The organism is Allosphingosinicella sp. (assembly GCF_036402135.1).
In the GTDB taxonomy this organism is placed as follows: Bacteria; Pseudomonadota; Alphaproteobacteria; order Sphingomonadales; family Sphingomonadaceae; genus Allosphingosinicella.
This window is the reverse complement of the sequence record NZ_DASWTN010000007.1, coordinates 1-110,149: the sequence shown is the minus strand read 5'-3', so window position 1 is coordinate 110,149 and position 110,149 is coordinate 1. Positions and strand designations below refer to the sequence as shown.

General features: G+C 64.3%; 118 protein-coding genes and 1 tRNA gene (1 of these 119 cut by a window edge). 44 read left to right on the top strand and 75 right to left on the bottom strand.

Features of this window, described 5'->3' with window-relative positions:
- On the bottom strand, positions 1-544 hold the beginning of the coding sequence (locus VGD10_RS02470; protein ID WP_331039210.1) for an alpha-ketoacid dehydrogenase subunit alpha/beta. Its footprint begins 1,541 nt before the window's first position; only the first 544 of its 2,085 coding nucleotides appear in the window; it begins with the start codon at positions 542-544; its stop codon lies beyond the left edge, outside the window.
- The gene (locus tag VGD10_RS02465) at positions 537-1,739 is read right to left on the bottom strand and encodes an amino acid aminotransferase (RefSeq protein WP_331039209.1); all 1,203 of its coding nucleotides are present in this window, start codon (positions 1,737-1,739) and stop codon (positions 537-539) included. The genes VGD10_RS02470 and VGD10_RS02465 overlap by 8 nt, the downstream gene beginning before the upstream one ends.
- 118 nt (positions 1,740-1,857) lie before the next feature.
- On the opposite strand from VGD10_RS02465, the gene VGD10_RS02460 reads away from it, so the two are divergent.
- The 5 genes from VGD10_RS02460 to VGD10_RS02440 all read left to right on the top strand — a co-directional run bounded on the left by VGD10_RS02460 (position 1,858) and on the right by VGD10_RS02440 (position 6,358).
- Positions 1,858-2,328, top strand: coding sequence for an Lrp/AsnC family transcriptional regulator (locus tag VGD10_RS02460; protein ID WP_331039208.1), 471 nt, complete (start codon positions 1,858-1,860; stop codon positions 2,326-2,328).
- Positions 2,329-2,386: 58 nt separating this feature from the next.
- Positions 2,387-3,283, top strand: a complete 897-nt coding sequence (locus tag VGD10_RS02455; protein WP_331039207.1) for a Ku protein — start codon at positions 2,387-2,389, stop codon at positions 3,281-3,283.
- Between the two features lie 4 nt (positions 3,284-3,287).
- Complete coding sequence (gene ligD, locus VGD10_RS02450; RefSeq protein WP_331039206.1) at positions 3,288-5,756, top strand: DNA ligase D; 2,469 nt, start codon at positions 3,288-3,290, stop codon at positions 5,754-5,756.
- On the top strand, positions 5,753-5,953 hold the full coding sequence (locus VGD10_RS02445; RefSeq protein WP_331039205.1) for a helix-hairpin-helix domain-containing protein: 201 nt from the start codon (positions 5,753-5,755) through the stop codon (positions 5,951-5,953). Before ligD ends, VGD10_RS02445 begins: the two co-directional genes overlap by 4 nt.
- A gap of 144 nt (positions 5,954-6,097) precedes the next feature.
- The gene (locus VGD10_RS02440; protein ID WP_331039204.1) at positions 6,098-6,358 is read left to right on the top strand and encodes a hypothetical protein; all 261 of its coding nucleotides are present in this window, start codon (positions 6,098-6,100) and stop codon (positions 6,356-6,358) included.
- Positions 6,359-6,426: 68 nt separating this feature from the next.
- Here VGD10_RS02440 and VGD10_RS02435 read toward each other — a convergent pair whose 3' ends face one another.
- Positions 6,427-6,597 (bottom strand): hypothetical protein, encoded by a 171-nt coding sequence (locus VGD10_RS02435; RefSeq protein WP_331039203.1) that lies wholly within the window; start codon positions 6,595-6,597, stop codon positions 6,427-6,429.
- 41 nt (positions 6,598-6,638) lie between these two features.
- On the opposite strand from VGD10_RS02435, the gene VGD10_RS02430 reads away from it, so the two are divergent.
- From VGD10_RS02430 to VGD10_RS02420, 3 genes are read left to right on the top strand one after another with little or no spacing between them, the layout of a single operon-like run.
- A complete protein-coding gene (locus tag VGD10_RS02430) occupies positions 6,639-7,271 on the top strand; it encodes a cation transporter (protein WP_331039202.1) in 633 nt (210 codons plus the stop codon).
- 49 nt (positions 7,272-7,320) lie between these two features.
- Positions 7,321-8,277: an ABC transporter ATP-binding protein gene (locus VGD10_RS02425; RefSeq protein ID WP_331039201.1), complete on the top strand. Its 957-nt coding sequence runs from the start codon at positions 7,321-7,323 to the stop codon at positions 8,275-8,277.
- Positions 8,278-8,279: 2 nt separating this feature from the next.
- Positions 8,280-9,050, top strand: coding sequence for an ABC transporter permease (locus tag VGD10_RS02420; protein ID WP_414639491.1), 771 nt, complete (start codon positions 8,280-8,282; stop codon positions 9,048-9,050).
- Here the strand turns inward: VGD10_RS02420 and VGD10_RS02415 are convergent.
- A complete protein-coding gene (locus tag VGD10_RS02415) occupies positions 9,047-10,501 on the bottom strand; it encodes a M48 family metalloprotease (protein ID WP_331039199.1) in 1,455 nt (484 codons plus the stop codon). The two genes, VGD10_RS02420 and VGD10_RS02415, sit on opposite strands and share 4 nt — an antisense overlap.
- 135 nt (positions 10,502-10,636) lie before the next feature.
- Here VGD10_RS02415 and VGD10_RS02410 point away from each other — a divergent pair, with 135 nt between their 5' ends.
- Both VGD10_RS02410 and VGD10_RS02405 read left to right on the top strand, forming a co-directional pair.
- A complete protein-coding gene (locus VGD10_RS02410; protein WP_331039198.1) occupies positions 10,637-11,830 on the top strand; it encodes a toxic anion resistance protein in 1,194 nt (397 codons plus the stop codon).
- 3 nt (positions 11,831-11,833) lie between these two features.
- Positions 11,834-12,571 carry a hypothetical protein gene (locus VGD10_RS02405; RefSeq protein ID WP_331039197.1) on the top strand — a complete coding sequence of 246 codons (738 nt, stop codon included), beginning with the start codon at positions 11,834-11,836 and terminating at the stop codon, positions 12,569-12,571.
- 80 nt (positions 12,572-12,651) lie between these two features.
- Here the strand turns inward: VGD10_RS02405 and VGD10_RS02400 are convergent, their stop codons facing one another.
- The 6 genes from VGD10_RS02400 to VGD10_RS02375 are packed head-to-tail and all read right to left on the bottom strand — an operon-like array spanning position 12,652 to position 18,850.
- Positions 12,652-13,488, bottom strand: a complete 837-nt coding sequence (locus tag VGD10_RS02400) for a CoA ester lyase (RefSeq protein WP_331039196.1) — start codon at positions 13,486-13,488, stop codon at positions 12,652-12,654.
- Positions 13,485-13,937, bottom strand: a complete 453-nt coding sequence (locus VGD10_RS02395) for a MaoC family dehydratase (protein WP_331039195.1) — start codon at positions 13,935-13,937, stop codon at positions 13,485-13,487. Before VGD10_RS02395 ends, VGD10_RS02400 begins: the two co-directional genes overlap by 4 nt.
- Positions 13,937-15,826: an acetyl/propionyl/methylcrotonyl-CoA carboxylase subunit alpha gene (locus VGD10_RS02390; protein WP_331039194.1), complete on the bottom strand. Its 1,890-nt coding sequence runs from the start codon at positions 15,824-15,826 to the stop codon at positions 13,937-13,939. Before VGD10_RS02390 ends, VGD10_RS02395 begins: the two co-directional genes overlap by 1 nt.
- Before the next feature lie 2 nt (positions 15,827-15,828).
- Positions 15,829-17,424: a carboxyl transferase domain-containing protein gene (locus tag VGD10_RS02385; RefSeq protein WP_331039193.1), complete on the bottom strand. Its 1,596-nt coding sequence runs from the start codon at positions 17,422-17,424 to the stop codon at positions 15,829-15,831.
- Entirely contained in the window at positions 17,421-17,699 is a 279-nt protein-coding gene (locus tag VGD10_RS02380; protein WP_331039192.1) for a hypothetical protein, read from the bottom strand. The genes VGD10_RS02385 and VGD10_RS02380 overlap by 4 nt, the downstream gene beginning before the upstream one ends.
- Positions 17,699-18,850: an isovaleryl-CoA dehydrogenase gene (locus tag VGD10_RS02375; protein WP_331039191.1), complete on the bottom strand. Its 1,152-nt coding sequence runs from the start codon at positions 18,848-18,850 to the stop codon at positions 17,699-17,701. Before VGD10_RS02375 ends, VGD10_RS02380 begins: the two co-directional genes overlap by 1 nt.
- A gap of 106 nt (positions 18,851-18,956) precedes the next feature.
- On the opposite strand from VGD10_RS02375, the gene VGD10_RS02370 reads away from it, so the two are divergent.
- Together VGD10_RS02370 and VGD10_RS02365 are read left to right on the top strand one after the other, a co-directional pair.
- Positions 18,957-20,144, top strand: a complete 1,188-nt coding sequence (locus tag VGD10_RS02370; RefSeq protein WP_331039190.1) for an acetyl-CoA C-acyltransferase — start codon at positions 18,957-18,959, stop codon at positions 20,142-20,144.
- The gene (locus tag VGD10_RS02365) at positions 20,141-20,593 is read left to right on the top strand and encodes an AAC(3)-I family aminoglycoside N-acetyltransferase (protein WP_331039235.1); all 453 of its coding nucleotides are present in this window, start codon (positions 20,141-20,143) and stop codon (positions 20,591-20,593) included. Before VGD10_RS02370 ends, VGD10_RS02365 begins: the two co-directional genes overlap by 4 nt.
- A gap of 126 nt (positions 20,594-20,719) precedes the next feature.
- Here VGD10_RS02365 and VGD10_RS02360 read toward each other — a convergent pair whose 3' ends face one another.
- The 6 genes from VGD10_RS02360 to VGD10_RS02335 all read right to left on the bottom strand — a co-directional run bounded on the left by VGD10_RS02360 (position 20,720) and on the right by VGD10_RS02335 (position 25,837).
- Positions 20,720-20,965 (bottom strand): hypothetical protein, encoded by a 246-nt coding sequence (locus tag VGD10_RS02360; RefSeq protein ID WP_331039189.1) that lies wholly within the window; start codon positions 20,963-20,965, stop codon positions 20,720-20,722.
- A 15-nt stretch (positions 20,966-20,980) separates the two neighbouring features.
- The gene (locus VGD10_RS02355; protein WP_331039188.1) at positions 20,981-21,340 is read right to left on the bottom strand and encodes a PilZ domain-containing protein; all 360 of its coding nucleotides are present in this window, start codon (positions 21,338-21,340) and stop codon (positions 20,981-20,983) included.
- A 118-nt stretch (positions 21,341-21,458) separates the two neighbouring features.
- Positions 21,459-22,862 (bottom strand): alpha,alpha-trehalose-phosphate synthase (UDP-forming), encoded by a 1,404-nt coding sequence (gene otsA, locus VGD10_RS02350; RefSeq protein ID WP_331039187.1) that lies wholly within the window; start codon positions 22,860-22,862, stop codon positions 21,459-21,461.
- Entirely contained in the window at positions 22,859-24,649 is a 1,791-nt protein-coding gene (locus tag VGD10_RS02345; RefSeq protein ID WP_331039186.1) for a glycoside hydrolase family 15 protein, read from the bottom strand. The genes otsA and VGD10_RS02345 overlap by 4 nt, the downstream gene beginning before the upstream one ends.
- Entirely contained in the window at positions 24,646-25,377 is a 732-nt protein-coding gene (gene otsB, locus VGD10_RS02340; protein ID WP_331039185.1) for a trehalose-phosphatase, read from the bottom strand. Before otsB ends, VGD10_RS02345 begins: the two co-directional genes overlap by 4 nt.
- Positions 25,364-25,837: an SH3 domain-containing protein gene (locus VGD10_RS02335; protein ID WP_331039184.1), complete on the bottom strand. Its 474-nt coding sequence runs from the start codon at positions 25,835-25,837 to the stop codon at positions 25,364-25,366. The genes otsB and VGD10_RS02335 overlap by 14 nt, the downstream gene beginning before the upstream one ends.
- A 207-nt stretch (positions 25,838-26,044) precedes the next feature.
- Here VGD10_RS02335 and VGD10_RS02330 point away from each other — a divergent pair, with 207 nt between their 5' ends.
- Complete coding sequence (locus VGD10_RS02330) at positions 26,045-27,628, top strand: M10 family metallopeptidase (RefSeq protein ID WP_331039183.1); 1,584 nt, start codon at positions 26,045-26,047, stop codon at positions 27,626-27,628.
- 56 nt (positions 27,629-27,684) lie between these two features.
- Here VGD10_RS02330 and VGD10_RS02325 read toward each other — a convergent pair whose 3' ends face one another.
- The 4 genes from VGD10_RS02325 to VGD10_RS02310 form a co-directional block, all read right to left on the bottom strand.
- Positions 27,685-29,091, bottom strand: a complete 1,407-nt coding sequence (locus VGD10_RS02325) for an NAD(P)H-dependent flavin oxidoreductase (protein WP_331039182.1) — start codon at positions 29,089-29,091, stop codon at positions 27,685-27,687.
- A gap of 115 nt (positions 29,092-29,206) precedes the next feature.
- Positions 29,207-30,064, bottom strand: a complete 858-nt coding sequence (locus VGD10_RS02320) for an alpha/beta hydrolase (RefSeq protein WP_331039181.1) — start codon at positions 30,062-30,064, stop codon at positions 29,207-29,209.
- Between the two features lie 959 nt (positions 30,065-31,023).
- Positions 31,024-35,172, bottom strand: a complete 4,149-nt coding sequence (locus VGD10_RS02315) for an RHS repeat-associated core domain-containing protein (protein WP_331039180.1) — start codon at positions 35,170-35,172, stop codon at positions 31,024-31,026.
- Between the two features lie 69 nt (positions 35,173-35,241).
- Positions 35,242-35,451, bottom strand: a complete 210-nt coding sequence (locus tag VGD10_RS02310; protein ID WP_331039179.1) for a hypothetical protein — start codon at positions 35,449-35,451, stop codon at positions 35,242-35,244.
- Positions 35,452-35,595: 144 nt separating this feature from the next.
- Between VGD10_RS02310 and VGD10_RS02305 the strand changes: the two genes are divergently transcribed.
- The gene (locus VGD10_RS02305) at positions 35,596-36,993 is read left to right on the top strand and encodes a protein adenylyltransferase SelO family protein (protein ID WP_331039178.1); all 1,398 of its coding nucleotides are present in this window, start codon (positions 35,596-35,598) and stop codon (positions 36,991-36,993) included.
- Between the two features lie 32 nt (positions 36,994-37,025).
- Positions 37,026-38,453: a succinylglutamate-semialdehyde dehydrogenase gene (astD, locus tag VGD10_RS02300; RefSeq protein ID WP_331039177.1), complete on the top strand. Its 1,428-nt coding sequence runs from the start codon at positions 37,026-37,028 to the stop codon at positions 38,451-38,453.
- On the opposite strand, the gene VGD10_RS02295 is transcribed toward astD, so the two are convergent.
- Entirely contained in the window at positions 38,450-39,961 is a 1,512-nt protein-coding gene (locus tag VGD10_RS02295; protein ID WP_331039176.1) for a replicative DNA helicase, read from the bottom strand. The two genes, astD and VGD10_RS02295, sit on opposite strands and share 4 nt — an antisense overlap.
- 118 nt (positions 39,962-40,079) lie before the next feature.
- Between VGD10_RS02295 and VGD10_RS02290 the strand changes: the two genes are divergently transcribed.
- The 3 genes from VGD10_RS02290 to dcd are packed head-to-tail and all read left to right on the top strand — an operon-like array spanning position 40,080 to position 41,549.
- Positions 40,080-40,544: a UPF0262 family protein gene (locus VGD10_RS02290; RefSeq protein WP_331039175.1), complete on the top strand. Its 465-nt coding sequence runs from the start codon at positions 40,080-40,082 to the stop codon at positions 40,542-40,544.
- Between the two features lie 40 nt (positions 40,545-40,584).
- A complete protein-coding gene (locus tag VGD10_RS02285) occupies positions 40,585-40,995 on the top strand; it encodes a hypothetical protein (protein WP_331039174.1) in 411 nt (136 codons plus the stop codon).
- Complete coding sequence (dcd, locus tag VGD10_RS02280; protein ID WP_331039173.1) at positions 40,995-41,549, top strand: dCTP deaminase; 555 nt, start codon at positions 40,995-40,997, stop codon at positions 41,547-41,549. Before VGD10_RS02285 ends, dcd begins: the two co-directional genes overlap by 1 nt.
- On the opposite strand, the gene VGD10_RS02275 is transcribed toward dcd, so the two are convergent.
- On the bottom strand, positions 41,550-42,002 hold the full coding sequence (locus VGD10_RS02275) for a GNAT family N-acetyltransferase (RefSeq protein WP_331039172.1): 453 nt from the start codon (positions 42,000-42,002) through the stop codon (positions 41,550-41,552).
- An 81-nt stretch (positions 42,003-42,083) separates the two neighbouring features.
- Here VGD10_RS02275 and VGD10_RS02270 point away from each other — a divergent pair, with 81 nt between their 5' ends.
- Entirely contained in the window at positions 42,084-42,704 is a 621-nt protein-coding gene (locus VGD10_RS02270) for a LysE family translocator (protein ID WP_331039171.1), read from the top strand.
- A gap of 27 nt (positions 42,705-42,731) precedes the next feature.
- On the opposite strand, the gene VGD10_RS02265 is transcribed toward VGD10_RS02270, so the two are convergent.
- The 4 genes from VGD10_RS02265 to VGD10_RS02250 all read right to left on the bottom strand — a co-directional run bounded on the left by VGD10_RS02265 (position 42,732) and on the right by VGD10_RS02250 (position 47,995).
- Positions 42,732-43,187, bottom strand: a complete 456-nt coding sequence (locus VGD10_RS02265) for a DoxX family protein (protein ID WP_331039170.1) — start codon at positions 43,185-43,187, stop codon at positions 42,732-42,734.
- 69 nt (positions 43,188-43,256) lie between these two features.
- The gene (locus VGD10_RS02260; RefSeq protein ID WP_331039169.1) at positions 43,257-45,566 is read right to left on the bottom strand and encodes a VacB/RNase II family 3'-5' exoribonuclease; all 2,310 of its coding nucleotides are present in this window, start codon (positions 45,564-45,566) and stop codon (positions 43,257-43,259) included.
- A 36-nt stretch (positions 45,567-45,602) separates the two neighbouring features.
- On the bottom strand, positions 45,603-46,949 hold the full coding sequence (locus tag VGD10_RS02255; RefSeq protein WP_331039168.1) for a M28 family peptidase: 1,347 nt from the start codon (positions 46,947-46,949) through the stop codon (positions 45,603-45,605).
- Positions 46,950-46,987: 38 nt separating this feature from the next.
- On the bottom strand, positions 46,988-47,995 hold the full coding sequence (locus VGD10_RS02250) for a fumarylacetoacetate hydrolase family protein (RefSeq protein WP_331039167.1): 1,008 nt from the start codon (positions 47,993-47,995) through the stop codon (positions 46,988-46,990).
- Between the two features lie 95 nt (positions 47,996-48,090).
- Here VGD10_RS02250 and VGD10_RS02245 point away from each other — a divergent pair, with 95 nt between their 5' ends.
- From VGD10_RS02245 to VGD10_RS02205, 9 genes are all read left to right on the top strand, one after another.
- On the top strand, positions 48,091-49,587 hold the full coding sequence (locus VGD10_RS02245; protein ID WP_331039166.1) for a CoA-acylating methylmalonate-semialdehyde dehydrogenase: 1,497 nt from the start codon (positions 48,091-48,093) through the stop codon (positions 49,585-49,587).
- A 16-nt stretch (positions 49,588-49,603) separates the two neighbouring features.
- A complete protein-coding gene (locus VGD10_RS02240; RefSeq protein WP_331039165.1) occupies positions 49,604-50,191 on the top strand; it encodes a DUF998 domain-containing protein in 588 nt (195 codons plus the stop codon).
- Positions 50,192-50,264: 73 nt separating this feature from the next.
- On the top strand, positions 50,265-50,792 hold the full coding sequence (locus VGD10_RS02235) for a hypothetical protein (RefSeq protein ID WP_331039164.1): 528 nt from the start codon (positions 50,265-50,267) through the stop codon (positions 50,790-50,792).
- A 33-nt stretch (positions 50,793-50,825) separates the two neighbouring features.
- The gene (locus tag VGD10_RS02230) at positions 50,826-51,401 is read left to right on the top strand and encodes a hypothetical protein (protein ID WP_331039163.1); all 576 of its coding nucleotides are present in this window, start codon (positions 50,826-50,828) and stop codon (positions 51,399-51,401) included.
- Between the two features lie 74 nt (positions 51,402-51,475).
- Positions 51,476-52,618, top strand: coding sequence for an acyl-CoA dehydrogenase family protein (locus VGD10_RS02225; RefSeq protein ID WP_331039162.1), 1,143 nt, complete (start codon positions 51,476-51,478; stop codon positions 52,616-52,618).
- Positions 52,615-53,655 carry an enoyl-CoA hydratase/isomerase family protein gene (locus VGD10_RS02220; RefSeq protein ID WP_331039161.1) on the top strand — a complete coding sequence of 347 codons (1,041 nt, stop codon included), beginning with the start codon at positions 52,615-52,617 and terminating at the stop codon, positions 53,653-53,655. The genes VGD10_RS02225 and VGD10_RS02220 overlap by 4 nt, the downstream gene beginning before the upstream one ends.
- Positions 53,652-54,425: an enoyl-CoA hydratase gene (locus VGD10_RS02215; protein WP_331039160.1), complete on the top strand. Its 774-nt coding sequence runs from the start codon at positions 53,652-53,654 to the stop codon at positions 54,423-54,425. Before VGD10_RS02220 ends, VGD10_RS02215 begins: the two co-directional genes overlap by 4 nt.
- Position 54,426: 1 nt before the next feature.
- Positions 54,427-55,362 carry a 3-hydroxyisobutyrate dehydrogenase gene (gene mmsB, locus VGD10_RS02210; protein ID WP_331039159.1) on the top strand — a complete coding sequence of 312 codons (936 nt, stop codon included), beginning with the start codon at positions 54,427-54,429 and terminating at the stop codon, positions 55,360-55,362.
- A gap of 113 nt (positions 55,363-55,475) precedes the next feature.
- Positions 55,476-57,596, top strand: coding sequence for a M13 family metallopeptidase (locus tag VGD10_RS02205; protein WP_331039158.1), 2,121 nt, complete (start codon positions 55,476-55,478; stop codon positions 57,594-57,596).
- Here VGD10_RS02205 and glpK read toward each other — a convergent pair.
- Positions 57,583-59,064, bottom strand: a complete 1,482-nt coding sequence (gene glpK, locus VGD10_RS02200) for a glycerol kinase GlpK (protein WP_331039157.1) — start codon at positions 59,062-59,064, stop codon at positions 57,583-57,585. The two genes, VGD10_RS02205 and glpK, sit on opposite strands and share 14 nt — an antisense overlap.
- Positions 59,065-59,166: 102 nt before the next feature.
- On the opposite strand from glpK, the gene glpD reads away from it, so the two are divergent.
- Complete coding sequence (glpD, locus tag VGD10_RS02195) at positions 59,167-60,606, top strand: glycerol-3-phosphate dehydrogenase (RefSeq protein WP_331039156.1); 1,440 nt, start codon at positions 59,167-59,169, stop codon at positions 60,604-60,606.
- Here glpD and VGD10_RS02190 read toward each other — a convergent pair.
- Positions 60,603-60,743: a hypothetical protein gene (locus VGD10_RS02190; RefSeq protein WP_331039155.1), complete on the bottom strand. Its 141-nt coding sequence runs from the start codon at positions 60,741-60,743 to the stop codon at positions 60,603-60,605. The genes glpD and VGD10_RS02190 overlap by 4 nt on opposite strands.
- 71 nt (positions 60,744-60,814) lie before the next feature.
- Between VGD10_RS02190 and VGD10_RS02185 the strand changes: the two genes are divergently transcribed.
- From VGD10_RS02185 to VGD10_RS02175, 3 genes are all read left to right on the top strand, one after another.
- Positions 60,815-61,225 (top strand): hypothetical protein, encoded by a 411-nt coding sequence (locus VGD10_RS02185; RefSeq protein WP_331039154.1) that lies wholly within the window; start codon positions 60,815-60,817, stop codon positions 61,223-61,225.
- Positions 61,226-61,228: 3 nt separating this feature from the next.
- On the top strand, positions 61,229-61,723 hold the full coding sequence (locus VGD10_RS02180) for a 5' nucleotidase, NT5C type (RefSeq protein WP_331039153.1): 495 nt from the start codon (positions 61,229-61,231) through the stop codon (positions 61,721-61,723).
- A gap of 68 nt (positions 61,724-61,791) precedes the next feature.
- Positions 61,792-61,950, top strand: a complete 159-nt coding sequence (locus VGD10_RS02175; protein ID WP_331039152.1) for a hypothetical protein — start codon at positions 61,792-61,794, stop codon at positions 61,948-61,950.
- A 6-nt stretch (positions 61,951-61,956) separates the two neighbouring features.
- Here the strand turns inward: VGD10_RS02175 and nadC are convergent, their stop codons facing one another.
- From nadC to cpdR, 4 genes are all read right to left on the bottom strand, one after another.
- The gene (nadC, locus tag VGD10_RS02170) at positions 61,957-62,802 is read right to left on the bottom strand and encodes a carboxylating nicotinate-nucleotide diphosphorylase (RefSeq protein WP_331039151.1); all 846 of its coding nucleotides are present in this window, start codon (positions 62,800-62,802) and stop codon (positions 61,957-61,959) included.
- A gap of 76 nt (positions 62,803-62,878) precedes the next feature.
- Positions 62,879-62,953 (bottom strand) — tRNA-Val (locus VGD10_RS02165).
- A 59-nt stretch (positions 62,954-63,012) separates the two neighbouring features.
- Positions 63,013-63,774, bottom strand: a complete 762-nt coding sequence (locus VGD10_RS02160; protein WP_331039150.1) for a LytTR family DNA-binding domain-containing protein — start codon at positions 63,772-63,774, stop codon at positions 63,013-63,015.
- Between the two features lie 100 nt (positions 63,775-63,874).
- Positions 63,875-64,252 (bottom strand): cell cycle two-component system response regulator CpdR, encoded by a 378-nt coding sequence (gene cpdR / locus VGD10_RS02155; RefSeq protein WP_331039149.1) that lies wholly within the window; start codon positions 64,250-64,252, stop codon positions 63,875-63,877.
- A 170-nt stretch (positions 64,253-64,422) separates the two neighbouring features.
- Here cpdR and VGD10_RS02150 point away from each other — a divergent pair, with 170 nt between their 5' ends.
- On the top strand, positions 64,423-65,292 hold the full coding sequence (locus VGD10_RS02150) for an N-formylglutamate amidohydrolase (protein WP_331039148.1): 870 nt from the start codon (positions 64,423-64,425) through the stop codon (positions 65,290-65,292).
- Here the strand turns inward: VGD10_RS02150 and VGD10_RS02145 are convergent, their stop codons facing one another.
- The 4 genes from VGD10_RS02145 to VGD10_RS02130 form a co-directional block, all read right to left on the bottom strand.
- Positions 65,293-65,691 carry a GFA family protein gene (locus tag VGD10_RS02145; RefSeq protein WP_331039147.1) on the bottom strand — a complete coding sequence of 133 codons (399 nt, stop codon included), beginning with the start codon at positions 65,689-65,691 and terminating at the stop codon, positions 65,293-65,295.
- A gap of 211 nt (positions 65,692-65,902) precedes the next feature.
- On the bottom strand, positions 65,903-66,475 hold the full coding sequence (locus tag VGD10_RS02140; RefSeq protein ID WP_331039146.1) for a cytochrome b: 573 nt from the start codon (positions 66,473-66,475) through the stop codon (positions 65,903-65,905).
- Between the two features lies 1 nt (position 66,476).
- Positions 66,477-67,274 carry a SapC family protein gene (locus tag VGD10_RS02135; RefSeq protein WP_331039145.1) on the bottom strand — a complete coding sequence of 266 codons (798 nt, stop codon included), beginning with the start codon at positions 67,272-67,274 and terminating at the stop codon, positions 66,477-66,479.
- A gap of 78 nt (positions 67,275-67,352) precedes the next feature.
- A complete protein-coding gene (locus tag VGD10_RS02130; protein WP_331039144.1) occupies positions 67,353-68,777 on the bottom strand; it encodes an FAD-binding oxidoreductase in 1,425 nt (474 codons plus the stop codon).
- A 99-nt stretch (positions 68,778-68,876) separates the two neighbouring features.
- Between VGD10_RS02130 and VGD10_RS02125 the strand changes: the two genes are divergently transcribed.
- Both VGD10_RS02125 and VGD10_RS02120 read left to right on the top strand, forming a co-directional pair.
- Entirely contained in the window at positions 68,877-69,317 is a 441-nt protein-coding gene (locus VGD10_RS02125; RefSeq protein ID WP_331039143.1) for a hypothetical protein, read from the top strand.
- A gap of 87 nt (positions 69,318-69,404) precedes the next feature.
- On the top strand, positions 69,405-70,775 hold the full coding sequence (locus tag VGD10_RS02120) for a DEAD/DEAH box helicase (RefSeq protein WP_331039142.1): 1,371 nt from the start codon (positions 69,405-69,407) through the stop codon (positions 70,773-70,775).
- Here VGD10_RS02120 and tgt read toward each other — a convergent pair.
- From tgt to VGD10_RS02065, 11 genes are all read right to left on the bottom strand, one after another.
- Entirely contained in the window at positions 70,772-71,908 is a 1,137-nt protein-coding gene (gene tgt, locus VGD10_RS02115) for a tRNA guanosine(34) transglycosylase Tgt (RefSeq protein ID WP_331039141.1), read from the bottom strand. The two genes, VGD10_RS02120 and tgt, sit on opposite strands and share 4 nt — an antisense overlap.
- A 17-nt stretch (positions 71,909-71,925) precedes the next feature.
- Positions 71,926-72,954 (bottom strand): tRNA preQ1(34) S-adenosylmethionine ribosyltransferase-isomerase QueA, encoded by a 1,029-nt coding sequence (gene queA, locus VGD10_RS02110; protein ID WP_331039140.1) that lies wholly within the window; start codon positions 72,952-72,954, stop codon positions 71,926-71,928.
- A gap of 3 nt (positions 72,955-72,957) precedes the next feature.
- Positions 72,958-73,665 carry a peptidylprolyl isomerase gene (locus VGD10_RS02105; protein WP_414639490.1) on the bottom strand — a complete coding sequence of 236 codons (708 nt, stop codon included), beginning with the start codon at positions 73,663-73,665 and terminating at the stop codon, positions 72,958-72,960.
- Between the two features lie 69 nt (positions 73,666-73,734).
- Positions 73,735-74,238 carry a pantetheine-phosphate adenylyltransferase gene (gene coaD / locus VGD10_RS02100; RefSeq protein WP_331039139.1) on the bottom strand — a complete coding sequence of 168 codons (504 nt, stop codon included), beginning with the start codon at positions 74,236-74,238 and terminating at the stop codon, positions 73,735-73,737.
- Between the two features lie 34 nt (positions 74,239-74,272).
- Complete coding sequence (locus tag VGD10_RS02095) at positions 74,273-75,169, bottom strand: farnesyl diphosphate synthase (RefSeq protein ID WP_331039138.1); 897 nt, start codon at positions 75,167-75,169, stop codon at positions 74,273-74,275.
- A gap of 10 nt (positions 75,170-75,179) precedes the next feature.
- A complete protein-coding gene (locus VGD10_RS02090) occupies positions 75,180-75,428 on the bottom strand; it encodes an exodeoxyribonuclease VII small subunit (protein ID WP_331039233.1) in 249 nt (82 codons plus the stop codon).
- Between the two features lie 32 nt (positions 75,429-75,460).
- Positions 75,461-77,140 carry a long-chain fatty acid--CoA ligase gene (locus VGD10_RS02085; protein WP_331039137.1) on the bottom strand — a complete coding sequence of 560 codons (1,680 nt, stop codon included), beginning with the start codon at positions 77,138-77,140 and terminating at the stop codon, positions 75,461-75,463.
- 37 nt (positions 77,141-77,177) lie between these two features.
- Positions 77,178-78,302: an MBL fold metallo-hydrolase gene (locus VGD10_RS02080; RefSeq protein ID WP_331039136.1), complete on the bottom strand. Its 1,125-nt coding sequence runs from the start codon at positions 78,300-78,302 to the stop codon at positions 77,178-77,180.
- Positions 78,280-78,963 (bottom strand): DUF1013 domain-containing protein, encoded by a 684-nt coding sequence (locus VGD10_RS02075; protein WP_331039232.1) that lies wholly within the window; start codon positions 78,961-78,963, stop codon positions 78,280-78,282. The genes VGD10_RS02080 and VGD10_RS02075 overlap by 23 nt, the downstream gene beginning before the upstream one ends.
- A 117-nt stretch (positions 78,964-79,080) precedes the next feature.
- Positions 79,081-79,701, bottom strand: coding sequence for a glutathione S-transferase family protein (locus tag VGD10_RS02070; RefSeq protein ID WP_331039135.1), 621 nt, complete (start codon positions 79,699-79,701; stop codon positions 79,081-79,083).
- Positions 79,698-80,687 carry an NAD(P)H-quinone oxidoreductase gene (locus VGD10_RS02065; protein WP_331039134.1) on the bottom strand — a complete coding sequence of 330 codons (990 nt, stop codon included), beginning with the start codon at positions 80,685-80,687 and terminating at the stop codon, positions 79,698-79,700. The genes VGD10_RS02070 and VGD10_RS02065 overlap by 4 nt, the downstream gene beginning before the upstream one ends.
- Before the next feature lie 73 nt (positions 80,688-80,760).
- Between VGD10_RS02065 and VGD10_RS02060 the strand changes: the two genes are divergently transcribed.
- The 5 genes from VGD10_RS02060 (at position 80,761) to VGD10_RS02040 (ending at position 85,554) form a co-directional block, all read left to right on the top strand.
- The gene (locus tag VGD10_RS02060; RefSeq protein WP_331039133.1) at positions 80,761-80,958 is read left to right on the top strand and encodes a DUF1192 domain-containing protein; all 198 of its coding nucleotides are present in this window, start codon (positions 80,761-80,763) and stop codon (positions 80,956-80,958) included.
- A gap of 124 nt (positions 80,959-81,082) precedes the next feature.
- A complete protein-coding gene (clpA, locus tag VGD10_RS02055) occupies positions 81,083-83,416 on the top strand; it encodes an ATP-dependent Clp protease ATP-binding subunit ClpA (protein ID WP_331039132.1) in 2,334 nt (777 codons plus the stop codon).
- Positions 83,417-83,519: 103 nt separating this feature from the next.
- The gene (locus VGD10_RS02050) at positions 83,520-84,008 is read left to right on the top strand and encodes a YybH family protein (protein ID WP_331039131.1); all 489 of its coding nucleotides are present in this window, start codon (positions 83,520-83,522) and stop codon (positions 84,006-84,008) included.
- A gap of 17 nt (positions 84,009-84,025) precedes the next feature.
- A complete protein-coding gene (locus VGD10_RS02045) occupies positions 84,026-84,661 on the top strand; it encodes a glutathione S-transferase family protein (protein WP_331039130.1) in 636 nt (211 codons plus the stop codon).
- A complete protein-coding gene (locus VGD10_RS02040; RefSeq protein ID WP_331039129.1) occupies positions 84,658-85,554 on the top strand; it encodes a dienelactone hydrolase family protein in 897 nt (298 codons plus the stop codon). The genes VGD10_RS02045 and VGD10_RS02040 overlap by 4 nt, the downstream gene beginning before the upstream one ends.
- A 51-nt stretch (positions 85,555-85,605) precedes the next feature.
- Here VGD10_RS02040 and VGD10_RS02035 read toward each other — a convergent pair whose 3' ends face one another.
- A complete protein-coding gene (locus VGD10_RS02035) occupies positions 85,606-86,346 on the bottom strand; it encodes a Bax inhibitor-1/YccA family protein (protein WP_331039128.1) in 741 nt (246 codons plus the stop codon).
- Between the two features lie 124 nt (positions 86,347-86,470).
- On the opposite strand from VGD10_RS02035, the gene thpR reads away from it, so the two are divergent.
- Positions 86,471-87,007, top strand: a complete 537-nt coding sequence (thpR, locus tag VGD10_RS02030; RefSeq protein WP_331039127.1) for an RNA 2',3'-cyclic phosphodiesterase — start codon at positions 86,471-86,473, stop codon at positions 87,005-87,007.
- Here thpR and VGD10_RS02025 read toward each other — a convergent pair whose 3' ends face one another.
- The 14 genes from VGD10_RS02025 to VGD10_RS01960 form a co-directional block, all read right to left on the bottom strand.
- Complete coding sequence (locus VGD10_RS02025) at positions 87,008-87,817, bottom strand: fructosamine kinase family protein (protein ID WP_331039126.1); 810 nt, start codon at positions 87,815-87,817, stop codon at positions 87,008-87,010.
- Complete coding sequence (locus VGD10_RS02020) at positions 87,814-88,281, bottom strand: low molecular weight protein-tyrosine-phosphatase (RefSeq protein ID WP_331039125.1); 468 nt, start codon at positions 88,279-88,281, stop codon at positions 87,814-87,816. The genes VGD10_RS02025 and VGD10_RS02020 overlap by 4 nt, the downstream gene beginning before the upstream one ends.
- 127 nt (positions 88,282-88,408) lie before the next feature.
- A complete protein-coding gene (locus tag VGD10_RS02015; protein WP_331039124.1) occupies positions 88,409-88,945 on the bottom strand; it encodes a superoxide dismutase family protein in 537 nt (178 codons plus the stop codon).
- A 44-nt stretch (positions 88,946-88,989) separates the two neighbouring features.
- On the bottom strand, positions 88,990-90,315 hold the full coding sequence (locus VGD10_RS02010; protein ID WP_331039123.1) for a UDP-glucose/GDP-mannose dehydrogenase family protein: 1,326 nt from the start codon (positions 90,313-90,315) through the stop codon (positions 88,990-88,992).
- A gap of 187 nt (positions 90,316-90,502) precedes the next feature.
- Complete coding sequence (locus VGD10_RS02005; protein WP_331039122.1) at positions 90,503-91,636, bottom strand: OmpA family protein; 1,134 nt, start codon at positions 91,634-91,636, stop codon at positions 90,503-90,505.
- Between the two features lie 200 nt (positions 91,637-91,836).
- Entirely contained in the window at positions 91,837-92,334 is a 498-nt protein-coding gene (locus VGD10_RS02000) for a DUF2793 domain-containing protein (RefSeq protein ID WP_331039121.1), read from the bottom strand.
- A gap of 11 nt (positions 92,335-92,345) precedes the next feature.
- Positions 92,346-94,517, bottom strand: a complete 2,172-nt coding sequence (locus VGD10_RS01995) for a phage tail protein (RefSeq protein WP_331039120.1) — start codon at positions 94,515-94,517, stop codon at positions 92,346-92,348.
- Position 94,518: 1 nt separating this feature from the next.
- Positions 94,519-94,905 (bottom strand): peptidoglycan endopeptidase, encoded by a 387-nt coding sequence (locus VGD10_RS01990; RefSeq protein ID WP_331039119.1) that lies wholly within the window; start codon positions 94,903-94,905, stop codon positions 94,519-94,521.
- A gap of 2 nt (positions 94,906-94,907) precedes the next feature.
- Entirely contained in the window at positions 94,908-95,723 is an 816-nt protein-coding gene (locus VGD10_RS01985) for a DUF2163 domain-containing protein (protein WP_331039118.1), read from the bottom strand.
- Positions 95,720-97,975: a DUF2460 domain-containing protein gene (locus VGD10_RS01980; protein ID WP_331039117.1), complete on the bottom strand. Its 2,256-nt coding sequence runs from the start codon at positions 97,973-97,975 to the stop codon at positions 95,720-95,722. The genes VGD10_RS01985 and VGD10_RS01980 overlap by 4 nt, the downstream gene beginning before the upstream one ends.
- A 1-nt stretch (position 97,976) precedes the next feature.
- Positions 97,977-98,546 (bottom strand): tail tape measure protein, encoded by a 570-nt coding sequence (locus tag VGD10_RS01975; protein ID WP_331039116.1) that lies wholly within the window; start codon positions 98,544-98,546, stop codon positions 97,977-97,979.
- Positions 98,539-98,724, bottom strand: a complete 186-nt coding sequence (locus VGD10_RS01970) for a phage tail assembly chaperone (protein WP_331039115.1) — start codon at positions 98,722-98,724, stop codon at positions 98,539-98,541. Before VGD10_RS01970 ends, VGD10_RS01975 begins: the two co-directional genes overlap by 8 nt.
- On the bottom strand, positions 98,717-99,028 hold the full coding sequence (locus VGD10_RS01965; protein ID WP_331039114.1) for a gene transfer agent family protein: 312 nt from the start codon (positions 99,026-99,028) through the stop codon (positions 98,717-98,719). Before VGD10_RS01965 ends, VGD10_RS01970 begins: the two co-directional genes overlap by 8 nt.
- The gene (locus tag VGD10_RS01960; protein WP_331039113.1) at positions 99,025-99,432 is read right to left on the bottom strand and encodes a phage tail protein; all 408 of its coding nucleotides are present in this window, start codon (positions 99,430-99,432) and stop codon (positions 99,025-99,027) included. The genes VGD10_RS01965 and VGD10_RS01960 overlap by 4 nt, the downstream gene beginning before the upstream one ends.
- A 47-nt stretch (positions 99,433-99,479) precedes the next feature.
- Between VGD10_RS01960 and VGD10_RS01955 the strand changes: the two genes are divergently transcribed.
- Positions 99,480-99,800, top strand: a complete 321-nt coding sequence (locus VGD10_RS01955) for a hypothetical protein (protein ID WP_331039112.1) — start codon at positions 99,480-99,482, stop codon at positions 99,798-99,800.
- Positions 99,801-99,807: 7 nt separating this feature from the next.
- On the opposite strand, the gene gp17 is transcribed toward VGD10_RS01955, so the two are convergent.
- From gp17 to VGD10_RS01915, 8 genes are all read right to left on the bottom strand, one after another.
- A complete protein-coding gene (gene gp17 / locus VGD10_RS01950) occupies positions 99,808-100,185 on the bottom strand; it encodes a tail completion protein gp17 (RefSeq protein ID WP_331039111.1) in 378 nt (125 codons plus the stop codon).
- On the bottom strand, positions 100,182-100,391 hold the full coding sequence (locus tag VGD10_RS01945; RefSeq protein ID WP_331039110.1) for a hypothetical protein: 210 nt from the start codon (positions 100,389-100,391) through the stop codon (positions 100,182-100,184). Before VGD10_RS01945 ends, gp17 begins: the two co-directional genes overlap by 4 nt.
- Complete coding sequence (locus tag VGD10_RS01940; protein ID WP_331039109.1) at positions 100,388-100,921, bottom strand: head-tail connector protein; 534 nt, start codon at positions 100,919-100,921, stop codon at positions 100,388-100,390. Before VGD10_RS01940 ends, VGD10_RS01945 begins: the two co-directional genes overlap by 4 nt.
- Before the next feature lie 41 nt (positions 100,922-100,962).
- Positions 100,963-101,679 carry a hypothetical protein gene (locus VGD10_RS01935; RefSeq protein WP_331039108.1) on the bottom strand — a complete coding sequence of 239 codons (717 nt, stop codon included), beginning with the start codon at positions 101,677-101,679 and terminating at the stop codon, positions 100,963-100,965.
- Positions 101,679-101,945: a spike base protein, RCAP_Rcc01079 family gene (locus VGD10_RS01930; RefSeq protein ID WP_331039107.1), complete on the bottom strand. Its 267-nt coding sequence runs from the start codon at positions 101,943-101,945 to the stop codon at positions 101,679-101,681. Before VGD10_RS01930 ends, VGD10_RS01935 begins: the two co-directional genes overlap by 1 nt.
- A 106-nt stretch (positions 101,946-102,051) precedes the next feature.
- Positions 102,052-103,176, bottom strand: coding sequence for a phage major capsid protein (locus VGD10_RS01925; RefSeq protein ID WP_331039106.1), 1,125 nt, complete (start codon positions 103,174-103,176; stop codon positions 102,052-102,054).
- 88 nt (positions 103,177-103,264) lie between these two features.
- On the bottom strand, positions 103,265-104,176 hold the full coding sequence (locus tag VGD10_RS01920; protein ID WP_331039105.1) for a hypothetical protein: 912 nt from the start codon (positions 104,174-104,176) through the stop codon (positions 103,265-103,267).
- Entirely contained in the window at positions 104,173-105,069 is an 897-nt protein-coding gene (locus VGD10_RS01915; protein ID WP_331039104.1) for a hypothetical protein, read from the bottom strand. Before VGD10_RS01915 ends, VGD10_RS01920 begins: the two co-directional genes overlap by 4 nt.
- A gap of 109 nt (positions 105,070-105,178) precedes the next feature.
- Between VGD10_RS01915 and VGD10_RS01910 the strand changes: the two genes are divergently transcribed.
- On the top strand, positions 105,179-105,727 hold the full coding sequence (locus tag VGD10_RS01910; RefSeq protein ID WP_331039103.1) for a hypothetical protein: 549 nt from the start codon (positions 105,179-105,181) through the stop codon (positions 105,725-105,727).
- Between the two features lie 12 nt (positions 105,728-105,739).
- Here VGD10_RS01910 and VGD10_RS01905 read toward each other — a convergent pair whose 3' ends face one another.
- The 5 genes from VGD10_RS01905 to VGD10_RS01885 form a co-directional block, all read right to left on the bottom strand.
- Complete coding sequence (locus VGD10_RS01905) at positions 105,740-106,132, bottom strand: HK97 family phage prohead protease (protein WP_331039102.1); 393 nt, start codon at positions 106,130-106,132, stop codon at positions 105,740-105,742.
- Complete coding sequence (locus VGD10_RS01900; protein ID WP_331039101.1) at positions 106,129-106,437, bottom strand: DUF6127 family protein; 309 nt, start codon at positions 106,435-106,437, stop codon at positions 106,129-106,131. The genes VGD10_RS01905 and VGD10_RS01900 overlap by 4 nt, the downstream gene beginning before the upstream one ends.
- Complete coding sequence (locus tag VGD10_RS01895; RefSeq protein ID WP_331039100.1) at positions 106,434-107,579, bottom strand: phage portal protein; 1,146 nt, start codon at positions 107,577-107,579, stop codon at positions 106,434-106,436. Before VGD10_RS01895 ends, VGD10_RS01900 begins: the two co-directional genes overlap by 4 nt.
- Positions 107,580-107,690: 111 nt before the next feature.
- A complete protein-coding gene (locus tag VGD10_RS01890) occupies positions 107,691-108,050 on the bottom strand; it encodes a hypothetical protein (protein ID WP_331039099.1) in 360 nt (119 codons plus the stop codon).
- Positions 108,051-108,109: 59 nt separating this feature from the next.
- Positions 108,110-109,444 carry a DNA-packaging protein gene (locus VGD10_RS01885; protein ID WP_331039098.1) on the bottom strand — a complete coding sequence of 445 codons (1,335 nt, stop codon included), beginning with the start codon at positions 109,442-109,444 and terminating at the stop codon, positions 108,110-108,112.
- A 123-nt stretch (positions 109,445-109,567) separates the two neighbouring features.
- Here VGD10_RS01885 and VGD10_RS01880 point away from each other — a divergent pair, with 123 nt between their 5' ends.
- The gene (locus VGD10_RS01880; protein WP_331039097.1) at positions 109,568-110,128 is read left to right on the top strand and encodes a hypothetical protein; all 561 of its coding nucleotides are present in this window, start codon (positions 109,568-109,570) and stop codon (positions 110,126-110,128) included.
- Positions 110,129-110,149 lie beyond the last annotated feature (21 nt).

The following is a 110,149-nucleotide window of genomic DNA, read 5'->3' as shown; positions in this document are numbered from 1 at the left end:
CCGCCCAGAAGCCGTTGGTCGCCACCGACGCATCGCCGCCGAGCACCACCGCCATCGCATTCTCATGCGGGCCGCTATTCAGCACCGTGCGGTAATATTCGATCGCCTGCGCCCAGCCGGCGGTCGGGGTGTACTGCGCGCCCACCCCGCCCGACATTGGCAGCGCAGGGGCGCCGTTCGGATTGGGATAGTTGAAGACGACGCCAATATCGCGCCCGTCCGAATAGCCGCCCTCGCGGCCCATTCCTGACCCGAGCGCATCCTCAAGCGGGACGCCGAGCGACAGGAGCAAGGGCCGCGAACGATAATAGCCGCAGGCCGCATCCTTCGGCCCGTCGAGCGTCTGCCCGAGCATGACCTGCGCCATGTCGTGCCCGCGCGCGGAGAATTGGTAGAGCACCTTCTTCTCGGGAACGAGCCGCTCTTCCTCGAGCCGGTCCATCGCTCGGCTGACGAGCACATTATAGGCGACCTTCCGCCAGTCGAAGCTCGGATCAGGCGAGTTCGTCCGCGCCTTCGTCTCCATTGCGAGCGCGTCAGCCATCCATCTTCTCCACGACGGCCGCGGCGAAGCGGTCGACGCTCTCGTCCGAGAGGCCGACCACGTTGAAGCGGCCGGATGAGGCCATGTAGATGCCGTGGCTTTCGCGGAGGCCTTCGACGGCTTCGACCGACAACGGCAGCATCGAGAACATGCCGTTCTGATCGCCGATATAGGCGAGCCGCTCGTCATAGGCGGCAAGCCGGCGGCGGAGACTGCGGATGCGGGCGCACATCTCCTTCACCTCCGCCTCCCAGTCGGCGCGAAGCTCGGGCGTATCGAGGATGATGCGGGCGACCGCCGCGCCATGATCGGGCGGCATCGACCACATGGTGCGGGCTAGGCCGAGGAGGTTGCCGAGGATCACCTTGGCATTGGCGGCGCTCGTCCCCTTCACGAACAGCGAGCCTGTGCGCTCGCGATAGACGCCGAAATTCTTGTCGCAGCTCTGGGCGATCAGCGCCTGCTCCGCCGCCTCCACCACCAGCCGCGTTCCCTCCGCATCCGCCTCGAAGCCGTTGCCGAGCCCTTGATAGGCGATGTCGACGAACGGGATGAGGCCGCGGCTCGACACCAGCTCCGCGACCGCCTTCCACTGGTCGAGGCTGAGGTCGGCGCCGGTCGGATTGTGGCAGCAGCCGTGGAGGAGGATGAGGTCGCCCGCCCTCGCCCCTTGAAGCGCGTCCATCATCTCGTCGAACAGGATGCGCTTCCCGGCCGGGTCGTAATAGGGATGCTTCACCATCTCGACGCCGGCACATTCGATGAGCGGCATGTGATTGGGCCAGGTCGGCTGCCCCACGAAGATCCGTGCGTCCGGATCGGCCGCCTCGATCAGCTCCGCACCGAGCCGAAGCGCGCCGCAGCCGCCCGGCGTCTGCACGCCGACGATCCGCTCGTCGCCGGCGCCTGCCTCTCCAAAGACGATCGGCTTGATCAGCTCGACGAAGCGCGCATCGCCCTGCGATCCGAGATAGGATTTGGTCTCCTGCGTCTCATGAAGAATGGCTTCCGCCTTCTTCACCGCGCGAAGGATCGGCGTGTTGCCGGCTGCATCCCGATAGACGCCGACGCCGACGTCGATCTTCTCCACCCGTGGATCGGCGTTGGCGAGCGCGATCAGTTGAAGCAGCGAGTCCGATTGCTGCTCCTGCAGCCGGTCGAACAACATCCCCTGCGCTCCTGCCGCATCCGCCATATGTCTAATCCCTGTTTTACGCCCACGATACATCTGCACCAGAGCCGCGCCAATTGCGTATCAAAGTTGATGCTGGCTCGGCTGGATTTGATACAGGTATTTAGTTATAGGGGCTCTGATGAAAGAAAATGTGCAGCTTGATGGTGTCGACCGGCGAATCGTCCGCGAATTGCAGCGCGATGCGAGCCTGAGCCACGCCGCGCTTGCAGAACGGGTGGGCGCGTCTGCCGCCTCGGTGTGGCGCCGCGTGCGCAATCTCGAAAAGCTGGGCGTGCTCGGCAAGGCCGTCCGCCTCGCCGACCCGCAGTTCCTCGACCGCTCCGTTAATGTGCTCTGCCAGGTGCGGATGACGCGCCAGACGATGTCGGCCCGCGCCGAGTTCGAGGAATTCATCCAGTCCCGCGAAGAGATCGTCGAATGCTACGCCATGTCGGGAGAATGGGACTATCTCCTCCGCATCGCGGTCCGTGACGTCGCCGACTATGATCGCTTCGTCATGCGCGGCGTTCTCGCCCACCCCTCCGTCGCCAACGCCGCCAGCAATTTCGCGCTGAGGCAGGTTAAGTACACCACCGAAATCCCGGTTTAGCGGAACCCCTCCCCTCCCCGTCGATTTTGAATCGCAGGCGGATCGATTGGAGCAGGACATGGCGGCGCGCGCCTATTGGAAGGGACAGATCAGGCTGGCATTGGTCTCGATACCGGTCGAGATCTTCTCGGCGACGAAGAGCGGCGCGACGATCGCCTTCAACCAGATCCACGAGCCGACCGGCAAACGGATCAAATATGAGAAGGTGGTGCCCGGCGTCGGTCCGGTCGATCCGGACGAGATCGTGAAGGGCTATCAGGTCGAAAAGGGCAATTACGTCCTCCTCGAAGACGAAGAGCTTGAAGCGGTTAAGCTCGAAAGCAAGAAGACGCTCGAGCTCACACAGTTCGTCGATCATGACGAGATCGACGTCCTTTATTACGAAAAGCCCTATTACGTCGTACCGGCCGATGACCTGGCGGAAGAAGCCTTCATCGTTCTCCGCGAAGCGCTCCGGCGGACGAAGAAGGTGGCGATCGGCCAGCTCGCCCTCCGCGGCCGCGAATATATCGTGAGCCTCAAACCCTGCGGGCGCGGCATCGTGCTCGAGACGCTCCGCTATGCCGACGAGGTCAACAAAGCGCAGGGCTATTTCCGCGATATCGGCGACGCGAAGCCGGACGAGGAGCTGCTCGATCTCGCCGAGACATTGATCGAGAAGAAGACCGCGCCCTTCAAGCCGGAAGAATTCCACGACCGCTATATTGATGCGGTGCGCGACCTCATCGAGAAGAAGCGCAAGGGCAAGACGATCCATACCGAAGAGGAGGAAGCGCCCGTCAGCCGCGGCTCCAACGTTGTCGACCTCATGGCGGCGCTGAAGCGGTCTATCGATCGCCCAGGCGGCGGCGCAAAAGAGGCTCCGGCGAACAAGCCCGCCGCAAAAAAGGCGCCGGCGAAGAAGGCTGCCAGCAAGGCCCCGGCCAAAGCCGCTCCGGCGCGGAAGCGGGCTTGACTGAATGGCGAAAGCCGATCCGCTTTCCACCTACAACAAGAAGCGCGACTTCACGAAAACGGCGGAGCCCAAGGGCACTTTCGAGAAGCTGAGCTGGGGGAGCGGCAACGGCTTCATGGTGCAGAAGCATGATGCCACCCGCCTCCACTGGGATCTGAGGCTTGAGCTCGACGGCACCCTCAAGAGCTGGGCGGTTACGCGCGGCCCCAGCCTTAACCCCGAGGACAAGCGGCTGTCCGTGCGCACCGAGGACCACCCCCTCTCCTACGCCACCTTCGAAGGGACGATTCCGAAGGGCCAATATGGCGGCGGCACAGTCATGATGTGGGACCGCGGGACCTGGACGCCCGATCCGCGCAAGGATCCGCGGAAAACGCTGGAGCAGGGCCATCTCCACTTCACGCTCGACGGCGAGCGGATGAAGGGCGAATGGCTGATGATCCGACTGAAGCCGCGGCCCGGCGAGCGAAACGAGAATTGGATCCTACGCAAGATCAACGACGAGCATGCCGGAAGCTCGGAAGGCCTTATCGGCAAGTACCTGACCAGCATCAAGACCGGCCGCACCATGAACGAGATTGCGGAAGGCAAGAAGGCGCCGGAGCTTCCCAGCTGGAAGAAAGGCCTCAAACCCACGCCCAGCACCAGCCGCAAGGCAGCAAAGCCGCCGAAGTTCGTAGAGCCGCAAAAGGCGACGCTGGTGGACTCAGTCCCCTCCGGCTCCGCCTGGATCCACGAGATGAAATTCGACGGCTATCGCTGCCTGCTCGCAATCGGCGGCGGCGATGCGAAAGTCTACACCCGCTCAGGCCTCGACTGGTCCGACAAGTTCCCTGAGATCGTCGAGGCGGCTAGGGCGATCGAGGTTGGCTCCGCGCTTCTCGACGGCGAGATCGTCAAGCTGGACGAAAAGGGCAATACCGGCTTTTCCGCGCTCCAGCAGGCGATCAGCGAGGGCGCGCGCGGCCTCACCCTCTTCGCCTTCGACGCGCTCGAAATAGACGGCGAGGACCTCCGCCCGCTCCCCAATATCGAGCGGAAGCAGCGCCTTGCATCGCTGGTCGGCGAAGGCCAGCCGCCCTTCATCCTTTATGCCGATCATATTGTCGGCAAGGGCGAGGAGCTCCTGAACGCCATGTGCGAAGCGGGCGGTGAAGGCATCATCTCGAAGAAAGCGGACGCGCCCTATCGCGGCGCCCGCACCAAGTCTTGGCTCAAGATCAAATGCACGCGGCGGCAGGAATTCGTCATCATCGGCTGGTCGGAAAGCGACAAGAAGGGCCGCGGCTTCCGCGCCTTGCTGCTCGGCCTCTACGAAGACGGGAAGCTCCGTTATGCGGGGAAGGTCGGCACCGGCTTCTCGAACGCCGTCCAGCAGGATCTCCGCGCCCGTCTCGACAACCTTGCCGCCGCCAAGCCCGCCGCGCCCGTTCCGCGCCCGGAAGCGCGCGGCGCCAACTGGGTAAAGCCCGAGCTGGTGGCGGAAATCGCCTTTGCCGAATTCACCGCCGACAATGTCGTCCGACACGCCAGCTTCCTTGGCCTTCGCGGCGACAAGCCCGCAAAGGCAGTGGTCGTCGAGAAGCCGCAGCCGCTCCCGGAGCCCGCCGAAGACAATGTGAAGATCAGCAACCCCGAACGCGTCATCTATCCGGACTCGGACGTCACCAAGGGCGAGCTTGCCGATTACTATCGCAAGGTCGCGCCTTTGATGCTCCCGTGGACCGCCAACCGGCCGATCAGCCTGGTCCGCTGCCCCCAAGGACGCGCCAAGAAATGCTTCTTCCAGAAGCACGACGCCGGCACCTTCGGCCCGCACATCCACCAGATTCCGATCGAGGAGAAACGCGGCGAAATCGAGGATTATATCTATGTCGCCGATCAGGCAGGCCTCCTCACCTGCGTCCAGATGGGCACGATCGAATTCCACGGCTGGGGTTCGTCAGTCGCCGATATCGAAAAGCCCAACCGGCTGGTCTTGGACATCGATCCCGATGTCGGGCTCGGCTTCGACGAGGTGAAGCGCACCGCAAAGGACCTCAAGAGCTTCCTCGCCGACATGGGACTCCAGACCTTCCCGCTCCTGTCCGGCGGCAAAGGCGTCCATGTTGTGGTGCCGCTCACTCCCGAGGCCGAGTGGTCGGAGGTGAAGGACTTCGCGCACCGCTTCGTCCTCGCGCTTGCTCAGGCGGAGCCGGACCGCTTCACCGCCAATATGGCCAAGGCGAAGCGCAAAGGCCGCATCTTCCTCGACTATCTCCGCAACCAGCGCGGTGCGACCGCGATCATGCCCTATTCTGCCCGCGCCCGCGAAGGCGCGCCCGTCTCCGCCCCGATCAGCTGGGACGAACTGGACGAAATGGACTCGGGCGCCCGCTTCACCGTCCGCGACGCGGACCTCCTCCTCGAACGCGCCTCCTCCCGCGCTCTCCAGGGCTGGGGCGAGGCGGCGCAGATACTCCCGGATCTATGAACATGGACATACTCGACCTCAACACCGCCGACCAGGACGCGCTCGACAGCATCGAAGGCCTCGGCGGCCATGGACCGGAGATCGTCCGCTACCGCCAAGAGCGCGGCGGCTTCACCAGCGTCGACCAGCTGGACGAAGTGCCCGGCCTCACCGGCAAAGTCCCGCCGGAGGCGAAGACGCGGCTCCGCGTCGGCTGATCCTGCCGCACCGGCGAAGCGCTTCGGCGCTAAACTGGTTTATAGCTTCGAGGGCACAGCGAAAACTTTGATGGTTAACCCGCCGAAACCATGAAACCCGGAACGAAATCGCTCGTTTAGCCGGTATCTGTCGGAGGGCATCATATGCTGCGCGCGATCGTCGAAAGTCAGGGTGAACATTTCGCTCACAATCCGGTGCACAGGGGCTTCAGCCCGGTCTATCGCGAAAACAAGGTCAACCAATGCCCCGGCTGCGGACGTACCCAATGGTATGTCGGCCGCATGTCGGCGGAATGCTGCTTCTGCGCGACTGCGCTGCCGCTCAGCGACAATAGCGTCCGCATGAACGACCGCCACACCCGCGAGAACCGTCCGGTCTTCTTCCAGTCGGCCGGGCACCGCTAAGCCTGAAGCAGAACAAAGAAAAAGGGCGCCTCCGGGCGCCCTTTTTCATATCCAGCGGAGCCGCAAGCTCAATGCTTGTGCGCTTCCGCCTTCTCTTCCTTCTTGGGCTCGCCGTCCTTCTTCATCTCCTTGCAGCAGCATTCCTCGCCCTTACAGCAATCCTTCATGTCCGCTGCCGCATAAGCGGTGCCGGCGGCAAGAGCGATGGCAGCCAGGGTGCCAAGCATCTTGAGTTTCATCCCTTTTCCTCCGATTAGGTGCGTGACGAGGAGACTAAGCGGTGTCGGACTGCTGCGCAAGCAAGGGAACGGAGCTTGAGCGCTTGGCGCAGCAGGCGGATCAGCGGCGCGTGCTGGTGATCGTCCTCCTCCTCAACGCCTTCATGTTTGTCGCCGAATTCACTGCCGGCCTGATCGCCGGCTCCGCCGCCCTGATGGCCGATAGCGTCGATATGCTCGGCGACGCCACGGTCTACGGCGTCAGCCTCTACGCCATCACCCGCAGCGCGCGGTGGAAGGCTGGCGCGGCCGTCGCCAAAGGCCTCTTCATCATGGCGCTCGGCGTCGGCGTGCTCGTCCAGATCGGTATCAAGCTTGAGACAGGGGTTCCGCCCTCCTCCACCCTGATGCTGGTCTTTGGTGGCCTTGCGCTTGCCGTGAACCTTTACTGCCTGAAGCTCATGTGGCGCTTCCGATCCCTCGACGTGAACATGTCGAGCACCGTCGAATGCTCCCGTAACGACGCGCTCGCCAATGCAGGCGTTCTGGTCGCCGCCGCCGCGGTGGCCCTTTCAGGCTCCTTCTGGCCCGACATCATCGTAGCGGGCGTGATCGCCGCACTCTTCTTCCGCTCGGCGATCAACATGCTCGGCGAAGCATGGCCGCTCCTCCGCCGCGTGCACACGCACAGCTAAAGGCCGATACGTCTGGTTATTTCGGGGGAGACACATTACCTCCACCCCCATGCTTCAGACCAGCAGCGCCGCAGCCGAGCCGATCGTCAGGGTCTCGGGCCTCAGCAAGATCTATGTGGGCGGCCATCAGGCACTGAAATCCGCCGATCTGGAAATCCGCCGCGGCGAAATCCTCGCTCTGCTCGGCCCGAACGGCGCCGGCAAGACGACCTTGATCAGCATCATCTGCGGCATCGTCAATCCGACCTCCGGCACCGTCACCGTCGACGGCCACGACATCCTTCGCGACTATCGTTACACCCGCTCGGCCATCGGCCTCGTCCCGCAGGAACTCACCACCGACGCCTTCGAAAGCGTCTGGAGCACGGTTTCCTTGAGCCGCGGCCTGTTCGGCAAGTCGCGCAATCCGGCTCACATCGAAAAGGTGCTTCGCGACCTCTCCCTCTGGGACAAGAAGGATGCGAAGATTAAGGACCTGTCGGGGGGCATGAAGCGCCGCGTGATGATCGCCAAGGCGCTCAGCCACGAGCCGACGGTGCTCTTCCTCGACGAGCCCAGCGCAGGCGTCGACGTCGAGCTTCGCCGCGACATGTGGCAGATGGTCCGCGATCTTCGGGAAAGCGGCGTCACCATCATCCTCACGACCCACTATATCGAGGAAGCGGAGGAGATGGCCGACCGGATCGGCGTCATCAGCAAGGGCGAGATCATCCTCGTCGAGGAGAAGACCGAGCTGATGCAGAAGCTCGGCAAGAAGGAGCTGACGCTCAGCCTCTCCGAGCCGATGACCGCGATCCCGGCCGAGCTTTCCGACTGGCAGCTCGACCTCCGAGCGGATGGAAACGAGCTTCACTATGTGTTTGACGGCAATGCGGAACGCACCGGCATTCCCTCGCTCCTCCGCCGCATGACGGACCTCGGCATCGGCTTCAAGGATCTGAAGACCCACCAGAGCTCGCTCGAGGAAATCTTCGTGAGCCTGGTCAGCGACAGGGGCCGCCAATGAGCGTGGGAAGCTTTAACCGCCACGGCGTCGCCGCCATCTACAAGTTCGAGATGCACCGCTTCGCGCGGACGCTCTGGACCGGCCTTGCCGTACCGGTCATCACCACCTCGCTCTACTTCATTGTCTTCGGCTCGGCGATCGGCTCCCGCATGACGGAGGTGAACGGCGTCAGCTACGGCGCCTTCATCGTGCCCGGCCTGATGATGCTGTCGCTCTTCACCGAAAGCATCTTCAACGCCTCCTTCGGCATCCACATGCCGCGCTTCACCGGCACGATCTACGAATTGCTCTCAGCGCCGATGTCAGCGTTCGAGACGGTGCTCGGCTATGTCGGCGCCGCGGCGACCAAATCGATGACCGTGGCTTTGGTGATCCTCGCTACCGCCAACCTGTTCGTCGACGTCCACATCGCCCACCCGTTTCTGATGATCGCCTATCTGCTGCTGATGGCAGCGACTTTCTGTCTGTTCGGCTTCATCGTCGGCATCTGGGCCAAGGGGTTCGAGCAATTGCAGGTCATCCCCCTGCTCGTCATCACGCCCCTCACCTTCCTCGGCGGCGCCTTCTATTCGCTCGACATGCTTCCGGAGCCGTGGCGGACGATCACCCTGTTCAACCCGATCGTTTACCTCATCAACGGCTTCCGCTGGACCTTCTACGACACGGCCGACGTGGCGGTGGAGCTGAGCCTCGGCATCACGCTCCTCGTCTTCTTCGTCTGCCTTTTCGTCGTTCGCTGGATCTTCAAGACCGGCTACCGGCTGAAGAACTAGCCGAACACCACGATCTTCAGCTTCTCGCCCGGCCTCACCGGCTGGTTCCGCTCCCGCCCGTTGAGGGTGAGGAAGCGTTCCAGCTTGAAGTCGTCATAGGCCATGCGCGCGGCGAGGCTTTGCAGCGTGTCGCGGGCGCGCGCTGTCACGACCTCGATCCGCCGGGGCCGGAGCGACGCCACATCTGCCGGTGACAGGAAGCGGAAGGAGCCGAACAGGCTCTCGACCCCTCCTGCGTTGCCGCCCGCCGGGCTCAGCATCAGGAAGTGATAGGCCTCGCCGTCCGGTCCCGCATAAGCCGCGATGGTGACCTGCACCTGACCCTCGCGGGTCTGCGCCATGACCGGCACGATCAGGGCGGCGACGCCGTTCACCCGCGTCCTGACCGCCTCGCCCGGCTGCACCTGCACGGACTCGTTGCCCAGCACTTCGCTGAGGATAGCGCCGGTGTAGCCTTCGAGGCCGTCCCGCGGCAGCCGCCCGCCGCCGAATTCGCCGCGAACATTGTCGGGGCCGCTGATCAGCACCGCGCGGGGCGTATTGGTGAGGCTGAAGCCCGGCGGCGCTTCGAACGAGATGCGCATCGTAGGATGCGCGAACCGGCGGCCGAGCACGAAGCCCTGCTCCGGATCGTCGCCGAACAGAAGGTCGTCGACCTGCGCGAAATAGGGCTCTTCCCGCTCCGGCAGGCTGCCGCGCGGATGCCCTTCTTCCTCCGCCTCGGCAATGGCGCGCTCCACCCGGTCCTCCGCCAGCGGATGCGTTCGCGCCCAGCCCGGAATGGAGGTGGCATCGTCGCGGCCGGTCGAAGTTGCCTGAAGCTGCTCGTGATCGCCCAGCGCATCCAGCATGTCCGCGGCCGCATAGGGATCATAGCCCGCCGCCGCGAGGTAGCGGATGCCGAGATTGTCGGATTCGAACTCCTGCTTTCGCGAATAGCCAAGCGTATAAAGCTGCGCCGCGCCGCCCGCGATCGCCGCCAGCCGCTCCGATCCTGTCACCGCTCCGATCAGAGCCGCGCCGAGGCCGCTGAACATGGCCCGCCGCTGCCGCCGCTCGCTATGCTCGGCGACGATATGGCCGATCTCGTGCCCCAGCACCGAGGCAAGCTCCGCCTCGCTATTCACAATCGCGAACAAGCCGCGCGTGATGTAAATATAGCAGCCCGGCACGGCGAAGGCGTTCACGACGTCCGTGTTCACCATTGTGAAGGTGCAGGCGCCGGACACGCCAGCCGCGCCCGCAATCTTCTCGCCGAGCGCGGCGACATAGCGCGCCTCCGGCCCCTCATAGACGCCTCCGAACTCCGCAAGGATCATCGGGTGCTGCTCGGCCGCCTGCGCCCTGTCCGCCTCCGAAATCTGCGGATTGTCGTAATTCTTCTCGCGCCCGCAGCCGCTCAGCGTCAGCGACGCGGCGGCCAAAAGGGTAAGGATCAACTGCCGCCGCATTCTACCTCCACGCGCTCCTGCTACGCTTTGCACCGGCGAAGGTTGCCGCTGCTTTGCCAATATAATACACTTTTGCCCTTGCACTAGGTGCCCGTCAGGGCCAGTTTCAGGGCAAAGATAAGACGAGGGATGGATATGGCGACGGAAACCAAGCTGAAGCTCGAAGCGCCGGAGGTTCTGAACCCGGTTCAGCCTGACGAAGCGGCCGGGCTGGTGCCCCTCAAGACCGAGGAGAAGACGCAGCTCGAGACGAAGGTCGACAGCTTCATCGACGAGCTTGTCGCCATCGACGCCAACAGCCCTGATTTCGGCAAGAAGATCGACCAGCTTACCAATATGGGCCGCAAGGAGATTGCGGAGGCGGCCGGCCATTCCAACCGCTTCCTCGACCGGCCGGTGAAGGCGATCGACAAGGAAAGCGGCATCGGCACCGACCTGACCGAGCTTCGGAAGACCGTCGAGGACCTCGATCCCTCGCGGCAGGGCAAGCTGACGGGCCGGAAGAAGTTCCTCGGCATCATCCCCTTCGGCAACCGGCTGCAGGGCTACTTCCGCCAGTATCAGTCGGCGCAGACCCATATCGCCGCGATCCTGTCGCGCCTCGCCTCCGGCAAGGACGAGCTGCTGATGGATAACGCCGCCATTGACGTAGAGCGCGCCAATCTCTGGAAGACGATGGGCAAGCTCGAGCAGATGATCCACATCTCCAAGACGATGGATGCGAAGCTCGAGGAGAAGGCGAACGAACTCGACGCAACTGACCCGGTCAAGGCCAAGGCGATCCGCGAGACGGCGCTCTTCTACACCCGCCAGCGCACCACTGATCTGCTGACGCAAATGGCGGTCAGCGTGCAGGGCTATCTCGCGCTCGACATCGTCAAGAAGAACAATGTCGAGCTGGTGAAGGGCGTCGACCGCGCCTCCACCACCACCGTCTCCGCGCTCCGCACGGCCGTGACGGTCGCGCAGGCGCTGACCAACCAGAAACTCGTGCTGGAGCAGATCACCGCCCTCAACACGACCACCGCCAACGTCATCGAAGGCACCGGATCGATGCTGAAAAACCAGTCGGGCGAGATCCACAAGCAAACCGCGTCCTCGACCATCCCGCTCGAAACGCTGCAGCGCGCTTTCCAAAACATCTATGACACGATGGACACGATCGACCGCTTCAAGGTCGAGGCGCTGGGATCGATGAAGCAGACGGTGAACGTGCTCTCGAACGAGGTCGAGAAGAGCCGCGGCTACATCGCCCGCGCCGAAGGCGTCGAGCAGAACCGCCTCGCCGGATCGACCGCGGAATCGCCGCTCACGGCCATCGAAGGATAAGGGATGGCGCGGACGCCCCGCACCGTAGAGGACGCCATCGCGCGCTTCGATGCCTATTCGGCGCGGCTGGACGGCCATACGCCCGCGGCAAGCGCGGCACGGCGGCGGCATATGGGGAGGAGCGCGGCCACTGTCGGGCGGCGGCTCGCGAATATCGGCATGGCGCTCGTGGCGCTGATCGTCGCCACCATGGCCTGGGGCCTGTTCGTTTCTCCCATCGGCTGGAGCGGCCTCTTCATCGCCGCCATCGCGACGCTCTTCATCCTCGTCTTCTTCTCCGTCTGGGGCGGAGAGAAGCCGGAAAAGTCGTTCAACGAGCAGATGCCGAACCGCGACGTAGTGCGGACGCTGGACGGCTTCCTCCACCGCCGCCGCCCCGCCCTCCCCGCTCCTGCCGCGCGGCGCGTGGACGCGATCAGCCAGCAGCTTCCTTTGCTCGAAAGCCGCCTCGGCGAAGTCGATGCACTGGACCCGCTGGCGCAGGATGCGCGGCGGCTGATGGGCAAGCATCTGCCCGAACTGATCGAACGCTACGAGCGGGTGCCTGCGCCTTATCGGCACCAGCGCGATGCGGAGGGCATGACGGTGGACGAGCGCCTCGCCGCAAGCCTCGACGCCGCCAACCAGGCGCTTGCCGAAATCGGGCAGAAGCTCGCCAAGACCGACATGGACGCGTTCGAGACGCAGGGCCGCTTCATCGAAAGCCGCTACAGCGACAAGGACGGCATCAAGAGCGAGTGAAAGGCGGGCGACGCCACTAGGGAAAGGCGCCGCCCTGATGCATGTTATAGATCAGTGACTTAGACGGCGGCTGAACGGCGCTAGAGCTGGCTCAAAATCCGCTGCGCCTGCACCAGGTGCGGCCGGTCGATCATCTTACCATCCAGCGAGAGAGCCCCCGCATCGGGCTTGGCCGCAAAGGCGGCGACCACCGCCCGCGCATGCTCAATCTCCTGCTGCGTCGGCGTGAAGGCCTGATTGATCACATGCACCTGATCCGGATGGATCGCCATCATGCCGACAAAGCCGTCGCGGCGCGCGCGGACGGCGTAAGCGGCCAGCCCTTCCTTGTCCTTGAACGCTGGAAACACGGTCTCGATGGGCAGCACGCCCGCCGCCGCCGCTCCGAACAAGCAGAGTGACCGGGCAAGCTCGTAGGGCGCAGTATAGCGCCCGTCCGCTTCCCGGCTGGTCGAGGCGCCGATCGCCGCCGGCAGATCCTCGGCGCCCCAGGTGAGGCCCGCAAGCCGCTTTGCGCCGCCATAGCTACCGAGCTGGAATATGGCGGCCGGCGTCTCGGTGGCAATGGCAAGGATCTTGGCCGTGGCATTGCCATGCTCGGTCAGACGCCGCGCCAGTTCATTCACCGAAGCGCCGCCTTCCGCCTTCGGCAGCACGATGCCGTCCGGGTGGTTCGGCACCACTGCCGCCAGATCCTTCTCGCATTCCGGGCTGTCGAGCGGGTTCACCCGAACCCAGATAGCATCGTTCGGATGCGCCTTCAGGAACTCGGCGACAGCCTTCCGCGCCGCCGGCTTCGCGGCCGGCGCAACCGCATCCTCGAGGTCGAGGATCAGCCCGTCCGCGCCCGATCGAAGAGCCTTCGCCATCCGATCCGGCCGGTCCCCCGGCACGAAGAGGAGCGAGCGCATCCTCATGCCGGCCGCCTCTGGATCAAAGCGGTACGCTCCATCGTGCAAACGATCTCGTCCCGCTGGTTCAGCATGCGATGCGCGAAGGTGACGACCCCCGCCTCCGGCCGCGAATTGGAGTCCTTGAGCCCGACCACTTCCGTCTCGGCGCGGAGCGTATCGCCGATGAAGACCGGCTTCGGCATCCGTACCTTGTCGTAGCCGAGGTTCGCGACCAGCGTCCCCAGCGTCGTGTCGCCGACCGACAGCCCCACCAGCAGCGCGAAGGTGAAGGTGCCGTTGACGACGATCCGTCCGAATTCGGTGGCGGCCGCATATTCGGCATCGAGGTGCAGCGGCTGCGGATTGTGCGTGAGCGTCGAGACGAGGAGATTATCCGCCTCCGTCACGGTCCGGTGCGGCTGGTGCGTCAGCGTGTCGCCAACCGTCCAATCCTCGAAATAGCGCCCGGGCATCAGCCCTCCCCCTTCTCGATCCGCGCCAGCAACGTCCCTTCGGTCACCTGCGCCCCCTCCGCCGCATTCAGCTCCGCCACGACGCCATCGAACGGCGCGACGAGGCTATGCTCCATCTTCATCGCCTCGAGCGTGACCAGCTTCTGCCCCTTCGTCACCCGATCCCCCTGCCGCGCATCGACCGCGATTACGCGCCCCGGCATGGGCGATATGAGAGACCCGTCGCCCGCCGCGCCGCCGGCCGCACCGCCGCCGCTCCCGGGCAGCGTAAACGCGAATGCCTGCCCGTCCGTAAAGACGAGAACATTGTCGCCATGCGTCGTCGCAACGCCCTCAAGCTCTTCGTCACCGCCTACGACAATCGTGCGCGTCTCGCCGCCATGACGCAGCGATATGCGGAGATCGGCAGCCGCGTTGGCGCGGAAGCCCTGCAGCCCCGCCCATGGGTCGAGCGCGTCGCCATTGCCGAAATCGGACGCGAGCAGCGCATTGGCGGCAAGATTCCACACGCCTTCGCTTGGCTCAGATGAAGGAACGAGGCTGTCGATGCGGCTCGGGATGAAGCTCGTGTCCACCTCGCCGGCGCGGAAATCCGGATCTGCGGCGGCGCGGGCGAGGAAGGCGGCGTTGGTCTTCACCGGCCACACCTCGACGCCTTCAAGCACGTCCACCAGCCGGTCGATCGCCTCCTCGCGGCTACCGCCGCTCGCGATCAGCTTGGCGATCATCGGGTCGTAATAAGGGCTGATCCGGTCCCCTTCCTCGACGCCGGTATCGATCCGGATGCCGCGGCCAAGCTCGAAATGATCAAGCCAGCCGGTCGAGGGCAGGAACTCGTGCGCCGGGTCCTCGGCATAAAGCCGCGCTTCCATTGCCCAGCCGTTGATCGACAGCTCATCTTGGCGTTTCGGCAGCGGCTCGCCGCTGGCGACGCGAAGCTGCCACTCGACCAGATCTTGGCCAGTAATTTCCTCGGTCACCGGATGCTCGACCTGGAGCCGCGTGTTCATCTCCATGAACCATATACGGTCCGGGCGCAGACCCTCGGATGCGTCCGCGATGAACTCGATCGTCCCCGCGCCGACGTAATCGACCGCCTTCGCCGCCTTCACCGCCGCTTCGCAGACGGCCGCGCGGGTCGCCTCGTCCATGCCGGGCGCCGGCGCTTCCTCGATCACCTTCTGGTGGCGCCGCTGCAGCGAGCAGTCGCGTTCGAACAGGTGGACGACATTGCCGTGGCTGTCGCCGAACACCTGCACCTCGATATGGCGCGGTCGGAGGATATATTTCTCGATCAGCACCCGGTCGTCGCCGAACGAGGACGCCGCCTCCCGCTTGCAGCTTTGCAGCAGGTCGGCGAATTCGGCGGACGCATTCACCCGCCGCATTCCCTTGCCGCCGCCGCCCGCAACGGCCTTGATCAGCACCGGATAACCGATCGCATCCGCCTCGGCTTGAAGCCGCTCCGGCGACTGATCCTCGCCGAGATAGCCCGGCGTCGTCGGCACCCCCGCCGCATCCATCAGCTTCTTGGCCGCGTCCTTCAGACCCATGGCTCGGATTGAGCTCGGCTTCGGCCCGACCCAGATGAGCCCCGCATCGATCACCGCCTGCGCAAAATCGGCATTCTCGGAAAGAAACCCATACCCCGGATGGATCGCCTCAGCCCCAGTCTCCCGGGCAGCGGCGATGATCTTCTCCCCGACAAGATAACTCTCCCGCGCCGCCGAAGGCCCGATGTGGACCGCCTCATCCGCCTCCCGCACATGCAACGCCTTCCGATCCGCATCGGAATAGACCGCCACTGTGCGAACACCAAGCCGCCGCGCGGTGCGGATAATCCGGCAGGCAATCTCGCCGCGGTTTGCGATGAGGAGCGACTTGATCATCATCACATCCTGAACAGGCCGAACTGCGCCCGTTCGGCGATCGGCGCGTTCAGCGTTGCAGCGAAGGCGAGGCCCAGCACATCCCGCGTCTGCGCCGGATCGATGATGCCGTCGTCCCACATGCGCGCGGTGGCGTAGTAGGGATTGCCCTCATCCTCGTAGCGCTGGCGGATCGGCGCCTTGAAGGCGTCGGCTTCCTCCGGCGTCCAGCTCTCCGCATCCTTGTGCACGGTCGCGAGCACCGACGCCGCCTGCTCGCCGCCCATCACGCTGATCCGGCTGTTCGGCCAGGTGAACAGGAAGCGTGGGCTGTAGGCGCGGCCGGACATGCCGTAATTGCCGGCGCCGAAGCTGCCGCCGATGAGGACGGTGATCTTCGGCACCTGCGCCGTCGCCACTGCGGTCACTAGCTTGGCGCCGTCCTTGGCGATGCCGCCCGCCTCATATTTGCCGCCGACCATGAAGCCGGAAATGTTCTGGAGGAATAGCAAGGGTGTGCGACGCTGGCAGGCAAGCTCGATGAAATGCGCACCCTTCAGAGCGCTCTCCGAAAACAGGATGCCGTTATTGGCGATGGTCGCGACCGGCATGCCCCATATCCGGGCAAAGCCGCAGACCAGGGTGGTGCCGTAGAGCGCCTTGAACTCATGGAATTCGGATGCATCGACGATCCGCCCGATCACCTCGCGCACGTCGTAAGGCGTCCGCACATCGTCCGGGATGATGCCGTAAAGCTCCTCCGGATCAAGCTTCGGCGGCACCGGCTCGGCAAGGTCGAGGTCCACCGCTTTGACGCTGTTCAGCCGCGCCACGATGTCGCGGACGATGCTGAGCGCATGCTCGTCATTTTCGGCGAGATGGTCGACCACGCCCGACTTCCGCGCATGGAGATCGCCGCCGCCCAGATCTTCGGCCGAGATCACCTCGCCCGTTGCCGCCTTCACCAGCGGCGGTCCGCCGAGGAAGATCGTGCCCTGGTTGCGGACGATCACTGTCTCGTCGGACATGGCCGGCACATAAGCGCCGCCCGCCGTGCAGCTTCCCATCACGCAGGCGATCTGCGCGATGCCGAGCGCCGACATGTTCGCCTGATTGTAGAAGATGCGGCCGAAATGCTCCTTGTCCGGAAACACCTCCGCCTGATGCGGCAGGTTCGCGCCGCCGCTGTCGACCAGATAGACGCAGTGGAGCCGGTTCTCGATCGCGATCTCCTGCGCCCGGAGATGCTTCTTCACCGTCATCGGGAAGTAAGCGCCCCCCTTCACCGTCGGATCGTTGGCGACGATCATCACCTCGCGCCCCGACACGCGGCCGATACCCGCGATCATGCCTGCGCCCGGAGCCTCGTCGCCATACATGCCGTTCGCCGCAAGCTGGCCGATTTCGAGGAAAGGCGAACCCGGATCGAGCAGCCGCGTCACCCGGTCCCGCGGAAGCAACTTGCCCCGGCTCACATGCCGCTCACGATGCTTCTCCGGCCCGCCGAGCACCGCCTCGGCCACCTTCGCGCGAAGCTCCTCGACCAGCCCGCGATTATGTGCGGAATAGCGGCGGCTCGTTTCCGCGCCTTCGTCATATTTACTGACGATCTGCGTCACGCCTGCGGCTCCGGCGGCTTACTGCGGATGAGATAGCGGTAGACGCCGTTAAGGTTGATCAGCAGCAGCACGAAATTGAGTGACGCAATCGCCCCCTCCGGCTCAGGGTCGAGCAGGCCGTAGGCAATGAAGCCGATCGACGAGAAGACGAACAGGATGAAGGCGAAGCCCGTCATCCGCCGCCCCAGGTCCAGCGACACCATGAAGGCGGCGACGGCGGCGAAAATGGCGGCCGCCCATTCGATAATGTCGAGGCCCGGAATGGTGACCTGCATCAGGCTGCCCCGATCAGTTCGCGGCCGATCAGCATGCGGCGGATCTCGTTCGTCCCAGCGCCGATGTCGAGCAGCTTTGCGTCGCGCATATAGCGTTCGACCGGCCAGTCCTTCGTGTAGCCGGCACCGCCCAGCGCCTGGATCGCCTCAAGGCTCACCTTCACCGCACTCTCCGAGGCGAGCAGGATGGCCCCGGCGGCGTCGAAGCGCGTCGTCTTCCCCGCGTCGCAATTTTTGGCGACGGTGTAGACATAGGCCCGCGCCGAATTAAGCGCGACATACATGTCCGCGACCTTCGCCTGCATCAGCTGGAAGGTGCCGATTGGCTGGCCGAATTGCTTCCGCTCCCGCACATAGGGCAGCACCACGTCGAGGCAGGCCTGCATGATGCCGAGTTGGATGCCGGCAAGCACCGTCCGCTCGTAATCGAGCCCCGACATCAGCACGCCGACGCCGCCATTCAGCGGCCCCATCACGTTCTCTTCCGGCACTTCGCAGTCGTTGAAGATCAGCTCCGCCGTCGGCGAACCCCGCATCCCCATCTTGTCGAGCTTCTGACCGATCGAGAATCCCGGCATGTCCTTCTCGATCAGGAAGGTGGTGATGCCCCGGCTCCCCTCCCCCGTCTTCGCATAGACGACGAGCGTGTCGGCATAGGCCGCATTGGTGATCCAGAACTTCGTGCCGTTCAGCACATAGCCGCCCTGCACCTTCTCGGCCTTGAGCTTCATCGACACGACGTCGGAGCCCGCCCCCGCCTCCGACATGGCGAGGCTCCCGACATGCTCGCCGGAAATCAGCTTGGGCAGATATTTCTGCTTCTGCTCCGCATTCGCCCAGCGCCTGATCTGGTTGATGCAGAGGTTCGAATGGGCGCCGTAGGAAAGGCCAATCGAGGCGGACGCCCGCGCCACTTCCTCCTGCGCCACGACATGTTCCAGATAGCCGAGCCCGAGCCCGCCAAACTCCTCCTCAACCGTAATGCCGTGAAGCCCGAGCTCTCCCATTTCCGGCCAAAGCTCGCGCGGGAACCAGTCCTCCTCGTCAACCTTCGCGGCCAGCGGCGCGATCCGGTCGTCGGCGAAGCGGCGGGTCGTCTCGCGGATCGTATCCGCCATCTCGCCAAGCGCGAAATCGAGCCCCAAATCCATGCGTCTGCTCTCCCTTTGCCCCCGGCCCTAGCAGAGGCTTCAGCATTTGAACAAGGCGGGCGGCGTCGCTATGTGCACTGCAACAAACTTGCTCCAAGGACACGCCATGACCGCCGACCCGATCGTCATCCTCTCCTACTCCCGCACCCCGATGGGGAGCTTCCAGGGCAGCCTCTCCGGCGCTTCGGCCACGGAGCTTGGCGCGACGGCGGTGAAGGCGGCGATGGAGCGCGCCGGCGTCTCGGGCGAGGATGTCGACAAGATCTTCATGGGCTGCGTCCTTCCCGCAGGCCTCGGCCAGGCCCCCGCGCGTCAGGCCGCGCTCGGCGCGGGCCTTCCCAAGTCCGTCGAAGCCACCACCGTCAACAAGGTCTGCGGCTCCGGCATGCAGGCGGCGATCTTCGCGCACGACATGCTCGCCGCGGGCTCGGCCGACCTCATCGTCGCGGGCGGCATGGAGTCCATGTCCAATTCCCCCTACCTCATGAAGAAGCACCGCGCCGGCGCCCGCATCGGCCACGACACGGTCTACGATCACATGATGCTGGACGGGCTCGAGGACGCCTACGACGCCGGCCGCGCCATGGGCACCTTCGCCGAGGATGCCGCGCGGGAATATCAGTTCACTCGCGCGCAGCAGGACGAATACGCGATCGAATCCCTCCGCCGCGCTACGCAAGCCATCCAGTCCGGCGCCTTCGACCGCGAGATCACGCCCGTCACCGTCACCACCCGCAAGGGCGAGGAAACGGTCAATCAGGACGAACAGCCCGGCAAGTCCAATCCCGAAAAGATCCCCGGCCTCAAGCCCGCTTTCGCGAAGGACGGCACCATCACCGCCGCCAACGCCTCCTCGATCAGCGACGGCGCCGCCGCGCTCGTCATCACTCGCCAGTCCGTCGCCGACCGGTTGGGCGTGAAGCCGGTCGCCCGCATCGTCGCCCATGCCGCCCACGCACAGTCGCCCGACAAGTTCACCAGCGCCCCCGTACCCGCGGTCCAAAAGCTCCTCGAAAAGGCCGGCTGGTCGGTCGGCGACGTCGACCTGTTCGAAGTGAACGAGGCCTTCGCCTGCGTCGCGATGATCGCGATGCGCGATCTCGACATCCCGCACGAAAAGCTCAACATTCACGGCGGCGCCACCGCCCTCGGCCACCCCATCGGAGCCTCCGGCGCGCGCCTAATGGCGACTTTGCTCTCGGCGCTCGAAAAAACCGGCGGCAAGCGCGGCGTCGCCAGCCTCTGCATCGGCGGCGGCGAAGCCACCGCGGTCGCGCTGGAGATGCTGAACTGAGCTTCGCCGTCCGCCAGCTGGGGCCGGACGACCTCCCACTCTTCGAAGCCATGCTGACCATGTTCGGTGCCGCCTTCGAAGAGCCCGAAACATATAACGCCGCGCGCCTGAGTGCCGCCTATCTCCAGCGCCTCCTTGGCAAGGACAGCTTCATCGCCATCGCCGCGCTCGATGGTGAGGAAGTGGTCGGCGGCATCGCCGCCTACGTGCTCGACAAGTTCGAGCAGGAGCGGAGCGAAATATACATCTACGACCTCGCCGTCGCTGAAACCCACCGCCGCCGCGGCATCGCCACCGCAATGATCGCCCAACTTCAGCGCATCGCAGCAGAACGCGGCGCCTGGGTCATCTTCGTCCAAGCCGATTACGGCGACGAGCCGGCGATTGCACTCTATTCGAAGCTAGGGCAGCGGGAGGATGTGCTTCATTTCGATATTCCGGTGCCGTAACAGGTATAACCTTGGGCGGAACCGCGGTAGCCACCTCGTCGCTAACGCTCTTATCCTCGCTGTCCCAGTCTATCTAGCCGCCGCGGAATTCTCGGGTGTGATTCCGGCGTTCCGAGCAGTCGCCGCTTAACTCTTGTGGCGGACGGAGGCGAGTTCCTGTTCGGCATGACGGACGGCCGCCTCGACTTCCTCCCCGCTGGCAAAGCGCTGCGGCTGCGTGCTGCACGCTGCCAGTAGGGCTGCGGCGATGGCGGAGAAGAAGGTTGCCTTGGCGCGCACTTCCTGGGTGAGAAGCCGTGAGCGCGGCTTAGTCGCTTGTGCCTTCCCCGCCACGACGTCGTCGGCCGGCACCTCTATGGGCGAAAAATACATTACAGCGTGTCGCCTTCAGCCCGCAGCGAGCGCTTCCGGGCCGGGCACCTCGCCCGCGTTCAGTTCTTCGAGGCCCAGCCCAAGCACGTCTTCCCAGCTTAGTTCCTGCTCAAAGCGGCAGCCGATCCGGCCATGCTCTGCCCAGCGCAGTTCGGCCGAGAAGGTCTCGCCATTGGGCGCGGTGAAGGTGGTGATCGTGCCCACCGGCAGACCCGCATCGCAATCGGCCATGAACCCCTGTCGCGACAGGTTTATGACTCGGACCGCGACCTGCCCTCCCTCGCCGTCGGCGACGTTCGCGGTGAAGCGGATGGAAAGGCGGTCGCTGTCCCGGCGATTGCCGGCGACCGTTTCAAATTTGCGTGCGTGCAACATCAGCTGCCCCGACCTTGGTGTCTCGCCCTGGAGACGAAGGGCTCTCCGTTAACCCAAATTGGTTTCGAAAGTGCGAACTTGACGCTGCGGAATCGCGAAGTTCCGAGGAAACAGCCCGCTAGCCTGCCGCCCGCGCGGCCTGAGGCGTCGCCCCCTTCAGTGCGCCGACAAAAGCCTGGCGCCAGGCGACCACATCCTCTTTCTCGACGACATCCATCATCGATCGCCAGCGGCGGATGCGCTCCTCGCGCGGCATCTGCAGCGCCTGATGAATGGCGTCGGAAATCTCTTCCTTGCTGTAGGGGTTCACCAGAACCGCATCCTTCAACTGCAGCGCCGCGCCCGCGAAGCGGGAGAGGATGAGGACGCCGGGATCTTCCGGGTCCTGCGCCGCCACATATTCCTTGGCGACGAGGTTCATGCCGTCCCGGAGCGGAGTGATCAGCGCGATCTCGGCGGCGCGGTAGAAGCCCGCAAGGTCTTCCCGCGGATAGCCCTGGTTGACGTAGCGGATTGGCACCCAGTCCACCTCGGCAAACTCACCGTTGATGCGGCCGGAAAGCTCGTCGAGATGCTCGCGGATGATCTCGTAGGTATGGACCTCGCCGCGCGAAGGCGGCGCGATCTGGAGGAGGAAAAGCTTGCCGAGGCACTCCTCATGCTCCTCGAGGAAGCGGCGGTAGCCGAGGAACCGCTCTTCGAGGCCCTTGGAATAATCCAGCCGGTCGACGCCGATGATGGTGCGCCGCCCGTCCGCGCTCTTCTTCATCCGCTCGTAGGCAGCACGGGCGCCGTCGCTCTGCACGGCCTCGCTAAACTCCTTGAAGTCGATGCCGATCGGATAGGCCGCGGCATGGACGGAGCGGTTGCCGACATGGACCCAGCCGTCCGCATCGCAATGGCCGCCAAGCTCCCGCTCCACATAATGCTTGAAGCTTTCGAGCCATTCCTCAGTTTGGAAGCCGATCACGTCATAAGCGAGCAACGACAGCACCAGCCGTTCATGCGCGGGGAGCGACACCATTAGGCGCGACGGCGGCCACGGGATGTGCAGGAAAAAGCCCATCCGGTTCCGGAGCCCCCTCTCCCGAAGCTGCGCGCCAAGTGGAATCAGGTGATAGTCATGCACCCAGACCAGATCGTCCGGCTCGATCAGCGGCGCGACCGTATCCGCGAACCGCTCGTTGACACGCTCATACCCGCTGCCGAAACTCCGGTCATATTCGGCAAGGTCGATCCGGTAGTGGAAGAGCGGCCAGAGCGTGCGATTGGCATAGCCGTTATAATATTCGTCGACGTCCTGCTCTTCGAGATCGATCGTAGCCGTTGTGACGCCGTAGGCTCGCTGGAAGTCAATATGGCCGGTGAATTCGTCCGTCTTCTCTCCCGACCAGCCGAACCAGAGGCCGCGATACTCGCGGAGCGCCGCCGCCAGCGCCACCGCCAGGCCGCCCTGCGCGCCGGTACCGCCTTCGGACGTCGGTGCCGACACGCGGTTCGAAATGACGATGAGGCGGCTCATCTGATGCTGCTCCACGGCCGGGACAGAAGCCCCGCGCAGTTGATCAGTCCCACAAGCGAATAGGTCTGCGGATAGTTGCCCCAGAGTTCGCCCGTTTCGAAGTCTGTATCCTCCGACAGCAGCCCCGCGGGCGTCAGCCGATCAAGCATGCTTTCATAGAGCGCCCGTGCCTCTTCCTGCCGGCCGACGATGTGCAGCGCCTCGATCAGCCAGAAGGTGCAGAAATTGAACGCCGTTTCCGGCAGCCCGAAATCGTCCTCGCTTGCGTACCGGAGCATATGTTCGCCGCGCCGAAGTCCCTTCTCCACCGCATTGAAGGTGGCAACAAAGCGCGGATCGTCCGGCGTCAAGAAACGCATGTCGATCAGCTGCAATAGGCTTGCATCAAGTTCGTCGCTGCCGAAGCTGGCGGCGAAGCGCTTCTCACCTTCATGCCAGGCACGCTGCTCTATCGTCTCCCGCACCTTCGCCGCTCGCTCGCGCCAAAGCGCAGCCCGCTCGTCTAACCCGAGCGCCTCAGCTGCATTTGCAAGCCGGTCGCAGGCGGCCCAGCTCATCACCGAGCTATAGGTGTGAACGCTTGTCCGCGTGCGGAACTCCCATAGCCCGGCGTCGGGCTGGTCGTGCATTTCCCAGGCACGCTCCCCCACCTTCTCGAGGCTGGCGAAATCGTCCGCAGTCGCCTTACGGAACAGCCGTTCGTCGAAGAATGCCTGCGCATTCGACAGCACGATCTGGCCGTATGCGTCATGCTGGACCTGCGTATAGGCGGCGTTCCCAACCCGCACCGGTCCCATGCTACGGTAGCCGGCAAGCCCTTCCGCCTCCCACTCCTCCAACCGCGCCTCTCCCGACACTGCGTAAAGCGGCTGGATGTGCCCGCCCTTCGCCTCGTCGACGATGTTGCGGAGATAGGAGAGGTAATTCTCAAGCACGTCGAGCGCGCCGAGGCGGTTAAGCGCCTGCACCGTATAATAAGCGTCGCGGATCCAGCAGTAGCGATAGTCCCAGTTGCGGCCGCTGTTCGCCGCCTCAGGGATCGAGGCGGTGAGCGCGGCCACGATCGCCCCCGTCTCCTCATGTTGGCAGAGTTTCAGCGTGATCGCGGCGCGGATCACCACCTTCTGCCATTCTAGTGGGATGGCGAGCCCGCGCACCCAGTCGCGCCAGTCGTCCGCTGTCTGGTGCAGCATCGCCGCCAGCGTATGGCCCACATTTCCGACGAACGGCTCGTCGGGTCCGAGGAAGAAATGCAGCGACTTTTCGAGCCGGAAGGAGCGGCCGTCTAGCAGGTGGCTCACCGGCGCATCGGTGGTGAGCCGCAGGGGCTGCGACTTCAGCAGGTAACGGATATGATTGGTGCCGCTGGTCGTCTCCGCCCGCTTCGCGCCGAAATTGACGGCGGGCGTCAGCGTCACCTTGATCCGCGGCGTGCCTGTCACGGGCCGCACGATCCGCACGAATGCTATCGGCCGGTACATGCGCCCCGACCGCTCGAAGCGCGGGCAGAAATCGTAGACCTCGGCCACGGCACCGTCGGCCGCGGTGAGGCGTGTGACGAGGATAGGGGTGTTGCGAAGATAGCGCTGGTCGGCCGAAACCTGATCCTCGATCTCAACCGTCCATTCGCCGCGCGCGTCCTCGCCGTTCACCTTCGGCTCCAGCAGCGAGCAGAAGAGCGGATCGCCGTCCACACGCGGCGCGCAGGCCCAGACGAAGCTGCCGCGCCCGTCTATGAGCGCGCTCACCTGGCAATTGCCGATCGGCCACAGCGAAAGGTCGCTCACGCTGCCCCTCTGAGCCAGGCTGCGACCGCCGCGACATTGGGAAGCCGCCACACGGCCGCAGAAGGCCGCTCCGGCCCCACGAGAATGCCCGCGCCGCCAAGCGCAGCCGCGGCCTCGAAAGCGTCTTCGTCGGTCAGATCATCGCCCACGAACAGAGGACGCGCGCCGGCAAATTGCGGTTCCGCCATCAGCGCCCGCACCGCATCCCCCTTGTCGGCGCCCTTCGGCCGGAGCTCCAGCACCATCTTGCCTGCTTGCACGGTGAGGCCGCTCCTCTTCGCCAGCGCGGCCATGAACTCCTCGACCTCTTTCTGTCGCTCCGGTGCCTGCCGATAATGGAGCGCGACGCTCCTCGGCTTCTCCTCGACCAGCAGCACATGCAAGCTCGCGGCGAAGCTCCGGATCTCCTCCCGTGCTTCGTTGAGGTCAACCGGCGCTGACAGGGGAATATGCTCGCCGTCGGCCAGCCTCAGCTCCAGGCCGTGCGATCCCGACACGGCGACGCCCGCACAATCCATGTGCCGCTCCAGATCCTGGATCGATCGGCCGCTGACGATGGCAAGCCGTCCGCCGAGGCGCGTCGCCACCCGCTTCAGCAGCGAGGGAAGCTCGGGATCGACGCGGATTGCATCCGGCGTCTCCGCCAGCTCCACCAGAGTCCCATCGAAATCGAGGAAGAGCGCCGCGCCCTCGAGAAGCGTCTGCGGCGGTGCCTTAGAAGGACTCACCCGGGTCCGCGCCCCAGAAGTGGCTTTTCTGGATATAGCCGCGCTTTCCGCCGACATCGAACAGGCACCACCCCCCATCACACGAGACAAGCCGCCCGACGACGCCGGGGGCTGCCCGATATGCAATTCGCGAGCCTGCATCGGGTTCCGCATGCATGGGGCGCGGCTCGGTGCCGGTGACGAGACCGGTGCGGGTGTCGCTGAGAAGATGGACCAGCATCCAGCCGGTCGTGCCCTCCGGGTCCTGCACCCGCCGCCAATTGGGATAGACCTCGACGACTTTGATCGGCAGGTCCGCCCGCTGGTAGAGCCAGGTCGCCGGATAATTCTTCCCCGGCCCCGTACGCATCATCGCCTTGCCCGCGGAAATGGACGCCCAATAAGGCGTCTCCCGCTCCTTCTGCGCGCCTGCAGGTGCCGCAAAAAGGAAGATGATCGCTAGTGCAAATGCTCTCAGCATCTAAGTTACGTCCTCCGCCCCGTCTTCTCTAGCCGTGGGAGGAGCATCCCTTCAACCAGCCAATTTCTACGCCTTCGCGCCGTTCATGCGTCTTCAGCCTATTCGTAAGATAATGAGATTGAATGCATTTTATAATTAAGCAACTCTTCGCCCTGCGCGCTTGGGGGGTGATTCGGCCCATCCGGCGTTCTGCACAAGGAGAGGGATGTGCCTAGACCAATAATCAGTTCTGTCGACGTTGAGGGCGATCTGCCGACAGCCGACGAATATAATGTGTTCAACTATGTGAACCCGGACCCCGACGGCAACGGCATTGCCTATAATGGCCTGCCGGTTTTTACCCCGGAACAGGCCGCTGCCCAGCTCGGCCGTAGCGGCGCCCTTTGGGAGGTGGGACCGCGCGGCACCATCACCTACAGCTTCGTCGATAATCAGCCGACTGGCTTCTATCGCAGCCGAAGCCAGCTGGTCGATGCGATGTTCGGCCCGGGTTTGGACGAGTATGTCGCCGGCTTCAGCCCATTTACCGCCGAACAGCGCGCTGCCACCCGCGAAGCGATCGGGCTTTGGGACGACCTTATTGCCCCAAGGTTCGTCGAGCGGAACGGTAACGGCGCCGACATCAACCTGATGAACACGACGACCGGCCCCGGTCAGGCAGCAGCCTTCCAGCCATTCTATTCAGGGGGCCATGGCCCCGGTGCCCGGCAGCAGGGTGACGTCTTCGTCAACAACGAACAACCGACCAACGATCAGCTGTTCTACGGCGGCTATGGTCAAACAACGCTGGTGCACGAGCTTGGCCACGCGATCGGCCTGTCGCACCCCGGCGACTATGACGCGAGCGACGGACCTGCGACCTATGGCGAGGACGCCGAATATTTCCAGGACTCGCTGCAATATACGATCATGTCGTATTTCAATGCGACCAACACCGGCACGGTCGGCTGGGTGAACTGGTACACCGGCTACGCTCAGACGCCCCAGACGCCGATGATCCACGACATTGCCGCCGTTCAGGCGATTTATGGCGCGGATCTGACGACGCGGACCGGCAATACCACCTATGGCTTCAATTCCAATGCCGGTCGCGACGTGTTCGACTTCACGATCAACAAGAACCCCTATGTCGCCATCTACGACGCCGGCGGTCATGATACGCTCGACTTGAGCGGTTGGACCGTGAATAGCGTTCTCGACCTCAACGAAGGCGGGTTCAGCTCCGGCTACGGCACGCCCGACGTTGCGGCGCTGAACGCCCGCTGGGGGATCAACGGCACGCAAGCATTCTGGAACGCTGTGTTCGCGGGCCAAACCTCGAACCCGGCCTTCTTATCGGACAACATCTCGATCGCCTTCGGCACCATCATCGAAGACGGGAGGGCCGGCAGCGGCAATGATCGCCTGACTGGCAATCAGGTTGCCAACCGCCTCGATGCTGGTGCAGGCAACGACATACTGAATGGCGGCGCCGGCAACGACATCCTGATCGGCGGCGCCGGGCAGGACAGGTTCATCGTGTCGGACACGGGGGGCATAGACACGATCCTCGACTTCGTGAGCGGGACCGACCGCATCGATCTTCGTCCGTTCGATACTGATCCCGCGACCGCCGGCGATCAGGGCTTCACCTTCATCGGCAACGGAGCTTTCACGGGCGGTGACGAAGTTCGCACCTACTCCGAAGGCGGCCGCAACTTCCTTGCCGGCGATCTCAATGGCGACCGCGTCGCAGATTTCGTGATCGACCTTGGTTCGGCTACGGTGGTCGCAACAGACCTTCTCGTCTGAGCCGAAGTTACCAGTTGGAAGAAGGGCGCCTCTTCGGAGGCGCCCTTTTTTTTGAACTAGTCGCCGGTCTGTATCCGCTCGACGAGCTGCTTCACCGTCGGCACGAAGCCGTTCGAATAGAAGGGGTCCTTCTTGAACCGAAAGGCCGCGTGGCCAGCGAACATCAGGTTCTGATCGACGGGGCCGCCATGCGCGATGTCCTGCAGCGTCTTCTGAATGCAGAAGCTGCGCGGATCGGCGAGGCGGCCGGTCGAATTCTTCTCATTGTCGGCCCAGCTTGAGAAGGCGCACTGGCTGAGACAGCCCATGCAGTCCGCCTGATCCTTTCGGATTACCGCTTTCTCTTCCGGCGTCACGAACACCAAAGTCTCGTCCGGAGTCTTTAGCGCCTCGGTGAACCCTTGCGCATACCATTCGCGCGCGTGGAGGAGATCGCCGCGCGTCACCCAGAAATTCCGGCCGGAGCGAACGCCCACGTCCAGCTCGAACTCATGGTCGCCGAGCGGCTCCTTCGTGAAGGCGATCTGCCGGTGCGACCGCGCTTCGAGACTGCGAAGAAATGGGTTGCGCACCGCCGACGAATAGAAGCCGGTCGGCGAGAAACGGTGCAGCAGAACATCCCCCTCCTCCAGCGTCATCAGCCTTTGCTTCCACTCCTCAGGGATCGGGCTTTCCTTGGTGAGCAAGGGCCGCGTTCCGAATTGAAAGGCGATCTGCCCCAACTCCGGATTGTCGATCCAATGCTCCCATTCCTTCAAATTCCAGACGCCGCCAGCCATCACGATTGGTACGTCGTCCGAAATGCCGCCTTGCCGCATCGTGTCGCGAAGCGCCTTCACCCGCGGATAAGGATCCTGCGGCACGAGCGGGTCCTCCGCATTGGACAGGCCGTTATGCCCGCCGGCGAGCCACGGGTCCTCGTAAACTACCGCCGACAAGAACTCGGCATATTTGGAGTAGGCCCGCTTCCAAAGCGCGGAAAACGCGCGCGCCGAGCTGATGATCGGCAGATAGGAGACGCCGTAGGACGCGGTGATCTCCGACAGTTTATACGGCATCCCCGCGCCGCAGGTGACGCCCGCGACCATGCCCCTGGTCCGCTCCAGCACGCCCTGAAGGATGCGCTGCGCGCCGCCCATTTCCCAAAGCACATTGATGTTGATCGCGCCCTGCCCGTTCGACATCTCATAGGCGCGCTGCACCTGCGCCACCGCGCCTTCGATGCCGTAATGGATCAGCTCCTCGTGCCGCTCGCGGCGGGTGAGCGCCTTGTAAACCTGCGGGATGATGCGTCCTTCGGGATCGTAGCTGTCAGCGTTAACCGCGCTGACGGTGCCGATGCCGCCCGCCGCCGCCCAGGCGCCCGAGCTCATATGATTGGTCGCCGACACGCCCTTCCCGCCTTCGATCAGCGGGAGCACCTCACGGCCGCCATAGCGGATCGGCCGAATACCCTTGAACATTCTACCTCCAACAGAAGCTGGGCGGCCTATAAGCGAAAAGCACGCGCTTGCGCCAAATATTTGCGTGTGGCCGCGCCATCAGAACGCACTCGCGGCATTTTAGTGGCGGCTCCGGTTATTTCGTCCGCTTCAGCAGCCTGTCGATCGCCTCCACCGCCTCCGGCTCCTCCAGCGTCGGGGCGTGGCCGACATTCTGCACGACGACGCTTTCCATCTTCGGCATTTCCGCCTGCATCTTCGCCAGCGTGTCGGCGGTGAGGAGGTCCGAACGTTCGCCCTTCACAACGAGCAAGGGCACGTCCTTCAATCCGCGGAAAGCGATCCACGGATCGAAATCCACTTCGCCGCCCGGCACCTTGAACGGATCGGCGATGCGCATGTCATAATCGAAGACGATGCGGCCGTTTGGATTGAGCTTGCAGATGCGCTTGGCGAAGACCAGCCACTCCTCCAGCCCCCATTTCGGGAAGACCTCGCCCTGCGCCTCGCTGAAATAGCGGGCCGCATGCATCCAGGTGGGCCAGCTTTGCGAGCGCCCGACATAGGACCTGATCCGCTCCAGCCCGCGCTCGTTCAGCACCGGCCCCACATCATTGAGCAAGGCCGCAGCGATCTTCTCGCCATGGCTCACCGACAGCAGCATGGTGAGGAGCCCGCCGAGCGAGGTGCCGAACAGCACGAACCGCGTCAGCCCCAACTCCCGGATCAGCGCCTCGAGGTCCTGAAGGTAGGTGAGCGGCACATAGGACATCGGGTCCTTGGCATAAGCGCTCTCCCCCCGCCCGCGCAGCTCGACACAGATGACCCGCCAGTCAGGCGACAGCCGCTTCGCAACCCCTTCGAAGTCGCGGGCGTTACGGGTAAGTCCAGGAATGCAGAGGACCGGAGGCCGCTTCGATGAACCCGGATAGTCGCGATAGTGGAGCCGAAGGCCATCATTCGACCACCAATAGCCATCGCTCCACTCCGCCATGCAGGGCCCCTTTCGCTACCGTTCCTATCGCTCCACCCGCGGCGGGGGCAAGTGGCGAAGCGGCAGCAAGGGATCGTAGGCAAGGCTGTAGCCGTTCGCGCCCGTGAGCGTGTTCTCGGCGCTGTAGGAGAAGATCCGCCTTGCCAGTCCGAGGTCATATTGCCGTCGGGGTCGTAACCCGGCGCGCTCGTCATCGCGCCCTTGGCGAGGCCGGTCAGCTGGTTGAGCCCATTCGATGCGCTGTCCGTCACCCCCGATCCATGCCCCGTCCAGGCATCGGCGTCGTTCGAACGCGTCGCCGTCTCGATCTGCCCGGCACGATTGTAGGTGAAGCCCAGTTCCAGGTCGTAAGCCGCCCCGTTACCCGCATCATGGGCAAGCGACGACAGACGCGAAGCGGCATCATAGGCGTAGTTCGTGACGATGCCGTTGGAGCGCGCCGGTTTCGTGCGGCGGCCGAGAGCGTCATAAGCCAAGGTGGCGAGCTAAAAAAAGGAGCCGACGCGTTTGCGCCAGCTCCTATGGCTCCGGCTCTTAAAGCGAACAGAACATTTTTCCGTTATTTTTTGGGTCTACGCAACCACTCGCGGCATGCTCATCTTATTGAGACTTGCACTTTCCGGGAATGCGACCAACTGCCTTCGTGAATAAAGCCATCTGCTCTTCGGAAACTTCTTCCCTCGCCACTCCAGTCATATAACTTGCTCGGCCCAGTCCACTAGATATAAATGAGATATTCATGTCACTTCTCGATAATATTATTGAATACTCCAGCGGATCTTTGATCAAGACCTTCTTATAGGAAAATGAGTTTTCTTGACTAAAATCCTCTAATATTCTTGGAATTCTAGCAATAGAGTTCTCATCCAGTGAACAGGATTGATGGGAGAACGGTGCCCGATCGATTAAATCTTTGGATCCACTTCCACACGAGAAAAGTACCGGAATAGCTGCCATGATCACCCACCGCATTGCTTTAAGGCATCTTTCATCTTTGAAAATTGTTGCGCGAATATTGACGGTCCTAATTTTTGGTTAGCGGCTGCTAGCCATCCACTAGTGTTCGTTCCATATCCTCGACCTTGTATGCTAAACCCGGAGCTTTGGGAACCGACGATGTTCATATCCACTCGTCCACTATGGAGTAAGTGGTCAGCCTGAGTAACATTCGACACGCTCAAGCCGCCATTCGTGCTCAAAAATCTTACATGGCCGATGTTCCAATTGATATTTATTTCCCAACCGCCACCCAGGTAAGCCGTAGGGCTTACTTTATAGCTTTGACCCGGCGTTTTTGCACCGTCGGCACCAGGGATAGCGTAGAAGTTAAGCGCATATGCAACTTGTGTGATTGTACACTGGGTATTTTGTTTCGTTAGCGGCTCCTCTAGAGGATAATTATGGGCCGGGCCTTCGCCGCCACCTCCGCCACCACCGCCGTCCATGGGCATGTCGAGCTGAATTCTGCCATTGAACCAGCTACCAAAGGAAGTTCCTCCGGTAAGGCCTGAGCCCCCGCCCACGGTGAAAGGTTCGCAAGAACCATTTGCGCAATCCCCCGGCAACAACCCCAGCGGGTCCTTCAAGTTCACCGGATCCCCCTTCACATAGGCGTAGAGGTTCATGCCGGCTTCGTACTCGATCGGGTCCGGCTGCAGGAAGCGGCCGAGCTTCGGGTCGTACATGCGGTTCTTGTAGTAATACAGCCCCACCTCCGGCAGCCATGTCTGGCCGGTATATTGGAAGCGCGACTGGTTCGTAGCCGCCGGCGCTCCGAACTCGTCGTAGCTCAAAGTGTGGAGGATCCCGCCAGTGCTGTCGGTATGGGCGACGATCGATCCCCGCTCGTCGACATGAAGGAAGCGCCGCGCCGCATTGCCGGCGCTGTCATAATCATACTGCACCAGCGGCTCGTCCATGCCCGGCCCGTGCACGTAGCGCTTCTTCAGGAGGTTGTTCGCGTCATATTCGGCAATGAGGTCGAGACCCGCATAGTCGAACCGCGTCGCCGAAGCCCCCGTCGCAAGCTGCTGGAGCCGCCCCGCAGCATCGTAGGCGAGCGCATCCGGAAACGCCTCGGCAAGCCAGTTCTCGCTCGTATAGGCGAACGTCCGCCCGCCCACCGACATCAGGTTCCCGCGCGGGTCGTGGGTGGCAGCGATGCCGCCATGCGCCGCGATCCGATTCAGCCCGTCATGTGTCGTCGCCACAGCCTCTGAAGGCGGAGCGAACGAATAAGCCACATTGTCCCGGCTGTTCGAGATGATCTGCGACGCCGCATTGTAGCTGAAGCCGAGCGTCAGGTCGTAGGCCGTGCCCGAACCGCCAATGTCCTGCGTCAGCGTCGACAGGCGCGAAACCGGATCGTAGGCGTAGTTCGTCTGCGTGCCGTTGCCGCGCGTCAGCGATACGCGGCGGCCGAGATCGTCATACGCCAAGGTGGCGAGCACGCCCACGCCGGACGTGGCGCCATTTTCCCGGATCTTCGTCACCTCGCCGGTGACCAGATGCTCGTAATCGACGAAGAACGGCGATCCCGGATAGGCAAGCTGCGTCAGCCGGCCGGCTGCATCATATTGCATCGCCTTGGTGCCAAACAGGCTCGTCTCCCCCGTCTGGCGGCCAATGGCATCATAGGTGTAGCTGATTGAGCGGTTTGCATTCGACAGCGCACCGATCTGCGCCACCTGCCCCAGATTGTCGTAGGCGTAGCTGATGTCAGATTCCGCATAGGCGACGTTCGGAACATCCTTCAGTATCAGGCGCGATAGATTGTCGTAGCTGAAGGCGATGCTCTGCCCGTCGCGGAGGCGGACTGAAGCGACCAGCGGCGACGTGCGGGCGATCCCGCCCAGGGTCAGCGCCTCATAGGTCAGTTCCTCATAATCGGTGCTGGAGCTGTTGCCGGAACCCCTGGCCGTGGAAGGATAGCTGGTCTTCTTCAGCCGGTCGTGGCCGTCATAGGCGTAGCTGGTTTTGTTCCCCTCCGCGTCGGCCAACGTCTCGATCTTGCCGTTGCTCGTATAGGTGGCGGCCGTTTCGCTCCGCACGTCGGTGGTGTCGAAACCAGTTTCCACCTCCGTCACCTGCCCTGCTGCATCGTAATGCATCTTCGTCACGCGGTCGGGCGCGGTTGCTCCGCTCGCCTGCGCATCGCAGGCGTCGTGCGAAGCGCTGCCGGCGGCGGGGGCCATGCGCAGCGCGCTGCACTTCACCCGCCCAAGATTGTCGTAACCCGTCTGGGTGAAGGCGCGGACGATGCCGTCATAGCCCTTCAGCGCCTGTGTGATGGGGCGGCTGTTCGCATCATATCCGATCTCTACGGTCTCAAGGGCGCTAAACGCCGCCCAGGCCGTGTCGGTCTGGGCGGTGACGACACCGGTTTCGACCCTTGTAAGGAGCCCGTTCGCGTCGATCACGTTCCGGTCCGCGCGGTGAAGGAGCGGCCCCGCACCGTCGGGATCGGGTGAGATGGTGCCCACCAGTTCCCGCGCCGCATTGTAGCGGTAGGCGATCGTGTCGGCGGTCCCCGCAAGCGGCCCGTCCACGCTCGTCAGGTCGCCCCGTAGATTGTAGGTGAGGTTCTGCGTCGAACTGACCGATCCTCCTCCGGCGGTGTTGCCGCTTCGGCTGGTCATGCTCGTCACGTTGCCGCGCGGGTCGTAACCGAACTCGATCCGCCTCTCATCCGATGTGCCGGCGCACGAAGCTTCGCTTGGCCCGGTCCGGCAAGCAGAAACCCACGCCGGTTCGTAGATGCCGTTATTAAGCGCGTAACCATAGCGGGTCTGCGGCCGCACACCGTTGGGCATGGCCGGCGCCGTAATCTTGGTGACGCCGCCGTGATTGCTGTCATATTCATATTCCGTCACCTGCCCCCGCTCGTCGGTGGTCGTGAGCGGCTGGTTGCAGATTGCCGACGTGTCGGTGCAGGTCGCCGTATAGGTGGCATAAGTTACCATCGTCGGCAGGAAGGTGCCGGGCTTGCTCACTGTCTCAGTGCGGGTGACGTTGCCGCGCCCATCGCGCGTGAATTCGACATAATTGCCTTCCGGTTCCGTGATCCGGGTCAGACGACCCGAAGTGTCATGACCGAATAGGCGCGCAAAGCCGCGTTCGTTTTGGTCGTAATAGGCGCGGCCGAAGCTCATGTCGGATTTCACGATACGTTGCCCGCCTTCCGGATCGGTCCGCGTCGTCTGCGCGATCTCCGGATCGCTTCCCGTCGGCGGCGTAACCAGCCGCGCATAGCTGTGGGTGATGCCGTCGCGCGTCACCGAGCTTACCTTGCCGCTCGTATAGCTGATTGAGGCATTGTCCGTGCTGCTGCCCGGGCGGCGGATACCAGTCACTTCCGTCCCATTGCCCGTGAAGCGCCAGATGCGGTTCTCGGGCGTCGTCACCTCGACGACGTTAGCTGACGAGTAGGCGTAGCTGACATTTTCTGCCGAGGTGAGCGAGGTCAAATTAAGCAACGCAGCGCCTGTACGTCTGTGGGCGCCGCCGATCAGGCCATACGAAAAGACAATGGCGTAGCCGCTGTCATTGTCGATGCTCTCCAGATAGTCGCCGGTCGGGCAACCGGTGCCGCAGCTGCTCGCCCAGGTCAGCGTCACGCTCTGCCCGTCCGGCGTGCTCATCGAGGTGGGTAGCCTGCGCACGCTCATGAGGGCGCTGGTTTGCCCGAACACGGTGACGGTCCCGTCCGCCGCCTTGTGCTCGAACACGCCGCTCACGTTCTTCAGAGTTGCCCCATTGGCTGCAGTCGAGGTGTAGGTCGGGCCGCTGCCGACGATGAACCTCTCCGTGCGGTCGACGAAGGTGATCAGCACCTGCGCCGTCGTCCCGCTATGGTCGGTAAGGGAGATATTGTCCCACTGGCTGCCGTTAGAATCCACGGATCGGCGGACAAGCGCCAATGCGTTCGCGCCGCCGCCTACGGTGGCCTCCGTGAAGTTGAGCACGAAATCGCCATGCGTAAGATCAACGCCATTCTCGTCGACATAGCGGAAAGCCGGCTGCACGCTCTGTGCGAGGGCCGCGGTGGAAAGGGCGGTGTCGGCGAGCAGGGCGCAGAGCCCCGCCGCCCGAATTACGGACGTTTTCATGTCTCAATCTCCATGTCTTTTGTCCTCCCGCTTACGGGAGCGAGGTGCCGCGGTGGTGTCCGCGACTGCCTAATTCGTCGTCTTGCTGGCGCGGTTGTCCGCCTTGTCGATCGTGTAGGTGGTGACCTTGCCGCTGTTCACCGTCCCCTGCCGCTCGACCTTCACCAGCCGTCCATGGACGTCGTAGCTGTAGGTGATCGTCTCCGCCGCAAAGGCCGGGGCGGCGCAGCTTGCCACGGCGGTCGCGGCCGCGAGCAATGCGGCTCCAAATGTCTTCATGTCTCGTCTCCCGCAGCCATTGAGTCGGCCTCAGGAACAAATAGAAAACACCTGAAATCCTATTTTGCAAAGGCAAAGTTTTACCGGTTTGGTTTATTTTTGCTGCCCCTGGTCCCGCGCGCGGCTAAGATCGTTCTCCACCGCATGAACTCTCCGTCTTCTCCCTACCGCCCCGATCCCGCCATTCTCGCGCTGGGCGATGCGTTTTACGACCCGGTCAAGGCTGCCGATTTCCCGCAGAGGATCCTCCGCTTTCGCAACGACCGCTGGGCCCCGGCTATGGGACTGGGGGACCTCAGCGACGAGGAATGGGTGCGGCATTTCGGGCGGTTCGCTCCGCTACCGGATAACCTGCCGGAGCCGCTGGCGCTCCGCTATCACGGGCACCAGTTCCGCGTGTACAATCCGGACATCGGCGACGGCCGGGGTTTCCTTTTCGCGCAGCTTCGCGACGGCGATGGCCGGCTGCTCGATCTCGGCACCAAAGGCTCCGGGCAAACGCCCTACAGCCGCTTCGGCGACGGCCGGCTGACGCTGAAAGGCGGCGTCCGCGAGATCCTCGCCACCGAAATGCTGGAGGCGCTCGGCGTCGAAACCTCCAAGACCTTCTCCCTGATCGAAACAGGCGAGGCGCTGGAGCGGAACGACGAGCCCTCCCCCACCCGCGGCGCCGTCCTTGTCCGCCTGCAGTACAGCCACATCCGGATCGGCACCTTCCAGCGCCTCGCTTTTTACGACCTCGCCGACGAGATGCGCGCCCTCACCGCCTACTGCCTCCGCCATTATTACGGTGAGGTGGATGTGGACGCCGCGGATGAGGCCGCGCCGGGGCGACTTCTCGGTCATGTCACGCGGATGGCGGCCCGGCTGGCGGCTTCCTACATCACCGCGGGTTTCGTGCACGGCGTCCTCAATTCGGACAATATCGCGATCACCTCCGAAAGCTTCGATTACGGGCCGTGGCGCTTCACGCCTTATTGGGACGGCGCCTTCACCGCCGCCTATTTCGACCATGCCGGCCTTTACGCGTTCGGCCGCCAGCCGGAGGCGATCTACTGGGACCTCGCCCAGCTCGCCGGCGCGCTGCGCACGATCACGCCGGCCGAAAGTCTAACTCCAACCCTGGAGGCATTCCCGTCGGCTTTTCAGGCCGAACTTCAGACCCATATCTGCCAGCGCCTCGGCGTCAGGCCGCGAGGCACCGAGGAAAATACTCAACTCCTCATCGCCATCGAAACGGCCCTCTCCGAAAAAACGGTCCTTATCGACCGCTTCTTCTTCGACTGGCGGGGCGGCCGCCTTCGTGCTCCTTCGGATTTCTATGACGGTAGCGGCTTCGGAGCGTTCCGGACCCTCGTTGCAGCGTACGAACCCGCCATTCCCTTGGACCATCCCTACTGGTCCGATCCCGAACCCTGCTTAATGCATATCGAAGAGGTCGAGGCGATCTGGTCCCGTATCGACGAGGCTGATGACTGGTCCGCGCTCCACGACAAGGTCACTGCGATCCGCCGGATGGGTGAGGCTATGGCCGGCGCTTGACCGGCGGCAGCGCGCGACCCATTAGGCCGCCCATGGCTGAAACCCTCGTCTCCACCGAACCCGCAACCGGCAAGGAACTCTGGACGGGCGAGGTAGGCGATGCAGACGCCGAAGTCCGCGCCGCCCGCGCGGCCTTTCAAGAATGGGCGTCGAAATCCGTCACCTTTCGCATGGAGACGCTACGCCGCTTCGCGAACGAAGTGCTGATCAGCAAGAACCGGTTCGCCGACCTCATCGCCCGCGAAACCGGAAAGCCGCTCTGGGAAGCCGCGACGGAGGTGGAGGCGGTCATCAGCAAGGTCGAGATCTCGATCTCCGCCTATAACGACCGCACGCCGCAGCGCCGCTCGGAAGGCGCGCTCGGCGCCAAGGTCCGCGTCCGTCACAAGCCGCATGGCGTGCTGGCGGTGCTCGGCCCCTACAATTTCCCGGCGCACTTGCCGAACGGCCATATCGTTCCGGCGCTGATCGCGGGCAACGCGGTCGTGTTCAAACCGTCCGAAAAGACGCCGGCGGTGGGCGCGTTTCTCGTCGACCTCTTCCACCGTTCGGGTGTGCCAGAAGGCGCCGTCCGCTGCCTCCAGGGTGGGCCGGAGCAAGGCAAGGCGCTCGCCGCGCATTCCGACATTGACGGCCTGCTATTCACCGGCTCGGCGCGTGCGGGACAAGCGCTCCATCGCCAGTTCGCCGACACGCCGCACAAGATCCTGGCGCTGGAGCTTGGCGGTAACAACCCGCTCGTCATCTGGGACAAGACTGAAATCGATCCCGCCGCGGCTATCGCGGTCCAGTCGGCCTACCTAAGCGCCGGCCAGCGCTGCACGGCCGCGCGCCGCCTGATCGTCTGCGACGGCAAACACGAGCCGCTGGTCGAGGCAATCCGCAAGCTGACCGAACGCCTGATCGTCGATCAGCCGCACGCAAAGCCCGCGCCCTTCATGGGCCCGGTGATCGACAATGCCGCCGCCGACCAGCTCCAGCGGGCTCTTGCGGAGCTCGAAAGAAACGGCGGCCGCGTCATCAAGCCGCTGGAACGCCCGCAGACGGACAAGCCCTTCCTCACCCCCGCCATCATCGACGTGACGGACGTTGCGGACCGCCCCGACGAGGAATTGTTCGGCCCGGTGCTCCAAATCATCCGCGTGCCCGACTTCGACGCCGCCATCTCCGAGGCGAACAACACCCGTTACGGCCTCGCAGCCTCCCTGATCGGCGGCACCCCGAAGCAATATGACAAATTCTGGGCCTGCGTCCGCGCCGGCGTCATCAACTGGAACAAGCCCACCAACGGCGCGCCCTCAAATGCCCCCTTCGGCGGCGTCGGCCTCAGCGGCAATCACCGTCCCAGCGCCTATTACGCCGCCGATTATTGCGCCTATCCCGTCACCTCGGTGACCGGAGAGCTCGCCCGCGCCTCGATCGCGCCCGGCCTCCGCGACCCCAACCTGATCGAGGATTAACCCCGCGCTTCGGGCAGGTAGCTGTCCTCGATATAATCCGAGAAGCGGGTGATATTGCTTTCGAACCTTAGCTTCACCTTGCCGGTGGCGCCGTGGCGCTGCTTGGCGATGATCAGCTCAGAGAGTCCATAAACCTGATTCATCTCGCGGGCCCACTCTTCATGTTTTGAATGAACGTCAGCGTTGTCGTCCGGACCGGGCCGTTTAGGTTCGCGCGATTGGACATAATATTCCTCGCGATAGACGAAGAGCACGATGTCGGCGTCCTGCTCGATCGAGCCGGATTCGCGAAGGTCGGAGAGCTGCGGCCTCTTGTCCTCGCGCTGTTCAACCGCGCGGCTGAGCTGCGAGAGCGCAAGCACCGGCACGTTCAATTCCTTTGCCAATGTCTTGAGACCCCGGCTGATCTCCGAAATTTCCTGCACGCGGTTGGCATCGCCGCCCTTGCCGCTGCCTTGGAGCAGCTGGAGATAGTCAACCACGATGAAGCCGATCCCCTTCTGCCGCTTCAACCGCCGTGCACGCGTACGAAGTGCGGCGATGGTGAGACCCGGCGTGTCGTCGATATAGAGCGGCAGATTCTCAAGTTCCGCCGCGGCGCGGGCGAGGTTGCGGAAATCCTGCTGGCTGATCTTGCCCATACGGAGATTCTCGGAGCTGATCCCCGACTGCTCGGAAAGAATACGCGTCGCCAACTGATCGGACGACATTTCCAGGCTGAAGAAGGCGACCGGCGCGCCTGCCGACTTTTCCGGCGCAATGCCGTCCTCCATGTCGCGCACGAAACGCTGCGCCGCGTTAAAAGCGATGTTGGTAGCGAGCGAGGTCTTGCCCATGCCCGGACGTCCGGCGAGGATCAGAAGGTCGGAATGGTGAAGGCCGCCGGTCTTGGCGTTGACGCTATCGAGCCCCGTCGTGACGCCCGACAGGCCGCCGCCCGTGTTAAGCGCCTTCTCCGCCATCTGCACGGCCATCTTCGTGGCCTGCGCGAAGCTTTTGACCGTGCCCTCGCCGCCGCCTTCTTCCGCGACGCGATAGAGCGCGCTTTCCGCCGCCTCGATCTGGCCCTTGGGATCGACTTCCTCGCTGGTGTCCAGCGCGTTCTCGACCATTTCGCGGCCCACGCCTATCAGCGCGCGGAGCAGGGCCAACTCGTAAATCTGGTCGGCAAAGTCTCGCGCACCGATGATCGCGGCGCCCGAGCCGGTCAGCTGGGCGAGATAGGCCGGCCCGCCAAGCTCCTTCATCTCCTCGTCCGCCTCGAACAGCGGCCGGAGCGTCACCGGCGACGCGATCATGTTGCGATCGATGAGCTTCAGTATCTGTTCGTAGATGCGCCCGTGCAGCGGCTCGAAGAAATGGTCCGGCCGAAGCTTCAGCTGGATGTCCTCGGCCAGCCGGTTGTCGATCATCAGTGCGCCGAGCAAAGCCGCCTCCGCCTCCACATTCTGTGGCAGGACGGGTGCTTCCGGGCTTTGCGGCTCGACAAGGGCTAAGGGTGTGACCATGTGGGAGTTCTACGCCCACTACCCCTCAACTCATAGCCGTAACGAAACATTCTTCCGGGGCCGATTGCGTGGATAGCATGTGGATAAGCGGCACCTCCGCCGCTAAACAGGTTCACGAATGGCCGATCCGCGCATCATCGACGTCCAGCTCGACGACCGCACAATCATCCGGCGGAGCGAGGATATCGAGCGGGAGCGGAAGGTCGCTATCTTCGACCTTCTCGAGGGCAATCACTTCGCGCCCGAAGGGCATGAAGGACCGTTCCGAATCCTGCTCCGCGTCGAGGACAACCGGCTCGCCATCGACCTGAAGAACGAAGAAGATCAGCCGCTGGAAACGGTGCGCCTCGGCCTTGCCCGCTTCCGCCGCACTATCCGCGACTATTTCGCAATCTGCGAAAGCTACTTCAAAGCCGTTCGCGCTGACAGCCCGGCTGGCCTCGAGACGATCGACATGGCCCGCCGCGCCGTCCACAACGATGCCGCCGATCTCCTGATGGAATGTCTCGACGGCAAGATCGCGATGGACTTCGACACCGCGCGCCGTCTTTTCACCCTCATCTGTGTTCTCCACATAAAATAATCGTCGGGGACTTGCCGAAGGCGCGGCTTCCGGAGCAAGCTTGGCCGCGATGAAGCATGCCGCTCTTCTCCCACTCGTTCTCATCGCCGGCTGCGCGAGCCCGGCGGAAGAGGTCTATGCGCCGGTCAAGAACTACCGCTACGGCGCGATCAGCCACGATCCCTTCTGGCTGGTCGCGATCGGCGATGATCGGATCGTGCTCACCACCGGCCCCTCGGGCGGCCGCGCGGACGGGGAGCTTGCCAGCTACGATTACCCCCGCGTCCTGCCGAAGGAGCTGAACGGCGTCCGCCGCTGGGATTCGGGCGAAGGCACGATGGCGATCTCGATCGAGGCGCGAAAAGGCCCCTGCTCGACCGGCGGCCGCGCCTATCAGGATCGGGTGAAGGTGTATCTGAGCGGCCGGACGATGGACGGCTGCGGCGGCCGGGAAGTGGGGCGGAGCGGCTGATGTCTATTATGTCGGACAAGTGGATCCGCGAGCAGGCGGAGGCGAACGGCATGATCGAGCCGTTCGTGGACGGCCAGCGCCGCGAAGGAACGATCAGCTACGGCCTGTCTAGCTACGGCTATGACGCGCGCGTCGCCGACGAATTCAAGATTTTCACCAATGTCGACAATGCCATCGTCGACCCGAAGGATTTCGCCGCGAACAGCTTCGTCGACCGGAAGACCGATTGCTGCATCATCCCGCCGAACAGCTTCGCGCTCGCCCGCACCGTGGAGTATTTCCGTGTGCCGCGGGACGTGCTCGTCATCTGCCTCGGCAAATCGACCTACGCCCGCTGCGGCATCATCGTGAACGTGACGCCGCTGGAGCCCGGCTGGGAAGGGCATGTGACGCTCGAATTTTCCAACACGACGCCCCTCCCCGCCAAGGTCTACGCCAATGAAGGCGCCTGCCAGTTCCTCTTCCTCCAGGGCAACGAGCCCTGCGAGACGAGCTATGCCGACCGCGCCGGCAAATATATGGGCCAGCGCGGCGTCACCCTGCCGAAGCTTTAGCTATCGCTGCAGGTTCAGCGAATAGGTGTAGAAGTTCGTCTCCCGCACCCATCCTACGCTCTCGTACAGACGCTGCGCTCGGACATTGTCGACTGCGGTCGATAGATTCAGCCCCGCGGCACCCATCGTCTTTACAAAGGCGGCCGCGGCGTCGAGCAAGGCGGCTGCCGCACCCGCTTTACGATGCGCAGGCGCGACGAACAGATCGTTCAGAATGTAGATCCGGGCAGCTCTGACGGAGGAGAAGCTGGGGTAAAGCTGCGTGAAGCCGACCGCCTCTCCTTCCGCCTCGGCGACGAAGAGCACGGATTGGCTATGCTGGAAACGCTCCAGCAGGAATTGGCGCGCCAGCGGCAGATCGGATGTTTTGCCGTAGAATTGCCGGTAGCCGTCGAACAGCGGCGCCAGCCGCTCCACATCCCCGATCAAGGCTTGTCTTACGCTTACTGCCACTGACCTTCCTCCCCTTTTCCGCGCCTCTATGCGCCGGGGCTGAGACTGTCTAGAACGGTGACGTAACCAAGGGAGCCGCTGGTGAATTCGGACCTGGCCATCGTCATAACGACGCTTTCCATCTATCTCGCGGTGGCGATCAGCCCCGGGCCTAATTTCGCTCTCGTGTCGCGCCTAGCGATGGCGAACTCCCGTTCGGCCGGTTTTGCCGCGACATTGGGCATCGCCGTCGGCGCAACTTTCTACGCTTGCCTAACGATGACGGGGCTTGCGGTTCTGCTGGACCAGGTGGGCTGGCTTGCTCGCCTTATTCAGATTGGCGGCGGCTGCTACCTCATCTATCTGGGCATCAAGGCGTGGCAGACACCGAAGCAAGCGGACAGCGAGGCGCCCGTCCATGCCTCTACCAACTGGCAGGCGTTCAGGGCAGCGCTCGTCGTATCGCTCGCCAATCCCAAGAGTATCGCCTTCTTCATCGGCCTCTATGCCCTTGCCATTCCGGCGGGCACCGCCCTCTGGGCCAAGGGCGCCATCGTCGGCGGAGGCTTCCTGATCGAAATCCTCTGGTACGGTGCCGTGAGTTTCCTGCTTTCAACCCAAAAGGCGCGCTCCGTCTATCAGCGCTTCGGCGCCTGGATAGAACGCGGTATCGGCACCCTGCTCGCGGGCTTCGGCGTGAAGCTGATCACCCAGCGCGCCTGACTAAACGAGGCACGTACGGCAGACCGGTCAATCAGTGGTGGCTGCTGTTCGCTCCCGTGCTCCGTCGATGCTGAACGCGCCGGGGCCAGCTGCGACGAAATACAAGAAGACGAAGCAGTAGAGGGCTGCCAACTCGCCTCCGTTGAGGATCGGGAAGAAGTTCTGAGGCCCGTGCGCCATCCAGTAGGCGACGGCACAGAAGCCGGCGGCGATGAAAGCAACGGGCCGGGTTAACAGGCCGAGGACGATCAGGAGACAGCCGACCGCCTCGATGATCCCGGCAACGCCCATAAGCCCCATCAGCGGCACCTTCCCAGGCAGGGCGCCAGCCGGGAAGCCGAACAGCTTCACCAGGCCATGCTGCATGAACAGCAAGCCCGTCATGATCCGCAAGATGCCGAGCAGGTGCGGCTGATAGCGCGAAGCCGAATTGAAAAAACTCATGCTTGTCCCCCTTCTGATGAACGGGAAGAATGACATCATAAATGGATTTTGAAAACCGCGCCGGACGGCAAACCGCCGTTGATGACTTTGCAACGCTGCCGGAAGAACTTAGCGCCTGCCGCCCTTGTGGCGGATATTGGAGGGGCGCCCCCGCTTCCCTTGCGTCCTCTTCTCCTCCGCTTTGCCGCGCCCGTCACGCCGGACGGTGCGTCGGGCGGGAGAGGCAGGCGCGTCGGGGAGTTCGAAGCGCAGGCCGCCGCTCACCGGATTGGCCTCTGCAAGCCGGAGCTTCAGCCGCTGCCCGGGCGCGAATTCGACGCCGGTGTCGTCGCCGGTGAGAGTCTGGCTCTTCTCGTCATAGCGGAAATAATCGGAGCCCAATGTCGAGACCGGCACCAGTCCATCACCGCCTAGCCCCTCCACCGTCGCGAAGAAGCCGAACGCCTGCACGCCGGTGATCCGGCAATCGACAAGGTCGCCAATCCGCTCCGACAGATAGGCGGCGACATAGCGGTCGATCGTCTCCCGCTCCGCTTCCATCGCGCGGCGCTCATGCTGTGAGATGAGCTCGCCCGTCACCTCCATCGCATCCGCCTCCTGGTCGGTGAGGCCGCCCTCGCCAAGGCCGTAGGCGCGGACCAGCGAGCGATGGACGACAAGGTCCGAATAACGGCGGATAGGGCTCGTGAAATGGGCGTAGGAGCCAAGCGCCAGCCCGAAATGGCCATGGTTCTCGGGGGAGTAATAAGCCTGCGTCTGCGTGCGGAGGATCTGCTCCATCACCTGCGGCTTGAAGTCGACCTCACCGACCCGCTCGATGATACGGTTGAAGGTGGACGGCCGCACCACCTGCCCGAGCGCGAACTCGATCTCGAAGGTCTTCAGATAATCCTTCAGCGCCACCAGCTTCTCGCGGCTCGGCGGTTCATGGTCGCGGTACATGACCGGCGCCTTCTTCGCCTCCAACGCTTTGGCCGCTGCGACATTGGCAGCGATCATATAATCCTCGATCAGCTTGTGGGCGTCGAGCCGCTCGCGCGGCGCGACCGAAAGGATGCGGCCTTTCTCGTCCAGCATCACCCGCCGTTCGGGAAGGTCGAGATCCAGAGGCGCCCTTTTCTCCCGCGCCTTGTACATCGCGTTCCAGCAGGCCCAGAGCGGCTTCAACGTGCCTTCGACAAGCTCTTGCGGCACCGGCGGCTCGCCGCCTTCCAGCTCCGGCATCGCGCAAGGGCTGGACGCGACCTCCGTCCGCTCCTGTCCCAACGACGCATCGATCGCCGCCTGCGCATCCTCATAAGCGATATTGGCGGCGATCCGGACGCGGGCGCGGCTGAAGCGCCAGCTTTTGAGCTGCCCCTCCCGGCTCACCTGCAGGTGGCAGACGAGCGCGGCCCTGTCCTCGCCTTCTTTCAGCGAGCAGACATGGGCCGATAAGGTCTCCGGTAGCATCGGCACGACCCGGTCGGGAAAATAGACGCTGTTGCCGCGATTCCGCGCCTCCTTGTCCAGCGCCGAGCCCGGGCGGACGTAGAAGCTCACGTCCGCAATGGCGACAATGGCCTTCCACCCGCCGGCGTTGGCGGGATCGTCGTCGGCAACCGCCCAGACCGCATCGTCATGGTCGCGCGCGTCGGCCGGATCGATGGCGACGATGGGAATGTGAGTCAGGTCCTCGCGCGGCTCCAGATCCTGCTTCGAAACCCGCTCCGCCTCCTCGACCACCCTTTCCGAAAATTCATGCGGAATGCCGTGCTTGTGGATCGCGATCAGGCTGAAGCTACGCGGCGCGAAGGGATCGCCCAAAATGGTATCCACCCGTGCCGAAACGCGCGGCGGCCGACCGGTCTTCTCTGCCAGCACGAGATCGCCGACCTCCGCTTTGCCCTTGTCGGAGATGGGAAGCTCCCGCCGCTCCTTCTTGTCGACCGGCCGCAGCCAGAAATTGTCGCCCTCCTGGTGGACGACGCCGAGTACGAGTTCGCTGCCCTTCAGCAGCTTCTTCATCGGATGCGCGATATAGCCGTTGCCCTTCTCCTCGGTGCGGGCGAGCACGCGATCACCGACGCCCAGCGCGCCCTTCCGCCCCCGCTCCTGCAGGCGCAGCCGCGGCTCCGGCGCCTCGCTTTCCCAGCGTTCCGGAATGGCCCAGGCGGTGCCGCTGTCGTCCACATCGACGACGCGGAGCACCGTCACCTTCGGAACGCCGCCCATCTTGTGGAATGCGCGGCCGGGGGCGCTGTCGATCAGCCCCTCGTCGCCCATGTCGCGGAGCAGGTGTTTCAGCGCGATCTTGTCATTGCCGGAAAGCCCGAAGGCGCGCGCGATCTCCCGCTTCCCCGCCGGCTGGTCGGAGCCTTCGATAAACTCCAGTATCTGCTCGCGGCTCGGCAGCCCCGTTCGTCTTTGTTTCGCCATCCACTCCCTCTCGGCGCTGCCGCGGCCGAGAGCAAGCTATTGCGCTGGCGCGGGCGGAACGTAGGGCCGGAACGCACCACCCGGCACCGCGGATGCAACGGGGCTTTCATAGCCTTCCGGCGACACCGACGAGACGCCAAACACCCAGTCGTCGACGCGAATGCCTTTGAGGACGGCGCCCAAGTCCTCGCCTCTGACGCGGCGGCTCTCGGTCCATTGATCTTGATCCGTCGGTCGCCAGCGTATGATCCAATGCCCGGTTCCTGGCGTCGGCTCCCACTTGAGCGTCGTGTCGGTAGAAACAGCGCCTTCGACAGTCGGAGCAGGCGGCATCGGCGCACGCGCCAGCGCGGCAAGCGCGGCCACATTAAGCTGCGTCACCTTGCGCAGGTAGGCGAAGTCCATCTCGTCCACCGTATCGCCATATTCGCGGCCGTTCTCGACGCGGAGGTCCTGATGCTGGTGGTCATAATCCTCGATCGCCACTGAGAAGCGGATGGCAGGATAGCCGGCATTCAGCATTTCCGTGTGATCGCCGCCGCGGCCGAACCGGTCGTTGCGCCAGATCTGCCGCACGTCGAGGCCGACCTTCACGTCGTCCGCAAGCGTGTCCAGCCAGCGCGAAAGATTGCGCGACGGAGAGTCGTTCTCGCCGCCAAGGCTCCGCTGCGGCGCCATCAGCGCTTCGCGCCCCTGCCAGCGCGGCCCCTCCGAAAACACCCGCACATGTGCCGCATCGCACTTGCCGTCGGAACCGCAACTGTTGCCGATGATGTCGTTGTTGAGGTTGGCCATGACTTGCCACCCCTGCGCCTTCGCATAATCGGCCATGATCTTGCCGCCGAGCAGCCCCTGCTCCTCGCCGGAAAGGACCGCATAGACGATGGTCGCCGGGAATCTATGCTTCGAAAGCACTCGCGCCGCTTCGATCACCGCGGCCGTACCGGAACCGTCGTCGTTCGCCCCCGGCGCATCCTTGGTAAAGTCCATCACGTCGGTGACGCGGCTGTCGATATGGCCGGAGATGATGACGACGCGGTTCGGGTCGGTCGTACCGCGCTGGATGGCGAAGACGTTCTTCACCAAAGTCGGGTTAGGAACGCGGCGACCCGTCACCGTATCGGACGGCGTGACGATCTCCAGGCACCCGCCGCAAGCGCGCGCGTAACGGCCAAACTCTTCTTCCGTCCAGCGAAGCGACGCGCCGATGCCGCGCGTCGGATGCGTCTGCGATGACAAGGTGTGCCGCGTACCGAAGCTCACCAGCTTCTCCACTATGGCGCGGAGGTTCTGCTGACTGACGCCGTTCGCGATCGTCTTCGGCGTCGGCGACGCCGCTGCGAGGATGAAGGGGCTGAGAAGAAGGAGGCTAAGCTTTTTCATGGCTTAGAACTGAACGCCTCGTCCTTCGGTTGCAAGCCTTAAGCCGGCACGACCTGCTGCTCGATCGTGCCGAAGATGGCGTGGCCGTGTTCGTCCTCCATCCAGATGCGGACGCTGTCGCCATGCTTCAGGAACGGCGTCGAGGCTTGGCCGTCGAGGATCGTCTCCACCGTCCGCACCTCGGCAAGGCAGCTATAGCCGCGTCCGCCTCGGGCGATCGGCTTGCCCGGGCCGCCGTCCGCGTCGCGGTTTGACACGGTGCCGGAGCCGATGATGGAGCCCGCGCCGATATTCCGGGTCTTGGCAAGGTGTGCGATCAGGGTGCCGAAGTCGAACGTCATGTCCTCGCCCGCATCGGCGCGGCCGAACGGCGCGCCGTTGAGATCCACCTTCAGCGGCCCGTGCAGCTTTCCGTCCTTCCAACGCTCGCCAAGCTCGTCCGGCGTCACCAGCACCGGCGACAAGGCCGACGCCGGCTTGGACTGGAGGAAGCCGAACCCCTTGGCGAGTTCGGCCGGAATGAGGTTGCGTAAGCTGACGTCGTTGACGAGGCCGACGAGCAGGATGCGCTCCAGCGCCTCCTCCCGGCTGACGCCTTGTGGAACATCCCCCGTTACAACGATCACTTCCGCTTCAAGGTCGCAGCCCCAGCTCTCGTCGGCGAGCGGGATCGGATCGCGCGCGCCCAGCATCTCGTCCGAAGCGCCCTGATACATGAGTGGGTCGGTCCAGAAGCTTTCCGGCATCTCGGCTCCCCGCGCCTGCCGCACTAGCTGCACATGATTCACATAAGCCGAGCCGTCCGCCCACTGATAGGCGCGCGGCAACGGCGCTGCGGCCTCCCGCTCGTGGAAACGCTCCCGCGGGATCGCCTCATGCGCCAAATCGGTGGCGAGAAGCTCCAGATGCGGCCGGTAAAGCGCCCAGTCGTCCAGCGCCGCCTGCAGCGTAGGCACGATGTGGCCGGCGTCCGCATACCAGGCGAGGTCGTGGCTCACGACAACAAGGCGGCCGTCTCGGCCCGACTTCAGCGATCCAAGCTTCATCTGTTTCCCCTTCTTCACCGCCGAACTGGCATTTCATTTCCGGCTTGGCTAGGGGCTCTGTCCATCAAAGCCATTCCAGCCCCAGGGACAGGTTCATGCGGAACATCGATCATTATATCGGCGGCGGCGCCTACGCGGCCGGCGAAAGGCACGGCGACATCTTCGATCCGAACAACGGCGGCGTGCAGGCCCGCGTGCGGCTCGGGACGGCTGACGATCTCGCCAAGGCGATCGACAATGCCAATGCGGCTTTTCCAGCCTGGGCAGCGACCAATCCGCAGCGCCGGGCCCGCGTCATGTTCAACTTCAAGGCGCTGGTCGAAAAGAATATGGAGGAGCTCGCTTTACTGCTCGCCTCGGAACACGGCAAAGTCATCGCCGACGCCAAGGGTGACATCCAGCGCGGCCTTGAGGTGATCGAATTCTCCTGCGGCATCCCGCACGCGCTGAAGGGTGAATATACGCAGGGCGCCGGTCCCGGCATCGACGTCTATTCGATGCGCCAGCCGCTCGGAATCGTCGCCGGTATTACGCCGTTCAACTTCCCGGCAATGATCCCGATGTGGATGTTCGGCGTCGCCATCGCCTGCGGCAACGCCTTCATCCTGAAGCCCTCGGAACGCGACCCTTCGGTTCCCGTGCGTCTCGCGGAGCTGATGAAGGAAGCAGGCCTTCCTGACGGTATCCTTCAGGTCGTCCACGGCGACAAGGAGATGGTGGACGCGATCCTCGATCATGAGGACATTAAAGCGATCAGCTTCGTCGGCTCGTCCGACATAGCGCAATATATCTACAGCCGCGGCACGGCGAACGGGAAGCGCGTACAGGCGTTCGGCGGCGCCAAGAACCACGGCATCGTTATGCCCGACGCCGATCTCGACCAGGTGGTGAACGACCTCGCCGGCGCCGCTTTCGGCTCGGCCGGCGAACGCTGCATGGCGCTGCCAGTGGTCGTGCCGGTCGGCGAGAAGACTGCCGACAATCTTCGCGAGAAGCTAATCCCCGCGATCGAAAGCCTTCGCGTCGGCGTCTCCACGGATGCTGAGGCCCATTACGGCCCTGTTGTCACGCAGGCGCATAAGGAAAGGGTCGAAAGCTACATCCAGATGTGCGCCGACGAAGGCGGGGAACTCGTCGTCGACGGCCGCGGCTTCAAGCTGCAGGGGCATGAGGAAGGCTTCTTCATCGGCCCGACCTTCTTCGACCGGGTGAAGCCGCACTTCCGCTCCTATCAGGAGGAGATTTTCGGCCCCGTCCTGCAGATGGTCCGCGCCGACAGCTTCGAGGAGGCGGTGCGCCTTCCCTCCCAACATCAGTACGGCAACGGCGTCGCCATCTTCACCCGCAACGGCCACGCCGCCCGCGAGTTCGCCGCCCGCGTCAATGTCGGAATGGTCGGCATCAACGTGCCCATCCCGGTGCCGGTCGCCTACCACACGTTCGGCGGCTGGAAGCGTTCCGGCTTCGGCGACATCAACCAGCACGGCATGGAAGGCGTCCGCTTCTGGACCAAGACCAAGACGATCACCCAGCGCTGGCCGGATGGCAGTGTGACCGGAGAGAACGCATTCGTCATCCCAACGATGGGATGAGGTGAAGCGTCCAGCCGTGGAAAGCGGGCGCTCCAGCGATCGAATTGCAGCAATTTTCCTGTTGCTGTCACTCGCCGCGCTGACGCTGGCGCCGCTCGCCATGCCGTCTTCCTATAACTGGATAGATCATACCACGAGCGAGAGCGCGGCTCAGGGGGTGCCAAACGCCTGGATCGCGCGGCTGGGCTTCGCTTCCTGGGGCATGGCTGCGCTGCTCCTTGCAGCAAGAAAGCTGAGGATGGGTGAAAAACTCGGTGCGGCTGCGCTTACGATCTTCGGCGTTTCCATGGCTGGCGCAGCCTCATTTTCGACAAAGCCTTGGGAAGGAGGCAGCGAGTACAGCGCGTTTGCAGACCAGGCGCATACATTCTTCGCGTCAACCATGGGGATGGCATTCCTAATTGCTGTGATCAGCGGCCCCGCCGTCCGAAGAGAGCGGCCCCACTGGACGGAAGCTGCCGCTTTCCTGGCCGCATTGCTGATGCCGACGGTGATGGCTGTTGAGCCGACTGTCGCCGGAGCGGCGCAGCGGTTCATGTTCCTGTTCGCCTACATCTGGTTCTTCCACCAGTCGGTAGCGGCCACCACTACTCGCAGAACCTAAATCGTTCCGGCGGGTTATTGAACCCATAGGCCCTGCCGGCCGCCGTACGCTTATCGGAGGAAAGACAGTATCTATGCGTTCTATGTCTTTGATCTTGCTCTTGGCTGCTGCCTGCTCGCAGCAGGAGGACACAACGCCCTCAAACGCTATTAACCCCGCTTCGGCAGGCAACGAGGCTGTCGACACGTCTTCAGAAGCAAATATTCTGTCGAACGAAGCAACCGCCGAACCGCCAGCCGCTGTGGGCAACGAGGCAGCGCCCCCCGCTGAGCAGAAGAACGACAGCGCTGTCATCCCCGCGGCTTTCCGTGGAACGTGGGGCGGCCCGGGCGGATCCGACTGCACCGCGACGGACGGTACCGCCAAGGCGCGGCTTGTCGTTGGAAGCGATCGGCTCACCTTTTACGAGGCGCGAGGAACAGTGCGGAAGACCGCCATCCATTCCCCGACCAGCATCTCGGTCGAGGCCGATTATGAAGGGGAAGGCATGACTTGGTCGAAGGGGTATCGCCTGACCCTGCTCGATGGGGGGAAGCGATTGGATCGCCGAGAGCTAGAGGCCCCGCGCCAATCCTTCGTTTATCATCGCTGCCCCGCCTAACCACGGACCCCAAATCTTAGAGGATACGTTCTCATGCTTAAGACCGCCGCCCGTAGTCGTTGCTCTATCGCCGTCCTCCTTGCCGGCTGCCTTACCGTCTCTTGCGGAGAGAGCCCAACGGCTCGGAACGCTTCCGATGAAGTGGAAGCGAGTGCCGACACTCCCGAAGGTGCAAACGCGGCCGATCCTGCGCCTTCTTCAGGAGCCGGAGGCGGCAATGATCCGGCCAGCGGCAACGGCACCGAACCCTCGACGAGTCCGCCCGCCCCTCCTGTAACTCAGCCTGAATCCTCACCTGCCGCTTCCAGCGCGATTCCCGCCGCTTACCGCGGCCGCTGGGGTGAAACACTGGCAGCCTGCAGCCGCCAGGCCGAGGACCGGGACGGTATCATGACCGTCACGTCTAACGAGCTGCACTTCAACGAACTGCGCGCGGTGGCCACTTCAGTAACAGTGCGATCCTCCGATCGGGTTTCCGTCAATGCAGAAGTGAATGAGCCGGGCCGCGATTTTACTTTCTTCACCGACCTGGTTTTGGAGGGAGGTGGCGAACGCTTGGTCCGCGAGGAAGAGGGGCCGCGGAAACGATATGTGCGCTGCCCGCGGTGAGGAAGATTGCACCGGAAACCTCGGCTGAGTTCGCGACTGGAAGTTGACGGCGAGCCTCTGCTAAGGGCCCTGCCATGCACCAGTTCGACCTTACCGACGACCAGCGCCAGATCCAGGAGATGGCGCAGAAATTCACTGCCGATGCGCTGACGCCGTTCGCGGCGGAATGGGACGAGAAGCACATCTTCCCCCGCGACACGATTAGGGCAGCCGCCGAGCTCGGCTTCGGCTCGATCTACGTGTCGGAAGAAAGCGGCGGCATCGGCCTCGGGCGCCTAGAGGCGGCCTTGATCATGGAGGCGATGGCCTATGGCGATCCGTCCACCTCCGCCTTCATCTCCATCCACAATATGGCCGCCTGGATGATCGACCGCTTCGGCTCCGCGGGCGTGAAGCAGAAATATCTGCCCTCCATGGTCACCATGGAGCGGATGGGCTCCTACTGCCTCACCGAGCCGAGCTCTGGTTCGGACGCCGCGGCGCTCAAAACCCGCGCGGTGAAGGACGGCGATCATTATGTCGTCACCGGCTCCAAGGCCTTCATCTCCGGCGGCGGCGAGAACGAAATCTACGTCACCATGGTCCGCACCGGCGAGGAGGGGCCGAAGGGCATCTCCTGCCTCGTCATCGAAAAGGACATGCCGGGCGTCAGCTTCGGTGCGCAGGAGCGTAAGCTCGGCTGGCATTCGCAGCCGACCGCCCAGGTCAATTTCGACGAGGTGCGCGTGCCAGTCGAAAACCTCGTCGGCGCGGAGGGCGAAGGCTTCCGCATCGCGATGATGGGCCTCGACGGCGGCCGCCTCAACATCGGCGCCTGCTCGCTCGGCGGCGCGCAACGGTGCCTCGACGAGGCGGTGAACTATACGAAAGAGCGGAAGCAGTTCGGCAATCCCATCGCCGACTTTCAGGCGACGCAGTTCACGCTCGCTGACATGGAAACCGAGCTTCAGGCCGCCCGCTACCTCCTCTACGTCGCCGCGGCCAAGGTAACCGCCAACGCCCCGGACAAGTCTAAATTCGCCGCGATGGCGAAGCGGCTCGCCACCGACACCGGCAGCTCGGTGGTCGACCGGGCGCTGCAGCTTCATGGCGGCTACGGCTATCTGATGGACTATCCGATCGAGCGCTTTTGGCGCGACCTTCGCGTCCACTCGATCCTCGAAGGCACGAACCAGATCATGCGCGTGATCGTCAGCCGCGAGATGCTCCGCCAGTGAGCGATGTCCTGACCCTTATCGACGGCGGCGCAGGCCGGCTCCGCCTCAACCGGCCGAAGGCGATCCACGCGCTAACCGCCGACATGTGCTCGGAGATGATCCGTGCCCTCCTCGAATGGCGGCAGAACCCCGAAGTGAAGGCGGTGATGATCGACCATGCCGAAGGCCGCGGCTTCTGCGCGGGCGGCGATGTGGTGATGCTCGCCAAGAGCGGCGCCTCCGACGGCTCCGACGCGCGCCGGTTCTTCCGCGAGGAATATCGGCTCAACCACCTGCTCTTCACCTATCAGACGGCGACCGTTGCGTTCATGGACGGCGTCACGATGGGCGGCGGCGTCGGCATCTCACAGCCTTGCAAATATCGGGTCGCGACGGAGAATACCCGTTTCGCGATGCCGGAAACGACGATTGGCCTGTTCCCCGATGTCGGCGGCGGCTGGTATCTCTCACGCCTTCCAGGCCGCGTCGGCCAGTTCCTTGCACTAACCGGCGCCCGCCTCGACGGCGCGGAGTGCAAGTATCTGGGCCTTGCCACCCACTATATCCGGCAGGAGCGGCTGGAAGAGGTGAAGGCGCAGATTGCCGATCGTCCCGACCGTATTGAAGGCATACTAGGCACCGCGAGCGTGACCCCGCCTGACGCCAAGATCGAGCAGAACCTGACTCAGATCGCGAGCCATTTCCGCTCGGATCGCTATGAGGATGTGCTCGCCTCTCTTGAGGCTGACAGCTCGGACTGGGCGCAGAAGGAACTGGCGACGCTCCGCAGCAAGAGCCCGCAAAGCTGCAAGGTCTCCCTCCGCCTCCTCGCCGACGGCGCGCGGATGCAGGATTTCGCCGACGAGATGCGGCAGGAATATGCAGTGGCGGCGCACGTCGTGCAGCGCCCCGACTTCAACGAGGGCGTGCGTGCGCTGCTGATCGACAAGGACAATGCGCCGCGCTGGAATCCGGCCGCGCCCGAGCAGGTCACCGATCACATGATCGACACCATCTTTGCGCCTATGCCTGAAGGGGAGGAATGGACGCCTTTATGAACTACGAAAACATCCTGGTCGAGCAGCGGGGAGCGGTGACGCTCATTACGCTTAATCGCCCAAAGGCGATGAACGCCCTCAACAGCTCGGTCCTTCGCGAACTGATCGACGCCTTCGCAGCCTTCGACGCGGACGGCAGCCAGCGCTGCGCCGTCCTCGCCGGCAGCGAAAAGGCATTCGCCGCGGGCGCCGACATCAAGGAAATGTCAGACCAGGGCTTCGCCCAAATGTATGCGTCCAACTTCTTTCAGGGCTGGGAGAAGGTGACCGCGACGCGGAAGCCGTGGATCGCCGCGGTCGCCGGCTACGCGCTCGGCGGCGGCTGCGAGGTCGCCATGATGGCCGACTTCATCATCGCCGCGGACAACGCGCAATTTGGCCAACCGGAAATCAAGCTCGGCGTCACGCCTGGCATGGGCGGCTCGCAGCGGCTCACCCACGCCGTCGGCAAGGCGAAGGCCATGGAAATGTGCCTCACCGGCCGTATGATGGGCGCGGAGGAGGCGGAACGCTCCGGCCTTGTCGCCAAAGTCGTGCCGGCGGACCGGCTTCTGGAAGAAGCCCTGAAGACCGCGGAAGCCATTGCTTCCATGGCCCCGCTCGCCGCCATCGCTACCAAGGAGATGGTGAACGCCGCTTACGAAATGACGCTGGCGCAGGGCATCGTCTTCGAACGCCGCCTGTTCCACGGCCTGTTCGGCACCGAGGACCAGAAAGAAGGCATGTCTGCCTTCGTCGACAAGCGCAAAGCGAACTGGAAAGGACGGTAACATGGCACGCGTCGCATTTATCGGGCTCGGCAACATGGGCAGCGGCATGGCCGCGAACCTCGCCAAGGCGGGCCACGATGTCCGCGCCTTCGACCTCTCCGAAGCGGCGCTGGAAAAAGCGGAAAAAGGCGGCTGCCTCCGCGCGCCATCCGCCGCCGAGGCCGTCGCTGAAGTGGAAGCCGTGGTGACCATGCTTCCCGCCGGCACCCACGTCCGCAGCGTCTATGAAGCCAGCGTGTTCGGGAAGGCGCCGACTACCGCCATCCTGATGGATTGCTCGACCATCGACGTCTCAACCGCACGCGATGTGATCGCGGAAGCGCAGGCGGCGGGCTACAACATGGTCGATGCACCCGTTTCCGGCGGCATTGCCGCGGCGGAGGCCGGCACCCTCACCTTCATGGTCGGCGGCACCGACAAGGCGTTCGGATGCGCCGAGCCCTTCCTCGAGATCATGGGCAAGGCCGTGATCCATGCCGGTGGCCCGGGCGCGGGCCAGGCCGCCAAGATCTGCAACAACATGCTGCTCGGCGCATCGATGATCGCGACCTGCGAAACCTTCGTGCTCGCGCAGAAGCTCGGCCTCGATCCGCAGACCTTCTTCGACATTGCCAGCCAGGCGTCCGGCCAAAACTGGTCGATGACGAGCTATTGCCCCGTCCCCGGCGTCGGCCCCGAAACGCCCGCCGACCGAAACTACGACGGCGGCTTCGCGGCCGCCCTGATGCTGAAGGACCTTCGCCTGGCGATGGAGGCCGCCCGTAGCGTCGATTCCTACACGCCGATGGGAAGCCACGCCGAGGAGCTCTACACCCGCTTCGCCGAAGCATTGGGCGGCGGCGGGAAGGACTTCTCAGCCATCATCAAGATGATCGACGACAGCTGGCAAAGCGACAGCTCCGCCGCATCGCCGCCACCCGGCGTCCGGCTCGGTTAAGTCACCAGACAGCGTCCTCCCCTTAAGAGACTTGATCTTCAGGCATTTTCCGCCATGCTACTGCTGTCGCACGGCAGTGGCCGCGCAATATCTACAATCTGAGAGGATCCGCCTTGATCAAGAAGCTTAGCTTGACCGCCTCGTTCATTGCCCTGGCTGCCACGCCTGCCCTGGCGCACGAGGATCATCAGTGCATCGACGATCAGTGCACGATGTTGTCCCTCTTCGACATGGATCAGGCAGCCGCGGGCGGTAATTCCGCTGTGCTCGAAGCCGCCCGCCTGGGCACCTGGGGCATCGACACGGCCGGCATGGACCGGTCGGTGAAGCCCGGCGACGATTTCTTCGCCTATGTGAACGGCACCTGGGCCAAGAACACTCAGATCCCGGCGGACCGCTCCTCCTACGGCGGCTTCGCGATCCTTCGCGACCTTTCCGAAGCGCGCGTTCGTAAGCTGGTAGAGGGCTATAAGCTCGGCAACCCGGCGACCGACGGCGATCAAGCCAAGGTGGCGGCGCTCTATCAGGCTTTTATGGACGTGGCGGCGATCGAAGCGCTCGACGCAAAGCCGCTCCAGCCGAAGATTGCGGCGATCCAGGCGGTCACCACGAAGGACCAAATGGCTCGGCTAATGGGCCAGGCACTCGGCGGCTTCGGCGGCAGCTTCTTCGGCTCGTTCGTCAACGACGATTCCAAGAACCCGGATTATTATGCGCTCTACATGGGTCAGGCAGGCCTGGGTCTCGGCGACCGCGAGCTCTACCTCGACGCCAAATTCGCGCCGCAGAAGACGCGCTACCAGCAATATCTGGCGCAGATGCTTGGCCTCGCCGGCTGGCAAAATGCCGAAAAGGCGGCGGCCGACATCGTCGCTCTGGAAACGCAGATCGCGCAGGCGCACTGGACCCGCGCCGAAAGCCGCAACCGCGACAAGACCTATAATCCGATGACGCTTGCCGAGTTGCAGGCGCAGGCGCCGGGCTTCCCCTGGGCGCCCTTCATGCAGGCGGCGGGCGTCGATCGGGCGGAGCGGGCAATCGTGGCCCAGAACACCGCCTTCCCAAAGCTCGCGCAGATCTTCGCCGGCGCCGATCTCGACACGCTGAAGGCCTGGCAGGCATTCCACACTGCCGACGACGCCGCGCCCCTGCTGTCGAAGCGCTTCGTCGACGCGCAGTTCGAGTTCCGCAACAAATTCATGCTTGGCCAGCCGCAGCAGCGGGAACGCTGGAAGCGCGGCGTCACCTTCGCCGAAGGCGCGATGGGTGAGGCGATCGGCCGCGACTATGTCGCCCTCTACTATCCGCCCGAATCCAAGGCGATCATGGATAAGATGGTGTCCGACATCCGCGTCGCCATGCGGAAGCGGATCGAAGGTCTCACCTGGATGAGCGCGCCGACCAAGCAGCAGGCCCTCGACAAGCTTCAGAATTTTGGCCTCAAGATCGGCCATCCCGACACTTGGCGCGATTATTCGGGTCTCGAAATTCGTAACGGCGACCTCTTCGGCAATGTCGAGCGCGCCAACCGCTTCGAATGGGACTTCCGCCGCAACCGGCTTGGCCAACGCGTCGACGAGGCCGAATGGGGCATGACCCCGCAGACGGTGAATGCCTACTACTCGCCGGTGAAAAACGAGATCGTCTTCCCCGCCGCCATCCTGCAGCCGCCCTTCTTCGATCCGAAGGCCGATCCGGCCGTGAATTATGGCGGCATCGGCGGCGTGATCGGGCACGAGATCAGCCACGGCTTCGACGACCAGGGCCGGAAGTCGGACGGCAAGGGCATTCTGCGCGACTGGTGGACGGCCGAGGACGCCGCCAAGTTCGAGGCGCAGGCGGCGAAGCTCGGCGCCCAGTACGAGGCCTATGAGTTCCCGACTTTGCCCGGCATGCACATCAACGGCCGCGTCGCGATGGGCGAAAATATCGGCGACATGGCCGGCATCACCATCGCCCTCGAAGCCTATCGTAACCTGCTCGGCGGCAAGAAGGCGCCCGTGATCGACGGCTTTACAGGCGAGCAGCGGCTGTTCCTCGGCTGGGGTCAGGTGTGGCGGACCTTGTGGCGCGACGAGGCGCTTCGCCAGCAGATCGTCAACGGCCCGCACTCGCCAGGGCAGACCAGGGCCTTCGCGCCGCTTCGGAACGTCGATGCTTGGTACCAAGCCTTCAATGTGAAGCCCGGCGACAAGCTCTACATCGCGCCGGAAGACCGGGTCAGGATCTGGTAGTTTTCAACACCGCCTCCACCGCCTCCGCCCATCCGGCGAGGCGGTGGTCGCGGCGCTCTGCATCCAGAGCAGGCTCGAACCGCTCCATCGCGCCGCGCATGGCGGCGGCTTCCTCAAGCGAGCCGAACAGGCCGCAGCCCACCCCTGCAAGCATCGCCGCGCCCAAAGCCGTCGTTTCGACGAAGTGCGGACGCTCGACGGTGAGCTCGAGCACATCGGCGAGATCCTGCGCCAGCCACTCATTGGCAACCATGCCGCCGTCTATTTTCAGCACGCCCCAATCCGCTCCGTCGGAGGCGAACGCGGTCTTGAGGTCGTGCGTCTGGTGGCTCATCGCTTCCAAGGCGGCGCGGGCAATGTGCGCCCGCCCCGATGAGAAGCTGAGGCCAGAGATGGACGCGCGTGCCGCCGGCTCCCAATGCGGTGCTCCGAGACCCGACAAAGCGGGTACGATGCTGACGCCGCCATTGTCCTCCACCGACCGCGCCAGCTCCTCGCTCTCGGCCGCGCTGCCCAGCAGCTTCAGATCGTCGCGCAACCATTTGATCAGGCTCCCGGCGACGAACACCGACCCTTCCAGCGCATAGCTCCGCTCCCCGCCAAGCTGCCAAGCGATGGTGGAAAGCAGCCGGTGGCGCGAATGCTGAAGCTCCGGCCCCGTATTGGTGAGGATGAAGGCGCCGGTGCCGTAGGTCGCCTTCGTATCTCCCGGTGTCAGGCAACATTGGCCGATCGACGCCGCCTGCTGGTCGCCCGCCATTCCCGTAATCGGAATGGCGGCGCCGAACATCTCCGCCGCCGTCTCCCCGAAGGCACCGGCGCAATCCACGATTTCGGCAAGCGAAGCGCGCGGCACCCGCCAGAGCTGCACCAGCTCATCGTCCCAGCCGCCGCTCCCGATACTCATCAGCGCCGTACGCGACGCATTGGTGGCGTCGGAAACATGGAGGCCGCCGGTCAGCTTGAAGATCAGCCAGCTTTCAACCGTCCCGACCAGTAGGTCATCGCCCGCCTCCCTTACCTCGGGCCAATGCTCCAAAGTCCAGGCGATCTTGCTCGCGCTGAAATACGGGTCGAGCAGCAGGCCAGTCTTCTCCTGCACCAGCGCTTCATGCCCCGCCTCCTTGAGGCGCGCGCACATTTCGGCCGTGCGCCGGTCCTGCCAGACGATTGCGGGCGCAAGCGCCTTTCCCGTCCGCTTGCTCCAGAAGACGATCGTCTCGCGCTGGTTCGTGATGCCGATCGCTGCGATGCGGTCCGCGCCTCCGGCCTTCTCCGCCATCGCCCGAGCGCAGGCGAGGCTGGAGGACCAGATCTCCTCCGCATCATGCTCCACCCATCCGGGCCGCGGATAATGCTGCGCAAGCTCCCGCTGCTCCGAGCCCAAGCACCGCCCGTCCGGCGCAAACAGCATCGCCCGCGTGCTGGTGGTCCCTTCGTCGATGACGAGGATAGCGCGTTCGCTCATAGCCCCTCCGTCACCCCGGCGAAGGCCGGGGTCCAGACGATCTTGGTGACATCAAGACGCTATGGATTCCAGCTTCCGCTGGAATGACGTAGGAGGGGGCCCGTGGACTCCTACGATCTCCTCATCATCGGCGGCGGCATAAACGGCACCGCGATCGCGCGCGACGCGGCGCACCGGGGCGCGCGGGTGCTCCTCGTCGAGAAAGACGATCTCGCCCAGCATACAAGCTCCGCCTCCTCGAAGCTCATCCACGGGGGCCTCCGCTATCTCGAATATTATGAGTTCCGGCTCGTCCGCGAGGCGCTGAAGGAACGGGAGCTTCTGCTCCGCACCGCGCCGCACATCATCCGCCCGCTCCGCTTCGTGCTTCCGCATGGAGAGGGGATGCGCCCCTGGTGGATGCTCCGAGCGGGACTGAAGCTCTACGACCTCCTCGCCCTCGGCGGCAGCTTGCCCCATGCCCGCGCCGTCCGGCGAAGCGAAGCAGCGCTTCGCGCGCCGCTCAAGGCGGCGAAGCATCTCGCCGTCTACTGGGATGCCTGGGTGGACGATGCGCGGCTCGTCGTTTTGAACGCCGTCGATGCGGCCGAGCGCGGCGCCGAGATCGCAACCGGCACCGAATTGCTGTCGGCGCGGCGCGAAGGCGATGTCTGGCGGGCAAGCCTCTCCGGCGGCCGCAATGTCGTCGCAAGGGCGATCGTCAACGCCGCCGGCCCGTGGGTGGCCGATGTGCTGAAAGGCCGCCTTTCGGAAAGCAGCGATAGCGGCGTCCGCCTCATCAAGGGCAGCCATATCATCGTCCCCGCGCTTTATGACGGCGACCAAGCCTACATCCTGCAGCAGCCGGACGGCCGCGTCGTTTTCGCGATTCCGTACGAGGAGCGCTTCACCCTCATCGGCACCACCGATTTTCCCGTCAATGCTCCCGACGACGCGCAGATCAGCGCCGAAGAAATCCAGTATCTCTGCGACGCCGCCAACCGTTACTTCACGCGCACGGTCGGGCCCGACGATTTGGTCTGGAGCTATTCCGGCATCCGCTCACTCTTCGACGACGGGGCGCAAGATGCGCAGGCGGTGACGCGCGACTATCATCTGGAGCTGGACGACGATCCCGGCGCAAAGCTGCTCAGCGTCTTCGGCGGCAAGATCACCACCGCCCGCGCCCTCGCCGAAGAGGCGATGGAGTTGCTCGCCGTCGAGGGGCGGAAAAGCACTCGGTCCGAACCGCTCCCCGGCGGCGACATTTCGCCCGGCTTCAACCTCTATCTCGACCGGCTCTCCGCCTGGCTTCCGCCTGCACTTCTTACCCGCCTGTCACGCGCCTACGGTACGCGGCTCCGCGACCTGCTCGGCGATGCGCAAAGTCTGGATGACCTTGGCCGCCATTTCGGCGCCGGCCTCTACGAAGCGGAGCTGCGTTATCTAAAGGCGCACGAATTCGCGCGCACGGCCGAAGATGTCCTATGGCGCCGCACCAAGACAGGCCTGCACATGAACCAGGACGAGCGGCGCGCCGTCGCCGACTATCTCGGCGCCTAAGGGCCCTCGTGGAGCGGATCGGTGCCGGGCGGCGGGATCTCGTCCAGTTCCTTCTGCGCGTCTTCATTGGTCCGCTTCGACTTCTTGTCGTCAAGCGGCAGATCGCCGGCATCCAGCCCCGGATTGCGCTGTTCCATGATGCTGCTCCTTTCCGGCCTCAACGCGCGCCCTGCCGGAACGGCTCCGCAGGATGCGGGTTGGTCGGCGCATGGCATTGTTAGCGAAACAAGCTTCCGACCGCGCGGAAAAAGGGGACACCGTCATCGGCTGGAAACTCGACCGGGAGCAGCGCAAGGAGCTGCTCCAGCAATTTCCGCCCAAGTATTCGGAGGTGGTGGCCGATCATGTCACACTCGCCGCCAAGGTGGCGAAGAAGGCAGAGCTTCCTTGCGAGACGGAGGGCGAGATCATCGGCCGGTCGGACGACGGCAAGGGCGTGGAGGCGATGGTGGTGCGCCTCGGCGGTACCACGGACCGGCCGGACGGAAGCACCTATCATATCACCTGGTCGCTGGAGAAAGGCCGCCGCGCAAAGGAAAGCAACGACGTGATCCGCGACCATGGCTGGAAGCCGCTCGAGATGCCGATGCCGGTCCAGCTCCAGCCGGCGCGCTTCTGACCCGTGCGCCAGCTCTATCTGGATTGCGACGGCGTGCTTGCCGACTTCGACCGCGGAGCGACCGAAATTCTCGGTATGCCGCCGAAGAAATTCCAGGACCGCTACAATCCCGGCCTGTTCTGGAAGAAGCTCGCCACCGCGCCCGATTTCTACGCGAACCTGCCTCTGATGCCGGACGCGATGCGGCTGTTCGAGGCGGTGAAGCATCTCGACCCGATCATCCTAACCGGCCTCCCCCGCGGTAATTGGGCTGCGCCGCAGAAGGTGAACTGGGCCGCGGAGCATTTTCCCGGCACGCGGATCATCACCTGCATGGCGGTCGATAAGCGCAATCACGCCAAGGATGGCGACGTGCTCGTCGACGACACGCTGAAGCACCGCCACCTTTGGGAGGAGGTGGGCGGCATTTTCGTCCACCACAAAAATGCCGAGGACACGCTGCAGGAACTGGCTTCCCTGTTCCCGCTCCACCAGCGAGAAAGTTCGCCGCTAACCTAGGTGATCTTTATCTGTCATCGAATCGGCGTACACTTCGTTCTTCCACACGAGTCGTTCCGGGGGGAATGATGGGAAAGACCGATTTCGAATATTTCAGCCGCCGGATGCGCGAAGAGAAGGATGCGGCCGCTCGCGCCACGCCTATTGCTTCGCAGATCCACAAGGAACTCGCCGATCGCTATGCCGGCGTGGTTGCGGCTTACGAAAAGGGCCGCAAGGAGGCCTGAGCCTCTTCAGGCGTAATCGAGGCCGATGTCCGCTGCCGGCGCCGACTGGGTGATCCGGCCCACCGAGACGTAAGTCACGCCCGTTTCGGCAATACCGCGGATCGTATCGAGCCGCACGCCCCCTGATGCTTCGGTCGGTACTCTGCCCCCAACGATCCGCACCGCCTCGCGTAGGGTCGGCACATCCATATTGTCGAGCAGCAGCCGGTCCGCGCCCGCCTCCAGCGCAGGCTCGATCTGGTCCAGCCGGTCCACCTCCACCTGCACCTGAAGCCCCGTTGCTGCGGCCTTCGCCGACCGCAGCGCTTCGGCCACGCCGCCCGCCACTGCCACATGATTGTCCTTGATCAACACGCCGTCGTCGAGGCGCATGCGGTGGTTCTGCGCCCCGCCCATCCGCGTCGCATATTTGCCGAGCACCCGCATGCCCGGAATGGTCTTGCGGGTATCCAGCAGAATGCAGCCCGTGCCCGCGATCGCGTCCACATAGGCGCGCGTCATCGTCGCGACACCGGTGAGGTGCTGCAGGCTGTTGAGCGCGGACCGCTCCGCCGCCAGCATCTTCCGAGCATTGCCGGACAGCCGCATCAGCGCTGTTCCCGCCCGCACCTTCGCGCCGTCCTCGACAAGCTGCTCCACCTCGACCTGCGGATCCAGCGCCCGGAAGAACATCGCCGCAAGCGGCAGCCCCGCCACCACGACCGCATCGCGCGTCGCCATCACCGCAGTCAGTCGCGCCTCTTCGGGAATGGTGGCGTTGGAGGTGACGTCGCCCCCCTCCCCCAGATCCTCGGCAAGCACGCGCGCGACGAAGCCGTCCAGATCGAAACCGCTGATAAAGGGGGCTGACATGTGGAGGTCTCTCGCTGCGCCAAGCGAGGGGAGTTCATCAACCGATCCATGCCCCCGGCATGGCCGGTTGAAGAACTGGTGGGCGTGGCAAGGATTGAACTTGCGACCCCTGCGATGTCAACACAGTGCTCTACCACTGAGCTACACGCCCACTCGGGGCCGCATGTAGCGACCGGCTAAGCCCCATGCAAGCAGCCAGTCGAGAGAATATCAGTGCAGCGTCAGCTGTTCGACATTCGCTGTGTACGAGCGGCCGACGGGAACCCTCATCCCGCAATTGAGGTGGATGTTCAGCCGCTGAGCTGGCGCCGAGGGCGCAACGAACCTGATGGAAGCGCTGTTCACCAAGGTGGTGCGGTGGACCTGCACAAAACCGTCATCAGCTAGGCGCTCCGCCAGCGTCTTCAAGGTGACGCGAACGAGATAAGTCCGGCCGCACGCGTTGATCTCGCAATAATTGCCGGCCGAGCGAATAAGACTGACGTCGCTCTTGCGCAGAGTGAGGTTAGGCTCCTCCGGTAACCGCAGCCATGGAGACGAAGCCGCGCTTTGCCGCTGGTAACGGCGAAGAACGGCGAGACTGACGAGCAGAGCTGCCAAGAGGCCGTACGGGGGGGCAAGCTCGACCAGCCGAAATAAAAGGTGATTGATGTCGATGCTGGTCCCGATCGTCCACACAACCATCGACAGCAAGGCAGACGAGAGGGTTAGCGCGAAAATCGCTGCCGCTGCCATCGCAGCTTCCTTCAGCCCTCGTTCCAGCAGCGGCAGGATGCGCGTTCTAGCGCGCCAAATTAGGAAACCGCCCAAGGCCCACGCGAATACTGTCTGAAAAGCAAAGTCTACAGACACGTACAACGGCACGCGCGAGCCGGGCAGGCCGTGCAGCTGGCAATAGAGGGTAAGCGCTGCCACCAACAGGAAAAACCCTCCTGCCGCCTTTATGGCCGTTCGCAGGTTTAGTTCGTTCATACCGGCTCCGTGGCAACTGTCGGTCCAGGATAACGGTCAGTCCGAGTCGCCGGAAGCCCCCGCGGCTTAGGAAGAGCACTGGGCGGACGAACGAGCGGCCTCAAAGCCGTCCGTGCTGATCCTCGGTCTGGAAAAGACGATCCACCTCGGCGACGAGGTCCTTGAGGTGGAACGGCTTTGACAGGACCTTGGCGGTCGGCGCGGCTTTGCTAGCCTTCAGCGCCACTGCGGCAAAGCCGGTGATGAACATGACGCGCATGTCGGGCGCAATAACGGACGCCTGCTGGGCAAGCTCGATCCCGTCCATCTCCGGCATCACGATGTCGGTCAGAAGAAGGTCGAAGCTTTCTTCCTTTAGCAGCGGCAGCGCCGCCGTGCCGCGGTCTACCGCAGTGACGACGTAGCCGACGCGCTCCAGCGCCTTCGTCAAATAGACGCGCATCGATTCATCGTCTTCGGCCAGCAAAATTTTGGTCATGATCGTCCGGAACGCTTGCAGCGGCCTTTATGGCCAGCCGTTACCCTAAACAAAAGGGCTTAATATTTTGCGAGCGCCTGGTTGGCGCGGCTGACACTTCCGGGCAACGCCTCGGCTTTTTCGGCAGTTGCCGGGAACATCCGGCTTCTCTACCTCTTGGACGTACGCGCATGCACGACCAGCCAGCCGAGCCGCCCTTCATTCGCCTGGGCTCCGAAACGCCCGCCTCGCCGGTGGTGCTGTCGGTGCCGCATGCCGGCCGCGACTATTCCCCAGCCCTGCTCCGTTCCGCCCGCATCCCCCGCGAGAAGCTAGAGGCGCTTGAGGACCGGCTTGTCGACCGCCTCATCTGGCGCGCCGTCGCAGACGGCGCTGCGGCGATCGTCGCCCGCACCCCGCGTGCCGAGATCGACCTCAACCGGGACGAGCGCGAGATCGATCCTTCCACTGTCGTGCCTCCGCCGCCGCTCAGAGACCTTCTGCAGTCGCCCCGCACCCGCGGCGGCCTCGGCCTCATTCCGTCGCGTCTCGCGGGATCCGGAAGCATCTGGCTGCACCGCATCCCGCAGGACGAGGTCAGGAGGCGGATCGAGATCATTCACCGCCCCTATCATACGGCAGTCGAACAGGCACTTCACAAAGCGAAGGCCGCCTTCGGTATCGCTATACTCCTCGACTGCCATTCGATGCCGCCGAAGGACGGAGCGGCAAAGGGCGCGGCGCCGCTGATCTTTGGCGATCGTCATGGAACGTCCGCTGGACGGGACCTTGTGGAGGCCGCGGTCGGCGCCGCGCGGCGGGCGGGCTATGCCACCGCGTGCAACACGCCCTATGCGGGGGGTTACGTCACCAGCCATCACGGCCGCCCTGCCGAGAATGTTCACGCCATCCAGCTCGAGATCGACCGGTCGCTCTATCTCGCCGGGGACCTCCGCACTCCGGGACCCCGCTTCGACGACATTGCTGGCCTTATCGCCCTCATCGCCGCCGCGTTGGCCGAAAAGGCGAGCGGCCCGGAACAGGCTATCGCGGCCGAATGATCAATGGGGTGCGGTTGGCACCTGCTCGAATTGCGGCACGCTGTCGGCAATCCGATAATAATCCCCCTTCTCGGCCGTGAAGATATGAACCGAGAGTGAGGTTGCGGTCGGCGTGTCGAAGGCACCCATGGCAATCCCGATCCAGTCGCGAGATAAAGGGTCCCAGAACAGCGTGGAACCGCACGTGGAGCAGAAGCCCCGCCGAGCCTTCTCCGAAGACTGATACCAGCCGACATTGCCCTCGCCATGGATCCTGACTCGCGACCTCGGCACGTCGGAGGACGCGAAATAATGCCCTGAATGCTTGCGGCATTGCCGGCAGTGGCACGCATCCGGTCCGGGAAGCTTCCCCTCGACCACGAATGTCACCGCGCCGCACATGCACGAACCCTTATGCATTGGAACTCCACCCTGCTCTGGTGAAGGCACGCTAACGCGCCTCAAGCGCAAATAAAATGACCGCCCCGCCAATAGGCGGAGCGGCCAAGGTTCAGGGAGGAACGCCCCGAAGGGCGTAACACGCCGCCGTAAAGGGGGGGGGGATACGAAGCGGCGTATCTTCAATGAGATATGAAGGATTCCGGCACTTTCAAGAGGCGCCGCACCGGCTTCACCGCTGCCGGTAAAGCCAAGGGCCCATCCGGCCGATAAGGTGTCTGTGCCCCTGAAGATGGTGCTTCACCGCCCCTGCGACGTGGAGAAGGATGAGGCCGATCATCAATTTGCCTAGGAACTCATGCGCATCCTCGAAAAGATCATGCGCCGCATCCGTTCTCGGGACCGGCAGAAGCCCGATCTCGAACAGGCCGAAATAATTGGTGGGCCGCCCGCTGGACGAGGACAGTGCCCAGCCGGTCAGTGGAATGACGATCATCAGGACGTAGAACAGCCAGTGGGTCAGGCGTGCAAGGAGCGCCTCCCACGGCCGCAGCACCCCATCGAACGGTGGGGGCCGATGGCCCAGCCGCCACAGAAGCCGCGCGATGCTAAGTCCCAGGACGGTGATGCCAGTCGCCTTGTGGAAGAACATTATCCACGGCGTCCAGTCCTTGCCAAAAGCCTCGTAAAAGAAGCCGAGGAACAGGTTCAGGATGACGAGCGCGGCGATGATCCAGTGGAACCACATCGCGCCCCGCGAATAGCGGAGCGCCGACTGACCCGTGGGATCCGCCGCGCTGGCCATATCAGGCGATTACGGTTTCCCCTGCGGCTGCCGACTCGGCAGGCGGCGGGGGCTGGGTCTTGCCCTGTTCGAGCTGACGGACATAAACGTCCCGAGCCAGCGGCAGCGAGAAAAGATGCGCCATCACCAGCGGCAGGATGCCGTTCTGGTTGATCTTGCGGAGTTCGTCGCCGCGCATATCGCGCAGTTTGTTCTCATCGACCATGCGGAAGCCGCGGTAGATGGCGGGCTGCGAATTGTCGGAGAGTTGGAGGGTCAGTTCGCCGTCCATCAGGAGATCGCTCTTCTTGAGCTCTTCCATGAAGGCGTTGGTGCGCTGGGCGCCCATTTCGAACTCTTCGCAGAATTTAAGGATGTTCTGCGTCGTCTCGCTCGGCTGGTCGCCATCGAACAGCGGATTGCCTTCCTCGAAGTCGCCGACCAGGCCGCTCGTCGGATCGAAGCAGAGCGAAAGGCTGTCCGAATCCGGCTGAAGCTTCGCTAGCATGAACGGATAGCGGCGGAGATAGGCGGGGACATAGGCCGGGTTCAGGAGCACGCCCTTCTCGTCCACGAACACGTTGACGCCCTCGTTGAGGCCCATCAGCGCGAGCGGCACGGGATTGTCGCCGATCGAGAAGACGATCGGGTAGAAACGCTGGGCCGCGACAAATTCGTCGATCAGGATCGGAACCGCATGGACCTTCGCGAGGAACGGGGCTTCCTGCGAGGAGCGGGTCTTCCACGTCTTGTGGTCGAGGTTCGAAAGCGGCTGAAGGCCGTTATACATGATCGGCATCTGCGGCGGCTGGCTCGCCATGATAGTCTCCATAAAAAATGATAGCGGCCCTTACAGCCGCTTTTCCCTCACTGCCACCGTCTATGGACGAACCGCCCTTTACGCAAGCGGGACGAGCTTGCCGGGGTTCATTATTCCGTTCGGATCGAGCGCCTTCTTGATCGCCCGCACGGCGTTCAGGCGGCCGGGGTTCTCAAGCCGTCCCAGTTCGGCCAACCGCAGCTGGCCGATGCCGTGTTCCGCCGAGATGGAGCCGCCAGCTTCGACGACGAGATCGTGCACGAAGGCGGTGACGCCCGGCGCCTCCTCCTTGAGCCAGTTCGAGGCTCCGTCCGGCCCCTGCACGTTGAAATGGACGTTCCCGTCGCCGAGATGGCCGAAGGCGATCACACGCACATCGGCAAAACGCCGTTCGACCGCGGCGGCGGCATCGACGATGAAGCGGGGCATTTTGCTGACCTCTACCGAGACGTCGTGCTTCGCCGCCGCGCCGCTCTTCTGCTCGGCTTCGGAGATGCTGTCGCGGATGCGCCAGAAGGCTTCCGCCTGTGCCTCCATGGCGGCGATTGCAGCATCTTCAACCATGTCCTTGCTGAACGCCGCCTCGAGAACCTCGCCAAGTGCATCTTGAGGCGACGGCGATCCGGCGGGAGCAGTGGCTTCTATAAGCACATGCCATGCGTGCGAGCCCTGGAGTGGCTGACGGGTGCCATCTACATGCCGCAGCACCAGTTGAAGCGCCAAGTCTGGCACCAACTCGAAACCCTCCACTGCATCGCTCATACGCTCGTCGAGCAGCCGGAGCAGCGACAACGCGGCTTCCGGGGAGGCCAGTCCGACCCAAGCGACAATGCGGGAGCCGACCGCCGGCACAAGCTTCAAGCTCGCCGCCGTCACTACGCCTAAAGTGCCTTCGGCGCCTATTAGGAGGTGCTTCAGATCGTAACCCCGATTGTCCTTTTTTAGCGGGGCGAGGCCGGAGTAGATGCTGCCGTCGGGGAGCACGGCTTCGATGCCCTGAACAAGGTTTCGCATCGTGCCGAAGCGGAGTACCTGCGTCCCGCCGGCATTGGTCGAGACGAGGCCGCCGATGGTGGCGGAGCCTTTCGCGCCCAGGGTCAGGGGGAAGCGCCGGCCCTCCTCCGCCGCGGCTTCGTGCAGGTTCGAGAGGATCACGCCCGCCTCGCACACGGCGGTGTTGCTTTCGGGCGAGAGGGAGCGGATCCGGCTCATGCGCCGCAACGAGAGGATGACAGCCAGTCCGCTCGCATCGGGCGTCGCCCCGCCGGCCATTGAGCTGTTGCCGCCCTGCGGCACGATCGGCACCCGCGCCTCGTTGCAGAGGCGGACGACCTCCGCCACCTCCTCCGTCGAAGCGGGCGAAAGCATCGCCGCCGCAGCCCCCGTGTAGCGTTTCCGCCAATCGACGAGCCATGGCTCCATCTCGCGGGGATCGCGGGTGAAGCCTTTCGGCCCCAGCCGTGCGGCGAGCGTATCGAGCAGATCTTGGGGAGGACTGGCCATGGCGGGTGAGGCAGCTATAGTCGCCGCCGAAGGGGCGGAGCAAGTTCATCCCATGTTCAAATGCCGGAGCCAATCTGCGCCTTACATGGACATTCTGGGATGATCTTCTGGGGCGCGGCTTTGGCGCTGATGACCCTGACTGGCGCGCAAGCTGACGCGCCGGAGCCGGATCGCTATGCCCAGGTGACGGTCCGCCAGCAGATCATCGTCCGCGTCCCTGCCCGTCCGCGCCCGGGCGCAGCCGCCGCCCAGCAGATCGAGTGGAAGGAAGGCAAGGGGCCGAAATGCGTCCCCGCCCGCTTCATCGCAGGGGCGACCTTACTAGGCCGCGACAGTGTCGACCTCATCTTCCGCAACAACAGCCGCGTTCGGGCGGAACTCGAAAATAGCTGCCCGGCGCTCGATTATTATCACGGCTTCTACATCAGCCCGAATGCCGATGGGATGATCTGCGCCGACCGCGACGTGATCCGGTCCCGGATGGGCGGCGAGTGCGAAATCGAGCGCTTCCGCTCCTTGAAAGCAGAGCCGCGGGACTGACCTTCCCTTGACAATCACCCCTTGCTGAGCGCAAGCGCAAGGCGACGCGGCTTACCTGTTTAAGCGCCCTTTTTCCGGACCTTCTGAATGACTTTTGCCGATCTCGGCCTCTCAGACGAATTGCTCCGCGCGGTCGGCGAGTCCGGCTATAGCGAGCCGACGCCGATCCAGCGGCAGGCGGTCCCGTCAGTCCTGATGGGCCGCGACCTGATCGGCATTGCCCAGACCGGCACCGGCAAAACTGCCGCTTTCGTCCTGCCGATGATCGACATCCTCGGCGAAGGCCGAAGCCGCGCCCGAATGCCGCGTTCACTGATCCTGGAGCCGACGCGCGAGCTTGCCGCGCAGGTGGCCGAGAACTTCGAGAAATACGGCAAGTATCACAAGCTTTCGATGGCGTTGCTGATCGGCGGCACCAATATGGCGGATCAGGTGAAGGCGCTCGAAAAGGGCGTGGACGTCCTGATTGCGACGCCGGGCCGCCTGATGGACCTGTTCGGCCGCGGCAAGATCCTTCTTACCGGCTGCAACCTGCTCGTCATCGACGAGGCGGACCGGATGCTCGACATGGGCTTCATCCCGGACATCGAGGAAATCTGCACGAAGCTGCCGACCAACCGGCAGACCCTGCTCTTTTCCGCGACCATGCCGGGGCCGATCAAGAAGCTGGCCGACAAGTTCCTTTCAAACCCGAAAACGATCGAGGTCGCGCGGCCTGCAACCGCTAATACGTCGATCGACCAGCGCATCTTCCGCGTCGATGCCCGGAAGAAGAAGGACGCGTTGGTGAAGCTCCTTCAGGCCGAGAACGTGAAGAATGCCATCATCTTTTCGAACCGGAAGACGACGGTGCGGGAGCTCGCGGCGAGCCTGAAGCGCAGCGGCTTCGCGGCCGGCCAGATCCATGGCGACATGGAGCAGCCGGAGCGGATCAGGGAACTGGACCGGTTCAAGGCCGAGGAGATCAACATCCTCGTCGCCTCCGACGTCGCCGCGCGCGGCCTCGACATCAAGGGCGTCAGCCACGTCTTCAACTACGACGTGCCGTGGCAGCCGGACGATTATATCCACCGCATCGGCCGCACGGGCCGCGCCGGCGCCACCGGGACCGCGATCACGCTTGCGACCAGCGCCGATGCCGACGCCATTGCCGCCATCGAAAAGCTGACCGGGATGAAGATCCCCGCAGTCGAAGGATCGGTAAAGGACGCGAAGGACGGGCACGAGGCGCCGTCAGAAGAGAAGCCCGCCCGCAAGCCGCGCGAGAAGAAGGCGGAGCGCGCAGAGCCGAAGCGCGAGCGTGCGGAAAAGCCTGCGCGGAAGCCGAGGGAAGAGCGTCAACCGGAAAGGGCTCAGCCCGAACCGGCGCGGGCGCCGCAGCCTGCGGAAGCGGACGAAGATGATGACGATTGGAACGGTCCGGTTCCGAGCTTCCTCGCCCAGGGTTTCGGCAGCTAGGCTTCTTTCCTGTAGCGGCGGCGGAAGTCCCCCGCGAAGGCGGCAAGCCTTCCTTCCTCGATCGCGGCCCGCAAGCCCGCCATCAGCTGCTGGTAGAAATTGATGTTGTGCTCGGTCATCAGCATCGCGCCGAGGATTTCGCCGGCGCGGATCAGATGATGGATGTAGGCGCGGCTCCAGGTCGTGCAGACCTGGCAGGCGCATGAGGGGTCGAGCGGCTCCTGATCCTCCGCAAATCGCGCATTCTTGAGGTTGATCGGCCCGTCGGCGGTGAACGCCTGGCCGGTGCGGCCGGAACGGGTCGGGAGAACGCAGTCGAACATGTCGATGCCGCGCTCGACGGCGCCGACAATGTCGTCGGGCTTGCCGACGCCCATGAGGTAGCGCGGCCGGTCGGCGGGAAGCTGGCCCGGCGCAAAGTCGAGGCAGCCGAACATCGCCTCCTGCCCCTCCCCCACCGCAAGGCCGCCGACCGCATAGCCGTCGAAGCCGATGTCGATCAGCGCGTCGGCGGAGGCCTTGCGGAGTCCCTCGTCCAGCGCCCCCTGCTGGATGCCGAACTGCGCCGCCGCTTCGGCATGCTTGCCGCCGGCGAGGAAGGCGTCGCGCGAGCGCCGGGCCCAGCGCATCGACCGCTCCATCGCCGCCGCCTGCTCGTCGCGGGTGGAGGTGGTCGGCACCAGCTCGTCGAAAGCCATGACGATGTCGGACCCGAGCAGCCGCTGGATCTCGATCGAGCGTTCCGGTGTGATCAAATGGCGGGAACCATCGAGATGCGAGGCGAAGGCCACCCCCTCCTCGGTGCGCTTGGTGAGCTCCGACAGGCTCATTACCTGATAGCCGCCGCTGTCGGTGAGGATAGGCCGACCCCAGCCCATGAATCGGTGCAACCCGCCAAGCCGCGCCACCCGCTCGGCCCCGGGCCTGAGCATCAGATGATAAGTGTTGCCGAGGATGATATCGGCGCCCGCCGCCCGAACGTCCACCGGCTTCATCGCCTTCACCGTCGCGGCCGTGCCGACGGGCATGAAGGCGGGCGTCCGTATGTCGCCGCGCTTCATCGAAATGACGCCCGTGCGGGCCGCACCGTCGGTGGCGGAGATGGTGAAGGAGAAACGGGAGCGCTCGGTCATCCGCGCTCCCCTAAACGCTAGGCGGGGAGAAGCAAACTTGCGTCGCCGTAGGAGTAGAAGCGGTAGCCGTTGCGGATGGCGTGGGCGTAAGCGGCCTGCATCACCTCGCGGCCCATTAGCGCGGAGACCAGCATGAACAGGGTCGAGCGGGGGAGGTGGAAGTTGGTGATGAGGCCGCCGACTGCGCGGAAGCCATAGCCGGGGGTGATGAAGATGTCGGTGTCGCCTTCGAACGGCTCGATCCGGCCGTCTTCTGACGCGGCGCTTTCAAGGAGGCGGAGGGAGGTGGTGCCGACGGCGATGATCCTGCCGCCTTTGGCGCGCACTTCGTTGAGGCGCTGGGCGGTGGCGTCGTCGATGCGGCCCCATTCGCTGTGCATCTTGTGCTCTTCCGTGTCCTCCGCCTTGACGGGGAGAAAGGTGCCGGCGCCGACGTGGAGGGTGAGCGTTTCGTGGCCGATGCCGGCGGCATCGAGGGCGTGCATCAGGGACGGTGTGAAGTGGAGCGCGGCGGTGGGGGCGGCGACAGCGCCTTTTTCCCGCGCGAACATGGTCTGATAGTCTTCCGCATCGCGTTCGTCCGCCTCACGCTTGCCGGCGATATAAGGCGGGAGCGGCATGCGGCCTGCACGCTCGAGAAGGAGTTCGACCGGCTCCTCACCATCGAAGCTGAGGAGGAAGCTGCCGTCCTCGGCGCGCTGCGAAGCGACGGCGGAGACCCCGTTGCCGAAATCTATGCTGTCGCCGTCGCGGAGCCGTTTCGCGTTGCGGATGAAGGCGCGCCAGTCGCGCGGTCCTTCCCGCTTGTGAAGGGTTGCGCCGATCTTCGCCTCGCCGCGCCGCCCCTCAAGCTGAGCCGGTATGACGCGGGTGTCGTTGAAGACGAGCATGTCGCCGGCCCGAAGCAGGCGCGGCAGATCGCGTACCGTGTGGTCGGAAAGCGCGGCGCCCTGCACCAGGAGCATGCGCGCGCTATCGCGCGGGCTGGCGGGCCTCAGCGCGATACGGTCGGATGGAAGGTCGAAGTCGAAAAGATCGACGCGCACGCGTCAGGGCTGCGGCTGGGGTTCCGCCGCCTTCTCGGCCTCAGCGGCAGGCTCCGCGGGAGCCTCGACCGCCGGCAGCGCTAGCGGGGCAGCAGCAGGGGCCGGAGCGGCTGCGGCTGCAGCGATCTCGGCCGCCGTTGGAGGCGGCACATTGTCAGAGCCCAACGAGGCGCGAACAATGCGCGACGGCGCGGCAGGGGGCTCGCCCTTCTCGATCGCATCGACGAAACTCATGCCGCTGATCACGCGGCCGAATGCGGTATATTTGTTGTCGAGGCTGAAGCGCGGGGCCAGCATGATGAAGAACTGGCTATTGGCGCTATTCACCTCCTGCCCCCGCGCGGCGGAAACGGCGCCGCGCACATGGGGTAGGATGTTGAATTCGGCGTTGAGGTCCGGAAGATCCGAGCCGCCGGTGCCGTCGCCCTGCGGATCCCCGCCCTGCGCCATGAACCCGTCGATGACGCGGTGAAAGGTGAGGCCGTTATAGAAGCCGCGGCGGGTGAGCGTCTTGATGCGCTCGACATGACCCGGCGCGATATCGGGGCGAAGCTGAATGCTGACGCGGCCGCCGGTCGAAAGGTCGAGGTGCCAGATATTTTCGGGCGTTGCGGGCGGAGGCGCGACTTGCGGCGTCGGCGCAGCGGTCTGCGCGGCGGCGGCGGTCGCGAAGGACAGACCCAACAGAAAAACAAACAAACGCTTCAACATTACGCCCTCACCCGATTCCGATTTTTGAGCTTCTAGCCGCTAGCGCCTGCGCTTGCGAGCCTGAACGGATCATGAGCCCTTGCGGCCGATCCTCTCGACCCGCGCCTCGACCTCAGCGGCGACGGCGGGGGACACGAACTTGTGGATGTCGCCGCCGTAGAGCGCGATCTCCTTGACGAGGCGGGAGGCGATCGGCTGCAGCGATACGTCGGCCATCAGGAAGACGGTTTCGATGCGGTCGTTCAATTGCTGGTTCATGCCCGCCATCTGATATTCATATTCGAAGTCGGCGACGGCGCGGAGGCCGCGGACGATCATCGACGCGCCCTCGCGCTCGGCGAAGTCCATCAGCAGTGAATCGAACGAGACGACACTGATGTTTGGGCCGAGTTCAGCCGTTTCGCGGCGGACCATCTCCATCCGCTCCTCGACCGTGAACATCGGGGATTTCGACGGGTTGGTGGTGACGCCGATGACGAGGCGGTCCACGAGCTTCGCGCCGCGGCGGATGATGTCCATGTGGCCGAGTGTGATCGGATCGAATGTGCCCGGATAGACGCCGGTGCGTGTCATCTCTGTCCCCCGCAATGCTGCGGCAACAGCCTTATCAATGATCGCGCTCGACGGCAAAGCGGGCGATGGCGCGGAGGAGATCGGCCTCGGCGCCGTAAGTCTGGAGGTGCTCCACCGCCTGGTCGACCAGGAGCGCCGCCTGCTGCCGGGCGCGGTCGGCGCCGAGGAGGGAGACGAAGGTTTCCTTGCCGGCCGCGCCGTCCTTGCCAACGCGCTTGCCGGTCTTCTCCTCCTCGCCTTCCGCATCGAGGAGGTCGTCGGCGATCTGGAAGGCGAGGCCGACGTCGCGGGCATAGCCCCGGAGGCTGGTACGGCCCTCGGGCGGGACACGCCCCATGATCCCAGCCGCTTCAAGGCAGAAGCCGATGAGGGCGCCGGTCTTCAGCTGCTGGAGCCGGGTGACGGAGGCGAGGTCGAGCGTCATCTCCTCGGCGACGAGGTCCATCATCTGCCCGCCCGCCATGCCAGCAAGGCCGGAGGCTCGGGCAAGCTCCATGACCAATTCGTTCCGGACGAACGGGTCCTCATGTGTCGCTTCGTCGGCCAGGATTTCGAAGGCGAGCGCGTGGAGGGAGTCGCCTGCCAGGATCGCGGTGCATTCGTCATAGGCGCGATGCACCGTCGCCTTGCCCCGGCGAAGGTCATCGTCGTCCATGCAGGGAAGATCGTCGTGGATCAGCGAATAGACATGGATGCACTCGACTGCGAGGCCGACGCGCAGCGCCCGTTCCCGATCGACATGGAAGAGACCGCAACCGGCGACGACGAGAAGCGGCCGGAGTCTCTTGCCGCCGCCAATCGCCGCATAACGCATGGCTTCGTAGAGCTTTGCGCGGGGATCGGCGGGGACGGCGAGGATGCTGCCGAACAGCCGGTCGACATCGGCGCCGATCCGCTCCAGCTCAGGCTTCAGGCTGGCGAGCGCGTCCACGCGAGGCGGCTCAGTCGCCGTCGAAGGGGGCGGTGCCGGCGGGCTGACCGTCGCGGCCGAACTGGATCTTTTCGATTTTCGCCTGAGCCGCCTGCAGCCGCGCCTCGCATTGCTGCTTCAGGCGGTCGCCCTCGGCATAGAGCTCGATGGATTCGTCGAGCGAGGTTTCGCCGCTTTCGAGCTTGCGGACGATCTCTTCGAGCCGCTTCAAAGCGGCCTCGAACGAAAGCTGCTGAATATCCTGACGCTGGTCCGACATGATCGAAGCTTTGGCGGGAGCCGCGGGAGCGGTCAAGCGCCCGCCTTCGCCTGCTCCTCGGCCTGAAGTTCCTTGCGGCTGAGCTTTCCGATCATGGTTTTGGGCAGGCTTTCGCGCACCTCGACGGCCACCACCTGCTCATGCCGGCCGAGCGATTTGTTGAGCCATTGCTTCAGCTCGTCGCCGCTCACTTCCGCACCCTCCTGCAGGGTGCAGAAGGCCTTGGGCCGCTCACCGGCATAAGGATCGGGAATGCCGATCACGAGCGCCTCCTTCACTGCGTCATGCTTGTAGAGGATTGCTTCGAGCTGGCTTGGGAAGACCTTGAAGCCGGACACGGCGATCATATCCTTCAGCCGGTCGACGATGCGGATGTAGCCGTCCTCGTCGATGAGGCCGACGTCGCCGGTGCGGAGGCGGCCGTCGATGAACACCTCCGCATCCGCTTCCGGCCGGTTCCAATAGCCTTTCATCACCTGCGGGCCAGCAATGGTCAGCTCGCCCGGCTCGCCCGGCGGCGGCGGTCTCGTCGGATCTTCCTTGTCGACCAGGATCACATTGGTCGAAGGAATGGGCTGGCCGATCGTGCCGACTTTGTTGAGCCCCTGGTAGGAATTGGTCGAAACGACGCCGGAGGTTTCGGTGAGGCCGTAGCCTTCGACCAGCTTCGCCCCGGTCCGTTCTTCGAAGCGGCGGTGCAGCTCGGCCGGCATCGGCGCGCCACCGGAAATGCAGACGCGAAGGCTGGAGAAATCGGTCTTTGCGGTGCGCGGATGGTCGAGCAACGCCTGATACATGGTCGGGACACCGGGCAACGAAGTGGTCTTAGCCCGCTCGATCGCCGCCAGCGTCTGCGCCGCATCGAAGCGCGGCAGCATCACGATCTCGCCGCCGCGATGGACGGTGCGATTGAGGACGCAGGTGTTGGCGAAGACATGAAACATGGGGAGCACGCCCATGATCCGGTCCGGCGCGTCCGGCTCCGGATCGAGCAGATCCACCTGCCGTGCATTGGCGCTGAGGTTCTGGTGGGTGAGCATAGCGCCTTTCGGCACTCCGGTCGTGCCGCCGGTATATTGGATGAGCGCCACGTCCTGTTCGGGATCGATGGCGATCGCGGTGCAGCGGCCGTCATTGGCGATAAGCTGAGAAAAGGCGCTGACCCGCGGATCGATCGGCCGGGGTGCAATCTCCTTCGACTTTGCCCAGCGGTAGAGAAAAGACTTGGCCGGCGGCAGCGCGCCCGCGACTGAGCCGACCACCAGCCGCTCAAGGCTCGAATGCTCCAGCACTTCCAGCGCGGTTGGGAGTAGCGCTTTGGCGGAAAGCGTAAAGAGGATGCGGGTGCCGCTGTCCTCTACCTGCGCTTCCAATTCCTCGGCTGTGTAAAGAGGCGAGAAGTTGACGACGGTCGCGCCGACCTTCAGCGCCCCATAATAGGCCGCCACATAATGCGGTACATTGGGGAGGAAGAGGCCGACCCGGTCGCCCTTTTTCACACCCATCGCCGCGAGCCCGCAGGCGACGCGGTTCACGCCGTGCAGCGTTTCCGCATAGCTGTATTTCCGCCCCATGAAGTCGATCAGCCAGGCGTTGGGCACGCGTCGCGCGGTCGCCTCGAACATGGCTGGAAGACTGAGCGGCGGAAAATCTTGATCCCAGGAGATCGGATGCTGGTAAGCGGAGCGCCACACGGCGGCGGGGTCAAGCATTACGTTTACGTAAACAGCGGAAGCTGCCGCCGCAAGCTTAGGCTGCGCAGTACCAACTAACCCCTTCCCGCACCTCGCGTACCGCCCTTCCCTCCACCTCGAGGTGCCGGAGATGGGCCATGGCTTCGCCGGTGGCGAGGCCGAAGCTGTTATCCTCGATCTTGCGTCCGAAGAGAACGGAGAAGCAGTCGACCGCGCGGTGCGGCTCGGCCAAAGTTTCGTGCAGCGCGTCGAGCCGGCCGCGATGCCCCTCCGCAAGCGCATCGAGCCGCGCATGAAGGCCCGTGAACGGCTCACCATGCGACGGGAGCACCAGCAAGCTGTCCGGGAGCGTCCGGAGCTTGGCGATGGAAACGAGCCAGTCGCCTAGCGGGTCAGCCTCGGGTTCACTGAGGTTCAGCGACACGTTGGAGGTGATGCGCGGCAGCACCTGGTCGCCCGCGATCATGATCCCTCCCGCCTCGTCGATAAGGCAGGCATGTTCGGGACAATGACCGTTGCCGATGACGACGCGCCAGTCGCGCGCGCCAATGCGGATCGTGTCCCCCTCCTGCATCCGAACGAAGCTGACCGGCACTGGGGTCACCACGGATGCGAAGCGGCCCCAGCCCTTGGCTGCTTCCGCCGCAATCCTTTCCTCATCCCAGCCGGCGGCGCGCCAGTAGGTGAAGGCTTCCTTCGGCGGCGCATCGCGGACGTCCGCGGTCAGCATGCGCGCGAAGAGCCATTCCTCGCGGGTCATCCACAGCGGGACGCCGAACCGCTCGGTCAGCCAACCGGCGAGGCCGATATGGTCGGGGTGGAAGTGGGTGCAGATTATGCGGGTGATCCGCATGCCCGCGAGCGGTCCGGCGAGCAAGGCATCCCAGGCCTCGCGACATGGCGGGATGTCGAGGCCGGTATCGACGAGGGCGACGCCTTCGTCGTCGTCCAAGACCCAGATGTTGATATGCTTCAGCGACCCGGGCACCGGCAGCCGCGCCCAACCCACGCCGTCGGCAATGGCGATCAGCTCGCCCTCCCCCGGTCCTCTCCGACCGAGCGGGTAAGTCAGCCCCCTGTGGCTGTAGGTCTCGCCGCCGTGATCGGCGAGCGAAGCGTCGGGCGCCGGCCCTTCGATCCTGCCTTCGGCAGGGGGCTCAGCTTTTGAAGATATCGTCAAAGTTCCGATCGTTGGCGGGCGCTTCGCCGTTCATCGCGGCCTGCTCTGCGGCAAGAGCGGCGTCGGCGTCGCGCGCCTGCGCCTCGCGCTCGCGACGAAGCTCCTCGATCAGCGCCTCGCGGTCGCCGGCAAGGCGCGTGTCCTGCTGCGCCTCGATACCCGCCGCCTTGGCCGCCTTTGCGACGACGGAGTCGAGTTCGCGCTGCGAGCAGAGGCCGAGCGTCACCGGATCCTTCGGCTGGATGTTGGCGATGTTCCAGTGCGTCCGGTCCCGGATCGCGGCGATGGTGGTGCGCGTGGTGCCGATCAGCTTCGAGATCTGGCCGTCCGAGACTTCCGGATGGTTGCGGATGATCCAAGCGATGCCGTCCGGCTTGTCCTGACGCTTCGAAACGGGCGTGTAGCGGGGCCCCTTGGTGCGGCGAACCTCGTCCGGCTCCTTCTGGAGCTGCAGGCGATATTCGGGATCGTTCTGGCCGCGCTCAATCTCCTCCATCGTCAGCTCGCCCGCGCGGAGCGGATCGCGGCCGGTCAGCTTGGTCGCGGCGGTATCGTCGGCGATCGCCTGCACTTCGAGGATGTGGAGGCCGCAAAATTCGGCGATCTGCTCGAAGGTGAGCGCGGTATTGTCGACCAGCCAGGAAGCGGTCGCGTGCGGCATGAGCGGCTGGGCCAAGAAATCCTCCAGAAACAATAAGGGCCGCCCCTTACCGGAGCGGCCGATGCGTTGCGGAAGGATTTAGTGCAGGCAGCCCTCAAGGGCAAGCGACTGTTTCGATCAGGCGCTCATCGGCACATAGCCGGGCTCCGCCTCCACGCGCCGAAGCCAGGCTTCGACGTGCGGGTAGTCGGAAAGGGTGAAGCCGCCGTCCTCTGCCACGTGCGTGTAGGCGTAGAGCGCCACGTCGGCGAGCGAGGGACGCGAGCCGACGAAGAAGGGGCGCGCCGCAAGATGCTCGTCCATCAGCTTCAGGGCGGCGTTGCCCGCCGCTCTCTTGCTTTCCACCTGCCCCCGCTGCGCCTCATTCAGCCGCTCTTCGCCGACGAATGCCATCCAGAAGCGCATCGTGGCGACGTTCGGCTCGTGATTATACTGTTCGAAGAACATCCAGCGGAGCATATCAGCGCGGCCAAACCTATCCTCCGGCACCAGCTTTGAGCCGTCAGCAAGGTAGAAGCATGCAGCATTGCTTTCGGGAAGGAAGCGCTCGCCCATCTGCAGCACTGGAATGCGGCCGTTGGCGTTCACCTTCTCCAGAAACTCCGGCGTCCGCGTTTCACCGTTCATGATGTCATATTCCTGCCGCTCAAGCGGCAGGCCTAGCAAGGCGGCGGTGAGCCGGATTTTGTAGCAATTTCCCGACTGCGCATATTCGTGAAGAACGAGCTTTTCGGTCATTCTGCGTCCAGGACGATTTTTCCCACATGGTCGCTGCTTTCCATACGGCGATGTGCTTCCGCGGCCTGCCCGAGCGGGAAGACGCTGTCGATGATGGGGCGAATGCCGCCGAGCTTCGGCCAGACTTCGCGCCGAAGCTCGGCGGCAATGGCTGATTTGAATTCGGTTGAGCGTGCGCGGAGGGTGGAGCCGGTAAGGGTGAGGCGGCGGGCCATCACCTGCCAAATGGGGATTTCAGCCTTGGCGCCGCGCTGGACGGCGATGGAGACGTGTCGCCCCTCCTCGGCAAGACATTGAAGGTTACGAGGGACGTAATCGCCGCCGATCATGTCGAGAACGATGGCGACGCCCGCGCCTCCGGTTAGCCGCTTCACCTCATCAACAAAGTCCTGCGACTTGTAGTTGATCGCATGCGCTGCGCCGATCTCCAGGGCGCGAGCGCATTTCCCGTCCGAGCCTACGGTGACGATCACTTCGAGGTCGAACAGCTTGCCGAGGAGGATGGCCGTCGTTCCGATGCCGCTGGTGCCGCCGTGGACCAGCACCGTGTCGCCGGGCTTCGCCTGCCCCCGCTGAAAGAGATTGGTCCAGACCGTGAAGAAGGTTTCCGGAAGCGCCGCCGCTTCGACCATGCTGAAGCCGACCGGCACAGGCAGGCACTGGCAGGCGGGCGCCGAACAATATTCCGCATAGCCGCCGCCGGAGACGAGCGCGCAGACGGGTTGGCCGATCATGTCTTCGGCACCCTCGCCTGCCGCGACCACTTCCCCCGCCACTTCCAGCCCAAGGACGGTCGGTGCGCCGGGCGGCGGGGGATAAAGCCCGAGCCGCTGCATCACATCCGGGCGGTTCACGCCCGCGGCGGCGACCTTAATCAGCACGTCGCCCGGGCCAGGCTCCGGCACCGGCCGCTCGACCGGCACCAGCACCTCCGGCTCGCCCGGTTCTTCCGGATCGATCGCGATCATCCGCTGGGCCGCGTGCATCTAAAGCCGTTTTCCACAGTTATTGGAGGAGCGGTTTATTGACTTGGGAGGCCTCAGGGTCAACGTTTCCACGATGAATCTGGACGAACTCTTTCCAGCCAAGCCGGACGATCCGCTGACCCAGCTCGTCAAGCAGGATCTCGACCCCTTGTCGATCGAGGAGCTCGATGCGCGGATTGCCATCCTGGAAGGCGAAATCCAGCGGGTGAAAGCCAAGCGGAATGCCTCGGTTAATTTCCGCGCAACCGCCGATCAGTTATTCAAGAAATGACGGAGTCTGAGGACAAGCTCATGTTTTCCCCAGATATTTTTTCCGCCTGCTTGATGAAGGAACGACGACCACCGACATTGAGCTAAACGCCCGCGACTCCTCGCGGGCATGTAGGAGTAGACGAATGCCGTCATTTGCCCGCGAACTGGAACAGACGCTCCACACCGCCCTGGCGGAAGCGAGCGGCCGCCGGCACGAATATGCAACGCTCGAGCATCTTCTGCTCGCGCTGGTCGAAGACGCCCATGCTTCAAAGGTGATGCAGGCCTGCGGCGTCGACCTTGGTGAGCTGAAGGAGGCAGTGCGCCTCTATCTCGATAGCGAACTCGAGGCGCTGAAGGTGGAAGGATCGACCGACCCCTCCCCCACCAGCGGTTTCCAGCGCGTCGTCCAGCGCGCCATCCTTCACGTCCAGTCCTCGGGCCGCGACGAAGTGACGGGCGCCAACGTGCTCGTCGCGCTCTTCTCGGAACGGGAAAGCTATGCGGTCTACTTCCTGCAGCAGCAGGATATGAGCCGCCTCGATGCGGTGAGCTATATCAGCCACGGCGTCGGCAAGGGCGAGACTTCGACCGAAACGCCGGAAGTGAAGGGCGTCGAGGAAACGAAGGGCGGCGAGGACGGCAAGAAGAAGTCCGAGTCTGCGCTGAAGCAGTTCACCGTCAACCTCAACGAAAAGGCGCAGGACGGCCGCGTCGATCCGCTGATCGGCCGCGGCCCGGAAGTCGACCGGACGGTGCAGATCCTCTGCCGCCGTTCGAAGAACAACCCGCTTTATGTGGGCGATCCGGGCGTCGGCAAGACGGCCATCGCCGAAGGTCTCGCGCGGAAAATCATCGAAGGCGATGTGCCCGAGGTGCTGAAGCCTGCCGTCATCTATTCGCTCGACATGGGCGCGCTACTCGCGGGCACCCGCTATCGGGGCGACTTCGAAGAGCGCCTGAAAGCGGTGGTGACGGAGCTTGAAAAGCTTCCGCACGCGATCCTCTTCATTGACGAGATCCACACCGTGATCGGCGCTGGCGCGACCAGCGGCGGCGCAATGGATGCGTCGAACCTCCTGAAGCCTGCGCTCTCAGGCGGCACCATCCGCTGCATCGGCTCGACGACCTACAAGGAGTTCCGGAACCACTTCGAGAAGGACCGGGCGCTTCTCCGCCGCTTCCAGAAGATCGATGTCAACGAACCGACGGTCGACGATACGGTGAAGATCCTGACCGGCCTCCGCACGGCATTCGAGGAGCATCACAAGGTCAAGTATACGCCGGACGCGATCAAGTCGGCGGTCGAGCTTTCGGCGCGCTACATCAATGATCGCAAGCTTCCCGACAAGGCGATCGACGTGATCGACGAGGTTGGCGCGATGCAGATGCTCGTCCCGCCCAACAAGCGGAAGAAGACGATTACGACCAAGGATATCGAAGCGGTGATCTCGACCATCGCCCGCATCCCGCCGAAGAGCGTGTCGTCCGACGACAAGAAGGCGCTCGAGCAGCTCGACCGCGATCTGAAGCGGGTCGTGTTCGGCCAGGACAAGGCGATCGAGGTTCTTTCCTCGGCGATCAAGCTGTCGCGGGCCGGTCTTCGCGATCCGGACAAGCCAATCGGCAACTACCTCTTCTCCGGCCCCACCGGCGTCGGGAAGACGGAGGTTGCGCGTCAGCTTGCCTCGATCATGGGCATTCCGCTCCAGCGTTTCGACATGTCGGAATATATGGAACGGCATTCGGTGAGCCGCCTTATCGGCGCGCCTCCTGGCTATGTCGGCTACGATCAGGGCGGCCTTTTGACCGATGCCGTCGATCAGCATCCGCACAGCGTGCTTCTGCTCGACGAGATCGAAAAGGCGCACCCGGACCTGTTCAACATCCTCCTGCAGGTGATGGACAACGGAAAGCTCACCGATCACCACGGCAAGACGGTCGATTTCCGGAACGTCATCCTGATCATGACGACCAATGCGGGCGCCAGCGACATGGCGCGCGAGGCGGTCGGCTTCGGCGCCATGACCCGCGAGGGCGAGGACGAAGAAGCGATCAAGCGGATGTTCACGCCGGAATTCCGCAACCGCCTCGATGCGATCGTTCCGTTCGGTTACCTGCCGCCGGAAGTCGTCGCCCGGGTGGTGGACAAGTTCATCCTTCAGCTGGAGCTACAGCTGGCGGACCGGAACGTCCACATCAGCCTCGACGAGGAATCGAAGAAGTGGCTGACCGAGCGCGGATACGACAAGCTCTACGGCGCGCGTCCGATGGGCCGTTTGGTTCAAGAGAAGATCAAGCAGCCGCTCGCCGAGGAGCTGCTGTTCGGCAAGCTGACCAATGGCGGCGAGGTGAAGGTTCGGATCAAGGACAATGTCCCGACGTTCGAGATCATCTCCGCACCGCCCAAGGCGAAGAAGAAGGGCAAGAAGCCCGAGCCGCAAGGCGAACAGGACCAGCCCGAAGAACAAGCCTGATCCGGAAGGCCGCCTCCCAGCGAGGCGCCTTCTTCTTTTCCCCAAACCGACTCCCGTCGCCTCGCCTGCCGCGCTACTGATACGCGTCGATAGGGAGGATGTTATGTCTGGTAATTGGCAAGGCAGAAGACTTGGTGCGGCACTGATCCTGGCGTTGGCGACCATCGGATGTGCGACGACGCCAGCGCCTACCTCGAATGCGATGGCCGAAGCGGAAGTCCGCGCCGCCCTTGATGGGCTGGTGGACGCATTCGAGAAGAGCGATGGGGAGAGAATAGTTTCCTATCTGTCGCGGGACCTTCACCTCATCCATCCGACCCGCGGCGAGGTCGATTATGAACTCTTCTCGACGATACGGAACAGGAAGCCTCCAGCCGACACGCGGGACATCAATATCGAACTCGATCATCTATACGTGAGCGGCGATCTCGCGGTGACGGGCATCACATGGCGCACCACCATCACCGCGCCCGACGGCAAGGTCACGCTCCGAGGCGAGCGTGATCAGGAGGTCTGGCGTCGGGAAGCCGACGGGAAATGGCGCCTGTTCCGCGGCGCCTCCTTTCCGCTCGATATAAGCGCCGCCAAATAAAAGTGAGGGAGAGCGAAATGGCCGATACCATCACCTTCTACACCAACCCCATGTCCCGGGCACGGATCGTGCGCTGGATGTTGGAGGAGATTGGCGAGCCTTACGAGACGGTCGTGCTGGATTACGGCACCACTATGAAGGCGCCTGAATATCTCGCCGTCAATCCAATGGGGAAGGTGCCCGCCATCAAGTACGGCGAAACGGTGGTGACGGAGGGTGCGGCGATTTGCGCATACCTCGCGGATATGTTCCCGGACCGGGGTCTTGCCCCCGCTCCCGGCAACCCGATGCGCGGCCCCTATTATCGGTGGCTGTTCTTTGCCGCTGGCCCAGTCGAGGCGGCGGTCACGGCGAAGGCGCTCGGGCTCCTCGCTCCCGAGGACAAGAAGGCAATGGCCGGGTATGGGACCTATGAGGACACGATGAACGCCCTTGAGCGGGCAGTGTCGGGAAGCCCCTATATCTGCGGCGAGCAGTTCACCGCCGCCGACGTCTATGTCGGCTCGCAAATCGGCTGGGGGACGATGTTCGGCACCATCGAGAAGCGGCCGACTTTCCTCGAATATCTCGGCCGCATCCAGTCCCGTCCCGCAGCGAGGCGCGCCAACGAGCTCGACGACGCGTTGATGCCGAAGCAGGAGCCGCAGGGATGAACAAGGACCTCCGCCAGGCGGCCATCGACCTTTACGATCGCTACACCCACGAAGGGATGGACCGGCGCCTCTTCATGGCGGAGCTGACGAAGATTGCGGGCGGCGCGGCCGCGGCCAATGCGCTTCTTGTCGGAATTGCGGCCAACCCTGCCGCGGCGGCGATCGTGCCGGCCGACGATCCGCGCCTCCAGACACGGACGATCCAGTGGGAGCTGATCCCCGGGCGCAGGATGAGCGGCTATGGCGCCGCGCCCGTCAATGCCAATCCAAAGTCGCCGCTAGTGATCGTTATCCACGAAAATCGCGGCCTCAACGAACATATACGGGATGTGGCGCGGCGCGTGGCGCTGGCGGGCTTCTCCGCCGTCGCGCCGGACTTCCTGACGCCGGTCGGGGGCACGCCGGCCGATGAGACCCAGGCGCGCGAGATGATCGGCAAGCTCGACCTCGCGGCTACCGTCGCCGACGGTCGCGCTTTCATCGACTGGCTGAGCTCGCCTGCAGGCGGCTCCCGGAGGGTGGGCGCAGTGGGCTTCTGCTGGGGCGGCGGCATGGTGAACCGGCTGGCGGTGGCCGCCGGCTCATCGCTCACCGCCGGCGTCTCCTTCTACGGACCAGCGCCGGATCCCACCGAAGCGGCAAAAGTCGAGGCGGCGATGCTGATCCAGCTTGCCGAACTGGACGAGCGCGTTAACGCCACCGCCCTTCCCTGGATTGCGGCGCTGAAGGCCGCCGGCAAGAACGTGACCAGCCACATCTATCCGGGCGTCAATCACGCCTTCCACAACGACACATCTGTGGAGCGTTACAGCGCCGCGGCCGCGAAGATCGCGTGGGACAATACGATCGGCTTCTTCACCCAGAATTTGGACACGATCGTCGTCGCCGCATAAAAAAGGCCCGGCGTTTCCGCCGGGCCTCCTTATTCGTTCGATCCGAGCAGCTTATTCGCGGTTGCCCATGAACTGCAGCAGGAACGTGAACATGTTCACGAAGTCGAGATAGAGCGACAGCGCGCCCATGATGGCCGTCTTGCCCATCATGTCCGAGCCGGCGACATGGAAGTACAGGCTCTTGATGCGCTGCGTGTCATAGGCGGTAAGGCCCGCGAACAGCAGTACGCCGATGAAGCTTACCGCAAGCTGCAGAGCGCTCGACTGCAGGAACAGGTTGATCAGGGATGCGATGATCAGGCCAACCACCCCCATCAGCAGGAAGCTGCCCCAACCCGACAGATCCTTCTTGGTCGTGTAGCCCCAGAGGCTGAGGCTGGCGAACGCCGCGGCGGTCGCGAAGAAGGTCGTCGCGATCGACTGGCCGGTGAAGATCAGGAAGATCGAAGACAGCGACAGGCCCATCACAACCGCGAAAGCCCAGAAGAGCGCCTGCGCGGTTCCGGTCGAAAGCCTGTTGATGCCGAAGCTCAGCACCATCACGAAGGCCAAAGGTGCGAACATGATGACATATTTCAGCAGCCCCGGGCCCATCAGGACCTGCGCAGCCATACCGCTGTTCGCGAACAGCAATGCAACGATGCCCGTCAGCAGCACGCCCGAAGTCATGTAGTTGTAGACAGACAGCATGTAGGACCGCAGGCCAGCGTCGAAGGCGACGCTCTCCGTGCCGACCCCAGCCATGCCCGGCTGCGGCCTTGCGGTCGCTCTAGGGTCAAATCCGTTTGCCATTTCAACACGTCTCCTCAAAACCGGCAATGCCCCTGCCGTTAGCGCTAATATCGTGTGAATCGCGCGACCTTTCAAGGAAAACCCGTTCCGGGCCGCAGGGGCATTGGTTAACGGTTGAGACGTCATGCACCGCCTGTTCGTAGCGATCCGCCCGCCTCACGCCATTCGCCGGCAGCTCCTAGACCTCATGGGCGGGATCAGCGGCGCGCGCTGGCAAACCGACGAGCAGTTGCACATCACACTTCGCTTCATCGGCGAGGTGGATGGCAATTTGGCAGAGGACGTGGCGGCGGCCCTGGCTTCGCTTCATCAGGCCAGCTTCGACACCGCCCTAAGCGGCGTCGGCGCCTTTTCACGGCGCGGACAGGCGGAGGTGGTGTGGGCCGGGCTCGCGCCGCACGAGCCGCTGAAGGCGCTTCACAAGAAAATCGATCAAGCCTGCGTCCGCGTGGGTTTGGAGCCCGAACGGCGCGCCTACCATCCGCACATAACTCTGGCGCGCCTGAAGCGCGGCGCAGTCGGCCCCGTCGACGCGTTTCTGGAAAGCGCCGGCGGCATGAGCAGCTCGCCGTTTCGGGTGGACAGCTTCGGTCTCTTCGAAAGCACGCTCACCCCTGCAGGCGCGGTCTATTCGATGGTCCGTCGTTATCCGCTCGCCTGATCAGCCACCGACGGCGGCAAGCAGCCTGTCCACCATGGCCGCATAGCTGCTGCCGAATAGCCGGAGATGCACGAGCGCAGGGAATAGTTGATAGATGGAACGGCGCTCCTCCCACGCCGCTTCTAGGGGGCCATAGCTTTCCCAGAATGGCTCAGGCGGCGTGCCGAACAGGGTCAGCATAGCGAGATCGACCTCCTGATGGCCGTAATAGCAGGCCGGATCGATCAGGCCGGCGAGCCTGTTTTCCGCCACGAGTATGTTGCCGCTCCAGAGGTCGCCGTGGAGCAGAGCGGCGCGCGGGCTTTCCGGGAGAAGCGCCTCCATGCGGGCCGCAAGCCGCTCCACCCGCTCGCGCCAGGGACGGTCGAGCAGCCTTGCGGTCGTAACGAGCCGCTGCTCGCCCCAGAAATGCGGCCAATCGCCACCTTGTCGGTTATCGAGCGCTACCGAGCCGAACTGATAATCGCTGGCCCAGCCATAATTATCGTCCGTCTGCCCGTGTAGCTTGGCAATGGCCGCCCCGAGGCTGCGCCAGGCGCCAATGCTGAACACCCTGTCGTTCGGCACATGCTCCAGCAGCAGCACATGCTCATGCTCCCCCTCGATCATCGGTGCCGGAACGCCCGCGCCCGCAATGGCCCGCAGCATCGCCGCCTCTACCCCGACCGAAGGACCGCCTTTGGCAACGCTGCACCGGCCGTCGGGCCGCCGGACCAACAGAACTTCCGACAGATCGCCGCCCGCAAGCCGCTCTAGCCTTTCTTCCGGAACGCCCGTAAGGCCCGCGACCTTGCCGGCGAACGCGCTCATCCTTCGGCAGCGATCCTTCGGGCAAGCGCTCGCGCCCCTTCAGTCACATCGCGCCACGTCACGTCGAAATGCTCGGCCTCGCCATAATAAGGATCGGCAACAGCCTGACCTTCGCGACCCTCGACGTGATCCAGCAGGAGCGACAGTTTCGCTTTCCCGCGCGGCGGCTGCATCCGCTTCAGATTGGCGAGGTTCTGCTCATCGAGCGCAATGATGTGATCGAAGGCGTGGAAATCGTCCGCCCCCACCTTCCTTGCACGAAGATGAGAGATGTCGACGCCGTTCTTCTCGGCGACTGCAACCGCACGCGGATCGGGGGGGTAGCCGAGATGCCAGTCTCCGGTGCCGGCACTGTCGATCTCGACATTGAGCCCGATCCGCTCCGCCTCTCCTCGGAACGCGGCCTCGGCCAAAGGCGAACGGCAAATATTGCCGAGACAGACGAACAGTATCGACTTCGCCATTTAGCCAACCTCAATCCGGAACATTCGCTCTGCTACGGATGCCTCTACCAGAGCGCAACGCGAAGACTCTCTAAACCAGTGTCGCTCGCGCGACCCATTGGCGAAGGCCCACGCCTGACCGGGCAAGCTATCGCGGCTGAAGCACGCCACAAGCGATACGCGCTCCGCTGTTTCCAGAAGGATCGGTGCGGTAATCGTCGGAAGTCGCGTGGATCACGACCGACGCCCCGTCACCGTCGAGAAGCGCGACCAAACTTGCCTGAGCCGGGATGGTATATTCCATAGACCCGCGCCCATCCGCACCAATCAGCAAATTGGGGAGGTCGCCAAGATGCATCCCGGCGGGATTATCCTTGCCGTGCTGGCGCCCGGCCGGGTTCCAGTGGGGGCCGGCGCTCGTGAAATCCGGGCCGGCGCAAACGCCCATCTGATGGATATGGATGCCGCGCGCGCCCGGCGGAAGGCTGCTGGCGTCTACAGCGAGACGCAGCCGATCGCCAACCTGAGTCACGGTAGCGGTGCCGACGCTTGCGCCCGTCGCACTGCGAAGGTCGGCGCCAGCGCTCGTGAACTGCGGGTAATCCGCTGGCGGGGGGACCAATCCTAAATCCGCACAGCCGCCAAGTGCGACGAGCGCAGAGGCGATAGCAACCAGCTTCTTCATTTTCGCGTCTCCTCCTCGCCCAACGAGCCGGAGCCGCAACGGTTTCAGGCCGCCACTTCGTTCTGACCCGGTTTGCCGATGCCGTACCAGCGGAAGCCTGCTTCCGCCGCATCTTGGGGCGGATAGACGTTGCGAAGGTCGACGAGAACGGGCTGACGCATCGTCTTCCGAAGCTCGTCGAGATTGAGCGCGCGAAGGACATCCCATTCGGTGACAATCACCACGGCGTCGGCTTCCTTGGCAGCTTCATAAGGCGTGGCACAGAATTCGACGTTCGGCATGAGCGGCCGAGCCTGCTCGACGCCCTCCGGGTCATAGCCGCGCACCTTCGCTCCGGCATCTTCGAGCGCCTGGACGATGCTGATCGACGGAGCGTCGCGCATGTCATCAGTGTTCGGCTTGAAGGTCAGCCCGAGCAATCCGACGGTCTTGCCGCGCGCATCCCCTCCTAATGCTTGGATGACCTTGCGTCCCATTGCGCGCTTCCGCGTATCGTTGACGCTCACGACCGCCTCAACGATGCGAAGCGGCGCCTGATAATCCTCGGACGTCTTCAGCAGGGCGAGCGTGTCCTTGGGGAAGCACGACCCGCCATAGCCCGGCCCCGCATGCAGAAATTTGGGGCCGATACGATTATCGAGCCCAATCCCACGGCTCACATCCTGCACGTCCGCGCCCACCACCTCGCAGAGGTCCGCAATCTCGTTGATGAAGGTGATCTTCGTCGCTAGGAAGGCGTTAGCCGCATATTTAATGAGCTCAGCCGTGCGCCTGCTGGTGAAGAGTAATGGCGCCTTGTTGAGGTAGAGAGGCCGGTAAACTTCCCGCATGATCTCGGCCGCTTCGGCGTCTTCAGTTCCGACCACAATCCGATCGGGCCGCTTGAAATCCTCAATGGCCGCACCCTCGCGCAGGAATTCGGGATTGGAGACGACCCAGGCCTTGGCATCAGGCGATGTCTTGCGGATAATCCGTTCCACCTCGTCCCCGGTTCCGACCGGCACCGTGGATTTCGTGACAACGACAGCAGGACGCTTCAATGCGGCGGCAATCTCCTCTGTCGCGCCATAGACGTAGCTCAGATCCGCGTGACCGTCGCCGCGCCGCGAAGGCGTTCCGACTGCAATGAAGATCGCCTCGGCCTCCGCCACGGCGGAAGGAAGATCGGTGGTGAACTCCAACCGACCATCCCTGACATTACGACCTACTAGCTGGTCGAGCCCAGGCTCGAAGATCGGCATCACTCCGCGGTGCAGCGCCTCGATCTTCGCTTCATCCTGGTCGACGCAAACGACGTGATGACCGAAATCGGAGAAGCAGGCGCCAGAGACAAGACCGACATAACCGGTCCCAATAACCGCGATGCGCATCGAAAATCCTTGTGACTAGCGGAAGGTGTGCGCCGCGTAGCAAAGCGGGCAGCGGTTTTCAGCACCTAATTCGGGTTGGCTCTATCAATCAGGAAAAACTCGAACCTTATAAAAGAAAAGAGCCGGCCCAATCGGACCGGCTCCCTCTTTTCTGCGGTTCCCGTCGCCGAAGCAGCGGGAGCCCACCTTACATGCCCGAACCCGGACCGAAGGTGATTTCCACGCGCCGGTTCTGCGGCTCACGGACACCGTCTGCAGTCTCGACGAGCGGACGGCTTTCGCCGAACGCTTCGGTCGCCATCGCGCCATTCGGCACGCCGCGGCCGGCGAGGTAGCTGCGGACAGCGTCGGCACGACGCTGCGACAGACCAACGTTGTAGTCCGCCGAACCCGAACGGTCCGCGTGGCCGGCGAGCACGACCTGCGCCTGACCGGTCTGCTGGTAAGCAGCGGCGGCGTTGTCGAGGATCGCAGCAGCCTGCGGCGTGATGTCCGACCGATCCCAGTCGAAGAACACGATGAACGGCCCAACCGGGGTGACCACCGGCGGAGGCGGCGGAGGCGGCGGGGGAGGCGGCGGAGGCGGCGGAGGCGGAGGCGGAGGCGGCGGAGGCGGAGCCGCACCGAAGTTGAACACCAGACCGCCGAGGATGCTGTGCGACCGGAAGCGGGTGCTGGTGTCACCACCACCCAACAACTCCGCATTCGACATCTCCACGTCGGTCATGTTGAAGAAACGATACTTTAACTGGGCATCGATGTTCGGACTCAGCGCCTGACGAACACCCGCAATTACTTGCCATGCAAGACCCGAGTCACGATCATCGAGGACACCTGGCTGATTAGCGAAGGCCCCTACGACCTGCTTAATACGCGCATAGCCGATGCCGCCTCCGATAAACCCGGAAACCCCTGCGTCTTCGAAATCATCGTCACCGAAATCCAGCATGCCGTTAAGCATCAAGCTTTGCACACGAGCAAAGCCAACACCGGTATCTACCGAACCAGGCGATCCGGCAACAGTACGATAACCAGGTACGAAAAGACCGGTCTGCTGAAAGCCTTCGACCTCGGCCTTCTTCTGCGACGCCTCAATCTCCACTCGGAAGGAACCGAGATCGTAGCCGGCGAACAGCGCGCCGTCATAACCATAGTCATGGTTGACGGTGAGCGCATCATCGTTTGCGCCAATATCGACATCCATATCTTCGACGATCATCGCGCCGAACTCGGCACCCACATACCAGGCGCCGTCGCGCGCAAGTGCCGGGGTGGCGAGGACGGTGGATGAAAGCGCCATTGCGATGGCAAGCTTCCGCATAAAATCTTCCCCTTTCTTACAGCGTCCCTTTTGGAACGACGTGAACTCATTAAGGTAAGCGAAGTTTAGGTGCAAGCACGTAAGCCCCGCTTTTGTTGCCTAAGTGCATCACTTCATGACTATCACGAAACGATGCCATCGGCAGACGAGCCCTGAAACGACGGCCTTACTATTCAGTTTCACCCGAACCGCAAAAAAGCCTAACCAATCAGACCGTGTGACATTAAAGCCGCAGTAATCTCGCCGATGGCGGCACGTGCTTCCTGGTCGATTATCGTTCCTCCAGAAGGGCTTGGCACCGGCGGCTGCCGCTGACCGACGACTTGCTGGCCCGCAACGTAAAATGCCGTTGCGGGCAAACCGCCGTTTATCCAAGCTGCTCCATCGAAATGCATCCAGACGCCCAGTTCCTTGTTCCAAACCAACATGCCGGGCTGCGGGTCAAGAAAGCGCCAGCCGCCGCCGGTCCATACCGCCAGCGACTTTCCGTGCCCGCTCCATGCGCCGGTGGCCGGATCCGCGACAACCCAGCACTGCCCCTCATCGGGAGCTGGAGGGGGGTCGGTCGCGGGAGGGCCCTCGCTCGCCGCATGCGAAATCGCGTCAATGCGCACCAGCGCTTCGTTATGACTCAATTCCTTCTGCGCCTGTCCAGGCAAAATGAAGGGGAGCGTAAAACGCGCGGTCGCCTCACTCATCAATGCTGCTCCTATGGAAGAGAAATATGCGTCCATCGGGAGGACGCCGCCCTTCCGAGCTGGCGGGCGCTAATCTGCAGCGCACCCTCATTCCCGTCGGTATCTTGATCAGCGGCTCCGTAGAGGAATCCGGGCTCCCCGACCGTCTCCGTCCGAGCCGCACCCGCGCCGCGTATCTCGACAAGGTAGGCTTCGCGCTCTTCGCCCAACGGCGTGTCGCTGCCGCTGGCCCAGTTCCAGCCGCCACGGCTCCGACGTATCCAGCTGATCGCCACATCGCCATTTGCCAGCCGCAGAGCCTGAAGATGCACAGGTGCAGGCGGGCGCACAGTCTCGCCGGTAACGAACCGCCTCGCCTCCACCGGCACGGCGTCCCCCACCCCGCTCGCCGACAGCAGCAGGTCAGCTCCGAGGAACCCCGCAGGTGGTTCCACTATCGCGGCGCAGTCCACCTCGATCAGCACGAAATCATCACCAAAACCGTGGCCAGCCGAAGCCCACTCCGTCCCCCGCCGACCGCGTAGAAGCCTCGACAGGCGGAACCGCCTCTCGCCCAAAGCCTCCGCCATGCCAAACTGGACAAGCTCTTCGCCAATCGCGGCGAGGTTCGCGCCAGCGCTCAGCGCCGCATCGCTCCTGCTCTCGAGCCACATGCCCTCGTTCAGCAGTTCGATCTCGACGCTGCTGCGCAAGTCCGTCAGCGCCGAGCCAGCCTTGCCCAGCACCGTCACCGCCCGCCCGATCACCGCGGGAGCGCCAGTTCCGCCGACGGCGGTCCAACTCACGCCGCCATCGAAGCTCGCCGTCAGTTCCGCCCGCCGCCACCCTTCCTCAGCACCCGCGGCGAAGGCGTATAGCCGAACCCGGTCCGTAGGCTCCCCGTAAAGCGGGAGGTCGAGCAGGCGGAGCGTAGTAGCGCCGATCCTTACATCCCTGGGCGCGGATGCCCGTCCGCTGTCCGCTTCCACCACGGCCAATGATCCCGCGGCGAGTCTTGCGAGGTCTAGCGACACCAACCCGCCCGCTCCGATCGTCTTTCGCGAGACCCGCCAGGTCCCCGCCTGCCCCGGCAGCCGAAGTAACTGACCCGGCTGCAGCCCCGCACGCCTTGGCGGCAGGAATATTTTGCCACTGGTGCGGGATGCGAGCAGCGCCGCTAGCCGCGCTTCGGCGATCGCCTTGGCCTCGGAGGGTGTCAACACCGCGGCCAGGGCATTCTGTTCGACAACCGCCCCCTCGCCCCTCCCCGCGCGCTGAAGGCCGGTCTGATAATCCCGCTCCGCATCATGATAGGCAACGCTCACCTCTCCGGCGACGCTTGCGCTCGCGCGCCGATCCATTTCGGTGCGCCCGCCACTCCCCCTCGCCGCCGCGCCTTCTTCACCTGCAGCGATGTCTAGCGGCGCAGCCACCGCCCGCGTCAGCCGCAACCGACCGGCCTCTTCCAGCAGCGGCAGGCCCATCAGTTCGCTGAACGGCTCGATCGCCGCCCGGACGCTGTTTCCGCCTGCCGCAAACCCGGTCACCGTGGGCGTCTCGCCCCCAGCTACAACTCCGCCGCTCAGCTCCTCCGCAATCGCGCCGATCGCGACGGGCCCCTCCTCCACCACCACCTCGAAGGTAAGCGACGGAATGCGGTTGCCGTAATCGGCAAGCTCGAAATCCTCGAACATGGCGTAAGCGATGCCGCGAAAGGCGGGCGCGTTACCGATCCCTTCCGCCGACGCGATCAGCGGGTCCGCCGCCTGATCCTCGTCTCCGAAGTACACCCGATACTTCGTCCGGCTCTTGAAGTCGCCCGCTGCGCCCCGGAGCAACTTTCCGTCCGCCCAGATCCGCCGCACCGCCCGTACCGGCCGCGCCGAAAGCGCCACCGCAAAGGATGCCGAATAGCTGTAATTCGTCGTCTTCGGCTGGCCCTTGCCGCCGCCGCTCGTGCTCCTCCGCTCCTGCAGGTCGGTGGCCCAGATCACCGTCCCCGCCACCCGCATTCGCCCGAATATCTTCGGTATCGCGGTGCTGTAGGAGGATGTCTGGACGGCAAGCTCGCCTAGCCTCGGCCCCTGCCGCCGCTTCGGTGCAAAGAGCGCCACATCCGCCTGCTGGCCGATCAAGGCGCCGATCGCGCCGCCTATGGGTCCTCCGACGGCCGTACCGACAGCCGTCAGGATCAGGGTCGCCATCTCAGCTTTTCCGCCAGATGCCGAGCAGAGGCCATTCCGGCGCCCCAGGCGTCTCTACAACCTTGCCGAGCCCCGCATGGGCATGGACGAACCCGCCCTCCGTTGCGACCGCCAGATGCAGCTGCCCAGGCCCGGCCTTAAGCACCAGCACGTCGCCCGGCCGCACCACATCGATCCGCGTCAGCCGCGCAGTCCGAAGCGCCGCCTCCAGCTCGTCCAGACTGCCGCCCCGCAATGCATAATCCGACCGCACGCACCGCACCCGGAGCGCCGCCGCCACCAGCCCGACGCAATCGAGTCCCGTCTCCCGCCCCCGACCCTGCGGCCGAAAGCGCACGCCCACCAGCCGCCGCGCCCGCGCGGCGACGGCATCGCCTCTCTTCGTCATGTTCAGGCTCCCGGATAGCGGGTCAAAAGGTCCATGCCCGGCAGATGCGGCTCGCCTCGAAAGTTCAGAACATTGCCGAACCGCCCGGCACAGGTCGAAACACGCTTGTCGCAGCCCTCACCAATTTCGACGAGATCGCCTGCCGAAGGCGTAAAAGGCGGCGGCTCCCGAAGCGTCAGCCGTAGCCCGCCAGAGGCCATAACCCCACTTTCGAGCCCGCTATTCGCGCCGCTGAGCCAGCGGAGCCGCCCGTAGGCGTAGACATTCTCGCCGACCGCCGCCTCGGCTACATCCACAACCTCTTCGGCAACCACAGCCGCGATCCGCGTCACTCGCACCCGCGGCCCCATATCCACCCGGCACCTTTTGTCGCCGAGCCGCGCCCGGCATTCGGGCGAGGTCTGCTCCACCACCGGTCGGTCGAGCGCAGCCGTCGGCCCGCGCAGCTCCGCCGAAAAGCCGTTGCCGCGCATGCTGACATCGCCAAGCTCGCCCCGTGCCAGCGGCACCTGCGCGCCATCCGGATCCTCCCAATCCACCAGGAAGATCGTCACCGCCGCCCCGTCCCACCGCCCTGCCATCAGGTCCCGCCCGGAAATGGCGGCGCTGGTCGACGCGCCTTCCACATCCAGCGATGCCGCGTCGAACCCATCTGTCTGGCTGATCGAAGACGGCAACATACCCGGCGCCGCGCGGTACACGAGGCCGCCGATGGTCAGCGCCCGGTCATGCGTCGTGAAGCCGATCGTCACGCCGTCCCGCCGCTCCAGCCGCCAGCAAAAGGCGGTGGTGGTGAGCGGCTTGTCGAGAAAGCTCACGCCGCCTCTTCCCTGATCTCGATCAGCGGAACGCTCGCCGCCTCGCCTGCCTCGAATGTTGCGCGGCTAAGGCTCAGCCGGTCCTCGGCGAAGCGCACCGGCACGTCGAAGCGGAAGCTCGCCCGCACCTCAGCGCCGTCGGCAGGGGCCGCATCGAACCGCACCCTCCCTTTCTCCGCCAGCGTCCAGCCGCTCACCCTCTCCTCGCCCTCCACGAACAGCCGCACGCTGCCCGGCACCGGCCGAGTGAGCCGCCGCACCTGCTCGCCATAATGTTTCACCAGCGCGAATTCGGTCCGCACCCCGTCGCCTTCGCCGAGCAGCACGTTCTCAGCCGCATTGTCGAACGGGTCCTCGAAGCGGAAGCCGATCGCTGCACCGCGCCTGGCCCTGAAGAACTCGGTCAACGTCCTCAGCTCCGCCTCGCTTCTTACCCCTGGCCCAGCATCGAAGCGTAGCTGCGCATCCGCCCAGTCGCTGTTCCGGTGCTCGAAACCGTTCGCCGTCGTCACCACCGATGTCGAGAAAGCGGGCTCCACGCTCGCCTCCCGCCCGATCCCGATCGGAAAGCGCACATCGTCGAAAGCCTCCACGTCATCCTCTCCAATTTCAAACCATGTGAAGCCGTCGCGGATCACCTGCGGCAGAGCCCAGACGAACACCTCCGCCGCCTCTGACCGCTCCGCCGCCGCGGCGATCGCATGCCACTGCCCCCGGTCCTCCGGCCGCAGCACGAAGCCTCCGAAATAGTGCTGATCCTGCCGCGCGTAGCCGAGCCGGGCCGCCGCCTCCGCAACGCCGCGCGCGCTCGCCCCTGCATTGCGGGCGGTCACCCAGTCATAATCTTCGAGCTGCAGCACGTCGAAGGCAGGCGTTGCCCACCCGACCGGCACGTTGGCCCGCCGCGCCTCTGCACCGTCGAGGACGGTCGGCAAATAAACCAGAAGCAAGGTCTCGGCTCCGGGCGCCTGCGCCTTCACCGCCGCGCACAAGGCCGAGGTCGATGCCGCCAGCACCGCCCCCGCCGCATCCAGCGTTGCCTTCTGCGCCGCGCTGAGCGTGCCCCGAACATCACCGATCGAAACGGGCGAGAAAGCCGCCTTCGCCGCATCATCGTATAGGCAGATGCGGCCATCCGCCCGCACCCACCACCAAGGTTCTCCGACCTGGAACCTGACCGTCAGCCCCGCATCCCGCGCAATGGCCGCAAAGGCCCGTCCCACCGCCTGCAAATATCCCATCGCCCCGTCATGCGCCGGCGACAGCAGCGCCGACGGCGGGTCCCAGCCGGTCAGCGCCGGGCTCCCATCCTCCGCCCTCTGCTTCCAGTCGCCCCAGCAATGCTGGTCGAACAATTCGTAGCTCAGCGACAGGATCACCTCGTAGCCAAGCGCCTTCGCCCGCGCGCAGAAATCCCGGTGCCAGGCCGCGCACGGCGCGTTCAGAGTGCCTCCGGCAAGGCTCACATAGAAACCGCCGCTATTCGCCTCGAGCTGGAAATAATGGCTCATGCCCACATAGTGGTTGATCAGCCCGCGATAGCCGAGCGCGATGCAGTTCCGCAGCATCCGCTCCGGAGTCACATGATAAAGATCGTCGTACCCAGTCGCGAGCCGGAGCCTGTGCTCCGGCACCAAAGTCTCGCCGATCGACAGCACCGATCCCGATCCGTCGCAGCTGATCTGGCTGAGCTCCGCCCACCCCTCCCGCGGCGCCCCTAGAGGCGCATCTTCTCGCGTGAAGCCCGGCGGCACCAGCGAGATGAACATCCGGTCCACATCGCCCGCAAAGACAGGATCGTCCTGGTCCCAGCCGCCGCGCAGGCTGGAAAAATCCAGCGTCAACGCCGCATCTTCCGGCGCACCCGATGCATAATTCCAAAGCCGCACATACCAGCTTCGCGCCTGCCCGCTCTCGTCCCGCCCCTCGATGGTCAGCGTCGGCCCGTCCACCGCATCCAGGGCCCGCACACCCCCGCTACGCCAGCGGAACTTCAGCACGCATTTCCGAAAGTCACGGGCAGTCTCGTAAGCCGCCAGCACATGATCGTGCCGGTCCTCCGCCTCCCAGATCAGCCCCGCCAGATCGTCCGCCTTGTAGAAGACCGCATCGACCCGAAGCGCATTCGGCTCGGTCGTCACCACCGAAGCCATCATCGGCCGCGGAAAATTAACCGTCCAGAACCGCGCGTCAAAGCGCTTCACAAAGCCAAACCGCTTCGCGCTGCCCGGCGAAGCCAGCCAGTGCGCCATATCAATCCTCCACCCGCATAAGTGCGCGCTTAACCGCGCTCGCCACTTGGCGGCTCGACTGGGCCAGCGCACGCGGCTCCGCGCCTTGCGGGGCGTTGATGGTGATGCTGAGCCGCACGTCGCGCGCGCCCCCGCTGCCAGCTTCAACTCGCCCGCTCGACGTCGGCACGAACAGCTCCGGTCCGCGTTCGCCGACGAGGTAAGGCCGCCCCGGCGACACCGGCCCACCGGTCGCACGTCCCGGCGCCCCGAGCAGCCCCGCGAGCACGGCGCCCGCACTGCCGAACAGGCTCTTCCCGCCTCCGCCGCCAAGCACCGCGCCGATCCCGTTACGCACCGCCGCCGCGGCGATCTCGGCCATGGCCGAAAGCGCCACCCGCTTCAGATCCTCGAAGCCAAGCTTGCCGGTCCGCACCGCCCGAACCAGCGCATTCTCGAGCGCCCGGCCGGCCCGGTCCACCCCCGCCGCCAGCGGGCCGTCCAGTGCGCTCCGCATCTCCGCCACGTCCCGCGCAAAGGCGGATGTGTCCGCCCGCACGCTCACCAGCAGCCGTTCGATCTCTTCATCCATCGGGAAACATCTCTCTCAGCCGCGCCAGATCGTCCGCCGTCGCCGCAACCTCTTCCGGGATCATCGCCCCAAGCACCGCCGCCAATTCCGCGGGCGTCGCCTTCCAGAACTCCTCCGGCCGCCACCCAAGCAGCGCGCCAGCAAGTCCCGCCAGCCGCGCCGCCGCGTCGCTAAACACGCCCCTGCAATATCTGCACGAGCAGCAGCTTCAGCGCCGGCGTCACCTTCGCAAGCCCGGCCTCCGCAATCGCCGCCCCGACCTTCTCCCGCGTGCACCAGTCCGGCCGCTCCCTGACACAGTGCCAGAACAAAGCCGCCATCTCGCCTACGCGAAGCCCGCCTTCCGCCGCCCGCTCAACCAAAGCGAACAAAGGTCCAAGCTCCTCCTCAGCGGCCACCAGCGCTTCGAACGAAGGCCGAAGGACTAGAGCCTCTCCCGCCACCACGATGGCTGCCTCACCCCGCACTGCATTCGCGCTCATACCGTCACCACCGGCCCGGAGCTTTCCAGGCTCATCGTGTAATTCCGCTCCCCGTTATAGTCGCCGGCATAATCCAGCCGCGTCACCAGGAAGCGCCCCCGCATCCGCTCTCCGCTTTCGAAGCTCAGCTCATAATCATCGATGACGCCGCCGAGCGCATTGGTCTTCACCCGCCCCTCGGCCGCCGATCCCGTGAAGATCCCGCTCGCCGCCAGCGATACGGACCGCACCCCCGCCCCAGACAGCAGCTCTCGCCAACCGCCCGAGTCCTTGCTGGTCACGTTCACCGCTTCGCCATTCACCGACATCTGCGTCGTCCGCATCCCCGCGATGGTCGCAAAAACGGGCGGCGATCCGCCGTTTCCGACCTTCAATAGGAATGCGCTTCCCTTTTCCGCTGGCATGAGTCATCCTCTTCTAAGTTCAAGCTTATTTGCATGGAGATCGAACGATGATTTCGCTTGCGCTTGCTACGACACTGGCCGCCGCCGCCCTGCAGGGTCCGCCGGCCGCTCCCCGCCGCGATTATTCCTCCTGCCTCAGCAAGATCGCGAAGGAGAAACGCTCCGAAAAGATGGAGAAGGAGGCCTTCACCGCCGCCCTCAAAACCGCCTGCGCCACTGAGGAAGCGGCATTCAGGAAATCGCTCGTCGATTATGACGTGAAGACCGGCTCGAAGCGCGCCGCCGCCGAGGAAGGCGCCAAGCTTCAAGCCGAGGATTATCTCGTCAACGTGACGGAAACCTATTTCGAGGCGGCCGCGCCGCAATAAGCGGCCGCTATTCCAGTTTCAGCATCCGGGCGCGATAATCGCTCGCGCCCGTCCAGACCCCCTTCGCGTCCCGCGCCATGCCGCTCCGCATCATCCGCATGGTGACGAGCTGCCACCCATCGGGGGCCAACCCCTCCAGCGCCGCCTCCGCCTCGTCCATCAGCGCCCGCAGCCGCACCGGCCGCTCCCCCACATCCTTCAGCGTCACCGCCAGCCGCACCTCGCGCCCCGCGCCGCTCTTGTGGCTCCAGTCGCTTTCCGGCCCAGCCTCGACGATCGCATGCGGCATCACCGCCTGCACCGGCGGCCCCTCATAAACGCCGAACCTGCCCATCGCCTTCAGCGCCGCGATCGCTGCCGCCTGCAGCTTTTCGCCCGCGCTCATAACAGCCGCATCCAGCGCAGCGCCGGCTCAAGCACGAAGCGCCGCCTAAGGCTCCGCCCGATCAGCCGCACCCCCTCGGGAGCCGCCTCCGCCGCCACGCCCTCCGGCAGTTTCGCCCCAGCCTCCTCTGCAAGCGCCACCGCACGCTCCCGCGCGTACTGCTCCGCCCGCGCCTCCACCCGGTCCACCAGCCGTTCGAACATCATCTGAGCCTCATCCTCCGATAGGGCCGCCACAAAGCCGTCACCGCCGCGGGCGGCCCTGCCCCCTCCGCCTCGTCCCGCTCGGCATAGAAGTGCGCCGCAAGCCGCACCGCGCCCTGCCGAAGCGGCTCGGGAAGCGCATTCCACTCCGCGCCCATGCCCGCCTCGAACGTCACCCGCAGCCGCGGCGCGTCGACCGGCGCGGTCAGCCGGACCCAGCCATCGCCATTCGCATCGATATCCACCGCATAGGCCGCCGACGGCAGCACCGTAGCCTCCGCCCCAAGCGCCTCCACTGCCGTAATCGCCCTCAGCGGCGTCCCCGCAAGCCGCGTCCAGGCGCTGCTCGCCTGCACCGTCTCAACGAAGCTCCGCGCCACCAATGCCTGACCGGTAAAACGCTCACACAGCTCGGCCGCGCTCCGCATCAGCCGAGCCGCCAGCGCATCTTCGTCCGCACCGACGATCCGCAGATAGGCTTTCAGCTCTTCCGCCGCCACCGCGGGCAACAGGATGGGCGCGGCGCTCAGCATCGGAGCGCCTTTCTCTCTTTCGTCACAAGGGCCTCCCTCGCTTAGAACTGGATCCCGGCCCGCGCCGCCATGAAGCCGCGCAGCATCCGGCCTTCCGCCACGCTCAGCTCGCGCCCGATCATGACGAGCCCATAGAGCCTGATGTTGGAGTTTGAGCCCGCCACGCCCTCACGCGCGCCGATCGTGATCCCGTCCGCCGCGACATTGCCGCCGTCGCCCGTCACGGGCACACCGGCGTTGACCGCGATGCGGCTTGCCGCGCCGTTATGCCGCTCGGTCACGATGCCGTTCACCCCGATTACGAGCCCCGGATTGGCGATGTTCGCCCCCGACCGCATTTCGATGGTCGGCGCCGTCCCCGCCTGCACAAGCTGCCCCGCCAGCGTATTCGCCCCGCCATAGATGCGCGCGAACAGGGTCCAGCTGATCTGCCGGATGGCCGACACCCGCTCCCACGGCTGCGCGACGGCAAAGGCGGCGCGAAGGCTGTCGTCGGCCGCGAATTCCAAGAAGTGGAGCCCATTCTCCCGCCGAAGCATCGGCCGCGCCGCCGCCAGCGGCTGCACCGCATGATTGCCGCGCCCGGACTTGTCGAGGATACGCCCGACCGGCCCGTCCACCGCCGCCGCGCCGGTCCCGTCGCTATTCTGGCTCATGGAGCCGAGGTCGGACGGATCGAACCAAACGCCGGCCGCGCCGCTCCTGAACAAGGCCCGCGGGCTGAAGCTCCCCCGCTGCCGAAGCGCAAGGTCGATCATCAGTAAAGCGCCACGATATCCGTGGCGGTAGTGCCCGTCGCCCGCACGAATTGAGCTCGGAACGGCAGCACGCACCCGTCCGGCACGTTCCGGAACAAAACGTCCGCCCCGCCGCCCGAGCCGCGCAGCATCAGATTGCCGCCCGTTCCCACGAACAAGGCCTTCGGAATATCGACGAGCGCATTCGCATCATGCGGCGCCACCGCCACCGCCCGCGTCGCCGGGCTCGACACGCTGTCCAGCGTCCCGGAAAACTGATCCGCCATTTCGCCTCTCCAAATGAGTTGCGCCGCCTCGGCAGGGGGACCGAGACGGCGCACAAAAAAGGCTCCCGAAAGGGGAGCCTCACCTAGGTCGAAGTAGCACTTCGACCTAAACTGCAAACTTCATCAGCTTGATGGCTTCCGAATTCACCACCTGCCCGCCGATCCGCTTCGTCGCATAGAAGTGGACGAACGGCTTCCGGCTATACGGATCGCGAAGGATCTGCGTCTCCGTCCGCTCGGCAATCAGGTAGCCTGCCTTGAAGTTGCCGAAGGCGATCGAAAGGCTGTCCGCCGCAATGTCCGGCATATCCTCGGCCTCAACCACCGGATAGCCGAGCAAGGTGTCCGGCTGCCCCGCCGACAGCGAAGGCTGCCACAGGAACGCGCCGTCCGCCGTCTTCAGCTTCCGGATGCGCGCCGCAGTCGATGAATTCATCACGAACACCGCGCCCTGCCGGTAAGGCGGGCGAAGCGCCTGGACGAGGTCGATCAGCTTGTCCTGCGGGTTCGTCGCCGCGAAGGCGCCCGCGGCGCCGCTGGTCACGAACTGCAGCGTTCCGAACGGCCGCGAAGCATCGCCCTGTGCTGACGTCGGCGCGGCAAGGAAGCCCTTCGGCCGGTTGACCCCGCTGCCGCTGACGAACGCCGCGCCTTCCGCCCGCGCGAACTCCGTCGCGATCTCCTGCGCGAGCCAAGCTTCGACGTCGAACGCCGCATCGTCGAGCATCGACTGGCTTGCCGCCGGATTGGCGTACAGCTCGCCGAACGGCGGAGCGATCTCGACGAAGTCCGGCGTTGCCGTCTCCGGCCGCACCGCATCTTCCGAAACCCAGCCGGAAGGCGTGCCGCTCCGGGTCACAAGCTTCCGGTACCCGGCGCTTCCGACCTTCACCACATTGGCGATGGCGCGAATGGGCGAGATGCTTGCAAGCACCTTGTCGATCTGCTCATCAATCTCCTCCGGCACCGCATAGCCGCCCGCGGCATCGGACGTGCCGGCAAGCGCCTTCACCTCCAGCCCCGCCTCGAGGCCTTTCCGCAGATAATTCTCCACGAAGGGCGAACTCTCACCCTTAGCCCCGCTAAGCGCCGGCCGAGCGCCGGCTACAGCCGTCGCATCCATCCGCGCCTTCAACGCCGCCACCTCGCCGCGCAGCGCGTCCACATCCTCACTCTCCCGCTCCAGCGCCTCAAACGACGCCTCCAGCGGATCCGCCTTCACCTCAAACATGCTCTTCTCCTTGCTCATGAAAAAAGCCCCCGCTCCAATGGAGCGAGGGCCCTCGTTTCTTCTTCTCCGGAAGCCGACGATCGCAACCTTACTGCGTCCTCGCCTCCCGTCCGGGAAGCCGCGACATCTTCTCGCCATCAGGCCTGTGAAAGCTGGTTTTCCCCGGCCACCGCCGTTCGATCCGGCGATGAAGGTCGGTAAAGGCCGGCTGCCAATCTGCCTCTTCCCGCACGATGTGAATGGGAATTTGGACGGACTGCTGAAAATCGTCAGTGACGGGGATCGCCACCCCGCTCCTATGGCATATCTCGATGTCGAGCATGCGCGGCTCGGTTTCGATTTTCGATCGATACCTCCAGCCTCGTTGCTCCGCGAACTCCTTCATCAGGAAGCTGAGCGCTTCCCATTCTTCGGGTCCGATTTGCAGCTCGACGTAAAATGGGTAATTGGCACCTACCTCTGGAAACTCGCACAGCCCGTACGTGGGACGCTCTTTCATCCGCTCGATCGTCCACAGCGAAGCGGCCATGATCGGGGCACTAATCATCGCTGCCGCCGCCCACTGCTGACGCCATGTGTCGACCGCTCGATGCCTGTCGAACTCCCCACCCGGCGGAGCGATGAAAGGTCTTGCGATCCACCAGAAAACGAGCGCGCAGAGCCCTCCCAGGCCGCCGAAGCCGACCACGATCAATGCCTTTGGAGCGTCGATTATCCCTTCCCATTGCTCCGCGGGTAACAGCAGTAGAGGAAGGATGCCTCCAATCAGAAAGCCTGTAAGAAATGGATGCAGCGCCCGCAGGCGCCTCCTCGCTGCAATGGCGAGGTAAACAGGCATCCCGAGTACGGTGCCGATCACGAAGATCACACAGAACACCCCGAACAGATCGATCACGGTATCCAGCGCAAACAGCAGCAACGCACCTACACCGCTGGCAATCACCAACGCCGCCGCATGCACCGCGATCGCCAAGATGTTGCCGATGGTCCGCCGTTTCATTTGCGGAGACCTTCCGATTCCTCCCGCGCGTCCTGCCCCAGCCACTCCGGCACCGCCATCGGCTCACCGTCCCGCCCGATCAGCCGCGCGTCCGGCCAGCGCCGCTTGATACGTCCATAAAGATCGGCAAACGGCACGTGCCATTGGTCGCCGCTGCCATGTGGGTAAACGGCCAATTCCATCTTGTCCTGTGAAGTCGCCAGGAAATGGAGCCTCGCCTCATTGCAAGTCGACACTTGCAGCATCTTGCTGGGCTTCTCATCGGAGTCTGCCCGGTAAGCCCATCTATATTCTGCCGCAAAGCCGTGCATGATCGTTTCGAAGGTCGGCCACTCCGCCTCCGGGATATCGATCTCCAGATGAAAGACCGGCCGCCCCGCATCATCAGGATCGCCCGGCCGTACTCCTTCGCATGGTAGATATTCCTCCCGCGGCTCGAAATATATTCTCGCGGTGATCGCGATCAGCGGCACAGCAAGCACCAGCAATGCAAATAGCGCAGGCCGAATGGCGGGCGGACCCGCATCGACCAGGACATGGCGGTACGTGAATGGCGCGACGAGCAGCCAGAACAACGTCCCGCAAAGTGCGCCAAGCAGGCCTAGCCCGCCGACGCCAAGCAGGGCGCCTCCGATCGCCGGGCCCGTCGCCCCAGCGACAAACCCGACGGCGGTCGCCAACCACCATTTCACTTCCTGGCCGGTTGCCGCGACCAGATACAGCGGAACGGCAAACACCGCGCCGAAAGCAAAAAGCCCGATGAAGAACGGAATGGCTAGATACCAGCTCGCTCCCATCGCGAGCGACAATATGGCACCAGCCACGCCGCACACGAAAGCGAACGCCGCCAGATGGAGGAGAATGCCGATAGCAAACGTTCTGATCCGACCCACGTCGCTCCCTTAACCCGCGTTCTTCATCTTGTCAGTCGAGCGCACGCACCTGCCTCAATGCCGGCTAACTAGTTCACCTTTGTTAAGGCCCCCGGATGTATGGAGCGCCATGCACAAACTTGAACATTTCTCTGGCGGCAAATGGGTTTGCCATTCGCACCCGCCCCTCTTCGAGCGGCAGCAAACAGGCTCCTACGACCGACTAGTTTGTGGCATCCCCGGCGGCGATCCAGCTGTCATGCTATCGCTTGCACAGTGCATGTCTCAGCCCTTTTATCTGCTCTACCTTCTCCACACGCCGCGCGAAGGCGCGCCTGCGGGCCGTTATCAAAGCCCGCCGCTGACGAATAGCGAACTCCACGCCTTCTTTGCAGACTTCGCCCCTCTCCTCCGTAGCGATGCCCGCCACGACATCTGGATATTTTCCCCTGACGACCGCGCCACCCTCGTGTGGGATCGCCACAACTTGCTGTACGCTTATGGCCCTCTGGACTCATTCACCCAGGTACTTCGCGGCCTCGGCTTTCACATGGGCACTCCAGATATTCCGACGCCTCACGCGCACTTGTATCACGCGGAGATGGATGGACTGGTTCGTGTGCTTCTCGACCGCTACGAATGGATCCGGAGCGACCTGATGCCGGAGGACAAGCAATAGCACTTAGACCAATTACTCCACCGCATGCACCCGTGCCTTGGGCTGCATCGGAAACGTCACCAAACTCACCTCCACCAGTTCCAGATCAGTCAGCTCACGCGGCTGCTCCCCGCGCGCTTCCCGCACGCGATAGCCGAAGCTGAGGCCGCCCACCGCGCCCTCCTTCAGTAAAGCCGCCGCCTCGCGCCCGCTCTTCCCCTCCGACAGTCGCGCGATCACCCGCAGGCCGCGCTTATCCTCCTTCAAATATTCGATCCGCCCGATTGGCCGCCCCGGCTCATGCTGCCACAGCAAAGGCACCGCACCCGCCCCACACTTCAATGCCCGCGCAAACGCCCCCGCCTTCACCACATCGCCGCCGCGATCCGGATGCCCAAAGATGGCGGCATAGCCCGCGAACCTCACGCGATCATCTCCGTCAAACCCAGCTTCACGGCCATGCCGACAACCACCGCCGCAAGGCCAACCCGCACCGCCCAGCCGACCACCGCCTTCCACGCCGATTTCTTGGCATCGCGCCACGCCTGCAAAAGCTCGCGAAGCTCGTCCATGTCCCGCCGCGCGCCGGGTTCGTTGAGCCCGAGTGCGCCAAGCGCCCGCTCCGCCCCGGCCTGACTCGCCTCTTCGACCAGCGCCCGGAGCGTCACCAGCTCCACCCCCTGCCCTTCCGCCTGCCGCATCAACGCCGCCAGCATCGCCATGTCCGTCATTGCCGCCTCTCAAATCCAAGCATCTCGCGCTTCTCGTCTGCGCTGAGGAAATCCGCTCCGCTCACCTGCCGCCAGAGCTTCTCCCGCTCCTCGGCCAGCGCCGACACCCGGTCCACGTCCACTTCCAGCTTCAGCCCCGGCCACCAGGCGCCAAGCCCCGCCGACAATCCGCCCAAAATCCGCGCCATCATCGGCAGGATGGTGAGCCGCCACAAAGCGCGGTTCGCCTCCCGGTAATTGGCGTAGGTGCTATCGCCCGGAAGGCCGAGCAGCATCGGCGGCACGCCGAACGCCAATGCGATCTCCCGCGCCGCGGCGGCCTTCAGCTCCACGAAATTCATGTCGGCGGGCGTCATGCTCATCGCCTGCCATTTCATCCCGCCTTCCAGCAGCATCGGCCGCCCGGCATTGGCCGATCCCTGGAAGTAGGTTTCGAGCTCCGCCCGCACGCGGTCGAACTGCTCCCCGCTCATCACCGCGCCATCGCTGGCGTCGTACAGCAGGGCTCCGGAGGGCCGCGCCGCATTGTCGAGCAAGGCCTTGTTCCACCGCGTCGCTTCATTGTGGATCGCGACCGCGCCGGCCGCCGCGCCGAGGCAGCCGAGCCCATAATGATCGTCCAGCGGGTGCATGGCTTTGAGGTGGATGAGGCCCGGCCGCCCAAGCCCGTCCCGAGCTGCAATCCGCGTCCGCGTCTCGCCAGCTTTGTAGAGATAAGTGGCCGGCCATCCGCCGGCATCCGCCTCCACCTTCACCCGCTCCGGGCGAAGCGGGAACAGCTCCGCCGGCTCGCCTTCCGCATCGCAGAGGATCTGCACGAAGGCGTTGCCATGAAGCAGCAATTGCGCCGCCACCGTCTCAATCAGCGCCGCCGGAACCAACCACTCCAATCCTCCCCCAGCGGGGGAGGGCGACCGCGCACCGCGCGGTGGAGGGGTGTCAACGCCGCTCGAATAGATCACGGCACCTCCGCACCCTTCCGCCACCAGCCGCACCGCCCGCTGCGCAACCGGGTTCTGCAGATAGGCCTCCCGCACCTGCGCCTCGTAGGACCGCGGCCATTCGCCCGCTCCCGCCCCGAACCCGCGCAACAGAAAAGGCCGCACGGAAGCCCGCGCGGCCTTGCGGCCAAACCATTTCATCTGCTCATCCTGTAAGAGAAGGCGGCGCTACCGCCTGATCGTCCGAAGCGACTCACACTTCTGGAGCATGACTATCTTGTGCCATAACAGCGTCACGCTGTCAAGCACTTTTCACCTATCCGGTTCATCAACTTTCGCCCGATGTGCGTCCCTCGTGCGGTGCTGGAATAGGTTCGTGTAACGCCCGATCAGCAGCAGCACGGTTGGCCACAGCATCGTGTTCCAAAGGTCCTTGAGGCTCGCGCCCCACCGCGGCGGCTCCCCCGTGCTCGCCTGCTGGTAAAGGTCGGCCGCCTCATTCATCAGCTCCAGGCCCAGCACGAACAGCCATGGAAAACGGCTCCGCCGGCTCTGCCGAAACAACACCATCGCCAGAATGTAGAGAAAGAGCGCACCATGGATATGAAGCGCATCCCGCTCCAGCCCGCTATATTGCTCGATCCATGTCTTGAACTGGAGAAACGTGTCCATGGGCGCGCCATAGAGCCGGCCTCCGCCCTCCGCCACTCCGCATTGGCTATCGAGGCGACTTAGAGCATCGTAATCCTGAACACCCGCTCCTTCTTCAGCATCAGCTCCGTCAGCGCCCAGACCATCGCGTCCGCCCGGTCCGGCGACCGGCCCGGCCCGTCATAGCCGCCGCCCGCCGTCATCCCGGCAAGCTCGTCCTCGAGCTCCGGGAAGCGCCCGGCGAACCGCGCCTTGCCCTTCTCGAACAGCGCCGCGACCGGCTCCGCCCGCGCTGCCTTGCCCCGCGATGCGTGGACGAGCCGCACCGGCAGCCCGGCATCGGCGGCGCGGAGCACGCTTTCCACCATCTCGCCGCCATTATTCTTCTCAGCGACCACCCGGTCGGCATCATGCAGCGCATAGGCGTCCGCCACCGCGGTCGCCCAGCCTTCCGGCGTCCGGCCAGCGACCGTATGATCACCGATCACATAGCCGATGCCGTCGCGCCCAAGCCCGACCGCCACGATCCCGCACGCATCGCCATGCGCCGACGCCGGCGGATCCACGCCGATCACGATGCGCACGTAATCCCGCGCCAAAGTACCACTTTGACGCGATCGCTCGATCAGCTTCCGGCTCCACAGCGCCCCGTCCGCATCCTCCAGCGTCTCGCCGTCAAGCTCCTGCCGCCCCAGCCGCGTTCCACCATAGGTCGCGACCATCGCCTCGACGAAGCTTTCGGGGAGGTGCGCATTGTCCGCCGTCCGCCCGCGCGTGGTGACGCAGAGCGCCGTGTCCGCCTCGATAGCCTTCAGCAGCGGGATCGGCCGCGGCGTCGTCGTGACGAGCGCCCGCGGCCGCTCGCCGAGCCTCAGCGTCAGCTGAAGGTTCGTCCATGCCTCCTCCGGCCGCTGCCATTTCGCGATCTCGTCGCACCAGGCATAATGATGCTGCGGCCCGCGCAGGCTGTCGGGGTCGGCGCCCGAATAGATGCACGCCTCGCTTCCGCCCCGCCAGCGAAGCCGGCCCAGCCCCGGCTCCCAGCGCGGGCGGCAGCCATAATTGTCGCCGACGGCAAGAAGGCCGCTCTCGCCCTCGATCATCACCTTCCGCACCTCTTCGGGGTTCGCGCCGACCAGCGCGATCCGCACCGGCCGGAGCCGCTGGTTGGCGAGCCGAGTGATCCACTCCGCCCCAGCGCGCGTCTTGCCGTAGCCGCGCCCGGCCAGCATCAACCAGGTGCGCCAGCCCTCGGCCCGCGGCGGCGCCTGCCCCGCGTGCCGCCATTGTTCGAAGCTGGCGTCGAACCGCAGCACCTCTTTCGGTGTCATCGCCCGAAGCAGCCGCATCTGCTCCTCGTCCGGAAGCCCCGCGAAGACGCTCAGCTGCTCAGGCGAAAGATATGCCTCCCACATCGCCGTCAGCCCGCCCGCGCCCGCACCGGCCGCCGCATCGTCGTCATCGACCAGATCCGCATCTGCTCTTTCCCACCCTCACGCACGCTTCCGCCCGCGGCGCCTGCGCGTTATGCCGCCGCGATGCCGGCCAATCAGAAATTGAAAGTGTTCCGGACGCCGATCGGCTTTCACGACGCCTATGTCGCGGCGCCGAGCCAGAAGGCGGCGATCGAGGCCTGGGGCACGGACAAGGACGTGTTTGCCCGCGGCCAGGCGGAGCTCGTCACCGATCCTGCGCTGGCCGCCGAGCCGCTCGCCAGCCCCGGCACGGTCATCAAGCGCCTCCGCGGCACAGCCGCCGAACAGATCGCTGCCTTGGGCGACACGCCGCCGCCACCGCGCCGCAAGGCCGCCGAAGAAGCCGAAGCGGCGCCTGCTCCGCCCAAGGCGAAGCCGAAGCCGCCGCCGAGACCCAAGCCCAAGCCAAGCCGCGCCGCCCTCGACGAAGCAGAAGCGGCCCTTACCGAAGCAGAAGCCCGTCAGAAACAGGGGCTAAACGACCTCGCGCAGCGGGAAGCCGCGCTCGCCCGCGAACGCCGCGCGCTCGAAAAGGCGCAGGCGGACGAAACCGCCGGCCTCGCCCGCGCCCGCGACAAGGCCGAAGCCGCCTATCGCGACGCCATGCGCCGCTGGCGCGGCTGACCCTTAATCACCCAGCGCGAA

What these genes read in the sequence shown, in the direction of transcription:
- VGD10_RS02465 (WP_331039209.1), bottom strand. Translation starts at nt 1,739, where the DNA reads ATGGCGGATGCGGCAGGAGCGCAGGGGATGTTGTTCGACCGGCTGCAG.
- VGD10_RS02460 (WP_331039208.1), top strand. Translation starts at nt 1,858, where the DNA reads ATGAAAGAAAATGTGCAGCTTGATGGTGTCGACCGGCGAATCGTCCGC.
- VGD10_RS02455 (WP_331039207.1), top strand. Translation starts at nt 2,387, where the DNA reads ATGGCGGCGCGCGCCTATTGGAAGGGACAGATCAGGCTGGCATTGGTC.
- ligD (WP_331039206.1), top strand. Translation starts at nt 3,288, where the DNA reads ATGGCGAAAGCCGATCCGCTTTCCACCTACAACAAGAAGCGCGACTTC.
- VGD10_RS02445 (WP_331039205.1), top strand. Translation starts at nt 5,753, where the DNA reads ATGAACATGGACATACTCGACCTCAACACCGCCGACCAGGACGCGCTC.
- VGD10_RS02440 (WP_331039204.1), top strand. Translation starts at nt 6,098, where the DNA reads ATGCTGCGCGCGATCGTCGAAAGTCAGGGTGAACATTTCGCTCACAAT.
- VGD10_RS02435 (WP_331039203.1), bottom strand. Translation starts at nt 6,597, where the DNA reads ATGAAACTCAAGATGCTTGGCACCCTGGCTGCCATCGCTCTTGCCGCC.
- VGD10_RS02425 (WP_331039201.1), top strand. Translation starts at nt 7,321, where the DNA reads ATGCTTCAGACCAGCAGCGCCGCAGCCGAGCCGATCGTCAGGGTCTCG.
- VGD10_RS02415 (WP_331039199.1), bottom strand. Translation starts at nt 10,501, where the DNA reads ATGCGGCGGCAGTTGATCCTTACCCTTTTGGCCGCCGCGTCGCTGACG.
- VGD10_RS02410 (WP_331039198.1), top strand. Translation starts at nt 10,637, where the DNA reads ATGGCGACGGAAACCAAGCTGAAGCTCGAAGCGCCGGAGGTTCTGAAC.
- VGD10_RS02405 (WP_331039197.1), top strand. Translation starts at nt 11,834, where the DNA reads ATGGCGCGGACGCCCCGCACCGTAGAGGACGCCATCGCGCGCTTCGAT.
- VGD10_RS02400 (WP_331039196.1), bottom strand. Translation starts at nt 13,488, where the DNA reads ATGAGGATGCGCTCGCTCCTCTTCGTGCCGGGGGACCGGCCGGATCGG.
- VGD10_RS02395 (WP_331039195.1), bottom strand. Translation starts at nt 13,937, where the DNA reads ATGCCCGGGCGCTATTTCGAGGATTGGACGGTTGGCGACACGCTGACG.
- VGD10_RS02390 (WP_331039194.1), bottom strand. Translation starts at nt 15,826, where the DNA reads ATGATCAAGTCGCTCCTCATCGCAAACCGCGGCGAGATTGCCTGCCGG.
- VGD10_RS02380 (WP_331039192.1), bottom strand. Translation starts at nt 17,699, where the DNA reads ATGCAGGTCACCATTCCGGGCCTCGACATTATCGAATGGGCGGCCGCC.
- VGD10_RS02375 (WP_331039191.1), bottom strand. Translation starts at nt 18,850, where the DNA reads ATGGATTTGGGGCTCGATTTCGCGCTTGGCGAGATGGCGGATACGATC.
- VGD10_RS02370 (WP_331039190.1), top strand. Translation starts at nt 18,957, where the DNA reads ATGACCGCCGACCCGATCGTCATCCTCTCCTACTCCCGCACCCCGATG.
- VGD10_RS02360 (WP_331039189.1), bottom strand. Translation starts at nt 20,965, where the DNA reads ATGTATTTTTCGCCCATAGAGGTGCCGGCCGACGACGTCGTGGCGGGG.
- VGD10_RS02355 (WP_331039188.1), bottom strand. Translation starts at nt 21,340, where the DNA reads ATGTTGCACGCACGCAAATTTGAAACGGTCGCCGGCAATCGCCGGGAC.
- otsA (WP_331039187.1), bottom strand. Translation starts at nt 22,862, where the DNA reads ATGAGCCGCCTCATCGTCATTTCGAACCGCGTGTCGGCACCGACGTCC.
- VGD10_RS02335 (WP_331039184.1), bottom strand. Translation starts at nt 25,837, where the DNA reads ATGCTGAGAGCATTTGCACTAGCGATCATCTTCCTTTTTGCGGCACCT.
- VGD10_RS02325 (WP_331039182.1), bottom strand. Translation starts at nt 29,091, where the DNA reads ATGTTCAAGGGTATTCGGCCGATCCGCTATGGCGGCCGTGAGGTGCTC.
- VGD10_RS02320 (WP_331039181.1), bottom strand. Translation starts at nt 30,064, where the DNA reads ATGGCGGAGTGGAGCGATGGCTATTGGTGGTCGAATGATGGCCTTCGG.
- VGD10_RS02315 (WP_331039180.1), bottom strand. Translation starts at nt 35,172, where the DNA reads ATGAAAACGTCCGTAATTCGGGCGGCGGGGCTCTGCGCCCTGCTCGCC.
- VGD10_RS02310 (WP_331039179.1), bottom strand. Translation starts at nt 35,451, where the DNA reads ATGAAGACATTTGGAGCCGCATTGCTCGCGGCCGCGACCGCCGTGGCA.
- VGD10_RS02305 (WP_331039178.1), top strand. Translation starts at nt 35,596, where the DNA reads ATGAACTCTCCGTCTTCTCCCTACCGCCCCGATCCCGCCATTCTCGCG.
- astD (WP_331039177.1), top strand. Translation starts at nt 37,026, where the DNA reads ATGGCTGAAACCCTCGTCTCCACCGAACCCGCAACCGGCAAGGAACTC.
- VGD10_RS02295 (WP_331039176.1), bottom strand. Translation starts at nt 39,961, where the DNA reads ATGGTCACACCCTTAGCCCTTGTCGAGCCGCAAAGCCCGGAAGCACCC.
- VGD10_RS02290 (WP_331039175.1), top strand. Translation starts at nt 40,080, where the DNA reads ATGGCCGATCCGCGCATCATCGACGTCCAGCTCGACGACCGCACAATC.
- dcd (WP_331039173.1), top strand. Translation starts at nt 40,995, where the DNA reads ATGTCTATTATGTCGGACAAGTGGATCCGCGAGCAGGCGGAGGCGAAC.
- VGD10_RS02265 (WP_331039170.1), bottom strand. Translation starts at nt 43,187, where the DNA reads ATGATGTCATTCTTCCCGTTCATCAGAAGGGGGACAAGCATGAGTTTT.
- VGD10_RS02260 (WP_331039169.1), bottom strand. Translation starts at nt 45,566, where the DNA reads ATGGCGAAACAAAGACGAACGGGGCTGCCGAGCCGCGAGCAGATACTG.
- VGD10_RS02255 (WP_331039168.1), bottom strand. Translation starts at nt 46,949, where the DNA reads ATGAAAAAGCTTAGCCTCCTTCTTCTCAGCCCCTTCATCCTCGCAGCG.
- VGD10_RS02250 (WP_331039167.1), bottom strand. Translation starts at nt 47,995, where the DNA reads ATGAAGCTTGGATCGCTGAAGTCGGGCCGAGACGGCCGCCTTGTTGTC.
- VGD10_RS02245 (WP_331039166.1), top strand. Translation starts at nt 48,091, where the DNA reads ATGCGGAACATCGATCATTATATCGGCGGCGGCGCCTACGCGGCCGGC.
- VGD10_RS02235 (WP_331039164.1), top strand. Translation starts at nt 50,265, where the DNA reads ATGCGTTCTATGTCTTTGATCTTGCTCTTGGCTGCTGCCTGCTCGCAG.
- VGD10_RS02230 (WP_331039163.1), top strand. Translation starts at nt 50,826, where the DNA reads ATGCTTAAGACCGCCGCCCGTAGTCGTTGCTCTATCGCCGTCCTCCTT.
- VGD10_RS02225 (WP_331039162.1), top strand. Translation starts at nt 51,476, where the DNA reads ATGCACCAGTTCGACCTTACCGACGACCAGCGCCAGATCCAGGAGATG.
- VGD10_RS02215 (WP_331039160.1), top strand. Translation starts at nt 53,652, where the DNA reads ATGAACTACGAAAACATCCTGGTCGAGCAGCGGGGAGCGGTGACGCTC.
- mmsB (WP_331039159.1), top strand. Translation starts at nt 54,427, where the DNA reads ATGGCACGCGTCGCATTTATCGGGCTCGGCAACATGGGCAGCGGCATG.
- glpK (WP_331039157.1), bottom strand. Translation starts at nt 59,064, where the DNA reads ATGAGCGAACGCGCTATCCTCGTCATCGACGAAGGGACCACCAGCACG.
- VGD10_RS02190 (WP_331039155.1), bottom strand. Translation starts at nt 60,743, where the DNA reads ATGGAACAGCGCAATCCGGGGCTGGATGCCGGCGATCTGCCGCTTGAC.
- VGD10_RS02185 (WP_331039154.1), top strand. Translation starts at nt 60,815, where the DNA reads ATGGCATTGTTAGCGAAACAAGCTTCCGACCGCGCGGAAAAAGGGGAC.
- VGD10_RS02175 (WP_331039152.1), top strand. Translation starts at nt 61,792, where the DNA reads ATGGGAAAGACCGATTTCGAATATTTCAGCCGCCGGATGCGCGAAGAG.
- nadC (WP_331039151.1), bottom strand. Translation starts at nt 62,802, where the DNA reads ATGTCAGCCCCCTTTATCAGCGGTTTCGATCTGGACGGCTTCGTCGCG.
- VGD10_RS02160 (WP_331039150.1), bottom strand. Translation starts at nt 63,774, where the DNA reads ATGAACGAACTAAACCTGCGAACGGCCATAAAGGCGGCAGGAGGGTTT.
- cpdR (WP_331039149.1), bottom strand. Translation starts at nt 64,252, where the DNA reads ATGACCAAAATTTTGCTGGCCGAAGACGATGAATCGATGCGCGTCTAT.
- VGD10_RS02150 (WP_331039148.1), top strand. Translation starts at nt 64,423, where the DNA reads ATGCACGACCAGCCAGCCGAGCCGCCCTTCATTCGCCTGGGCTCCGAA.
- VGD10_RS02145 (WP_331039147.1), bottom strand. Translation starts at nt 65,691, where the DNA reads ATGCATAAGGGTTCGTGCATGTGCGGCGCGGTGACATTCGTGGTCGAG.
- VGD10_RS02140 (WP_331039146.1), bottom strand. Translation starts at nt 66,475, where the DNA reads ATGGCCAGCGCGGCGGATCCCACGGGTCAGTCGGCGCTCCGCTATTCG.
- VGD10_RS02135 (WP_331039145.1), bottom strand. Translation starts at nt 67,274, where the DNA reads ATGGCGAGCCAGCCGCCGCAGATGCCGATCATGTATAACGGCCTTCAG.
- VGD10_RS02130 (WP_331039144.1), bottom strand. Translation starts at nt 68,777, where the DNA reads ATGGCCAGTCCTCCCCAAGATCTGCTCGATACGCTCGCCGCACGGCTG.
- VGD10_RS02125 (WP_331039143.1), top strand. Translation starts at nt 68,877, where the DNA reads ATGATCTTCTGGGGCGCGGCTTTGGCGCTGATGACCCTGACTGGCGCG.
- VGD10_RS02120 (WP_331039142.1), top strand. Translation starts at nt 69,405, where the DNA reads ATGACTTTTGCCGATCTCGGCCTCTCAGACGAATTGCTCCGCGCGGTC.
- tgt (WP_331039141.1), bottom strand. Translation starts at nt 71,908, where the DNA reads ATGACCGAGCGCTCCCGTTTCTCCTTCACCATCTCCGCCACCGACGGT.
- VGD10_RS02105 (WP_414639490.1), bottom strand. Translation starts at nt 73,665, where the DNA reads ATGTTGAAGCGTTTGTTTGTTTTTCTGTTGGGTCTGTCCTTCGCGACC.
- coaD (WP_331039139.1), bottom strand. Translation starts at nt 74,238, where the DNA reads ATGACACGCACCGGCGTCTATCCGGGCACATTCGATCCGATCACACTC.
- VGD10_RS02090 (WP_331039233.1), bottom strand. Translation starts at nt 75,428, where the DNA reads ATGTCGGACCAGCGTCAGGATATTCAGCAGCTTTCGTTCGAGGCCGCT.
- VGD10_RS02085 (WP_331039137.1), bottom strand. Translation starts at nt 77,140, where the DNA reads ATGCTTGACCCCGCCGCCGTGTGGCGCTCCGCTTACCAGCATCCGATC.
- VGD10_RS02075 (WP_331039232.1), bottom strand. Translation starts at nt 78,963, where the DNA reads ATGCCGCACGCGACCGCTTCCTGGCTGGTCGACAATACCGCGCTCACC.
- VGD10_RS02070 (WP_331039135.1), bottom strand. Translation starts at nt 79,701, where the DNA reads ATGACCGAAAAGCTCGTTCTTCACGAATATGCGCAGTCGGGAAATTGC.
- VGD10_RS02065 (WP_331039134.1), bottom strand. Translation starts at nt 80,687, where the DNA reads ATGCACGCGGCCCAGCGGATGATCGCGATCGATCCGGAAGAACCGGGC.
- VGD10_RS02060 (WP_331039133.1), top strand. Translation starts at nt 80,761, where the DNA reads ATGAATCTGGACGAACTCTTTCCAGCCAAGCCGGACGATCCGCTGACC.
- clpA (WP_331039132.1), top strand. Translation starts at nt 81,083, where the DNA reads ATGCCGTCATTTGCCCGCGAACTGGAACAGACGCTCCACACCGCCCTG.
- VGD10_RS02050 (WP_331039131.1), top strand. Translation starts at nt 83,520, where the DNA reads ATGTCTGGTAATTGGCAAGGCAGAAGACTTGGTGCGGCACTGATCCTG.
- VGD10_RS02045 (WP_331039130.1), top strand. Translation starts at nt 84,026, where the DNA reads ATGGCCGATACCATCACCTTCTACACCAACCCCATGTCCCGGGCACGG.
- VGD10_RS02040 (WP_331039129.1), top strand. Translation starts at nt 84,658, where the DNA reads ATGAACAAGGACCTCCGCCAGGCGGCCATCGACCTTTACGATCGCTAC.
- VGD10_RS02035 (WP_331039128.1), bottom strand. Translation starts at nt 86,346, where the DNA reads ATGGCAAACGGATTTGACCCTAGAGCGACCGCAAGGCCGCAGCCGGGC.
- thpR (WP_331039127.1), top strand. Translation starts at nt 86,471, where the DNA reads ATGCACCGCCTGTTCGTAGCGATCCGCCCGCCTCACGCCATTCGCCGG.
- VGD10_RS02025 (WP_331039126.1), bottom strand. Translation starts at nt 87,817, where the DNA reads ATGAGCGCGTTCGCCGGCAAGGTCGCGGGCCTTACGGGCGTTCCGGAA.
- VGD10_RS02020 (WP_331039125.1), bottom strand. Translation starts at nt 88,281, where the DNA reads ATGGCGAAGTCGATACTGTTCGTCTGTCTCGGCAATATTTGCCGTTCG.
- VGD10_RS02015 (WP_331039124.1), bottom strand. Translation starts at nt 88,945, where the DNA reads ATGAAGAAGCTGGTTGCTATCGCCTCTGCGCTCGTCGCACTTGGCGGC.
- VGD10_RS02010 (WP_331039123.1), bottom strand. Translation starts at nt 90,315, where the DNA reads ATGCGCATCGCGGTTATTGGGACCGGTTATGTCGGTCTTGTCTCTGGC.
- VGD10_RS02005 (WP_331039122.1), bottom strand. Translation starts at nt 91,636, where the DNA reads ATGCGGAAGCTTGCCATCGCAATGGCGCTTTCATCCACCGTCCTCGCC.
- VGD10_RS02000 (WP_331039121.1), bottom strand. Translation starts at nt 92,334, where the DNA reads ATGAGTGAGGCGACCGCGCGTTTTACGCTCCCCTTCATTTTGCCTGGA.
- VGD10_RS01995 (WP_331039120.1), bottom strand. Translation starts at nt 94,517, where the DNA reads ATGGCGACCCTGATCCTGACGGCTGTCGGTACGGCCGTCGGAGGACCC.
- VGD10_RS01990 (WP_331039119.1), bottom strand. Translation starts at nt 94,905, where the DNA reads ATGACGAAGAGAGGCGATGCCGTCGCCGCGCGGGCGCGGCGGCTGGTG.
- VGD10_RS01980 (WP_331039117.1), bottom strand. Translation starts at nt 97,975, where the DNA reads ATGGCGCACTGGCTGGCTTCGCCGGGCAGCGCGAAGCGGTTTGGCTTT.
- VGD10_RS01975 (WP_331039116.1), bottom strand. Translation starts at nt 98,546, where the DNA reads ATGGATGAAGAGATCGAACGGCTGCTGGTGAGCGTGCGGGCGGACACA.
- VGD10_RS01965 (WP_331039114.1), bottom strand. Translation starts at nt 99,028, where the DNA reads ATGAGCGCGAATGCAGTGCGGGGTGAGGCAGCCATCGTGGTGGCGGGA.
- VGD10_RS01960 (WP_331039113.1), bottom strand. Translation starts at nt 99,432, where the DNA reads ATGCCAGCGGAAAAGGGAAGCGCATTCCTATTGAAGGTCGGAAACGGC.
- VGD10_RS01955 (WP_331039112.1), top strand. Translation starts at nt 99,480, where the DNA reads ATGATTTCGCTTGCGCTTGCTACGACACTGGCCGCCGCCGCCCTGCAG.
- gp17 (WP_331039111.1), bottom strand. Translation starts at nt 100,185, where the DNA reads ATGAGCGCGGGCGAAAAGCTGCAGGCGGCAGCGATCGCGGCGCTGAAG.
- VGD10_RS01945 (WP_331039110.1), bottom strand. Translation starts at nt 100,391, where the DNA reads ATGATGTTCGAACGGCTGGTGGACCGGGTGGAGGCGCGGGCGGAGCAG.
- VGD10_RS01940 (WP_331039109.1), bottom strand. Translation starts at nt 100,921, where the DNA reads ATGCTGAGCGCCGCGCCCATCCTGTTGCCCGCGGTGGCGGCGGAAGAG.
- VGD10_RS01935 (WP_331039108.1), bottom strand. Translation starts at nt 101,679, where the DNA reads ATGATCGACCTTGCGCTTCGGCAGCGGGGGAGCTTCAGCCCGCGGGCC.
- VGD10_RS01930 (WP_331039107.1), bottom strand. Translation starts at nt 101,945, where the DNA reads ATGGCGGATCAGTTTTCCGGGACGCTGGACAGCGTGTCGAGCCCGGCG.
- VGD10_RS01925 (WP_331039106.1), bottom strand. Translation starts at nt 103,176, where the DNA reads ATGTTTGAGGTGAAGGCGGATCCGCTGGAGGCGTCGTTTGAGGCGCTG.
- VGD10_RS01920 (WP_331039105.1), bottom strand. Translation starts at nt 104,176, where the DNA reads ATGAAACGGCGGACCATCGGCAACATCTTGGCGATCGCGGTGCATGCG.
- VGD10_RS01910 (WP_331039103.1), top strand. Translation starts at nt 105,179, where the DNA reads ATGCACAAACTTGAACATTTCTCTGGCGGCAAATGGGTTTGCCATTCG.
- VGD10_RS01900 (WP_331039101.1), bottom strand. Translation starts at nt 106,437, where the DNA reads ATGACGGACATGGCGATGCTGGCGGCGTTGATGCGGCAGGCGGAAGGG.
- VGD10_RS01895 (WP_331039100.1), bottom strand. Translation starts at nt 107,579, where the DNA reads ATGAAATGGTTTGGCCGCAAGGCCGCGCGGGCTTCCGTGCGGCCTTTT.
- VGD10_RS01890 (WP_331039099.1), bottom strand. Translation starts at nt 108,050, where the DNA reads ATGGACACGTTTCTCCAGTTCAAGACATGGATCGAGCAATATAGCGGG.
- VGD10_RS01885 (WP_331039098.1), bottom strand. Translation starts at nt 109,444, where the DNA reads ATGTGGGAGGCATATCTTTCGCCTGAGCAGCTGAGCGTCTTCGCGGGG.
- VGD10_RS01880 (WP_331039097.1), top strand. Translation starts at nt 109,568, where the DNA reads ATGCCGGCCAATCAGAAATTGAAAGTGTTCCGGACGCCGATCGGCTTT.